The organism is Pedobacter sp. WC2423, from assembly GCF_040822065.1.
In the GTDB taxonomy this organism is placed as follows: domain Bacteria; phylum Bacteroidota; class Bacteroidia; order Sphingobacteriales; family Sphingobacteriaceae; genus Pedobacter.
The window spans coordinates 4,727,781-4,843,123 of record NZ_CP162005.1 but is presented as its reverse complement, the minus strand read 5'-3'; the positions used below and the strand labels follow the sequence as shown (position 1 = coordinate 4,843,123).

The 115,343-nt window shown below is 39.1% G+C and carries 94 protein-coding genes and 1 tRNA gene (2 of these 95 cut by a window edge); 33 read left to right on the top strand and 62 right to left on the bottom strand.

Going from position 1 to position 115,343, the window contains the following annotated elements:
• Positions 1-1,049: the 3' portion of a hypothetical protein gene (locus AB3G38_RS20185; RefSeq protein WP_367865544.1), read on the top strand. The gene continues 379 nt to the left of window position 1, outside the view; only the last 1,049 of its 1,428 coding nucleotides appear in the window; the start codon falls outside the window, past its left edge; its stop codon occupies positions 1,047-1,049.
• 227 nt (positions 1,050-1,276) lie between these two features.
• On the opposite strand, the gene AB3G38_RS20180 is transcribed toward AB3G38_RS20185, so the two are convergent.
• The 20 genes from AB3G38_RS20180 to AB3G38_RS20085 form a co-directional block, all read right to left on the bottom strand.
• Entirely contained in the window at positions 1,277-3,481 is a 2,205-nt protein-coding gene (locus AB3G38_RS20180) for an IPT/TIG domain-containing protein (RefSeq protein ID WP_367865543.1), read from the bottom strand.
• Between the two features lie 33 nt (positions 3,482-3,514).
• The gene (locus AB3G38_RS20175; RefSeq protein WP_367865542.1) at positions 3,515-6,757 is read right to left on the bottom strand and encodes a carboxypeptidase regulatory-like domain-containing protein; all 3,243 of its coding nucleotides are present in this window, start codon (positions 6,755-6,757) and stop codon (positions 3,515-3,517) included.
• Between the two features lie 22 nt (positions 6,758-6,779).
• Positions 6,780-7,766: a fasciclin domain-containing protein gene (locus AB3G38_RS20170; protein WP_367865541.1), complete on the bottom strand. Its 987-nt coding sequence runs from the start codon at positions 7,764-7,766 to the stop codon at positions 6,780-6,782.
• A gap of 35 nt (positions 7,767-7,801) precedes the next feature.
• Positions 7,802-9,040, bottom strand: a complete 1,239-nt coding sequence (locus AB3G38_RS20165; RefSeq protein ID WP_367865540.1) for a fasciclin domain-containing protein — start codon at positions 9,038-9,040, stop codon at positions 7,802-7,804.
• A gap of 4 nt (positions 9,041-9,044) precedes the next feature.
• Positions 9,045-10,139 carry a fasciclin domain-containing protein gene (locus AB3G38_RS20160; protein WP_367865539.1) on the bottom strand — a complete coding sequence of 365 codons (1,095 nt, stop codon included), beginning with the start codon at positions 10,137-10,139 and terminating at the stop codon, positions 9,045-9,047.
• Between the two features lie 33 nt (positions 10,140-10,172).
• On the bottom strand, positions 10,173-11,369 hold the full coding sequence (locus tag AB3G38_RS20155; protein WP_367865538.1) for a hypothetical protein: 1,197 nt from the start codon (positions 11,367-11,369) through the stop codon (positions 10,173-10,175).
• A gap of 9 nt (positions 11,370-11,378) precedes the next feature.
• The gene (locus AB3G38_RS20150) at positions 11,379-13,082 is read right to left on the bottom strand and encodes a DUF4397 domain-containing protein (protein WP_367865537.1); all 1,704 of its coding nucleotides are present in this window, start codon (positions 13,080-13,082) and stop codon (positions 11,379-11,381) included.
• Between the two features lie 2 nt (positions 13,083-13,084).
• On the bottom strand, positions 13,085-16,522 hold the full coding sequence (locus AB3G38_RS20145) for a carboxypeptidase-like regulatory domain-containing protein (protein WP_367865536.1): 3,438 nt from the start codon (positions 16,520-16,522) through the stop codon (positions 13,085-13,087).
• A 214-nt stretch (positions 16,523-16,736) separates the two neighbouring features.
• Positions 16,737-17,768: a FecR family protein gene (locus AB3G38_RS20140; protein WP_367865535.1), complete on the bottom strand. Its 1,032-nt coding sequence runs from the start codon at positions 17,766-17,768 to the stop codon at positions 16,737-16,739.
• 74 nt (positions 17,769-17,842) lie between these two features.
• Complete coding sequence (locus AB3G38_RS20135) at positions 17,843-18,439, bottom strand: RNA polymerase sigma-70 factor (RefSeq protein ID WP_367865534.1); 597 nt, start codon at positions 18,437-18,439, stop codon at positions 17,843-17,845.
• A gap of 198 nt (positions 18,440-18,637) precedes the next feature.
• Positions 18,638-20,752, bottom strand: coding sequence for a peptidase domain-containing ABC transporter (locus tag AB3G38_RS20130; protein WP_367865533.1), 2,115 nt, complete (start codon positions 20,750-20,752; stop codon positions 18,638-18,640).
• Positions 20,753-20,817: 65 nt separating this feature from the next.
• Positions 20,818-21,696, bottom strand: a complete 879-nt coding sequence (locus AB3G38_RS20125) for a hypothetical protein (RefSeq protein ID WP_367865532.1) — start codon at positions 21,694-21,696, stop codon at positions 20,818-20,820.
• Positions 21,697-21,735: 39 nt separating this feature from the next.
• Positions 21,736-22,614, bottom strand: coding sequence for a hypothetical protein (locus AB3G38_RS20120; RefSeq protein ID WP_367865531.1), 879 nt, complete (start codon positions 22,612-22,614; stop codon positions 21,736-21,738).
• Between the two features lie 3 nt (positions 22,615-22,617).
• The gene (locus AB3G38_RS20115) at positions 22,618-23,460 is read right to left on the bottom strand and encodes a hypothetical protein (protein ID WP_367865530.1); all 843 of its coding nucleotides are present in this window, start codon (positions 23,458-23,460) and stop codon (positions 22,618-22,620) included.
• Positions 23,451-24,647, bottom strand: coding sequence for a radical SAM protein (locus tag AB3G38_RS20110; protein ID WP_367865529.1), 1,197 nt, complete (start codon positions 24,645-24,647; stop codon positions 23,451-23,453). Before AB3G38_RS20110 ends, AB3G38_RS20115 begins: the two co-directional genes overlap by 10 nt.
• Before the next feature lie 172 nt (positions 24,648-24,819).
• A complete protein-coding gene (locus tag AB3G38_RS20105; protein WP_367865528.1) occupies positions 24,820-25,029 on the bottom strand; it encodes a hypothetical protein in 210 nt (69 codons plus the stop codon).
• Between the two features lie 114 nt (positions 25,030-25,143).
• A complete protein-coding gene (locus AB3G38_RS20100) occupies positions 25,144-27,573 on the bottom strand; it encodes an outer membrane beta-barrel protein (RefSeq protein ID WP_367865527.1) in 2,430 nt (809 codons plus the stop codon).
• Positions 27,574-27,793: 220 nt separating this feature from the next.
• Complete coding sequence (locus tag AB3G38_RS20095) at positions 27,794-28,537, bottom strand: LytR/AlgR family response regulator transcription factor (protein WP_367865526.1); 744 nt, start codon at positions 28,535-28,537, stop codon at positions 27,794-27,796.
• A 360-nt stretch (positions 28,538-28,897) separates the two neighbouring features.
• Positions 28,898-29,140 (bottom strand): hypothetical protein, encoded by a 243-nt coding sequence (locus AB3G38_RS20090; RefSeq protein ID WP_367865525.1) that lies wholly within the window; start codon positions 29,138-29,140, stop codon positions 28,898-28,900.
• Positions 29,141-29,729: 589 nt separating this feature from the next.
• Positions 29,730-29,802 (bottom strand) — tRNA-Phe (locus AB3G38_RS20085).
• A gap of 211 nt (positions 29,803-30,013) precedes the next feature.
• Between AB3G38_RS20085 and AB3G38_RS20080 the strand changes: the two genes are divergently transcribed.
• The 3 genes from AB3G38_RS20080 to AB3G38_RS20070 are packed head-to-tail and all read left to right on the top strand — an operon-like array spanning position 30,014 to position 32,966.
• The gene (locus AB3G38_RS20080) at positions 30,014-31,309 is read left to right on the top strand and encodes a 4Fe-4S dicluster domain-containing protein (RefSeq protein ID WP_367865524.1); all 1,296 of its coding nucleotides are present in this window, start codon (positions 30,014-30,016) and stop codon (positions 31,307-31,309) included.
• A 27-nt stretch (positions 31,310-31,336) separates the two neighbouring features.
• Positions 31,337-32,137, top strand: coding sequence for a (Fe-S)-binding protein (locus tag AB3G38_RS20075; RefSeq protein ID WP_367865523.1), 801 nt, complete (start codon positions 31,337-31,339; stop codon positions 32,135-32,137).
• On the top strand, positions 32,127-32,966 hold the full coding sequence (locus tag AB3G38_RS20070; RefSeq protein WP_367865522.1) for an MBL fold metallo-hydrolase: 840 nt from the start codon (positions 32,127-32,129) through the stop codon (positions 32,964-32,966). The genes AB3G38_RS20075 and AB3G38_RS20070 overlap by 11 nt, the downstream gene beginning before the upstream one ends.
• Here AB3G38_RS20070 and AB3G38_RS20065 read toward each other — a convergent pair.
• Positions 32,890-33,366: a hypothetical protein gene (locus AB3G38_RS20065; protein ID WP_367865521.1), complete on the bottom strand. Its 477-nt coding sequence runs from the start codon at positions 33,364-33,366 to the stop codon at positions 32,890-32,892. The genes AB3G38_RS20070 and AB3G38_RS20065 overlap by 77 nt on opposite strands.
• A gap of 51 nt (positions 33,367-33,417) precedes the next feature.
• Between AB3G38_RS20065 and AB3G38_RS20060 the strand changes: the two genes are divergently transcribed.
• Positions 33,418-33,897, top strand: coding sequence for an ABC transporter ATPase (locus tag AB3G38_RS20060; protein ID WP_367865520.1), 480 nt, complete (start codon positions 33,418-33,420; stop codon positions 33,895-33,897).
• Between the two features lie 30 nt (positions 33,898-33,927).
• Here AB3G38_RS20060 and mtgA read toward each other — a convergent pair whose 3' ends face one another.
• Positions 33,928-34,656: a monofunctional biosynthetic peptidoglycan transglycosylase gene (gene mtgA / locus AB3G38_RS20055; RefSeq protein ID WP_367865519.1), complete on the bottom strand. Its 729-nt coding sequence runs from the start codon at positions 34,654-34,656 to the stop codon at positions 33,928-33,930.
• A 104-nt stretch (positions 34,657-34,760) separates the two neighbouring features.
• Here mtgA and tal point away from each other — a divergent pair, with 104 nt between their 5' ends.
• Complete coding sequence (gene tal, locus AB3G38_RS20050; RefSeq protein WP_367865518.1) at positions 34,761-35,858, top strand: transaldolase; 1,098 nt, start codon at positions 34,761-34,763, stop codon at positions 35,856-35,858.
• Between the two features lie 35 nt (positions 35,859-35,893).
• Entirely contained in the window at positions 35,894-36,187 is a 294-nt protein-coding gene (locus tag AB3G38_RS20045) for a hypothetical protein (RefSeq protein ID WP_367865517.1), read from the top strand.
• Positions 36,188-36,246: 59 nt separating this feature from the next.
• Here the strand turns inward: AB3G38_RS20045 and rplI are convergent, their stop codons facing one another.
• From rplI to AB3G38_RS20025, 4 genes are all read right to left on the bottom strand, one after another.
• On the bottom strand, positions 36,247-36,690 hold the full coding sequence (rplI, locus tag AB3G38_RS20040) for a 50S ribosomal protein L9 (protein ID WP_068403319.1): 444 nt from the start codon (positions 36,688-36,690) through the stop codon (positions 36,247-36,249).
• A 9-nt stretch (positions 36,691-36,699) separates the two neighbouring features.
• Complete coding sequence (rpsR, locus tag AB3G38_RS20035) at positions 36,700-36,963, bottom strand: 30S ribosomal protein S18 (protein ID WP_008244392.1); 264 nt, start codon at positions 36,961-36,963, stop codon at positions 36,700-36,702.
• Positions 36,963-37,325 (bottom strand): 30S ribosomal protein S6, encoded by a 363-nt coding sequence (gene rpsF, locus AB3G38_RS20030; protein ID WP_037444035.1) that lies wholly within the window; start codon positions 37,323-37,325, stop codon positions 36,963-36,965. The genes rpsR and rpsF overlap by 1 nt, the downstream gene beginning before the upstream one ends.
• Positions 37,326-37,489: 164 nt before the next feature.
• Complete coding sequence (locus tag AB3G38_RS20025; protein WP_367865516.1) at positions 37,490-39,898, bottom strand: TonB-dependent receptor; 2,409 nt, start codon at positions 39,896-39,898, stop codon at positions 37,490-37,492.
• Positions 39,899-40,160: 262 nt separating this feature from the next.
• On the opposite strand from AB3G38_RS20025, the gene AB3G38_RS20020 reads away from it, so the two are divergent.
• Positions 40,161-42,002: a DNA polymerase III subunit gamma/tau gene (locus AB3G38_RS20020; RefSeq protein WP_367865515.1), complete on the top strand. Its 1,842-nt coding sequence runs from the start codon at positions 40,161-40,163 to the stop codon at positions 42,000-42,002.
• Here the strand turns inward: AB3G38_RS20020 and AB3G38_RS20015 are convergent.
• Positions 41,994-42,419 carry a hypothetical protein gene (locus AB3G38_RS20015; RefSeq protein ID WP_367865514.1) on the bottom strand — a complete coding sequence of 142 codons (426 nt, stop codon included), beginning with the start codon at positions 42,417-42,419 and terminating at the stop codon, positions 41,994-41,996. The genes AB3G38_RS20020 and AB3G38_RS20015 overlap by 9 nt on opposite strands.
• A 130-nt stretch (positions 42,420-42,549) precedes the next feature.
• Here AB3G38_RS20015 and AB3G38_RS20010 point away from each other — a divergent pair, with 130 nt between their 5' ends.
• From AB3G38_RS20010 to AB3G38_RS20000, 3 genes are all read left to right on the top strand, one after another.
• The gene (locus tag AB3G38_RS20010) at positions 42,550-43,785 is read left to right on the top strand and encodes an isocitrate dehydrogenase (NADP(+)) (RefSeq protein ID WP_068403325.1); all 1,236 of its coding nucleotides are present in this window, start codon (positions 42,550-42,552) and stop codon (positions 43,783-43,785) included.
• A 218-nt stretch (positions 43,786-44,003) separates the two neighbouring features.
• On the top strand, positions 44,004-45,320 hold the full coding sequence (locus AB3G38_RS20005; RefSeq protein WP_367865513.1) for a sorbosone dehydrogenase family protein: 1,317 nt from the start codon (positions 44,004-44,006) through the stop codon (positions 45,318-45,320).
• Positions 45,321-47,378: a TonB-dependent receptor gene (locus tag AB3G38_RS20000; RefSeq protein WP_367865512.1), complete on the top strand. Its 2,058-nt coding sequence runs from the start codon at positions 45,321-45,323 to the stop codon at positions 47,376-47,378.
• A gap of 42 nt (positions 47,379-47,420) precedes the next feature.
• Here the strand turns inward: AB3G38_RS20000 and AB3G38_RS19995 are convergent, their stop codons facing one another.
• The gene (locus tag AB3G38_RS19995; protein ID WP_367865511.1) at positions 47,421-47,762 is read right to left on the bottom strand and encodes a single-stranded DNA-binding protein; all 342 of its coding nucleotides are present in this window, start codon (positions 47,760-47,762) and stop codon (positions 47,421-47,423) included.
• A gap of 224 nt (positions 47,763-47,986) precedes the next feature.
• Here AB3G38_RS19995 and AB3G38_RS19990 point away from each other — a divergent pair, with 224 nt between their 5' ends.
• The 4 genes from AB3G38_RS19990 to AB3G38_RS19975 all read left to right on the top strand — a co-directional run bounded on the left by AB3G38_RS19990 (position 47,987) and on the right by AB3G38_RS19975 (position 51,078).
• A complete protein-coding gene (locus AB3G38_RS19990; RefSeq protein WP_367865510.1) occupies positions 47,987-48,349 on the top strand; it encodes a hypothetical protein in 363 nt (120 codons plus the stop codon).
• A 119-nt stretch (positions 48,350-48,468) separates the two neighbouring features.
• A complete protein-coding gene (locus tag AB3G38_RS19985) occupies positions 48,469-49,182 on the top strand; it encodes a YqjF family protein (RefSeq protein ID WP_367865509.1) in 714 nt (237 codons plus the stop codon).
• 19 nt (positions 49,183-49,201) lie between these two features.
• The gene (locus AB3G38_RS19980; RefSeq protein ID WP_367865508.1) at positions 49,202-49,840 is read left to right on the top strand and encodes a hypothetical protein; all 639 of its coding nucleotides are present in this window, start codon (positions 49,202-49,204) and stop codon (positions 49,838-49,840) included.
• A gap of 41 nt (positions 49,841-49,881) precedes the next feature.
• A complete protein-coding gene (locus AB3G38_RS19975; protein WP_367865507.1) occupies positions 49,882-51,078 on the top strand; it encodes an MFS transporter in 1,197 nt (398 codons plus the stop codon).
• Here AB3G38_RS19975 and lgt read toward each other — a convergent pair.
• Positions 51,068-51,925 carry a prolipoprotein diacylglyceryl transferase gene (lgt, locus tag AB3G38_RS19970; RefSeq protein ID WP_367865506.1) on the bottom strand — a complete coding sequence of 286 codons (858 nt, stop codon included), beginning with the start codon at positions 51,923-51,925 and terminating at the stop codon, positions 51,068-51,070. The two genes, AB3G38_RS19975 and lgt, sit on opposite strands and share 11 nt — an antisense overlap.
• A gap of 133 nt (positions 51,926-52,058) precedes the next feature.
• Between lgt and AB3G38_RS19965 the strand changes: the two genes are divergently transcribed.
• The 5 genes from AB3G38_RS19965 (at position 52,059) to AB3G38_RS19945 (ending at position 62,356) form a co-directional block, all read left to right on the top strand.
• Positions 52,059-53,966 carry a 7TM diverse intracellular signaling domain-containing protein gene (locus AB3G38_RS19965; RefSeq protein WP_367865505.1) on the top strand — a complete coding sequence of 636 codons (1,908 nt, stop codon included), beginning with the start codon at positions 52,059-52,061 and terminating at the stop codon, positions 53,964-53,966.
• A 269-nt stretch (positions 53,967-54,235) separates the two neighbouring features.
• Positions 54,236-57,145, top strand: a complete 2,910-nt coding sequence (locus AB3G38_RS19960) for a SusC/RagA family TonB-linked outer membrane protein (protein ID WP_367865504.1) — start codon at positions 54,236-54,238, stop codon at positions 57,143-57,145.
• A gap of 11 nt (positions 57,146-57,156) precedes the next feature.
• Entirely contained in the window at positions 57,157-58,575 is a 1,419-nt protein-coding gene (locus AB3G38_RS19955; RefSeq protein ID WP_367865503.1) for a RagB/SusD family nutrient uptake outer membrane protein, read from the top strand.
• A 62-nt stretch (positions 58,576-58,637) separates the two neighbouring features.
• Complete coding sequence (locus tag AB3G38_RS19950) at positions 58,638-60,938, top strand: glycoside hydrolase family 3 N-terminal domain-containing protein (RefSeq protein WP_367865502.1); 2,301 nt, start codon at positions 58,638-58,640, stop codon at positions 60,936-60,938.
• A 2-nt stretch (positions 60,939-60,940) separates the two neighbouring features.
• Positions 60,941-62,356, top strand: a complete 1,416-nt coding sequence (locus AB3G38_RS19945) for a glycoside hydrolase family 30 beta sandwich domain-containing protein (protein ID WP_367865501.1) — start codon at positions 60,941-60,943, stop codon at positions 62,354-62,356.
• Positions 62,357-62,413: 57 nt separating this feature from the next.
• Here the strand turns inward: AB3G38_RS19945 and AB3G38_RS19940 are convergent, their stop codons facing one another.
• On the bottom strand, positions 62,414-63,817 hold the full coding sequence (locus tag AB3G38_RS19940) for an MAC/perforin domain-containing protein (protein ID WP_367865500.1): 1,404 nt from the start codon (positions 63,815-63,817) through the stop codon (positions 62,414-62,416).
• A gap of 280 nt (positions 63,818-64,097) precedes the next feature.
• Between AB3G38_RS19940 and AB3G38_RS19935 the strand changes: the two genes are divergently transcribed.
• Positions 64,098-64,562: a hypothetical protein gene (locus AB3G38_RS19935; RefSeq protein WP_367865499.1), complete on the top strand. Its 465-nt coding sequence runs from the start codon at positions 64,098-64,100 to the stop codon at positions 64,560-64,562.
• A gap of 15 nt (positions 64,563-64,577) precedes the next feature.
• Here the strand turns inward: AB3G38_RS19935 and AB3G38_RS19930 are convergent, their stop codons facing one another.
• Together AB3G38_RS19930 and panB are read right to left on the bottom strand one after the other, a co-directional pair.
• Entirely contained in the window at positions 64,578-65,264 is a 687-nt protein-coding gene (locus tag AB3G38_RS19930; protein WP_068403383.1) for an RluA family pseudouridine synthase, read from the bottom strand.
• A 2-nt stretch (positions 65,265-65,266) separates the two neighbouring features.
• A complete protein-coding gene (panB, locus tag AB3G38_RS19925; RefSeq protein WP_183865880.1) occupies positions 65,267-66,082 on the bottom strand; it encodes a 3-methyl-2-oxobutanoate hydroxymethyltransferase in 816 nt (271 codons plus the stop codon).
• A gap of 259 nt (positions 66,083-66,341) precedes the next feature.
• Here panB and carA point away from each other — a divergent pair, with 259 nt between their 5' ends.
• The 5 genes from carA to AB3G38_RS19900 all read left to right on the top strand — a co-directional run bounded on the left by carA (position 66,342) and on the right by AB3G38_RS19900 (position 71,210).
• The gene (gene carA / locus AB3G38_RS19920) at positions 66,342-67,454 is read left to right on the top strand and encodes a glutamine-hydrolyzing carbamoyl-phosphate synthase small subunit (protein ID WP_183865881.1); all 1,113 of its coding nucleotides are present in this window, start codon (positions 66,342-66,344) and stop codon (positions 67,452-67,454) included.
• Positions 67,455-67,553: 99 nt separating this feature from the next.
• A complete protein-coding gene (locus AB3G38_RS19915; RefSeq protein ID WP_367865498.1) occupies positions 67,554-68,321 on the top strand; it encodes an ABC transporter ATP-binding protein in 768 nt (255 codons plus the stop codon).
• A gap of 12 nt (positions 68,322-68,333) precedes the next feature.
• Positions 68,334-69,425: an ABC transporter permease gene (locus AB3G38_RS19910; protein ID WP_367865497.1), complete on the top strand. Its 1,092-nt coding sequence runs from the start codon at positions 68,334-68,336 to the stop codon at positions 69,423-69,425.
• Positions 69,426-69,535: 110 nt separating this feature from the next.
• A complete protein-coding gene (eno, locus tag AB3G38_RS19905) occupies positions 69,536-70,828 on the top strand; it encodes a phosphopyruvate hydratase (RefSeq protein ID WP_183865884.1) in 1,293 nt (430 codons plus the stop codon).
• Positions 70,829-70,910: 82 nt separating this feature from the next.
• The gene (locus AB3G38_RS19900; protein WP_183865886.1) at positions 70,911-71,210 is read left to right on the top strand and encodes a septum formation initiator family protein; all 300 of its coding nucleotides are present in this window, start codon (positions 70,911-70,913) and stop codon (positions 71,208-71,210) included.
• Here the strand turns inward: AB3G38_RS19900 and AB3G38_RS19895 are convergent.
• From AB3G38_RS19895 to truA, 15 genes are all read right to left on the bottom strand, one after another.
• Complete coding sequence (locus tag AB3G38_RS19895; RefSeq protein WP_367865496.1) at positions 71,207-71,818, bottom strand: trimeric intracellular cation channel family protein; 612 nt, start codon at positions 71,816-71,818, stop codon at positions 71,207-71,209. The genes AB3G38_RS19900 and AB3G38_RS19895 overlap by 4 nt on opposite strands.
• Before the next feature lie 13 nt (positions 71,819-71,831).
• Positions 71,832-73,913, bottom strand: coding sequence for a hypothetical protein (locus AB3G38_RS19890; protein WP_367865495.1), 2,082 nt, complete (start codon positions 73,911-73,913; stop codon positions 71,832-71,834).
• A gap of 172 nt (positions 73,914-74,085) precedes the next feature.
• Positions 74,086-74,829, bottom strand: coding sequence for a 3-oxoacyl-[acyl-carrier-protein] reductase (gene fabG, locus AB3G38_RS19885; RefSeq protein WP_183865888.1), 744 nt, complete (start codon positions 74,827-74,829; stop codon positions 74,086-74,088).
• Between the two features lie 170 nt (positions 74,830-74,999).
• Positions 75,000-76,055, bottom strand: coding sequence for an agmatine/peptidylarginine deiminase (locus AB3G38_RS19880; protein ID WP_367865494.1), 1,056 nt, complete (start codon positions 76,053-76,055; stop codon positions 75,000-75,002).
• Entirely contained in the window at positions 76,039-76,914 is an 876-nt protein-coding gene (locus AB3G38_RS19875) for a carbon-nitrogen hydrolase (protein WP_183865890.1), read from the bottom strand. The genes AB3G38_RS19880 and AB3G38_RS19875 overlap by 17 nt, the downstream gene beginning before the upstream one ends.
• A 95-nt stretch (positions 76,915-77,009) precedes the next feature.
• Positions 77,010-78,143, bottom strand: coding sequence for a hypothetical protein (locus AB3G38_RS19870; RefSeq protein WP_367865493.1), 1,134 nt, complete (start codon positions 78,141-78,143; stop codon positions 77,010-77,012).
• 1 nt (position 78,144) lies between these two features.
• The gene (locus tag AB3G38_RS19865; protein ID WP_367865492.1) at positions 78,145-78,804 is read right to left on the bottom strand and encodes an AAA family ATPase; all 660 of its coding nucleotides are present in this window, start codon (positions 78,802-78,804) and stop codon (positions 78,145-78,147) included.
• Between the two features lie 85 nt (positions 78,805-78,889).
• Complete coding sequence (locus AB3G38_RS19860; protein WP_367865491.1) at positions 78,890-79,105, bottom strand: cysteine-rich CWC family protein; 216 nt, start codon at positions 79,103-79,105, stop codon at positions 78,890-78,892.
• A 77-nt stretch (positions 79,106-79,182) separates the two neighbouring features.
• Entirely contained in the window at positions 79,183-81,561 is a 2,379-nt protein-coding gene (locus AB3G38_RS19855; protein WP_367865490.1) for a ribonucleoside-diphosphate reductase subunit alpha, read from the bottom strand.
• 77 nt (positions 81,562-81,638) lie between these two features.
• Positions 81,639-82,610, bottom strand: coding sequence for a ribonucleoside-diphosphate reductase small subunit (locus AB3G38_RS19850; RefSeq protein WP_221270555.1), 972 nt, complete (start codon positions 82,608-82,610; stop codon positions 81,639-81,641).
• Between the two features lie 384 nt (positions 82,611-82,994).
• Positions 82,995-83,393 (bottom strand): septal ring lytic transglycosylase RlpA family protein, encoded by a 399-nt coding sequence (locus AB3G38_RS19845; RefSeq protein WP_367865489.1) that lies wholly within the window; start codon positions 83,391-83,393, stop codon positions 82,995-82,997.
• 137 nt (positions 83,394-83,530) lie between these two features.
• Positions 83,531-84,007, bottom strand: coding sequence for a methionine-R-sulfoxide reductase (locus tag AB3G38_RS19840; RefSeq protein WP_183865896.1), 477 nt, complete (start codon positions 84,005-84,007; stop codon positions 83,531-83,533).
• A gap of 125 nt (positions 84,008-84,132) precedes the next feature.
• Positions 84,133-85,005: a succinate--CoA ligase subunit alpha gene (sucD, locus tag AB3G38_RS19835; RefSeq protein ID WP_068403412.1), complete on the bottom strand. Its 873-nt coding sequence runs from the start codon at positions 85,003-85,005 to the stop codon at positions 84,133-84,135.
• A gap of 1,037 nt (positions 85,006-86,042) precedes the next feature.
• Positions 86,043-87,812 carry an ABC transporter ATP-binding protein gene (locus AB3G38_RS19830; RefSeq protein WP_367865488.1) on the bottom strand — a complete coding sequence of 590 codons (1,770 nt, stop codon included), beginning with the start codon at positions 87,810-87,812 and terminating at the stop codon, positions 86,043-86,045.
• Between the two features lie 2 nt (positions 87,813-87,814).
• Positions 87,815-88,567 (bottom strand): tRNA pseudouridine(38-40) synthase TruA, encoded by a 753-nt coding sequence (truA, locus tag AB3G38_RS19825; RefSeq protein ID WP_367865487.1) that lies wholly within the window; start codon positions 88,565-88,567, stop codon positions 87,815-87,817.
• A gap of 84 nt (positions 88,568-88,651) precedes the next feature.
• On the opposite strand from truA, the gene AB3G38_RS19820 reads away from it, so the two are divergent.
• Positions 88,652-89,110 carry a DUF4293 domain-containing protein gene (locus AB3G38_RS19820; RefSeq protein WP_367865486.1) on the top strand — a complete coding sequence of 153 codons (459 nt, stop codon included), beginning with the start codon at positions 88,652-88,654 and terminating at the stop codon, positions 89,108-89,110.
• 147 nt (positions 89,111-89,257) lie between these two features.
• Positions 89,258-91,153, top strand: a complete 1,896-nt coding sequence (locus AB3G38_RS19815) for a DEAD/DEAH box helicase (protein ID WP_367865485.1) — start codon at positions 89,258-89,260, stop codon at positions 91,151-91,153.
• Positions 91,154-91,231: 78 nt separating this feature from the next.
• Here AB3G38_RS19815 and AB3G38_RS19810 read toward each other — a convergent pair whose 3' ends face one another.
• From AB3G38_RS19810 to AB3G38_RS19780, 7 genes are all read right to left on the bottom strand, one after another.
• A complete protein-coding gene (locus tag AB3G38_RS19810) occupies positions 91,232-92,128 on the bottom strand; it encodes an IS3 family transposase (protein ID WP_367868740.1) in 897 nt (298 codons plus the stop codon).
• Positions 92,047-92,592 (bottom strand): transposase, encoded by a 546-nt coding sequence (locus tag AB3G38_RS19805; protein ID WP_367865484.1) that lies wholly within the window; start codon positions 92,590-92,592, stop codon positions 92,047-92,049. Before AB3G38_RS19805 ends, AB3G38_RS19810 begins: the two co-directional genes overlap by 82 nt.
• Positions 92,593-92,784: 192 nt before the next feature.
• A complete protein-coding gene (gene ggt / locus AB3G38_RS19800; RefSeq protein ID WP_367865483.1) occupies positions 92,785-94,488 on the bottom strand; it encodes a gamma-glutamyltransferase in 1,704 nt (567 codons plus the stop codon).
• 159 nt (positions 94,489-94,647) lie between these two features.
• Positions 94,648-94,965 carry a hypothetical protein gene (locus AB3G38_RS19795; protein ID WP_367865482.1) on the bottom strand — a complete coding sequence of 106 codons (318 nt, stop codon included), beginning with the start codon at positions 94,963-94,965 and terminating at the stop codon, positions 94,648-94,650.
• Between the two features lie 108 nt (positions 94,966-95,073).
• Positions 95,074-96,075, bottom strand: a complete 1,002-nt coding sequence (locus AB3G38_RS19790; protein WP_367865481.1) for an NAD(P)H-dependent glycerol-3-phosphate dehydrogenase — start codon at positions 96,073-96,075, stop codon at positions 95,074-95,076.
• Between the two features lie 72 nt (positions 96,076-96,147).
• The gene (locus AB3G38_RS19785) at positions 96,148-97,509 is read right to left on the bottom strand and encodes an efflux RND transporter periplasmic adaptor subunit (RefSeq protein WP_367865480.1); all 1,362 of its coding nucleotides are present in this window, start codon (positions 97,507-97,509) and stop codon (positions 96,148-96,150) included.
• A gap of 24 nt (positions 97,510-97,533) precedes the next feature.
• A complete protein-coding gene (locus AB3G38_RS19780) occupies positions 97,534-98,913 on the bottom strand; it encodes a TolC family protein (protein WP_367865479.1) in 1,380 nt (459 codons plus the stop codon).
• Between the two features lie 82 nt (positions 98,914-98,995).
• Here AB3G38_RS19780 and AB3G38_RS19775 point away from each other — a divergent pair, with 82 nt between their 5' ends.
• Both AB3G38_RS19775 and AB3G38_RS19770 read left to right on the top strand, forming a co-directional pair.
• On the top strand, positions 98,996-99,613 hold the full coding sequence (locus AB3G38_RS19775) for a polysaccharide deacetylase family protein (protein ID WP_367865478.1): 618 nt from the start codon (positions 98,996-98,998) through the stop codon (positions 99,611-99,613).
• A gap of 284 nt (positions 99,614-99,897) precedes the next feature.
• Entirely contained in the window at positions 99,898-102,165 is a 2,268-nt protein-coding gene (locus tag AB3G38_RS19770) for an aconitate hydratase (protein ID WP_367865477.1), read from the top strand.
• Between the two features lie 54 nt (positions 102,166-102,219).
• On the opposite strand, the gene AB3G38_RS19765 is transcribed toward AB3G38_RS19770, so the two are convergent.
• Positions 102,220-103,557: a GH1 family beta-glucosidase gene (locus tag AB3G38_RS19765; RefSeq protein WP_367865476.1), complete on the bottom strand. Its 1,338-nt coding sequence runs from the start codon at positions 103,555-103,557 to the stop codon at positions 102,220-102,222.
• Between the two features lie 97 nt (positions 103,558-103,654).
• A complete protein-coding gene (locus tag AB3G38_RS19760; protein ID WP_367865475.1) occupies positions 103,655-105,487 on the bottom strand; it encodes a DNA mismatch repair protein MutS in 1,833 nt (610 codons plus the stop codon).
• Positions 105,488-105,596: 109 nt separating this feature from the next.
• Between AB3G38_RS19760 and rlmH the strand changes: the two genes are divergently transcribed.
• Positions 105,597-106,070 carry a 23S rRNA (pseudouridine(1915)-N(3))-methyltransferase RlmH gene (gene rlmH, locus AB3G38_RS19755; RefSeq protein WP_367865474.1) on the top strand — a complete coding sequence of 158 codons (474 nt, stop codon included), beginning with the start codon at positions 105,597-105,599 and terminating at the stop codon, positions 106,068-106,070.
• A 298-nt stretch (positions 106,071-106,368) separates the two neighbouring features.
• Here the strand turns inward: rlmH and AB3G38_RS19750 are convergent, their stop codons facing one another.
• Together AB3G38_RS19750 and AB3G38_RS19745 are read right to left on the bottom strand one after the other, a co-directional pair.
• Positions 106,369-106,902: a DUF5606 domain-containing protein gene (locus AB3G38_RS19750; RefSeq protein WP_367865473.1), complete on the bottom strand. Its 534-nt coding sequence runs from the start codon at positions 106,900-106,902 to the stop codon at positions 106,369-106,371.
• A 3-nt stretch (positions 106,903-106,905) separates the two neighbouring features.
• The gene (locus tag AB3G38_RS19745; protein WP_183865912.1) at positions 106,906-107,367 is read right to left on the bottom strand and encodes a peptidylprolyl isomerase; all 462 of its coding nucleotides are present in this window, start codon (positions 107,365-107,367) and stop codon (positions 106,906-106,908) included.
• Positions 107,368-107,540: 173 nt separating this feature from the next.
• On the opposite strand from AB3G38_RS19745, the gene AB3G38_RS19740 reads away from it, so the two are divergent.
• Positions 107,541-108,803, top strand: a complete 1,263-nt coding sequence (locus tag AB3G38_RS19740; protein WP_367865472.1) for an asparagine synthetase B — start codon at positions 107,541-107,543, stop codon at positions 108,801-108,803.
• A gap of 3 nt (positions 108,804-108,806) precedes the next feature.
• Here AB3G38_RS19740 and AB3G38_RS19735 read toward each other — a convergent pair whose 3' ends face one another.
• The 3 genes from AB3G38_RS19735 to lpxK are packed head-to-tail and all read right to left on the bottom strand — an operon-like array spanning position 108,807 to position 112,835.
• Positions 108,807-110,990: a putative porin gene (locus tag AB3G38_RS19735; RefSeq protein ID WP_367865471.1), complete on the bottom strand. Its 2,184-nt coding sequence runs from the start codon at positions 110,988-110,990 to the stop codon at positions 108,807-108,809.
• On the bottom strand, positions 110,990-111,805 hold the full coding sequence (locus AB3G38_RS19730; RefSeq protein WP_367865470.1) for a purine-nucleoside phosphorylase: 816 nt from the start codon (positions 111,803-111,805) through the stop codon (positions 110,990-110,992). The genes AB3G38_RS19735 and AB3G38_RS19730 overlap by 1 nt, the downstream gene beginning before the upstream one ends.
• Complete coding sequence (lpxK, locus tag AB3G38_RS19725) at positions 111,777-112,835, bottom strand: tetraacyldisaccharide 4'-kinase (RefSeq protein WP_367865469.1); 1,059 nt, start codon at positions 112,833-112,835, stop codon at positions 111,777-111,779. Before lpxK ends, AB3G38_RS19730 begins: the two co-directional genes overlap by 29 nt.
• A gap of 169 nt (positions 112,836-113,004) precedes the next feature.
• Between lpxK and pruA the strand changes: the two genes are divergently transcribed.
• Complete coding sequence (gene pruA / locus AB3G38_RS19720) at positions 113,005-114,633, top strand: L-glutamate gamma-semialdehyde dehydrogenase (protein WP_367865468.1); 1,629 nt, start codon at positions 113,005-113,007, stop codon at positions 114,631-114,633.
• Between the two features lie 60 nt (positions 114,634-114,693).
• Here pruA and can read toward each other — a convergent pair whose 3' ends face one another.
• A protein-coding gene (gene can / locus AB3G38_RS19715; RefSeq protein WP_367865467.1) for a carbonate dehydratase crosses the window boundary here: on the bottom strand, positions 114,694-115,343 show its 3' portion. 64 nt of this gene lie beyond the right edge of the window; 650 of the gene's 714 nt are visible here — the last part of the coding sequence; its start codon lies beyond the right edge, outside the window; the stop codon is at positions 114,694-114,696.

The window sequence follows — 115,343 nt, the reverse complement described above, 5'->3', positions numbered from 1 at the left end:
TTACTTTTACGGCCTTATATCTATTCCCAACAAGTACTTTCCTGGTTTCAAAAACTGGTTATGCTGCAACTCAGATTTCACAGTCTCTTGCTGCTAATAGCAATGTGAAGTTATGGAATACTACAGATTTAACAAATGAGATCACAGGTACTCTTTATATTGAAACAGATTTAACAAACAATACCCCAGAAAAAGTGGGGGCTAAAGTATTAGTTACAGCTGCTGCAAACATTCCAACAAATTCTTCAGAGTCTTACAGTGTTTATTTTCCAACCTATACTGATGCAGCTGGTGTTTACAGTATTAAAGTTCCTGCTGCTCCAAATGGATACACACTTTCATTTGAGCAAATTGCAGCCGATCAGAAACTTTATGTTAACGCAACAGAAGACGACGCTGTAGCTTCATTTCCGGCTAGTCTGCCAAGACTAACAACAATAAAGACTTATTTCAATGTGAATAATTTCAATGCTCCGTTTCCAACAGTGACTAGCTCTTATTACTTTAAAGTTGCAGCTGACAAGACCGGTAGAACGCTATATTTCCCAGGAAGTACTTATTATAATTATTACAACCAGGTGTTGTTATCTTCTGTAAGTGATAAATTTCAAGTGGAAAGACTTAATATTAATAGTACTAATAATCAAAATGGTAATACAGATCTGAATATGTATACCTACGATGCTAACGCTAAAATTAATGTAGAAATCGTTGATATAACAGGGAATATCATAAAATCAGCCCCAAAATTAATGGCTAATGCAGGATCGAATGGAAAACTAGCTTATACTTACTCTCCTGAAGGTGGTAGTGGCTATGTTCATCTTAAAAGAGATGATGCAGGGGTCTTGGTTTCTGATGCTAAAGGTGTTATTTTAAAAGCTGTTCCTTATGATTCAAACTATTCTTCATTAGGCAATAATAGCAACATAAACATCACAACAAACAGAGGAATAACCAATACTTATTTACTAAGCAATAAAGGCGATAAAAAAGTTGTTAACTTTTATTACGGTTCTGGCGATAGCAGAGTGAAACAAGTGTACTAGTTTTACAGATCAAAAACCTCTTAATAAGATAAAAACCATCTCATATAATATATGAGATGGTTTTTTATTTGCTATAAAGCTTCTTATCAATTAATGGCACAAAGATCAGGATGATTAAATCTGCAATAGATAAAATCAATATGGCGATATCTGTTGTCTGCATAAATAACATGAGTTAAAATCGGGCCCGGCAAGTGCCAGACCCGATAGAGCGCATAATTAAATTATTATTTAAGGAAAATCTTTCTTACTGCATTATTATTGTAATCTAAGACGTATACAGTTCCATCTTTTCCAATGGCTATATCCCCAATAGAGGCGAATCCAGCCTCATTGAGACTTCCGTCACTGCTGCCGGTAACAAATTTTGCAACAGTCGTTACTTCTCTGGTTGAAATACTGATCTTCCTGATTGCAAGGTTACCATTATCAGCGACCAGGATATTTCCCTTTCCGTCAGAAGTTAAACCATTTATATCGGTAAACATTGCTGCAGATCCAACACCATCCACATAGCCATAGTTAGTTCCAACCCACCAGTTTATGTTTCTTTTACTTAAGAATTCGGAACTGCTGATATAAATTATTTCGTTACTCACTGAATAGAAAATATCGCCATAGATTGCCGGTCTTGCACCTTCATTCATACCACTAGGATTAATTGTTGACCTCAACCCATTCTTATCAAATCTCAACACATTAGTAAATCCATTAATTATATACAAGAACCCTTTTTCATCAAAAGCGATTTTGCCTGGTCTTCCTGCATTGGTGACAAATGTACTCACAACTCCCTGTGGGCTGATTTTCCGGATACACTGATTACCATAATCACTAATAAACAGGTTATCCTGATCATCGATAGCCATACCTGTTCCTGAACTCAGGTTAAATAGCGCATCTGAGCCTGTTCCGTTCCTGTTACCTGACTGTCCGGACGGGCTTCCTGCAAAAAGAGAAACTGTTCCACCAGGGGTGATTTTCTTTACACGGTTTAAACTTAATTCCAGTACATATACATTTCCGTGTGTATCTACTGCCAGTGCACCACTTCTTCCGTCCAGTGTCAATTCATTATTGCCTTTTCCACCTGCGAGTGTGACTACCCCGGCATGGTTAAAGTCTGCAGGCGCAACCGTTGTCTGGCCATTAACTACAACTTTTAATGGCCCTGACGTGAATCCTTCGGGCGCAATAACTACAAGACTGGTTTCTGAAGCACTTACCACAGTAGCAGCTTTTCCATTAAAGGCCACTGCATTTTGTCCGGCAGCTGGATTAAAGCCTGTACCTGTGATGGTCACACGTGTACCTGCCAAACCACTTTCAGGACTTAATTTTGAGATACCTAAACTCTGATCCTTAAATTCAGGCCCTTCGGCTAGCTGGTCATTTACACTCAGTACAATTTTACCATTTCCTGTACCTCCCGGAATTATAAGGGTAATCTGAGTAGAAGTTGCTGCTGTTACCGCAACATCTTTACCATTGATGGTTACCTTATTTTCTTCAGTAATGGTACTGAAGGCAGTTCCGGTAATAGTCATTACTGCACCAGCCGGCCCGCTTAGCGGGGTAACTTTCAGGATTACCGGCAACGCTACTACTGTAAAGACAGGTCCTGTTACTTTCTGATTATTGATAGTCACAGCTACTGGACCAGTAGTGACTGCATCCGGTGCAATAACAACAAGATGATCATCCGCAGCTTCTTCTACCAAAGCTTGCTTACCATTGAAATCAACATAATTCCCTTTAACCAATTCATCAAATCCAGAACCTGTAATGCGTACATGTGTTCCTTTTCCTCCTGTTAATGGTTTAATCGCTGTGATGGATTGAAATTTAAAGGTTTGTCCGGATGCTTCTTTACCATTTACTTTTACGGTTACGGGCCCGCTACCGGCTGCTTCCGGCACTTCTGCGACCAGTAAAGTATCGCTGGCACTCACCACCAAAGCAGTTTTCCCGTTAATCAATACTTGTGCCGGGCCCGACAGACTGCCAAAACCTTCTCCGGAAATACGAACGTGTGTTCCGGCAGCACCATTTTTAGGGCTGATTCCTTTGATAGTCAGCTCCTGATAGGTGTATTTACCTATACTAATCGTTTCACCGTTTACTTTCAGTACAATATCTCCGCTTGTACCACCAGCAGGTGCTCTCATCACAACAGCAGTAGCTGTCGCACTGACTATATCTGCACCGGTTCCTGAAAAGGTTGCTGATACGTCACCACCAAGACCAGTACCTTCTACTGTGACAAGCGTTCCTTTATTTCCGCTGTTCGGATAATAATCAGTTACTTTGAGCGCCTCTTTTACCGGCTCGTTATGCTCTTTTTTACAGGCAGCAAATAGCAGCAGTAGTATGCCAAAGCTACAAACAGCCTTATAAACCGCAGCTTGTTTGAATATCCAATAATTCTTCATTTTGTTTTTTATATATAGGTTCATCCCCGTCTTTTAAAAAGTATATCTTAAGCCTAACTGTACCTGTGTTCTCGATCCATAGTAATCAATACTGTAAGGTTGTCCAGGATCATTAAATGTATAAACCGGGTAACTGCCTGCATTCTGTTGTGGAGGGAAGAGAGTTGGTGTCAAACCTACGCTTGAGGTAGAGTTGAAAGTATTGGGAGAGAAATATTGTATCCCCCAGCTCTTGTTAATCAGATTAGTCAGGTTCATCACATCGGCAGTCAGGGTAATGAACTGTTTGTTGTTTTTATTGATAAACAAGTCATGCGATAAATGAAGATCTGCCTGTACATTCCATGGCGTACGCCCCTTGTTCCTTTCTGTAAAATCCCCCCTTCTGCTGCTTAGATATTCATTACCGTCAATCAATTGGTTAAAGGCTGCAGCTTGCTGAGCAGCAGTTCCTGAAGCATTATTCTGGAAGAAACGAATTGCTTCATCCCTTTGTGGAATATAAGCTAAACTCACCTGCTGTGGCAATCCCTGTATACTGTTGTTTACAATTCCGTAAGTAAAAGGGTTGCCCGATTGTGCACTAACAAATAATGAAACATTGGTTTTACCTGCTTTACTCCAGATCTTGTTATAGCTGATACTGCTTACGATACGGTTTCTGATATCAAAATTGCTATTAGCCAAACCTGGATTATCAGGCACTAACGACTGGTTTAACTGCCAGTTTGATTCCATGGAGTTACGTACTCCGTTTGACAGATCTTTAGACTGCCCATAAGTGTAGGATACCGAAGCCTGTAATACATCTGCAATAGTTTTACTGATACTCCCTGTTAAACTGTATCTGTAGCCTTTGCTTGTGTTGCTCAGTAAATAGGTGTTGGAAAAACGCTGATCTACTGTACCGCTGTAAACAGGTTGTTGATGTAGTTTATCATAACCATAATAGGTTGGATTATCCTGTACGTTCAATTGCTGAAAAAGCACATCCTTGATATTTTTGGTATAGATTCCTTCGATACTAAACTTCCACTGACTTGTCGTGGTGTAGTCGAGTGCTAAACTTGTTCTCAGTACCTGGGGCATTACAAAACCATTATCTACTAAATCTGCTTGTGTTTTACCACTGTTTGGGTTATTGATAACAGCACCGTTGTCCTGAATAAAACCACCAATACCATTCGGCCCGCCTTTTAGTGGGGTAGTACCCGGTAAAAATGGTTTTTGATCTGCTTTCTGATCAAATCCACCGTAACTGTCTCCTGTATTATAGAAAGCATAGGCTAACCATGCCATTGGGATTCTTCCTGTAAATAAACCCGTTCCTCCTCTTAAAATCAAACTCTGATCACCTAACCAGTCATAACGGAACCCTACTCTTGGAGAGATTTGTACTTTGTTCAGGAAGTTATTTCCAATTCTGCTTAGTGGTGTATAGGTATAGGTAGTTCCGAAATTCGGATCTGCTAATGCTGTATTTGTCTTATCGCTCAATCCTGGTCTTTGCGGTAAATCAGTCAGATCTGCTCTCAGACCCGGAATCACTTTTAATTTATCTGATACCCGGATTTCATCCTGAAAATACACACTATACATATTTACATTAAAAACCGCACCCGGATGATCAAGGATATAGTCTCTGTTGTTATTGGTATAATTGTATGCACCTCTTACACGATAAGGGTTATTATTCAGATAATCATCTATACTCAGATAATCAACTCTTCCGTTCCAGGAATTTACAAATCCGTAATTGATTTTATACAATTCGTTATGCGTACCCATAGTCAGGGTGTGTTTACCGATATTCCAGTTCAGATTGGCTGTCAGCTCTAATGTTCGTTGCTTCATATCAAAGATACTTGCCTCACGATCTGTACCCAGGTAAATGGTTGTTCCTGGTGTACGTCCCATAATCTGTACCTGTGGTGCACCTGGGTCACCCAGTGGATTACGGGAATCATTTACGCGGGTATACCCCACCAGGAAATTACCTGAAAGGCTATTGCTCATCCTGCTTTTTAATTCTGCAACTGTAGCCGTTTGATTATTTTTCTGTAAGAAAGCCATGCTGCTAAATCTGAAATCCTGCTGATCGCGGTCCATATGGGTAGCCTCAGAAATAATGGTATTGTTTCTTACTGCTAATTGAAGTTTATCACTGATATTCCAGTCTATTCTGTTAAAAAACTTACGGGATTTTGAATAAGTGGTAAACTCTCCGGCAGTACCCGCATCAATAAAACCTGCTGCGGTAATCGCATTTGCATCGGCAATAGTTAAGATGCGGCTGGTTTCTAACTGCCCTGCATTTAATTGGGCAGGATCTTCTCTGCGGGTAATCTCCTCATTGCTGAAGAAAAAAAGTTTGTTTTTGATAATCGGGAAACCTACACGAAAACCTGTCTGATAATCAGAAAAATCACTGTTCATTTTCCCCAGCGTACCCACACGGTCTTTTCCGGTTAAAGCTGCGTTACGGCCAAAACCGTAAACAGATCCGCTTAAAGTATTAGTTCCGCTTCGTGTTACAGCGTTTACTGACCCTCCGGTAAAATTACCAATCTTAACATCATATGGTGCAAGATAAACCTGCATGTCTTCAATCGCATCAATAGAAATCGGGTTGGTACGGGTAGAACTTCCTGCCATCCCTGAAGTACCTGACTGCCCTCCTAATGATGGGCTGAAACCGATTGCATCGTTATTTACCGCACCATCAATGGTTACGTTATTGTATCTGAAATTTGCGCCCCCAAAGCTGTTATCTTTACTTGCCTGTGGAACTAAACGTGTGATATCGGTAATACTGCGGGATACAGTAGCCATATTACGAACCTGATCGGCACTGATATTTTTACCTGATCCGTAAGTACTTGCCTGCGCTCCTCTTTTGGTAGCTCTCACCGTAACCTCGGCCAGTTGCTGACTTTGATCACCTAATGCAAAATTCAGTTGAATAGCCGCACCTAAACGGATGGTTATCCCTTCTTTTTTATTGCTTTTCATACTGATCATGGCAACTTCTACGCTATATGGCCCGCCTATTCGCAGATTAGGAAGATAGTAATGTCCATTTTTATCAGCAGATGTGGCGTATTTTGTACCTGATGGCTGATGAATTGCGGTAACAGATGCCCCCGGCAATGTCTGCCCCGCTGCATCATATATTGTCCCGCTTAATGTTCCGCTGGTTTCCTGCCCGCTAACCATAAAGGGCAGTAGCAGACACAAGAGCAGGCTTATTTTTTTGAATAGCTGAATTAATGTCATCTCTAGAATTCTTAATGTTTAATTACTGTGTGATCTTCAGTACGCTTCCGATAGTATGCAATACGCCATTTCCTGTCAACACATCCCTCTTGGTTAGCATGACTGGTGATGTATTCCCCGTTCCCTTTAAGCGGATTCCTGAATAATTCCCGGGGGTAGCCGAGTCCGGGATAAGCTGGATCTGAACTGAATTACCATCTAACATGGTCTGCTCACTTTTTTCAGATTTCCCTGTACTTAGTATATAGTCATAAACAAACCTGCGGTCTGTCAGGATATGATACCGCAGTACAGTTGCCAGTACAGCCGGGTCCATCTGGTTGATAGCTTCGAGCGAAGGCAGTCCAAATGCGATCATAGCTTTATTATCCGGTGCGAAGATGGTATAAGGACCTTTACCTTTTAAAGTTTCAATTAATCCTGAACGCTGAAGTGCCTGGTAAAACAAACTGATATCCCGGTCAGAAGCAATAGCATCTGTGACCAGCTCATGTGTATAAGGCTCCAGCATCTGTTCAACTACCTGGACCAATCCATTAGATGCTTTGATATTTTGTGCGATTACTTTTGAACCGTTAATAGTGAGTATGGTATCTCCTGCTTTTATCCAGTGCGTTACAAATAGCTTACCCCCATTACCAGAACGGATCTCCTGATTAAACAGGAAAGGCAATTTATTCAGTTCATAACTTCCGTTCAGTATATGGTAATTCATAATGGCAGAAATCCTTGCGGGCTCTGCACCTAAAACAGCAGCAGCAGTACCGAGCCCGGCACTTGCAAAAGCTGCGTCCGAAGGAGCAATTGCAGTAAATGGTCCGGTTTCAAGCATTTTAGCTTTTAATCCCGACCTGATGAGGCCGGTATTGAAAATGGATAGATTAAAATTATCAGCTACTACAGCACTGATCTTATTGGTATCTCCTTCTTTAGTTTGTTCTTTATCTTTTTTACAACTGTACAGGCTAAAAGCAAGTAAGCACAGTAAAATATATTTATAGTTATTCATTGGTCTGCTGTTAAATCATTTAGTATTGATAAGAATTACAATTTGAACCCCTTAGGTACAATTAAATGGTCTACGACATGTACCGGCCCCATAATCGTATTGATATCCGCGTCTGTAATTGCCGCAGCAGGATGATCAGCGCCTTTAACATTCACCTTAACTACCCCTGCTTCTTTACTGAATTCTAATGGATTCGTATAAACGGGTAATTTGCCGTAAGATCCTGAGCCAACTATGGTGTAATTTGACAATAAACTATTGGTCAAATCATTAGAGTAAAAATTAGTTAAACCTTCCTCGCCTCTTCCTGTCTGCGGATCATTATAAGAAAGCATAGCTCCCCAGCGATGATAAGCGACCAATGTATCTGTAGCTAATCCACCAACCATGGAATAGGTTTCATAATCGAAGTAAGGGAGTGGATTCCGGTCATTCAGCGCCAGAATATCGTCTACTGTCTGATAACCTGCTTTATGGAAAACCTCGTCCGGAATCGCGAAAATGGAGTTGAAAACCACGTTAAAATTGGCATGTGATGGCAAATAGGTTAATCCCATTTTAAAGTCGTGCTGAACATTACCCTCACTAAGCTCTGCAAACAAGGCATCTGTCCGTTCAGTCAATTCCAGATACATCCCAAAACGTCCGTCTTCCTGTAATACCTGCAATAATGTTTTTGTTGGTTTATGCAATACATGATCTACCGGCCACAATACCCCATCTTTCGCCTGAACCGGAGCCGTTGTACTCTCTTTTTTTCCGTTAATAAAAAGTGCTCCGTCTGCATATTTTAAATATTGCAGATAAAAGTAAGGGTCAGATGGTGCAGCTCCTGAGACCGCTGGTTTAACTCTTAAATCTGGATTTTCCAGTAAACTCCTGCCTGCGAAACGATTTTCACTTATCTTAAAATCTTCTACCTTCATATTTCCTGCTATGACATGGTACAGCAGCACACTATCCAGCAGTTCGGGTGTTGTTTTATTGATAACCTCCAGTGTTAATCCATCTGCAATAAAGGCGGCATCAGAAGGAACAAGTAAAATAAATGGAGCTTTATTTCCTTTTGCCTTTAGAATCCCGTTCATATTACTGCGTTCCCATGCCGCTTTAAATAAAGTATATGGAGAGGCAGTCAATACTTCTTTTAGCGTAATCGTAATATCTGTATGTGGTACAGGCTGTCCTTCTGCTTCAGGCATAAACTCTGCTTTTCTGCATGATGCCAGCGTCACAAAAAGCAAGCAGCACGTCAATAATTTTATTAGTTTCATTTGCTTAGTTTTTTGGTGAATTATTAATTAAAGCCTCCTCTGGTAACAGTAACAGTCCCTGAACATCATGTACCAATCCATTGTCTGTCAGATTATCTGATAATCCCGGAATTGCAGCCTGGATAGAATTGTAGTTTGTATATAAATCAACAGGCGTTCTTAAATTCATCGTCAATGTGACTAACCTGGTAAAGTAATTTGACTGAGAGGACATCATAAGCAGCCAGTCGTTATCATCTACTTTTCTGATAAAAGAAGTTTCATTATTGATCGTCTTAAAAACATCATAATCAGAAATGAAGAGGTGCTTTTTATTTAAAATATAGGCACCAAAAAGCCTTTGACCTGAATAATTTTGTGTATTTAAAGCGGCAATTGAGGCTTCTGTAATACCGTTGGTTTCAAATACCTTATTCTGCGGTGCAAACACAGTAAACGGCCCGGCTGTTGAAAGTTTATCCCAAAGACCGAATTTCTTTAATCCGCTGACAAAAATGCTGTACTCTGGACGCCTGGCCAGCCAGTCCTGCACCGTACTTTTAGGCGTATATTTCATCACTTTATTCAGTACATGAATAGTTCCGTTGGCCACAGACACATCTGGTTTAACTACAGCTGACCCATCGAAATAAAGATCAGGGTCTGCATTACGGCCTCCACCAGGAAAAAGGTTTGCAGCAGAAGTGTATAGCTCATTTCCCCCGATAGTAAGATATCGGATATCTACTCCATTTACAGGAATATCCCTGGTAAGTAACCGGTAATTCAGAATATGATGCTGAACCAGGCTTTTCAGACTATCCTGATTCATCTTATCAAAGTCAGATGGCCTGCTAATTCCAATCTGCTGAAATGCCAAATTATTAGGTACAAGTACTGTAAATGGACCTGGCCCCTGCAGTTGAGCTGTTATACCCGTTTTTTCTATAGCCGCATAAAAAAGCGTCATGTCATAATTATTTTTGATAAAATCTGAGGCTAGCCTGAAATTCTCATTTTCTTTTACAATTTCCAGATCTTCATGCTTGCAGGAATTGAACAGCAGCAATAAGACAGGGATCAGCAGAAGTAATTTTTTGATTGATTTTCTAGTATTCATTAGAATTAATTATTTAAGGTCTGATCAGCCGGGTTAATAGATTGGAGGTGCGTATTTCCGCTGCACAGTAGTGAGATAAACATTTCCATTTACAATCTCAATTGTGTTTACTGTGGAAAATGAGCGTGGATTATAAATACCAGAATGAATATTTACAATCATATTCGGTAGTTGAGCAGCATTATCGTTCCCTGTAAGTTGTGATTTACCATCTGTCATACAGTTAACCGGAGCCCAGTTTCCACTGGTCTCTAACTGAAAAGATTCATAAGGGTTATTTGCAGGATCCATTCCTGGTGCCATCAAATCGATCCGTTGCCAGATATTAGTAAATATTCCATTGGATTTGCCATCTGCAAACAGAGGAAAATTATAATACGGACTTACTTCAAGCACTTCTGAGTTACGCGTCAGCTTACCTAATAATCTATTCTGATAACCAAAAACAGGATCGTTCATCGTTTTTTCGCTGGTGTATAAAGAATAAAAAATATTCATCTCTTCTTTAATTCCTCCATATAACGCTCCTGATTTTTTATAACTTGTTTTCTGATCTTTACTGGCTTCCAGAAAACCCTTTGCACTCATATTATAGAAATTGACATAAACCAGAGAGTCTGATAAGGGCAGTTTATGAAAGTTCTCTTTTCTTAAATAAATACCATTCTTTTTGGTCACAAAATTCTTTTGCAGAACATGAAGTGTATACACTTCCTTTGAATCCAGAACCATAGTTGTATCAATTAAGACCTTATGTTTTAGCTTGGGATCCAGCTCAAAAAAAGGAACGCTGTTAACCGGTCTGAACATAAATACGATCCGGTGTTTACCAGAAGGAATCTGCGCCCAGCTGCTCAGATCAAAACCATTCAGCACAGGGCCGACCAGTACATTCTCTTTTCCCGGGTATTCCGCATTTTTAAAAGAAACACCTGTTCCTATATGTGAGGGATATGGAGGGGCATAAGGCTCCCGCTGATCCAGAAAGTCACCTTTAATACCAGCTTTTACAGGCATTCCATCCTGATCCATTTCCGGATCTATCAGCATAGTCAGAAAAGGCACAGCTTCATCTTTATTTTCCAGACCTATGGTATAGTTAAGGTTATTAAAAACTCTTAAATAAGCCGGATCATCTATTTTTGCATAGTCTACTTTGCTGCAGCCAGCTGCAAAAAGCAACAGGACTATGGAGCTTAACAGGATATTTTTAACTCTTGATTGTGGCATAACTAACATCTATTTACTGTGTTTCACAATGATCATTTTTGCTTTCTTATCAGCAGGTGCCGATGGGCTTGTACTACCAACTAAGGCTATCGTATAAAAACCTGGCTCCTGATTGGGTAAATCTCCCCTGACATATAATTCTGGTCTGGCTATCAAATCTTTACTGTTCACTACAGGTATATCACTTGCCCAGGTTCCCGGAAATACCGTTGGCGAAGACCGGAATGCCATAATCTGATAAGGCTTCGCATCGTAAGACGCTCTGATATAAGGTGATTCTACAGGAAATATGCCCGGTCTCAGATTTTTCACAGCATCGGTATTAAATCCATAAGCACTTGGAAAATCCTGAGCATTATTAGTCGTTAGTGTTAAGTAAGGCATGTCCGGACAAAGATTTAAGAAACGGATATTGAATGGAAAGCCTGCCTTGTAACGAGAATAAGTGGCATCATCTCCACTTCCAGCGCCTGAAAACAAAGTTCCGCTCAGGTCATTGGCTACTGCACTGATGGTTGTTTTACCATTGGCATCCGGATGTACCCACAGCGTAAAATTGGTGTTAGCCCCAAGTTTCAGGGAATTACTTGCAATTACAGCTCCTGAAGCATCTGTTGCTTCAATTTTATAATCTCCGATAATGAAAGGTTCATATGCTGTTTGTCCTGTATAGTTCATTGATGCTCCCAGCGCTTTTCCATTAACCAATACCTTCATTCCATTGACACCCGGAATAGCATTTACAGCTTGTATACGCCCATAAGTTAAGTTAACAGGTTCATTCACATCATTGATCACTCTTAAACTGTTTTGATAGCCTTTAACTGTTTCCCCGTTATTAGAACTTCTGTAGGGAATCACAAATTCTCTGGCAGCAACAACTATGGTATAGACGCCACCCGGAACATAAGTTTTCAAAGGCACATAAGTCAATGTAAACCCTTCTATGGTTGATGTTGAAGGATTCAGAACCTGACCATCACCAAAACCAGGCACCTGAATACCGTCAGGGGTAAGTACCTTTAACTGAGCGGTAGTATAAGGCAATTCTATGTAGTCTGAATACTGTCCCGGAAGAATATTATTAGTTTTGCTGCTGATCAGCGTTCCATCTGCCCAGGCCAGGCTCATCGGCCCGTTAATACTTTCCATTCCTTGTTCAGGTTTTACTGTTGCAGAAAGATTTAGTATCCTAACCTTAAAACTGGATGGATTGGAAGCTGCGGCAACCGACCTCGGCACCCTTACAAAAGCCGGCTGACCGGTTACCTGGGCATACGTTTCTGTCGGCAGCAAATAGTAATCTGCTGGCTGGACATCTTCCTTCACTTCCAGTTGCAACGGATCTTTTTGCATCTGATAAGCAGCATGCTCTACCAATATTTTAGCAGTCCCATTTTTAAAAAAATTCTGTTGAATATTCCATGTGGTCTCCAAACGTCCTTTTTCAGGAAAATAAACAGTACCCGGAAAGGCTGAACCCATAGGATCATTAGGCTGTCTTATGATATAATTAGTCAGCGTATCTCCATTTGCCTGTACCTGGTTATAGTCTGCAAGGTTGATAATTCTGACAGATGAACTTTTACGTGCATCGGTTATACTGCGATTATCATATCCGGAATCTATTTTTTCCTTTTTACACCCTGCCAGAACCAGTAGCAAAACCGGCATAAAAGGAATTACTTTAAGATATTTCTTTAGTTCTTTCATTGTTAAAACAAGTTATAAGTGAATCCCATCATAAATTCGGTACCGCGTTTGAAGCTCCGGTTGATGTACTGGTTACCGTACCATTTACCACCTGTTCCGGGATTTGCATATACAGTCTGCACAGCTGGGTTGAGCATGTTTTTGATATAGCCTTTAAAAATCACGCGCTTTAAAATGCGCTGACTAAACACGAAATCAAGTACCGGGACAGGACGTGTATAGAGATCAGGCTCACCGGTAAGGTTAATTTGTACTAAACGTTCCCCTACCATATTAAAGGTTCCTGTCAGACTTGTACCTGAACGTTTATTGTTATAGTTTAACCAGCCGTTTATGGAATAAGGAGCTTGTTCAAATAGTGGGCTGTTATCGGGCGTATGCCTGTCTAAAGAACGGTTAGCCTCTAAACGCTCTGGTGATTTTTTAATATCACTTTGCGCCAGTAAAAGGTTTGAGCCAATAAAGAAATTATGAAGCGGATCCCAGATTCTGCCCAGGTCTTTTACAATTTCGATTTCTATTCCCCACACTTTACCAATATTCGGGTCATTCTCGAATCTGATAGTCGGGTATTCCGGATAAGTTGCAGCGAGACCACTGGTTTTCAGACTGAATACTTTGTATAATTGGTTCTTGATCCGTTTACCAAACAGAGATACTGCAATTACTTCTCCGTTATTCGGGAAATACTCCCAGCGGAAATCAATATTCTGAGTAGACTGGTTAATTAGTTTAGGGTTACCCACCACTAATCCCATCTGGAAGGCATCAAACTCGAATACATTGGTAATCTCTCTTAACTCTGGCCTCGCAAGTGTGGTATTATATCCTGCTCTGAAATTCATGTTATCCTTATAATTATAAGTCATGTTTAAAGAATAAAATGGCTTATACCCTGTCTTATAGACTGAGTTAGGACTTGTCAGCGATAAAGGGATACGAACACCTCCCGCTCCCGGAGTAGTTAAAGAAGGGTCAAGAAAAACTCCTGAAGTATCTACTTTAGATTGGATGTTAGTTGATTCAAAGCGCAATCCACCGGTAATCCGCAGGTCTCTGGCTAATTTTAAATCCAGCATGGCATAACCAGCTTTGGTTTCAAAGAAACCTGTATAGTTATTAGGTGATTTCTGAGTGTTATACAAAAAACCTCCTATTGGTCCGGCACCTTCACCTGTACCAGAAGCCATAGGACGGATACCTACTATTTCGGGGCTTACCAAACGATTCAGATTTCCCTCTACAGCATATAATGGCAATGCACCAAGAGAAGAGAAATTAGAGCCTGGCAGGAAAAGTACATTCTCTGTAAATACGCGGTCGCGGTTCAAATAGTTAACTCCTGTTTTGAACTCCTGTTTTTGCCCAAAGAGCTTGAATGGAATACTTACATCTGCCTTGTAGTTATAATTTGTTTCATCCAGATTTCTATAACGGCGGCCGTTAGGTTCTGCCTGGATAATACCATAAGCACCAAATCCGTTTACATAACCAGAAGAAAGTGCATACAGGTGATTGGTAAATACATATTCAGGAGAGGTATTAACCGGGCCGGCCTGAGGCCGCTGATAATACCCGCCACCACGTGGCGTATAATCCGCAAGCGTAACAAAACGATAATCAGGATCATTCTGGCTTGCTTTTGAACTAGCCACATTATAACTTAATCTTGGAGAATATTCTCCTTTTAAAAATTTATGCTCTCCCTGTAAATTGAAAGTATTCAATGTACGGTAAGATTGTTTTAAGGAATAAATAGTACTGTTTACCTCTCCTGGTAATCCGGTATATTCATATCTTCCTCTCATATTTGTAGCTTGCGTTTCGCCACCCCAGCTGCCCAGATATTGCATACTGATTTCGTGCTGCGGACTAAAGCGATATGTCAAACCTAATAAGCCACCATAGTTCAGTGTTTCTGTACCTGTATTCTCCTTATAAGTCTGATACTTGCCCATATACAAGCTATTCGGTGTGATATAGTTTGGAATATTCCTTGGACTGCTCACCTGAGGATTTCCGGTGACCACTCCTTGATAAATACTATATTGCTGAATATCTCCGTTATAAATATCAGTGGTACGACGATAGTAATTTGCGCCTGCAATTACACCTAATTTGTGTGTTTTAAACAGTTTATAACTGTTACCAAAAGTGGCAGAATACAACTGGTTTAATGGTGCCTGTTTATAGCCAGTTGTTAAAACCGGATCAAATCCCTGCATAATTCCGTTAATCCGGTTAACCTCCTGTTTTACTGCAGGACTATAACCGCTATTAGCAATCATTTTTTGAATTTGAGGTAAACCGCCTTTATATTGCTGTGCAAGATTTAAGAAATCTGGTGAAAGGTTCTTTTTATTGATATTATTACCTAAAAAGCCCATATCACTGTTATAGAAACTATTAACCTTTCCGCCTATTCCTATGTTAGAATTAAAACCTGATTGCATAATCAGATCAAATACCATACTGTCTGGTACTGATTTGGTTTTTAATTCCACAATACCCGCTGCTGCATCCGCTGGTTTATCTGGTGTTACAGTTTTATAGATAGTAATGTTATCTAAAAGCGAGGCCGGGACAAGGTCCAGGGGAATTGCACTGCGATCGGGATCTGAAGAAGCAAGACGGATACCATTCAGCTGCGCAATTACACTCCTGTCCCCTAGCCCCCGGATCGCAACATATTTATCATCAGTAACAGTTACACCCGATACCCGCTGCAAAGCCTGCGTAGTTGTGATACTGGCTGTGCGTTCTATCTGTACGGCAGATATTGCATCCTGCACCGTCGCCGATTTTTTTCTTTCATCCAGAACAGCAACTTCTGTATTGGTTTTTCTCCTGGCTTGTACAGTCACCTCACCCAGCTGGGTCGAAGATGCCTTTAAACTGATATTAATCTCTTTTGACTTCCCGTCTACCTTAATTTCACGGGTCTGATATCCTATATAAGAGATTACCAGTACAGCCCCTCCTTCAGGTACGGTGATATGGAATTTACCATTCGCATCAGTCGATACGGCCCCTCCGGTTGCTTTGATTTTTACACTTACCCCAATCAGGGTTTCTCTTGAATTTTCATCGGTAATCGTTCCGCTGATCGTAATGGGTACTGGTTTCTGATCAACAACAACATATCCCTCTACAATTTTATACTGCAGACCGGTATGAAATAAAAGTCTGTTGATCGCTTCTCTTACAGTAATTTGAGAAGAAACTAATGTTACACTCTTTTTCACCATTTTCATGGATTGTTCTCTGAGTGAAAATTTGATGTTACCCTGTTTGCCAATGGCAGACAGGCCTTCTGCTACGGTAACATTCTCCAGGCGCAGGCTTATTTTATGATCAAGATCCTGGCTCTTTACACTATTCGCCACAAGAATACTTAAGAAAGTAAGCTGGACTACAATGATTACAAAAGAGCATCTCATAATAAATTGAATTGAAGGATAATGATTTAATCCTTTTTGCATATTTTTGAACATTACGGGTTTATTCGCTGCGAGGCGATGATCTGTTTACTTAAACCGGAGGACGTCGAAATCACACGGTTTATGGTCATTAAATTTGTTCCCTGCCTGATAGGCGGGGAGCATTTTTGGATGTAGAAAAACTTACATAAACTTCCTTTCTTCTATAATGTGGTTAATTGATCGTGACATTTTTTTCATTTATTTTATAATGGAAATGACCTGTAGCACTTAGCACTTCCATAATTTTACGCAAAGAGGTACTGGCCTGCAAAACAACGGTAAGCTCTTCACTTGCTTTTGTCTTATTCCTGTAAGTTATTTTAACATCGTACCAGCGTTCCAGTACCTTCGTGATTTCCTTTAATTTCTGTTTGTTAAATACCAGCCTGCCATCCTTCCAGGACTTCACATCCTCTATCGCTGTTTTTGTAGTCACTGCGTTTCCCAGGCTATAGGTTACTTGCTGACCAGGAGTTAGTATAGCTAATGATTTTACCAGATTTTCTGAATAATCATCCACCCTTACTTTTCCTGTAGCTACAGAAATAATGAGCGGCTTGTCTTTGAAAGCTTCAACCCTGAATGATGTTCCCAGTACCCTGGTCTGAATATTACCAGTATGAATAATAAAAGGTTTGTGCGGATTTTTAGTGACTTGAAAAAAGGCTTCCCCTTCCAACTTAACTTCTCTGCTGCCGGGCGCAAATTTTTCTGGAAAAACAAGTTTACTGCCCGCTGCTAAAAAGACTTCAGAATTGTCGGGTAAGGTTACTGTCGATCGTTGTCCGTTAGCATTCACAACCTGACGCATAGCAATCAATCCCTGGACAGGAGCCTTTCTGAGTTTCAACATACTGTAAGTGCCAAAACTGAAAATAAACAAAGCAAGAACAGCTGCATAGCGCATATAGCGCTTACTTCTGATTTTGCGCATAAGTGTTTGAGCTGATTCTTCTTTTTGCAAAGCAGCTATTTCTTCTGCCTCCAGCTTTTTATAAAAAGTGGTCAGTTTCTCACTTAAGATGGGCTGATTAATATCCTTCTCCTGCTCCAACCCAGTCCAGCGCTCTGCCAGCACTTCTTCAAAAAGTTGCTGGGTATGCGGAAGCAGCATTAATTTTTTCATGTCTTCCAGCTCTTGCTGGTTACAATCCTGATTAATGTATTTCCTGATTAAGTTTTTTTGTATAGTATCCGATTGCATTCTAATTGTCGTTCTATGAGTAAAACACAATTAACCGGAGCTACCACCTATGAGAAATGAAAAAAAAACAGAAATTAATAAAATAGTACAGACAAGACTATCAGCAGCGTAAAATCAGCATGTTCGTTTAACTGTTTACGAAAAAAACTAAGCGAGGCCACCATATAGTTTTCAACGGTGTTTACGGAGAGATCCATATTTTGGGCAATTTCAGCGTAACTCATATCCTGATCTCTGCTCAGTTCGTATACTTTACGGCGCTGCGGACTGAGTTGACTAACTTTCTGGCGATAAAAGCTCTCTAATTCTTTGCTGTTGAGTTCATGGTCAACGTCTTTAGAGGTTAATGTAATATGATCCCGGACAAGTTCAAGAGAAACAGTAGGCAATATTTTTTTACGGTAATGGTTATAGATTGCATTCTTTACTGAGCGGTAAAGATAGGCCTGGAGGCTGTCTTCAATGGTTATTTCCCCTTTCTTTTTCCATAATCCCAACATCACGTCCATTACGAGCTCTTCTGCTATACAAGATTCTTTTAGATTTTTCAGTGCGAAATTATAAAGTGAATTATAATAGCGTTTAAAAAGCATATTGTAAGCTGCAGTATTACCACTGCGGTACTTTTCCAGCAAAAGCTTATCAGACAAATCGTTTGTTATTTTTGACATTTGCTAACCAAAGAATCTCTTGGTCGCAAAAGTAATCGGGAAAACACGAGTCTATATTAAGAGAATATTAAGTTATTAAAACGATTTTTAATCTTAATGCTCAGCACTATAATACTGTGTTGTTATAGCTAACGTACCACCGCCAGATGCTGATGTTACTGTCTCTTCTGAATATTTACAATACGTAAGACCATAATATTACCCAAGCTCCAGCTGATTCTTCACTAATTCATAATACTTCCCTCTGGTCCTGGTTAATTCGGCATGAGAGCCAAGCTCTACAATTTCACCCTTTTCCAACACTACAATCTGGGCTGCATTTTTAACAGTACTTAATCTGTGCGCAATTACCAATACGGTTTTACCAATAAAAAACTGTTCCAGATTATCCATTATTGCCCGTTCATTATTGGAGTCCAGTGCATTTGTCGCCTCATCAAAGAAAATGATCTGTGGATTCTTATATACGGCTCTGGCAATAAATAGACGTTGCTTCTGTCCTCCACTTAAATCAACCCCGGTACTGCCCAGTGCTGTGTTATGTTTTTGCGGAAGTGAATCTACAAAATCATCCAGACATGCAATTCTAAGTGCCTGATAAACCCTGTTAATATCTACATTTTTATTACTCATGGCTATATTTTGCGCAATGGATGAACTGTAGATATATCCATCCTGCATAACTACTCCGCACTGGCTTCTTAATTCATCTGTATTAATAGCTTGCAAATTGATATTATCAATAAAAATACCGCCATCCTGGGGCTGATAGAATGATAACAATAACTTCATTAAGGTTGTCTTACCACTACCGCTTGTACCAACAATGGCGGTAATTTTCCCTTTTGGGACAAATAAATTTATTCCCCTGAGCACATAGGGATTGTGAATGCCTGAGTACTTAAAAGAAAGGTTATTTACATCAAATCCTCTGTTTAATTCACCGGGAAAACTAATTTTCCCCTGATCATTTTCATTTGTTTTTAACTGTATTTCATTTAACCTTTCAAAAGAAGTTTTTGCATCCTGATAATCATGAAAAAAATTCATTATATCCTGAATCGGTACAGTGAGCTGGCCAACGATATAACCTATACTAAGCATAACTCCGAAGGTTATAGTTCCGTTAATAACCCAATAAGAACATAAGAAAGTTATAAAAATACTTTTCAGCTGATTGACTGTATTTATTCCGTTCTGCTGCAGCTGGGAAAGCTTCAGATTACTTAGCTTAAAATTGTATAATTTATGTTGTAGTTCCTGCCAGCTATCTACCCTTCCTGATTGTGCATTATTGAGCTTGATTTCAGTCATTCCTGATATTAAATCATTCAGATAATGCCTTTCTTCTATAGCGAGCCCAAATCTAAGGTAATCAAGCTTTCTGCGACGCTCCATAAACATGAAGAACCAAACAAAAGATAAGACTGTAAACAATAAAAAGCTTAAGACAATATATTTATCAAACCAAAAAATCTGTAAAATGTAAACCACTAAAAGCGACATTGAAAAGATAAAGGATACCAGTTTCGTAGACAGGAAAGTTTCAATCCTCGAATGGTCATCTATTCTCTGATAAATATCCGCATGATTCTTTGTATCAAAAAAAGAAATAGGCAGCATCAATAGTTTGATCAGAAAATCAGAGATGATCCCAATACTTAACTTCGTACTCAGTTTTGCCTGAATTAAACTTCTAATATAATTTGTAAGGGTTAAACTCCCAAACAATACAAATTGAAACAGCAGGACTTTCCATATAATATTGATGTCTTTCTTTTCTACCCCCTTATCCGTCATGTACTCAATAGTTCTTGGAATAAGCATGGAAATAAAACTGGCAATCATAATCACCAAAAGAAGAAAGCCTATCTGCTTTGCATGGGGCCTGAGAAAATCAATAAATTGCCAGAATATACTTTTCCCTTCAAAACTGAGCTCTTGTTTAATATAATTGCTTTCTAAGTCAGGCTCTAAAAATAAGGCTATTCCCTTTTCACCTTTGTCCGACCAGCCTTCTATAAATTCTTTTTCAGAAAGAACAGCAAAACCATAGGCAGGGTCACCAATGGTATATTTCCCATCTTTGATCTTGTACAAAACAACATAGTGGTTTTTCCTCCAGTGGATAATACACGGAAAAGGCTGCTTTTCTTTCAAATAGTCTATGGTAGTTTTGAATACTAAAGCTTTAAAGCCTATCTGCTCTGCCCCATACATAATATCCCCGATATTACTGCCCAGGCGCGAAGTATTGCATAACTCTCTTAATTCTGCTATACTGGTTCTTATTTTATAATATTCAGAAATCATTTTTAGACAAGCAGGACCACAGTCCATTAAGTCTAATTGTTTCTGAAAAGGGTACTTATAAAATTTCAGCATTTGAAAGCCCCAAAATAAACCATCGTAATATCAAGGTCCTTACTCCCCAGAGTGGAACCATCGTGAAAACAATTATCAGTTGGGGCTATATAATACTGATAAGGTTTTTGCTGCACCTTTATTACCGGATAATCAGGAAAATGCTGAAAAAAGAACTTTTGTACGTTTGAAATATTAACATTATTTTTTTTAATATCTATTTTCTTTCCGATCATATTTAAAGCCTGTTTCATTGAAAGGTTTACAAATAAAAAAGACCGGGTATTATTTCCTAAATTAATAGAAATCCTGTTTCCGAATTTATGAGCAGTATGTATGGTCATAGTCTGGGTTCCATCATTATGCATCCCCATATATTTAATATCCTGAGGCTTAAAGTCCGGGGGTAGTTTGGTGGTATTACAGGCAACCATTTCTACATTTGGCAAAGTTGTACCAATACAATGAAAGTTAAACGGTTTGTTATCCGCAAGCGGTGATAAAAAGGAATTCAAATTTGAACTTAGCTCTTTTGTTAGTTGCGCATCACCAGAAAATTTCTCAAAGACTTCTTCCCGGCTTTTGGCATTAGCAAGGTCCAACCGCATAAAGCTTTCTTTTAATACTTCTGGAATATCCCCAAGGTAAACAGTATTATAATCGTTTCGCTCCTCTTTTGCCTGTATACTTTTTATTTCTTCAGGATTTAAACCTCTCCAGTCTCTTTTAGGTATATAGGCATGATCTGCGTATTGAGGTGTATAAACCATCCCGTGAAAGTTAACCGGTTCGGTTACCAGATCTGTATGTAATACAGTTCCTGAATTTATATGGATGGCTTCATAACCCTGATTCATCTGGTTATGTATTAAAATTCCTTTTTTTAGCTTCATTCTATCAAATAATAAAATTTCCGTTAATACTTATTTAACTTAAAATCTGAATGCTCCGAAATAGACGATAATGATATCCAGAGCTTTCATTCCAAGCGTAGAGCCATCATGAAAGCAATTATCAGTTGGAGCGATATAATATTGATATGGTTTCTGATCTATTTTAATCACTGGATAATCAGGAAAGTACTCAAAAAAATATTTAGAGATACTGATGATATCAACCTGATGTTTTTGAGTATCCATTTTTTGCTTTAACATATTTAAAGCCTGGGTCATAGTCAGGTTAACAAACAAAAAAGAACGCGTTTCTTTCCCAAGATTGATGGTTAGGCGGTTTCCTGATTTATATAAAGCATAGGGTGATACGTACTTTGTACCATCGTTATGAATACCCATATACTTTTTATCTTGTTCAGTATGGTCAGATGGCAATACGGTAGTGTCACAGGCCACAACTTCTAAGTTTGGCAGATTAGTTCCCAGGTAATGAAACCGGAATGGCTTCCCGTCCGATTTAGACTTTAAAAATTCTTCGGTAGCCTGGTTAATCTCTAAGGTCGCTTCAGGGTTCTCCATAAATTTCCGAAAAACTTCATTCCTGTTTTTACAATTTTCTAAATTCAGTTTTTGCAATGAAGTCTTTAGATTCTCAGGAATATCCCCAATATATATCGTGTTGGAATCAGTGCGTTTATCAGTTGATTTCAATGTTTTAATTTCCTGATCACTTAACTCCCTCCAGTTCCTTTTTGGAGTAAAAGCATCTTCTTCGTAAGACGGAAAAAATGAAAGGTCTTCGTAAATGACTTTGTCCCTATCTTGATCTGTATAGTGCATCACTCCCGAATTGATGGTGATACAATCATAATCTTCACCCGATTGATTATGGAGCATTATACCCTTTTTTATCTTCATATCTTAATTATGTATTCCAGCCCTGTCAAAAACGCCCGTATAAACAATGGTAATATCTATTTCCTTATTACCGAGCGTGGTTGCATCATGAAAAAAGTTATCTGTAGGTGCTATATAGTATTGATAAGGTTTCTGTTCAATTCTGATTACCGGATAATCCGGATAATGCTTAAAAAACAAGTGGGCAATGTTATCCGGATTAACTTCGTTACCAGCTAAACCTGTCTTTTCTTTTACCATGTTAAACACCTGTATCAAAGAAAGATTAGTGAATGCCAGATGCCTGGTTTCTTTACTCAGGTTGATAGAAATACGATTTCCGGATTTATGAGCAGTATGAGGAGTAAAACGCTTACTCTGATCAATATGCAGACCTATATAAATAAATTCCTCATCGATATAATGACAAGTTATAGTTTCCCGATTTGGCATTGCCCTTGTGATCCGATGGAATTTATAGTTTTTAGTGGACGAAAAAGGGTGCAAAAACGTATCCAGCTCCTCATTAATTGTTTTCACTGCTGCTTCATCTTCCTTCATTTTGGGATATACCTGATCCAATTGCGTACACTCCTGTAGTCCGAGTGAAAGAAACGATTCCTTTAAATTCTGAGGTATATCTCCAATGTAAATGCTTCTGCGGAAATCAGTATTCTTCTGATCTGCTATTAAAATCTGCTCTTCAGCAAACTCCAGCTTACGCCACTCCCGTTTTGGGATATATGATCCGCCATGATAGTTCAATCCAGTTTCAATAGTCGCTAGCATTGTTCCATTATTAATGGCTAATTGTTCGGCTATAGTGCTCAGATCACTACAGATATGAAGTCCCTTTTTTAAGTACATAATATAGCGGGCTGCTTAAAAGAAATTAGTTTTTGCTTAACATCACTCTCTATGCCAATCAGAGAAGGCTTTTTGATCTCCTCAATGAGTTCTGAATAAGATAGTTTGTCAGCTTCCATTTTAGCCGTCACCTCAATTGGAAGACTATCAAGAATGTCATTTTGTATAAAACTTAAAATCCTGATAATATCTTTACAGTAAATCGTTGGATTATCAAAGCCGTTATCATTAGCGTATCTGCTGCCTAGAAAACCACCCCCGCAGAAATCATATACCGGGCAGTTCAGACATTGTTCACACACCATATCATGTGCATTATAGTAGACTTCAAAAATATCATCCTCAAAAAGCTCTTCTATTTCATTTTTATGAATATTGAGGTTATTCCTTGTTATCCCCTCATAGCACGCTCTTAATGAATCCACAACTTCTATCCCGCCGTCGGTTTCTATAACTGCTACTCCGTTCTTCTTTTTTCCGAAAGCCTGGTTCCCTACATTTTCTTCTCCCGCAATCATTTCGATCAGGGTTTCAAAAAATCTGATGGCAGGCCTGTTTTTGTCTCTTTTCCAGATGATAAAAAGTTCAATCAGCCAGTCAGCATATGGTGTGTAATCGTCCTCACCAAACCTTTCTGCATCAAACCCGTCAGGGAGCTTATCATAATGGCCATCAGGCAACAGTAAATTCAAACTTCCTACATTAAGTTCTTTAAGTTCCTGATAAAACTCCCGGGTGGGGATATTGGTATTCATCACCATGAGTATACCCATCAGGCCATTTTCCCTGCCTAATTTAACTGCCTCTGCAACCTGATTATAAGACCCTTTTCCATTATGAAACACACGGAAGGCATCGTGATACGCTTTAGGACCATCTATACTAATCCCGATCTTAACGCCATTAGCTTTAAATAAGTCATACCACTCTTTATCCATTGTCACCCCATTGGTCTGGATAGTAAAACCAAATTCAATTTCCGGTGAAGTCTCTCTAAAAATATTTATACATGTTTTGAAATATTCCTTACTCAGTAAAAGTGGTTCTCCTCCGTGAAATACTAGCTGAACATAATCTATACCTGCGTTTTTACAATAGGACTTCAAACGTTCAGAAAATACAGTGACCGTTTCTAAAGACATGAATTTAGGCTGCTTCAGGTAGGTTTGATCTCCTAAATTGTACATATAGCAATACGAACAATTAAGGTTGCAACGACTTGCAATCTTAAGCACATAAGAGGTTACTTTTTCCATTATTAAATAGAGTTCAGGTTATTTCAAGGTTTTGGGGTTCAGTCTTAAGCTTCCATAAAATATAGATAGCCAATTAGCTAAAATTGGCTATCTATGAAATCAATTAGCCAATTGCCTGTAAGAATGTGTCATGCTTATCATAAGCAGACGCTTTCGAACGCAAATTGCTAACGGCAACAACTGAGCAGCCAGAACTTACTCCGCCAAAAATGGCTTTGTAAAGATCTAATTGTTCGTTTTCTGAAGAATTAACAGCATCGTTAAGGATACTTTTTTCTTCCTGGCTTGATGCGATTTTTGCATTTTTTTTCATGGAATTATGGTTTAAGGTTGAAAATTAGCCATCAGTAAGGACATGGCGGCCGCCCTTTCACTTATATATTTATTGAAATGAAACAAGAGAATAGATTTTATTTAACTAACTCAATTACATTGTTCTTTGCTTGACATCCTCATACCCCGGATCCCGGTCTCTTTTATCTTTCACAGTTGATTTCCCAAAACTAAAGCTCACTGAAAGTGCCACACTCCGGGTATCATAATAGTTTCGATCCCTAATGATGAGCTCATTCAGCTTGACTTTATACCTGTCCTGATTGCTCTTAAAAAAATCCTGTCCCGATAAGGTAATGTTCCAGGAACCTATTGATTTTCTCAATCTGACTTCAGTTTCCAGCCTGTTTCCTATTTCCGTATTTACAATGGTCACAGGAAGTGTATTGTTAGCAATTACAGTACAGCTAAGTCCTCTTTTCTTTGATATAGTAAATGTTTGATTTGTCGAAATACTAAAAAGAAAAGATCTGTTATCGATAGTTACATCACCAGCATAAGATCCTTTTGACACTACATATCCTGTTAATGTTGTTGCTGTTAATTTCCACCATGGAAACAGCTGACTGTAATAGGTTATTGTATTTGAAAAAGCATACTTGTTGCCATAGTTCACTTTCTTATTGGCAATCACATTTTCTGAAGGATTATATGGAAGTGCATAAAATTCATCCAGCAGCTGACTGGCAGCAAACTGAATTGAATAAGTACCTGTTTTATTGCTGAAAGTATGGCTTAGCTCCTGCCTGTAATACTTCGATGGTAATAAAAAGGGATTTCCTTCAAAGTAAGTCTGGTCAGTTGTATAAGTTCTGAATGGATTAACATCCCAAAAACCAGGCCTGGTTATTCTACTGGATAAAGCCAGAACAAATGTCTTTTCTTTTGCTGTAGTATATTTTAAAAAGGCCGTTGGGAAAAAATTAGTGTAATTTCTATCTACTGCCTTTACACTTTCAAGCCAGCCTTTTGCAATCGTATTTTCAACCCTTAACCCCAGCTGATAAGACCACTTTGTGTTTACAGTACGATTCAGAATAGCATAAAGTGCATTTATGTTTTCATTATATTTGAACAGATTACTTGTTTTAGGGTCTTTTACCCAAACATCTTCAGCAACTCTATCCTCAAAAAGCAAATTATTGTTGATTTTTGAGAAGGATGTTTTTGCACCAAAATCAAAGGAAGTATTCTTATTGGCAGGCCATTCAAAATCAACTTTAAGAGACTGATTACTGATGTTTTGAGGTGATGAACTTCTAAACCAATCCTGAATATATAAGGATTGATTCGTTAACAGATCCAGTGCGTCAGTTTTACTTATTGAATTGTTTTTTGATCTATATTCCAGGGCATCAAAATCAATGCTGATCTGTTTCCCTGAAGAATCTAGTTTACCCTGATAATTTAAGTTAAGGGAATAAGTTTGCGAATTTAATTTATCCTTGTTATTAGTAAGACTAAGTGAGTCAACATTGCTAAAATAATCACGTCTGAAAGCATCACGTGTCTCTTGATGCCAGCTCCCTGCATAATCAAATAAAAGCCCTACAACATTGTTAGCATTAATCTGATGGTCTATTCCCAAGTCACCCCCAGGAGACAAATCCTGAAAATCATTTAAAGAATTAACACTTCTATGTATTAAATTATCGGAAGAACCTGCGGGGTAATCAATATCCTTTTTAAGTTTAGGTTTCCTGCTCCTGTTACTCATGTACAAATCAGTGAATATATTCCATTTTCCTTTTCGATTATTCAGATAAACACTTCCTGCTTCAGAGTTAACTGCAGTTTGTCTGGTACTTAATACTGCGTTTCCGAGAAGCCCTTCTTCTTTATTTTTTTTGGTAAGGATATTGATAATTCCGGCACCACCTTCCGCATCGTATTTGCTCGGGGGTGTTGTAATGACTTCAATTGCCAGCAGGTTATCTGATGGAATACTGCTCAGGTAATTTTTTAAGGCATTTCCTGTAAGTACCTTCCGTTTATTATTGATGTATACGATTGCGCCAGAGGTACCGCTAATTTGAATTGTACCGTCAGATGAAACGTTTACCAGAGGAGTTTTTTCTATAACATCCCAGATATTATTCCCAAAAATAAGATCTGTTTCGGCAACATTAAATCGAAGACGATCAATCTGTCTTTCAAAAATTGGCTTTTTAGCTCTTACTGTTACTTCTTTTAAATTCTGTATGTTCTGATATTGCACACTAATCAATGTATCAGCATTGATATTGGCCGATATTACTGTGTCTTTATAAGCGACGTACTTAAACAGGAACTTATAGCTTCCTTTGTTAATGTTTTTAAATTGATAATGCCCAAGACTATCAGTAATTGAATTGCCGATAACAGCAGATCCCAGCTGAAGGCTGACTACCACTAATTCTAAGGGTTTTCTTTTATCATCTGTCACCCTGCCCTTGATTGATACCTGTGCAAAAACTGCAAAAGAACAAAAAACAAGGAATATAGTCTGAGCGATTTTAATCATATTAACAGCAGTAGATTTCATGAAATTAATAGCTTATATATTAGATATTGAGATACATAACCCGATTGTATACAAATGTATCAGGGCACCAAAGCCATTTTCCTTTAACTTCATTAATTTCATCCGGTTAGTTTTTATTAAACTAATTCGATAAAACAGAAATTGGAAATATTTTGGATGAACAGGGATTAATACGCTATAGAAAGGCAGATTTTCAGGATAAAAATATTCTGAGCAGTGATTACAATTTGCGTTTTGCTTTCAGTAGATTTTGATTTACAAATACATTGAAATCCTTTTTGTAATGATCACCTACTGTAATCTTTCTTCCATTATTTAATGTAATTGTATTTCCGTCAATATATTCGATGTGTCTATTGTTAAGAATAAAGCTTCTGTGAAACTGTTCAAAACCTCTTGCTTTAGTCAGCCTGTTTGAAATCTCCATTAAAGAGATATAAGTAAGAATACTTCTGTCAACTGTATAGACCATCACATAGTTAAGTTTACTTTCAATCATCACGATATCATCATAGCGGATCTTAACCAGTTTCAAATCGTCGTCTTTACTTTTTATAAAAAAAAAGTCCTGATCAGAAGAAATTCTGGCAAAATCTGAATCTGGGATTGAAGGAGGAAATAATTTATGGATTGCAGTTAAAAATTTAGCGAAGGAATAAGGCTTTAACAAATAGCCATCAGCCTGGACCTCAAAAGCTTCATATCCATATTGAATGTGCGCAGTGGTTATCAGTAATTTATCAGTTTTTGCTCTGATTAATCTGGCGAGATCTATTCCTGATATTTCCGGCATGTCAATATCAAGCAATAGCAAATCAATTGGACCGCCCCTGGCAATTTCTTGTAATGCATGTATAGGATCAGTATAACTCGCAATTAATTGCAATTCCGGAATCTTTATAAGATAATTCTTTAAGCCCTCTACAGCATGAGGCTCATCATCAATAATTACACACTTATACATTATACTGTCTTAAAACTCTAAGATAGTATAAAAAGCATTTCAGGCAAGTGTTTACACACTTGATTAACAACAAATAGATAATTAGTTATAAAAAATTTTTATAAACGAATTTTACTGTGCTTTTGAAATTCGTAATTTGAATATGTTTACTAAAACGTATCAATCTGACTATTTTACGATAAAAAAATTATGGATCAAGTCATAAACTCGTGGATCAGGGATTAAATTTCAAGTTTTGGGTTTGATATTTTCTGAGTTCAAAGCAGCTGGTTACGATTCTTTAATCAGCTGATTACTTCCTGATTTTATAGTTCAGTTTATCCTTATTAAACGCTCCTGATTACTTTGATAAGAGATCGGTCAACGCTTCAGCGGAATTCTTAGCGGGAGGAAAGATCCTGATTTTTCCAGGCTGGCTACTTTGACGAAAGTGCTCTGATGCCTTTGGGCTTCCATTGTTTGTTTCCTTTTGCCCGGTACAGAACTTTTGAAACAACCTGTACGCCAAACTGCTGCTTTAAAAATGAAATCGCCCAGGATTCCCTTTGAAAATTTACCCGTTAAACTTCCCATAATAAATATCTTTTCACCAATGTAAGCCATTCGCGTTAAAGATTATCCTGATGCGTAAAAAATGGCCGTAATTGTCCGCAGCTGTCTGCAATTGTCCGTGGATTAGTCAAAGGGAAAATTATAATTTCATTCATCTTCAACTAGTTATGGTTTGGTTGTGCCTGAGTGGTGGTCGGGATGACACCAGGTTGAGAACGGGCTTGAACTATGGCAAGTCCAAGTCATTTCAACTAGTTGTTTTGACTTGGACTTGCCATGCTCTCACGTTACTTTAGCATTGCTCTTACCCTAACGAGTACCCGACCAGTACTCGGACAGTACCCGGGCAGTACCCGGACGATATAGCTTTATGATTTAGCTATTTTGAATTTATTTACGAACAGCCCGGCCTTGTTTCCCCTGAGTCATTCCCAGGCAAATTGAAAGCTTTCAGCGCAACTTCCACAGGCATAAGAGCATCCGTGACAGCAAAGACTTTCCGTTTAGCGTGTCAAAATTTATGCTTAAAAAATGAGCCTGCTCCAAAAGTTTATGACTTGATTCTAAATTAGAATCAAATCAACAAAAAAACCTTTGAAAGCAAAAAAGCTTCAGATTTCTCTGAAGCTTTTAGAAGAAGTGGTGTGGGCCGGGATCGAACCGGCGACACAAGGATTTTCAATCCTTTGCTCTACCGACTGAGCTACCGCACCATCTTATTTCAACATGTTTAACCATGTTCCCCTCGGTTGGGAGTGCAAATGTAGTTTCTTTTTTCGAATTGCAAAACTTTTTCTGAAAATAATTTAAAAACGCCTCAGAATTATTTAAAACGGCTCTAAATTTGAAATAATTATGCAAGCATAGTATTTTTTCTGTGCTAATTATTTTAACTTAGCATGACTGTAAAAGATTAACCAAATAATGATTTCACAAATTCTATTTATAGCAATCACCTTAGCGGCTATCGCCTTATTCAGCTTCAACCTGAAAAAGGTCATCCGTAACATCAGAATTGGTAAAGCGGCAGACCGTACCGACCAGCCTCAAAAAAGATTGATGACCATGATCAGAGTTGCCCTTGGGCAAAGCAAGATGGTAGTACGTCCAATTCCGGCTGCACTGCATTTTGTAGTCTACATTGGTTTTGTGATTATCAATATCGAAGTGCTCGAAATTATGATTGATGGAATGTTTGGCACTCACCGCGTGTTTGGAGGGCTGGGCAGTTTGTATAACTTTTTGATAGGCTCATTTGAGATCCTGGCTTTAGGGGTATGGGTTGGTTGTGCTATTTTCCTGATCAGAAGAAATATTTTAAAACTGAAAAGATTAAACAGTCCTGAATTGAAAGGCTGGCCAAAATCTGATGCGAATTATATCCTGATTACAGAAATTTTGTTAATGACTGCATTTCTGTTGATGAATGCAGCGGATGCTAAATTGCAAGCTTTAGGTGCACATCATTATATCACAGCAGGCGCTTTCCCTGTGAGTCAGTTTCTGCAAAATATATTACCAGGGAATGAAAGCAGCCTGATTGCTATAGAAAGAGGTTGCTGGTGGTTTCACATCATCGGTATTTTTGCCTTCCTGAACTACTTACCTTATTCCAAACATTTCCATATCCTGTTTGCCTTTCCAAATACTTATTTCTCTAATCTGGAGCCAAAAGGTGAATTTACGAATATGCAAAGTGTAACCAATGAGGTTAAAGCCATGCTTGATCCATCCTTCACTCCTGTTGAAGCAGAGGCCGGCCGTTTTGGTGCAAAAGACGTTAATGATCTCTCATGGATAAATCTGATGAATGCTTATACCTGTACCGAATGCGGACGTTGTACTTCGGTATGTCCTGCCAATATAACGGGCAAACTGCTTTCTCCACGTAAAATTATGATGGATACCCGTGACCGCATGGAAGAAGTAGGTAAAAATATTGATCAGACAGGCAATGGTTTTGAAGATGGAAAATCACTGATTGACGATTATATCACCAGAGAAGAATTATGGGCTTGTACAAGCTGTAATGCTTGTGTAGAGGCTTGTCCTATCAATATAGATCCTCTTGCAATTATTACAGACCTGAGAAGGTATGCGGTAATGGAAGAGTCTCAGGCTCCTGCAAGTATCAATGCGATGCTTGGAAACATTGAAAACAATGGTGCGCCATGGAAATATTCTCCGGCAGATCGTTTGAACTGGGCAAAAGAAAGTTAAATTTTAATCTATTACTCAAGCTGAATAATGAGCGAGAAACTAAATATAGAAGTGCCTACTATGGCAGAAATGATTGCCAGGGGTGAAGAACCTGAAATTTTATTCTGGGTAGGCTGTGCAGGTAGTTATGATGAACGCGCACAAAAAACAACCCGGGATATTTGCAAAATCCTTCACCATGTAGGCATTAAATATGCCGTATTGGGAACAGAGGAAAGCTGTACAGGCGATCCTGCTAAACGTGCTGGAAATGAATTCCTGTTCCAGATGCAGGCGATGACCAATATCGAGGTATTGAATGGTTACCATATCAAAAAAATCGTAACTGGCTGTCCGCATTGCTTCAATACCATCAAAAATGAATATCCGGGTTTAGGTGGTAATTATGAAGTTATTCACCATACTCAGCTGATTCAGGACCTGATCAACGAGGGCAAGCTGAAAGCTGAAGGAGGCGAAAGTTTTAAAGGTAAAAAAATCACTTATCATGACCCTTGCTATTTAGGCCGTGGTAATGGTATATATGAAGCACCCAGAAAAGCATTAGAGGTTCTGGATGCACAACTGGTGGAAATGAAACGTTGCAAGTCTAATGGTCTTTGCTGCGGTGCAGGTGGTGCGCAGATGTTCAAAGAACCAGAAAAAGGAAACAAAGACATCAATATCGAGAGAATAGAAGAAGCATTGGAAACTAATCCAAGTATTATTGCAGCAGGTTGTCCTTTCTGTATGACTATGCTTAGTGATGGTGTTAAAATGAAAGATCAGAATCAAAATGTCCAGGTATTAGATATTGCAGAAATTACCGTACGAGCAAATGGGTTGTAATCCCCTTTTTATTACCTCGATAAATTCTGGCAGTAATGGCAATTGTTATTACGTAGGTAATGCACAGGAGGCCGTACTGATCGACGCCGGAATATCCTGCCGGGAAACCGAAAAACGGATGCTGCGTCTGGGTTTATCTATGGGCAAGGTGAAAGCTATCTTCATCTCGCACGAACATGGTGACCACATCCGTGGTTTAACTGTAATGGCGAAAAAATATCGTATTCCGGTTTATATCACTCCCGGAACAATTGGTAACAGCAAGCTGGAACTACCAGAAGATTTAATCCATTCATTCTTTAGCCACCAGGTAATCCAGATCGGATCATTGCAGGTCACTTGTTTTCCTAAAATTCATGATGCAGCAGAACCACATAGCTTCATGGTTTCGTGCGGGGACATTAAAGTTGGCGTGTTTACCGATCTTGGTGTAGTCTGCGAACAGCTTACCCTGCATTTCAAACAATGTGATGCAGCTTTTCTGGAAGCGAATTATGATGAAGATCTTTTACATCATGGTAATTATCCCTATTACCTCAAAAAAAGGATTAGTGATGGTTTTGGTCACCTGAGCAACAAACAAGCCTTAGAACTGTTCACAACATCCCGCCCGGCCAAGCTGACACACCTGTTGCTTTCACATTTATCAAAAGACAATAACAATCCAGGTTTAGTAGAAAATCTGTTCAAAGAACACGCACAGGATACGGTAATTGTTGTTGCTTCGCGCGATATGGAAACTCCGGTATTTACTATTGGCGGACCTTCCGGCTCATCTGCTGGAATTTCTCCATTAGCTGATTCAACTCCTCTGGTTCAATATTCTTAAGTGGTATGGCCATAAAAGTGGCCATGCTATCAATATCATTACCTTTTGTATCATTATAAGTCTGCACAATAACATCGTCCCCCTTGGTACGTAAAATTAAGCTCCCGGATTGTGCTGTCCCGGCATAATCCAAATCCTTGTATTTTAAAAAGTTAAAAGAGAAATATTCTATCTTTCCATTGTTAAAAAAACATTTATAACGACAGAATCCACTGTTAGTAATCCGTAGTTCGTACTTCTTTATACTCCCTCCTTTAGCTTCTTTATTGTAGTGATCTTCTAATTTTTGCTGAACATATATCGCTTCTTCTTCTGTTGGGCTATAGGATGAAAAGGAAAGAAAAACAGTACATAACAGCGTATAAGCACTAATTTTCAAGAAGATTGTAAACTTTTTCATCTCAATTGCTATTTGGGTAAATCAATTTAAATAAAATGTTAAATTTGTGATATGAGTTTTTCTCCACAATCAAAAGTTTGGATCTATCAGAGCGATCGTGAATTCAGTGACCAGGAGGTTAGTGCAATTCAACAACAATTGGACGGTTTTACTGCACAATGGAAAGCCCATGGCCACCAGTTACAGGCAAAAGCAGAAATCAGGTACAATTATTTTATTATTTTCACCGTAGATGAAGCCACAGCTGGTGCTACTGGTTGTTCTATTGATGCTTCAGTACGCATCATTAAGGGAATTGAAACTGAATATGGAGCCGATTTATTCAATCGCTTTAATATGGCTTACAAAGTTGACGATAAAGTAATTGTTGTCAATAAGGAAGATTTCGAAACACTGATCAGCATTAAGCATGTAACCCCGGATTCTATTGTATTTAACAATATGGTTCAGACATTGGAAGATTTCCAGACGAAATGGGAAGTTCCTTTCAAAGATAGCTGGCACAATAAAGTTTTCGCGGATTTACTTTAACCCGCGAAAACCTTATGATCAGCACCAGACTTACTTAAATTTTAGAGGTCCAAGGTTTCTTATATTTCTCATAATCAGATATTGCCTGTGTCTGATATATAATGTTGGATGTAAAGGCGTCCAGCGTAATGGATTAGGGAAACAGGCTACAATCAATGCTGCTTCTGATCTGTTCAGATTTCTGCATGATTTTCCGTAATAACTTTGTGAAGCGGCTTCCGCACCATATATTCCATCTCCCATTTCAATCACATTCAGATACACTTCCAATATCCGCTGTTTGCTCCACATCATTTCAATCAATACCGTAAAGTAGGCTTCAAAACCTTTACGTACCCAGGATCTTCCGGGCCACAAAAATACATTTTTAGCGGTTTGCTGTGAGATCGTGCTCCCACCTTTAACTTTAGTGCTATCTCCTTTATTAGCACTATATGCCCTGCCAATAGCTTTCATATCAAAACCCCAGTGGTGAACAAATTTCTGGTCTTCACCAGCAATAGCCGCACGCTTAATCTGGTCTGACATTTCACTGAGTTTTACCCAGTCTTTCTCTGTTTTAAAAGTCTTTCCATCAGACTTGCGTTCAATATTGCGCAAGATCATCAGAGACGTAAAAGGCGGATTAATGAACCGGTAAGCCAAAACCCAGAGGATTGTACTCAGGAAAAACCACAAAATACATTTCCCTATTAATATTGGTAAATTCCTGAAGTCGAATTTTCTCTTTTTAGTGTTTTTGCCACGTTTTACAGCCATTGCTCAAAGGTAAATAAAAATAGAGATTTGTCATGTCAGTGCATATATTTAAAGCAGAATAAACATTCAGTGTATTTACTTGTTTTTAATTAAAACAATACAATATGGAAGCGAATAAAGTAAAAAAAATACACGATTATGGTCAAAGTATCTGGCTGGACTTTATTGACCGTGACATTATCAAATCTGGCAAATTAAAAGAACTGATTGAAATTGATGGCGTGAGGGGGCTAACTTCTAATCCGGCTATATTTGAAAAAGCGATTAGCAGCAGCTCTGATTATGATGCTGATATAGCTGAGCTCTCAAAAGAGAAAATAAGTAACGAAGATATTTTTTACCGTCTTGCAATTAAAGACATCCAGCAGGCAGCAGATTTATTATTGCCGGTATATAATGAAGAAGTAGAAGGTGCGGATGGTTATGCAAGCCTGGAGGTTTCCCCACTCCTGGCACTAGATACCGAAGGAACAATTAAGCAGGCCTTACACCTTTGGAAAGAAGTAAACCGCAAAAATGTGATGATTAAGATTCCTGGTACTCAACCAGGTTTAGCAGCCATTAAGAAATCAATCTCTGAAGGACTGAATATCAATGTGACCTTACTATTTGGTCTGGAGCGCTATAAACAAGTAACAGATGCTTATCTGGAAGGATTGGAAGAACGTGCAGCAAGAAATGAGAGTATTAAAGATATTGCATCAGTGGCCAGCTTCTTTTTAAGCCGGATAGATGTACTCGTTGATCCTATCCTGGAAGAAAAACATCTGGGGGAATTAAAGGGCGAAGTTGCCATCGCTTCTGCAAAAAAAGCATATGAGATCTATCAGCAGGTTTTCAGTGGAGAAAGATGGGAAAAACTAGCTGCCCTTGGCGCTAAACCTCAGCGTTTGCTTTGGGCAAGTACAAGTAGTAAAAATCCTGCTTTTAAGGATACTAAATATGTAGAAGCGCTGATTGGCCCCAATACAGTAGATACCATCCCTATGGAAACGCTGGAAGCTTACCGCGATCATGGTGACCCGGAAAGCCGCCTTGAAATTGATCTTGATGGCGCATCTGCTATACTGGCACAATTACGTCATGAAGATATTGATCTGGCCAAACTTACCCAGCAGCTGGAGGATGAAGGGATAGAAAAATTCAATGCTCCTTATGAGAAATTATTAAATGCAATTGAAAAGCAAAAACAATTGGCTTAATAGCTAGATTTGCGATTACATTCAGATCAAAAAAAATGAAGTTTACAGCATCAAGGCTCTCAGAGGGAAACAAGGTTTTTCCGGCAGAAATCTATTTAGAAGAAAACAGTATTGAAATAAAGGTACCAGGTTTATTTAGCGGAGACTCTAAATATCTGAATTACGAAGATATTACTTCGATTGAGGTTGACTCTCCAATGATTGGATTTGCGACTTTACGCTTATTTGTGAATGGCAATAAAGTAGAAATTCACGGTTTCTCTAAAAAAGACATCAAAGAGATCCGGAAATTAATTGATGAAAACAGATCTAAAAGAAGAAGAATTTAAAGCATAAAAAAAGCGTTCCGATAACCGGAACGCTTTTTTTATATTCGTTTAAGATGAGATTACTCAGCTACAACTGCGAAAGGAACTTTAACTTTCACTTCTTTGTGTAAGTTTAAGTTAGCGATATATTCACCAACAAATTTAGGTTCAGTTTCGAAAGTGATACGGCGACGGTCAACATCAAAACCTTGTTGTTTTAATGCATCAGCAATCATAATAGTGTTTACTGCACCAAAGATTTTACCAGTTTCACCAGCTTTAGCACCGATACTCAATTTAACATCAGCTAAACGAGTTGCGATACCTTCAGCATCTTTCTTAATTTTATCTTGTTTAAACGCTGCTTGTTTTAAGTTCTCTGCTAATACTTTTTTAGCAGATGGAGTAGCTAAAGCACCGAATCCTTGTGGGATAAGGTAGTTACGTCCGTAACCTGGCTTTACGTTTACAATATCATCTTTCTCTCCAAGAGATTTGATGTCCTGTTTTAATATAATTTCCATGTTCAGCTCTTATTTTAATTGGTCAGCAACGAAAGGTAACAAACCAATGTGGCGAGAACGTTTAACCGCTTGAGCCACTTTACGTTGAAATTTCAATGAAGTACCGGTTAAGCGGCGGGGTAAAATTTTACCCTGATCATTGATGAATTTTAACAAAAAGTTTGCGTCTTTATAATCAATATATTTAATACCATTCTTTTTGAAACGGCAATATTTTTTTCTGTTATCGTCCACTTTTGGAGCGGTAACATATTGTATCTGATCTTTAGCCATTATGCTGCAGCCTCCTCTTTCTTAGGTTTTTTGTTAAAAGCACCACTGCGTTTCTTCTCATTATAAGCAACCGCGTGACGGTCTAATCTAATGGTAAGGAAACGAAGAACACGCTCATCGCGTTTTAGTTCTAATTCCAATTTGTTAATTAATTCACCTGAAGATTTGTATTCTGTAAGGTGGAAAAATCCGCTTGCTTTTTTTTCAATCGGATACGCTAATTTTCTCAAACCCCAATTGTCCTCTTGAACAATTTCGGCACCGCTGTCAGTGATGATTTTGCTGAATTTCGCTAATGCTTCTTTCGCAACTTCTTCTGACAACAACGGGGTTAGAACGATAACAGTTTCGTACTGATTCATTGTTATGATTATTTTATGTTAAATCCTGTGTTAAACAGGGATGCAAACTTAGGAATAATTTTCTACAATTCAAAACATTTAAAGCTTGCCAAACAGGTAATTAACACTAATCCGGTAGCGTTGCCTATTAATATCGTAATTCGTAACCTTTTGAAAATTCAATGCTAAAATGAACAAATTACTTTAACGCCAATACTTCTTCCCATTCCCTGTATCCCGTTATATCCATTCGGTGAATGCTCATCATATTCAAAATATTTGAGTCTGCTTAAATTAGATTGATAAGTCTCATTCCATAAATTGTTGACCTGTACCTGCACTTGCAGCGGATGTTTTTTTGAATAATTAATTGTTGCTCCGGCAGCTACATTAAAAAGCAAATAAGATGAAGTGGCAGTTTCTGTATTATTCAGTGCTAAATAGCGATCCTGCGCTCCATTATATTCAGCTTCTGCTCTGAAATTCATTCCTGAAACCAGTTTGGAATTAAGTTTGATATCCTGACTGATGCTGCTCAATAACCGTAAAGGTGGAATTAGGGGTAAATACTCCCCACCTGTCTTCTTATCTTTATATATCGCTTTCCTATTAAATCCATAAATCATAGAAAGTGAATTATCAAATGAAAATCCTTTCCACGATTCCGGATGAAGATTAAATGTGGTTTCAAACCCATATAGCTGCGCAGATGACTGCTGATACTGATAAGTTTTATCTCCCTGTGCGCTGACAATCGGATTTCCACCCCCATCAAGCAGCTGGCTTAAATAAATATAATTTTGTATATTATTATTGAAAATACTAAATGACATAGATAAGTCTTTCAGTGTAATATCTGCACCAATATCTTCCTGTAAAGAGAACTCAGGTTTGAAATCCCGGTTTCCCAAATAAATAATATGTGCACCAGGATCCAACCCATTAGAAGCAAATTCTGTAATACTCGGCGCACGATATCCTCTGGCAATATTAGCTTTTAAACTAACCTGATCATTTAATTGATAAGTAGTTCCTAAACTTAATGAGATCCCTCCGAAAGATTTGTTAAAAGCAGGGAATTGCAAATTTGCCTTTGCATCTTCAGCAGGCGAAACATGCTGACCAAAACCCGTCTGTGCATTGGTTGAAGTATAAAAATCATTTGCCTTTAAATAACGCAGATCAGACCTGATCCCACCTCCGATCGTCCAGCTTTCATATTTCCATTTGGCAAACAGATAAGCTCCTGCATCAAACAAACTATAATCCGGAATCGGGAAATCTGTTGCATTCTTATTTAAATTATTCTGATACATCCCATTTACACCGAAAGTGAATTCAGTATTTAATATTTTAGGCGCATTGTATTTTACGCCGTAATTTAGGGTATTTAACCTGACAAACATACCCGCCTGATCTGGCATTGTCGGGTGATTATATTCTCTGCGAATGTTTTGCTGAAAACCTAACATCACATCAATATCCCCTTCACCAACCGTATAATGATTATTACTATAAATACGGTAATGTTGAATATGCTGATGTAAAGGACTCATTGCATAAGAATTTAACAGCGCATCAGAAACAATGGGACGGTTCTTAATCTCATCCAGGTCTCCCTCATAAATTTGATGTGTAAATTTTCTGGTGAGCGAATCACGGCTGCCATCAGGAATTCCCTGAATATTATCGTAAAGAGTCAGGTTAAGTGTGGAATTACCTTTACTGGTCTGATAACGAACGGTACCAGAAGCATTTGTTTCTCTGAATCCTGTGTTATAGACCCTTCCATCGATTGCGTTACTATAATTTTTGGCGATGCGATAAGAACCGCGCAGTGCAAAAGACCAATGATTTTTCGAATAAAACAATCCTATTCCATTTCCAATCAAGCCATTATTACTCTGATATTCAGATAAGACCTTCCCATGTAAAAGACCATCATCAATTCCAGGCATAGCGGACATCAGGCTGACCACACCAGCAAGTGCATCACTGCCATACATCAAACTTGCCGGCCCCTTGATGACTTCAGAACGTTCAATATTATAGGCATCGACCTCAATACCATGTTCATCTCCCCATTGCTGACCTTCCTGACGAATTCCATCATATAACGTCAGCACCCTGTTGTAACCAAGTCCTCTGATAAAAGGTTTCGAAATATTGGGTCCTGTTTTTACGGCATTAAGTCCAGGAACATTTCTCACCAGTACATCTATAATATTACTTTCTGAAGATTGTTCTATCTTCTTTTTAGAAACAGATACAATAGGAACCGGATTTTCTTTCGTAAGGGTTGCTCTGGAAACACCTGTTACAACAACTTCATTCAGCGCATCCGACTTTGTAGCTAATAATATTTCATAATATTTTTTATTGGTATCTATTGATATCGAGTCTGGTTTATATCCGAGGTAAGAAATTAAAAGTTTTCCACCATTTTTTTGCTGAGGAACAGCTAATTTGAATTTCCCCTGCTGATCAGCAACAGCAGATCTTTTAGAATTTTTGAGTTTTATAGTACTTCCCCCGATAGCTTCATTGCTATTGACATCTTTAATTACACCGGAAATTTCTATGTCCTGCGCCATGCTCTTAAGAGAAAATAGCAGAAACAAAATGAGCAACAATCGTTTAAATATTAGTTTTAGCATAATCGTAATGTAGTCTTAGTTTCAGCAAATCTAACAAATTAGATTAAACTAATTTTAATAATTATACATTTCTAAAAATAAAACACAAAGAAGCTAATTCTAATCAAAACTCAGGATGGCGGCTATAATCATATCTGGTTCATTTTATTTTGTTCAAAATCCCCTCTGCTCCATAAAAATTTTATAATTTCGCAGTGAAATGGAAAATTTTATTGTCTCGGCCCGTAAGTATCGTCCAGCAACGTTTGAAACCGTTGTAGGGCAAAATCACATTACCGGAACTTTAAAAAATGCGATTAAAAATAATCAGCTGGCCCAGGCATTCCTTTTTTGCGGACCAAGGGGGGTAGGTAAAACAACCTGTGCAAGGATCCTTGCGAAAACAATTAACTGTACCAATTTAACCAGTGAGGTTGAAGCCTGCGGAACCTGCGAATCATGTGTTTCATTTCAAACTGGTCATTCTTTCAACTTTCATGAACTGGATGCCGCATCTAATAATTCAGTTGACGATATACGTAGCCTGATTGAACAGGTTCGTATCCCGCCACAAGCTGGTAAATACAAAATTTATATTATAGATGAGGTTCACATGCTTTCTGCAAATGCATTTAATGCGTTTCTGAAAACATTGGAAGAACCACCTTCTTATGCCATATTTATACTGGCAACAACAGAAAAACATAAAATCTTACCAACCATCCTTTCGCGTTGTCAGATTTTTGACTTCAACAGGATCCAGGTAGATGACATTTCCAGTCACCTGAATAAGATTGCTATCCGTGAACAAATTACTGTAGAAGCAGACGGGCTGCATATTATTGCCCAAAAAGCAGATGGTGGTTTACGGGATGCATTATCGATGTTTGACCAGATTGTAAGTTATACCAATAAAAACCTGACTTATAAAGCTGTAATCGACAACCTCAATATTCTGGATTATGATTACTATTTCAAGTTAACAGCATACCTTAACAATGCAGAGGTAAGTTTAGCACTCGTATTATTTGATGAAATTCTGAACAATGGTTTTGATGGGAATAATTTCATCAATGGACTTGCAAGCCATCTGCGGAATTTATTAGTCAGCAAAGATCCGCAAACAGTAAAACTACTGGAGGTTAGCGAAAATATTAAACAGAAATATATCACGCAAAGTCAGCAGATACAAGTATCGTTTATTCTTACGGCACTCAACTTAGCTAACCAGTGTGATCTTACCTATAAAAACAGCAAGAATCAGCGGCTGCAAGTTGAACTGGCATTGATCAAGATGTGTCATATTCCGTCAGTCCTGCAACTCGCACAACTACCCCATAGCATCTCTACAACAGCAACTGACACAGATCAGACTAAAAAAAAAACTGATGTAAAAACTGCACCCGCAGTGCATGTGGAAAGGCCTGAGCCTCTGCCACCTCCTGCAGGAATGACTGCTAAACCTGTAGAAACACCTGTTAAGGCTATTCCATCAATACCACCAGTTATCCCGGCTGAGGCTGGCCGCGTTTCAGTAACTCCTAACCTTAATTCTGTCAATAAGATTGCATTAAAACCTAATCCTTTAGGAAATGTGGCAGGAGGAACGCTGATTCCATCCCTTACAGCACTTACAAATGCAAACGGCGGTATAGAGAGTGATGAACCAAAATTTGTATTCGGTGAAGAGAAAGAACCATTTACCCATGAGGAGCTGATGGTACTGTGGAAAGAGTATATACAAAAGGTTAAGGAAGAAAATAAAATTAACTTCTATACCATTCTTACTACGAATGATCCGGAGTTAACCAGTCCTGAACAAATTACAGTATCTATTACTAACCTTGCTCAGGAAAGTATCCTTCAGAATGAACTGGTAGAATTTCTGAATTTCCTGAGAACAAGGCTAAAGAATTACAGTGTAGGAATCGTTACTAAAAGGGTAGAAAATAAAATTGAAAACCGATTATATACCAGCATCGAAAAATACCATTACCTTTTAGAAAAGAATCCTAAACTGGAAGACATGCGTAAACGCCTTAATCTGGATCTGTTACCTTAATTCAGGTTCATCATTTTTAGGATATCCTTCTTCATCCAGATCTGTACGTTCATCTTCTGGTGTTCTGGCTAAAAGTTCGTCCTCAGCATTGACCTCCACAATATTTCCATGGTCAATATGCATTCCCTGGTTATCCAGTTCAGCTTTTCGCTTTTCTGCCCAGGTCGCATATTCGTCACCTATATATGGATTAGCTTCATCATAATCGGAATTCTCGTCTCCGCCATTCTCAGCTGTAGTATCATATGGAAGCGGATGATCATAATCCTTATCCGGTCCTTTGACATCAAGCTCATAACTATTTTTCTCTTTGTCAAAAGATAACTGGTTAAAATCTTTTGTCTCTCCTAAGTCAGAATTATGAAGTTTATCTCCAGATCCTTTACCTTCACCTGCATTATTTGCGTCTGTAACCATAGCTTAATATTTTTATGTCAATATAACGTTACTTAATCTTCATTTGTTTTGGTAATTTACGCGAAAATGAGGCTATAAACTCAAAATTTATATCTTTGTTTTTTTATAAAGTTAAAATTGAAACCATAATATGTCTGTACAAAAAATTAAAGTAGACCAGCCAGTTGTAGAGTTAGATGGTGATGAGATGACCCGTATCATCTGGAAATTCATTAAGGATAAACTGATTTTACCTTATCTTGATCTTGATATTAAATATTATGATCTTGGTATAGAATACCGTGATGAGACAAACGATCAGGTAACTATTGATTCAGCTGAAGCCATTAAAAAATACGGTGTAGGTATTAAATGTGCTACCATTACTCCTGATGAAGACCGCGTAAAAGAATTTAATTTAAAACAAATGTGGAAATCACCAAACGGAACCATCCGTAATATCTTAGATGGTACTGTTTTCCGTGAGCCAATTGTAATGAGCAATGTTCCTCGTTTAGTACCAAACTGGACTGCACCGATCTGTATCGGCCGTCATGCTTTTGGTGACCAGTACCGTGCTACTGATTTAGTAACTAAAGGTAAAGGTAAATTAACGCTGACATTCACTCCGGAAGATGGTGGTGAGGTTCAGTCATTTGATGTATACAACTTCCAGGGCGATGGTGTTGCCTTAGCCATGTATAACACTGATGAGAGTATCCGTGGTTTTGCACATGCTTGTTTCAACCAGGCATTAATCAAAAAATGGCCTTTATACCTTTCTACAAAAAACACTATTCTTAAAAAATACGATGGTCGTTTCAAAGATATCTTCCAGGAGATTTATGAAAATGACTTCTTAGCTAAATTTAAAGAAGCAGGTATTACTTATGAGCACCGTTTGATCGATGACATGGTAGCTTCTGCCTTGAAATGGAATGGTAACTTTGTTTGGGCTTGTAAAAACTATGACGGAGATGTTCAATCTGATACAGTTGCACAAGGATTTGGTTCATTAGGTTTAATGACTTCAGTATTAGTTACTCCAGATGGAAAAACTATGGAAGCTGAAGCAGCGCATGGTACAGTGACTCGTCACTACCGTGATCACCAGGCTGGTAAACCAACTTCTACAAATCCTATTGCTTCTATCTTTGCATGGACAAGAGGATTGGAATTCCGTGGAGTATTAGATAATAACCAACCATTAATTAACTTCTGTCACGCTTTAGAGCAGGTTTGTATTGAAACTGTTGAAAGTGGTAAAATGACTAAAGATTTAGCTGTTTGTATCCATGGTAACAAAGTAGAACATGGTAAACACTACTTATATACTGAAGAATTCTTAGCTGCAATTGATGAGAACTTACAATCTAAACTAGCTTAATTACTGAGGTAGTCTAATTTTTATTTTAAAAGTCCTGTTCTTCATTGAGCAGGACTTTTTTTTTACTACCGCACAGTTAAAACAATTTTAATAGCTAAATTCACAACTACATTGAACTATATATTTTCCTGAAACATCTTTTCAATTAACTTGTTAACAAAATAGCTTTCGCAAGCTGCTGAAGATTATAAAATATATAAACCAAAAACCATATTCCAATGAAAAGATATCTGCTGCTGCTGAGTACTGTCCCATTTATGCTTTCTTGTAATTCACAGACAAAAAAGAGTACAATAAAGACAGATACAACTACGAATGATAGTACTACAAATGCGTTAAACCTTCCGGCACCAGATACCGGTGCTTCAAAAACCAAATTCAGCAAAGTTATAGGCTGGCCGGCAGATAAAACACCTGTAGCACCAGCAGGATTTACAGTGACGCGGTTCGCAGGAAATATTAAAAGTCCAAGAAATATTTATGTTGCCCCCAATGGTGATATACTGGTTGTACTTTCCAATTCTGAGCGTAATACTAAAGAGAAAATTGCCAATGCACTGAGTGGTAAAGCTCAAGCAGAAGTAAGTGGTTCAAGTGCAAACACAGTACTGTTGTTCAGGGACACCAATAAAGATGGTAAATTTGATTTACAGACAACATTTTTATCCGGGCTTGATCAACCTTATGGGGTATTGATTATTGGTAATTCATTTTACGTAGCCAATACTGATGGTCTTTATGTATACCCTTATCAAACAGGCGACACCAAAATTACCGGAAAAGGCAAAAAGATTGTGGAACTGCCCGCTGGTGGTTATAACAATCACTGGACGAGAAATCTGATTACAAATGCTGATCATTCCAAAATCTATATTACAGTAGGATCCGGAAGTAATGCAGGAGAGAATGGTATGGAACATGAAGTGCGCCGGGCGAATATACTGGAAGTAAATCCTGATGGGACAGGCGAAAAAATATATGCTGCAGGATTAAGAAATCCGGTAGGTGTAGCCTGGGCCCCTGTTACCAATGCCTTATGGACAGCAGTAAATGAACGCGATGGTCTTGGAGACGATCTTGTACCTGATTATATTACCAGTGTTAAACCAGGTGGATTTTATGGCTGGCCATATTCTTATTACGGGCAAAATGAAGACCCGAGATTGAAAGGTCAGCATCCCGAACTGGTTAAATCTGCTCTTGTTCCGGATTTAGCAGTTGGTTCACATACTGCATCTTTAGGACTGGCATTTTACACCGCTAAAAAGTTTCCGGAAAAATATCAGGGCGGAGCTTTCATTGGCCAGCACGGCTCATGGAACCGATCAGTATTAGCAGGTTATAAAGTCGCTTTTGTCCCTTTTAAAAACGGCAAACCAACCGGAAAATCAGAAGATTTCCTAACGGGTTTCATCGCCGATCAAAGCAAAGGCGAAGTTTATGGCCGTCCCGTTGGTGTAGCCGTTGCTAATGATGGTGCTCTATTGGTTGCAGATGATGTAAGTGGTGTGGTTTGGAGAGTGGCAGCCAGGTAGATGAAACAATTGATTACACTTCCGCTTCTGGTATTAACTTTAACAGGCTTTAGTCAGATTAAACCAGATACGACGAAGAAACTTGAAGAGGTCATTATTCGTCCTTATTTTTCTGCACAGCCCTTGTTAAGAACAACAGGGGCTGTTGCTATTTTAGACAAAAAAGCGCTGGACCGGCAACCTAACAGCTCCTTAGTCACTGCTGTAAATACGATATCAGGAGTGCGCATGGAGGAACGTTCTCCGGGGAGCTACAGGTTATCTATAAGGGGAAGTTTATTACGCTCTCCTTTTGGCATCAGGAATGTGAAGATCTACTTTGATGAATTTCCATTAACTGATGCAGGGGGCAACAGCTACCTGAATGCGCTGGACTTGTCTGGTATACAAAATATTCAAATTCTGAAAGGTCCTCAAAGCAGTATTTATGGCGCTAATTCCGGAGGAGTTGTATTAATTGCACCCAATACTATTGCGACAGACAGTACCCAGCTTTCATTAAATCTTACAGGCGGTTCATTTGGTTTGTTCCACGAGAACCTGAACCTTGGTCAAAGGTGGAAAAACTACACCCTTAACATTAACCAGTCTTACCAGCGAAGTGATGGTTTCCGTGACCACAGCAAGATGGAAAGGAAATACTTACAAGTACATCAAAAATGGGATTATACCCCAAAATCAAATCTGACTGCTTTATTATTTTATAGTGATTTACAATATGAAACCCCGGGAGGATTAACAGCAGCAGAGTATGAATTAAACCCACGGGCATCAAGGCCGGCATTTGGAAAAACCAGAAGTCCGGCAGAACAGCAAGCAGGGATTTACAGCAAAACCTTGTATGCAGGTGTGACGAACAACTGGCAATTAAATTCACAGTTTAAACATGTGCTTTCTGCCTTCACTTCTTATACAGATTTCAAAAACCCATTCCTCACAAACTATGAGCATCGTAAAGAATTCACCATTGGAATTCGAACATATGTGGAATACTTTAAAAAATCAGAAGATATAACGTGGAGATTCAATTTAGGTTTAGAGGCCGCCAAAACAGCTTCAAACATCGAAAACAGGGATAATGACTACGGAACACCAGGTAATCTACAAGCTTCAGACCGCCTAAAAGCAATGACTGATTTTAGTTATGCACATTTAAATGTGGATATCTTTCAGAAACTGTTGCTGGAATTATCGGTCAGTGGAAACTGGTACCAATACAAATATGAGCGTAGAGCTCCGGTTGCTGACGCTCAAAAAACTAAAAATTTTGACTTGCAGTTTATGCCAAGAGCAGCACTCTCCTATTTGCTGAACAAAGAGCTGTCGTTGCGCGGATCTGTTAGCCGTGGATATTCACCACCCACCCTTGCCGAAATCAGAGCCTCGGACAATGTGATCAATGTTGACTTACAGCCAGAGAGCGGATGGAATTATGAAACAGGAATCAGATACGAGATAGAAAACCGCAGGCTATCCCTCGATCTCAATAGCTTTTACTACCAGTTAAAAAATGCTATAGTCCGGAGATTAAATGAAAACGGGACAGAGTTTTTCATCAATGCAGGTGGAACAAAACAATGGGGACTGGAAGCCGCAGCCTCGGTATGGCTGATTCTGCCAAATAAAAATACTACAATAAGAGGACTATCAATTAAAAGTGCCTATACGCTTAGCCGTTTTAAATTCGATCATTACCTGGATCGTACAGTAGATCTGTCCGGGAAAGATCTTACCGGTGTGCCAAAAAATGTTATCGTTACCTCGATAGACCTGCAATTACCAAAAGGATTTTATTTTTTCCTTCAGCACAACTATACTTCAAGAATTCCGCTTACTGATGCCAATACCGTTTATGCCAGAGCCTATCACCTGGTACAAAGTAAAATCGGGTGGAAAGAACTGCATATCGCAAATACCCGGGTAGAAATCTTTGCCGGAGCAGAAAACCTGCTCAATCAAAACTACAGTCCTGGCAATGACCTGAATGCTGCCGGAGGACGGTACTTCAATCCTGCCGCTACAAGAAGTTTCTATGCCGGACTAAATATTCATTTCTAAAAAATCCCCTCTAACTCCATCAGTCAGAGGGAATAGTTACCCTTATAATTCATACTTGTCAACTATTTCCAGCTTATGGATTATAATTTCGGTTGTATACCGCTGGTCACCATTCTTATCTGTATAAGTCTGCGCACTCAACTTCCCTTCAACCTGCATGGCCATACCTTTTTTCACAATATTTTCTACCAGCTCTACTTTCTGATTCCAGAAAATCAGATTAAACCACTGGGTCTGATCTATTGCTTCTCCTAAACCATTTTTGAAAAATTCATGCACACCAATGCTCAGCCTGGCCATTTTTTTTCCTGTGATAAAACTTACAATTACCGGGTCGGTAGCTGCGTAACCAGTTAAACGTACACTATTTCTTACTCTATCCATATTTCAATTTTTAAGCAGCAGACACCTCTTGTCCACAATCAGTTCTAAAATCAGGGCAACACATGAATATTCTCCACAGTTAAAGAAATCCTCCGGCCATTAACTCAAATATGAGAAGAAGAATATCCATTAGTCGTTCATTAAACGCTTATTATCGGCTAAACAAAAATTTAACAGAAGAAATATTTAACCATAAATTAATAAAAACAGATTAATTTGCGCCTATGAAATATTGCCAGGACTGCGGAACTCTACTCAAAGGACGTACAGACAAAAAATTTTGTGATGATTATTGCCGGTGTCATTATAACAACGGGATCAATAGAAACCGTGATCAGGATTTCAAAAAGATCAATAATATCCTGAAAAAAAACACCAGTATTCTTGAGAAATTGATTGAACAGGGAATTAAAAACTCCACACCCCATTCACTTTCTGCGGCTGGTTTTAATTTTAACTTTTTAACACATCAATTACAGGAACAAAATGGGGAAATGACTATTTACTGCTATAACTATGGATATATAAAAATAAATGAGGAACAATTAGTGCTTAAACAAGTCACTCATTCACTGAATTTTAAATAAAAAAAGCAAAATAACACCGAAATAGTGAAATTCGAATGACAGGTTATTTGCAGGTTAGTACCTCAATATCATTTAGGTTTAGTACTTTGGTCTATCAATCAATTTAGACCAAACCTTTAATGAGTTTTTTAACCGCAGAATGGAGAAAATTAGCAATTGCTAATTATGCCATCGATCAAGAGATCTTACGCCCTTACCTGCCAGCAGGTACGGAACTGGACATTTGGAATGACACCTGTTACGTAAGTTTAATAGGTTTCCTTTTTAAAAACACTAAACTACTGGGCTTCAGTGTCCCTTTTCATGCCAATTTTGAAGAGGTGAACCTGCGGTTCTACGTAAAGTACACAGAAGGCGATACCGTAAAACGCGGCGTAGTCTTTATTAAGGAAATAGTTCCCAAATTCGCACTTTCTGTAGTCGCTAATACCGTTTATCATGAACACTATGAGGCCATGCCAATGACCCACAAGTGGACTGAAACTGAAGACGAACGTGAAGTAGAGTATAGCTGGAGGTGTAAAAGTGAATGGCAGGTTTTCTCCGTAAAAGCCAACAAAGCCCTTTCTGAAATTTTACCGGACAGTGAAGCTGAATTCATTACCGGACACTATTGGGGTTATACCAAATGTAATGAAACACAAACGAACGAATACGAAGTAAAACACCCTAAATGGGCACAGTATAAAGTTAAAGAATTTAAAATTGCTGTAGATTTTGCGCATACCTATGGGCCGCAATTCGACTGTCTAAACCATCAGCAACCTGTTTCAGTGATGCTGGCAGAAGGTTCTGACATCTCAGTAGAGGGCAAAAAAGGAATTCAGGGCTAGAACCCCTATTTAAATATTTATGATCAATACATCAGACCTTCAATTGTTGCCAGACAACAAAAAGCTACAATCCGCCTGCAAAGCTATGGCAGTACTGGACGCCATACTTTGTCAGGATTGGACTTACCGTTATTACTCTTATAACAGTCAATGGAGCGAAGACGAGGAATTTTTTGAAATGCGCAACGGAGAAGGTGACCAGCTGCTGGTTTTATTCAGAAATGAAGGAGCCGTAATTAATGGTTATTTTGCAGAAGCAGAACAAGGAGAAAAAGACAAATTAACGGATCTGCTTCCTGAAGTGTTCCATGAATTCATTTTTGGGGAACCTGTAAACTCTGCCGGAACTACATTTTCGGTATGGCAATTAAACGGTCAGCCATGGACAACAGGGATTCCTGCCCAAAATGACGACCATTCTGCAGAACTGCTAAGCCCACTGGACGCTGAGCCTGCTACCTATGTTAAATGGGCATCAGATTATTTTAAAGGAAGTTACGCAGAAAGCGGAATTCCATTGGATACAGTCACCCGGATATTCAACCAGGAACCACTGACTAAAGATATAGTCTGTTCCCTGGTTAACGAACTGGAAGACTGGGACCAGCTGATAGAAGATCTGATAGAAATTTCATATCCATATCATATAAATCTGTAAACCATACAATTGGCCTCAACAATCTTATCTTTGCGGCCAATATGAAATTACTGAAGCTAATTACCAACACAAAAATAAGTCTGATCACACTTTGCCTGGGTGGCATCAGCCTGGGAATGACAGAATTCATGATGATGGGGGTATTGCCCGATGTAGCTAAGACCCTCAGCATCAGTATCCCTTCAGCAGGGAATTTAATCTCTATTTATGCCTTAGGCGTTATCATCGGGGCCCCGATTATGGTTGCCGTCCTTGGAAAGTATCCTCCCAAAAAGGTGCTGATCGGACTCATGATTACTGTAGCCAGCGGTAATATTTTATTCAGCTTTGCTCCTACTTATGAATTACTGCTTGCTGCCCGTTTCCTGGTAGGCCTGCCACACGGTGCTTTTTTCGGTATCGGTGCAGTAGTTGCCAGCAGATTGGCTGACCCCGGAAGTGAAGCAAAATCAGTATCGGTTATGTTTGCCGGTCTTACGATAGCAAATATAATCGGCGTACCCCTGGGTACTTTTATCGGTCATAATGTAAGCTGGAGAATTTCTTTCCTTTTAGTCTCTGTTATTGCCCTGATTACCGCAGCAAGTATTAAATTATGGTTACCCGTACTCCCATCACAATCAGAAACCAAGTTTTCAGACAGCCTTAAAGTATTTAAAAAACCAGAACTCTGGATCATCATCGGAATTTCCGCCATAGGTACAGGAGGCCTGTTTGCCTGGATCAGTTATATCGCACCACTGATGACAGAAGTAGCACATTTCAGCAGCAACATGATCACTCCTATTATGGTTATTGCAGGCCTGGGAATGGCAGTCGGTAACTTTATCGGAGGTCGTCTGGCAGACAAATTTTCACCACTCAAAACAACCAGTTATTTATTATTGGCCATGATTGTTACCCTGATCCTTGTTGCTTTGCTGAGCCATATTAAAATTGCAGCAATCTTATTGACCTTTGTTACAGGGGCACTTGCCTTCGCCGTAATTGCACCTATGCAAATGCTGATGATTGGCGCAGCAAAAGGCGCAGAAATGTTAGCTTCTTCATCTATGCAGGCCAGTGCAAATACAGGAAATGCTTTAGGTGCATTTTTAGGCGGTATGCCAATTGCAGCCTATGGTTTTACCTCTCCGCAATATGTGGGTGCAGGACTGGCCTTTGGCGGATTTTTACTGTGCATGTTGCTCACCTCTTTGTTTAATAACAGAACAAAATTGAAAACTGCTATTGCTTAGCAGTTTTCAATTTTGTGACTTCTTCTTTCATCGGTGCCTGCTCTTGTTCCCCTCTTTTAACATACATAATAACCATACCCGTTAAAATGAATGGGATACTCAGCAACTGGCCCATGTTCAAAAGCATGCCTGCCTCAAAAGCAGATTGATCTTCTTTGATAAATTCAATCGCAATCCTGAAACAGAAGATCAAAAAGATGACCATTCCAAAATAAAACCCGGAAGCTCTCGGATATTTCTTCATCATCAGGTAAACAAAACCAAATATTAATAAATAAGCAATAGCTTCATATAATTGTGCCGGATGGCGTGGAATATGATCATCTCTGAGAAAAACAAAAGCCCAGCTCACATCAGCAGGCTTACCAATAATCTCTGAATTCATCAGGTTACCCAACCGGATAAAAGTACCCGCCAGCGGGACAACCAATGCGACCTGATCTAACAGAAACCACAATTTCACCTTGAATTTTCTGCTAAATAAAATCAGGCTCAGCATAATTCCTATTCCGCCACCATGACTAGCCAGCCCCAGGAAACCAGTGATACGAAAATGAGGAGTAAAAGTAACCGGAAGAACAGCTTCCAGTGGGTGCTGAGAAAAATAAGCGAAATCATAAAACAGAACATGCCCCAGACGGGCCCCAATCAGTGTCCCTAAAACAACATAGATCGTTAAAGAATCCATGAGTTCCACATCAATCCCATACTTAATAAATTGTTTTTTGACTACGATATAACTAAAAACAAAAGCAAGCAGAAAAAACAGGGAATAATACTTTAAAGCAAAAAAACCTAAATCTATTAGTGAATCACCCGGGTTCCATATAATGGTAGCTATGCTCATATCTCCTTAAATTTGTATTAATGCCTGCAAATATAGACCATATATAGACATATGCAATCACGTTGCAGATTTGAAATCAAATTAATCCTATCTTTGCTTTTATACCAGATGCCAGGGGCTTTCTTATTCATTTATGTTTAACCGGTTCACACTCTCAAGCTTACGTACCTTACTCACAGCAATTCTCCTATTTGCCATTAGCCCGGCTGTTTATGCGCAAAAAACAGTAACCGTAAATGACAGAGTTAGTCAGCACATCTTCAATTTTGGTGAAATAGAATGGTTCAAAGACACTCAAAATACACTCAGCTTTGAAAAGATAAGCAGCAAAGACTTTGACCAGCATTTCATAAAAAGTATAAAAAGTACACCGCAAACTACCGATTTAAAAGCAACCTACTGGTTCAGGATTAAAATCAAACACAATAGTAAAGCCAGTAAAAAATATCTCCTTGAGTTTTTCGATCAGACCATAGACCATGTAACCGCCTATTTACCTCAAAAGGACGGGCGTTATAAAATCAAAGAATTTGGTGACCAATTCAACTTTGATCAGCGTGAACTTCACCATAAAAATTTCGAACTGTATATCAGCAACGACCATGATGAAACGCAGCTTTACTATTTCAAATTCAAGTCCTCACAGATTTCTGACGCAATCATTGTACTCAGAAGCGTAGACTGGTTTATCTCCTACGCACTGGATGAATACTTTTACTTTGGTATTTTCTATGGAATGATCCTGGTCTTTAGTTTCTATAACCTGATCATGTTTATCGCCATCAGGCAAAGGCAATACCTCTATTATGTTTTGTACAACCTGAGCGTAGGCTTCTTTGAGATGAGTACAGACGGCATCGCCTATCAGTATTTATGGTCTTCCGCCACTCACTGGAACCAGATTGCCTATGCCTTTGCCCTGTATGCAACTAGTATATTCGCCTTGATGTTTACCAAAGAACTGCTCTTTGTGAAAGCTAAGGCCCCGAAATTAAACAAGTTTATTCTTTATATCATCGGTATCCGGACGGCGCTGTTCCTTTACAGTTTATGGATAGACCAGTCTTTATTCGCGTATAAGTTCCTTGAATTTATTCCCCTGGCAGTTGCATTCTATACCGGTATTTACATTTATAAACAAGGCTATAAACCTGCCCGTTTCTTTGTTTTAGGCTATAGTTTCCTCTTTATTGGCTTTACCTTGAAATTCCTGATTATGCTGGGATTTGCCTGGTTAAACTTTGGTGTAATCAGCTATTATAGCCTGAGCTTCTGTTTTGTGCTGGAAATGGTATTTCTTTCTTTTGCCATTGGTGATAAAGTACGTATCCTGAAAACAAAAAAAGAAAAAGTACAACGCCAGATGATCCGCCAGATGGCAGAAAATGTAAAACTGAAAGACACCTTAAACCAGCAACTGGAAACGAAAGTAGAAGAACGCACTAAAGAGGTATTTCACAAATCACTTATCATTGAAGCCAAAAATGCAGAGCTGCTTGCAGTAAATGACAGGCTGCAACAGCAGGCAGAAGAAATATCGAGGATGAATATCCTGCTGGAACAAGACAACCAGGAACTTCAGACCAATGTAGAAAAAGTAACCCGTGACCGGGTGATGTCTGCCGATGTTGATTTCGAAGAATTCAGTAAAATCTATCCTGACAAAGAAAGCTGCAACCTGTTCCTTTCTGACCTCAAATGGAAAGACGGTTATAGCTGCCGTAAATGTAAAAACACACATTTCTATACCGGTCACATTGCATTTAGCAGAAGATGCAGTAAATGCGGATATGAAGAATCAGTGACCGCCTATACCGTTTTTCAAAATACCCGGATCCCGATCAATAAAGCATTTTATATGATTTTCCTGATCTATTCCAGTAAAGGAAAAATCTCTTCTCACAAGCTTGCTGAAATACTGAACATCCGTCAAAGTACCTGCTGGACCTACGGCTCCAAGATCAAACTTTTGATGGAAGAGAGAAAAACAGTCTTAAAAAAGACCAGTAAAAACGGGTGGAGCCAGCTTGTACTTGAATAAAAAGCGGTTAAACCTGCATTAAAATCAAAATAATTCTTCAGGGTATTAAAGCGTATCGTTTGCTTCACCATCCGGATAGAGGATTTCTCCCTATCCCCTGTAAATCAGCTACAAATCATCTTTTAGATTACGGTATTAAAGCGTATCAATAATCAAACAAACAACTGTATATCAAGTGATTATGTAAAATATAATTTCAGAACAGCTTGCATTTAACAGCTATTAGCACGTAACTTTAACAATCAAATACATACCTAAACAAGCTAATCATGATTAAAAATTTTACTCTTTTTCTCATTTGTCTTTTATGCGGGGTCTCTGTAGCTATAGCACAGGACATGACCATAAAAGGTGAAGTAAAAGATCATCAGGGACTGCCATTACCAGGAGTTTCGGTAAAAGTTAAAGGCACTAACAATGGCGTAGTCACCAACGGAACCGGTGCTTATGTTTTATCAGCTCCATCAAACAGCACACTTATCTTTTCTTTTATAGGTTATAAAACAATAGAAGAAACCGTAAACAGCCGCAAAAATGTGGTGGTGACATTAACAGATGACAACCAGCAGCTCAATGAAGTTATTGTAGTCGGTTATGGTACACAGACTAAAAAAGACCTGACCACATCAGTCGCCTCTATTTCTGCTAAAGACATCCAGAATCAGCCAGTAACAAATGCACTGCAAGCCCTTCAGGGTAAAGCAGCGGGTGTACAGGTTACCTCTCAATCAGGAAAACCAGGCGCGGGCATATCAGTAAGCATCCGTGGTAATACCTCATTGACAGCTTCAAACAGTCCCTTATATGTAATCGATGGAGTTACCTCCAGAGATGCGAGTTTCATCAATCCAAACGATATTGAAACTATGACGATTTTAAAAGATGCATCAGCAGCTGCCATCTACGGTTCAAGCGGTGCAAACGGAGTCGTATTAATTACCACAAAAAAAGGTTCTGCAGGCCAGGTAAAAGTAGGATTTAATGCTTTTACCGGTGTTTCCAACTTCTGGAGAAAACAAAAAGTTTTAAACAGCGACCAATATATCGCCCTGATGAAAGATCTGGGTTACACCGAATTCGGTGGCACACAAAATATGGACTGGCAAAAAGAAGCCTTTGGAACAGGGCAACAAAGCAGTTATCAAGTATCATTATCTGGTGGAACTAAAGGAGGACAATATTATTTGTCTTCAGGTTATCAGCAAGATAAAGGTGTTGTTGCACCTGCAAAGCTAGACAGATACAGTTTCAATTTCAACGGTAGTCAAAAGATAACTAACTGGCTTAAGTTCAATGTGACGGCAGCTTTAACATCCAATAAATCTATCGATGTCTCAGACAATGCAGGTATCTCTAAAGGAGGTGTAATATTGGCTGCACTCACTACACCTCCCACCCTGACTATTTATGATCCGAACGGCAATTTCACACCAGTACCAGGGGGATATGAAAATCCAATTGGTAATGCATTTGGTTCAAAGAACATGAGAAGACAATTGAAGTTTATCGGGGCCTTTGGAGGAGAAATCAATTTCAATAAAGATCTGGTCTTCAAATCTACAATCAGTACCAACGTTAGAAACGAATACTACGATTATACACTTGATCCGTTTAAAACAGTTTACGGACGTAATGAAAGAGGTATCTATAACAATAATAAAACCAACGACCATGTATGGCTGAATGAAAACATTCTGAGCTATAATAAAACAATTGGCAAAAATGTTTTTGGTGCGCTGGCGGGTTATACAGTGCAGGAATCTGACTACACTTACCTGGAATATTCAGCTACCCGTTTTGTAGATCAGACAGGTCTTCCGATTGCACCATCTATTGCACCTAAAATACCACAACGTTCTCAATGGTCTAAACAATCTTACTTAGCAAGGATTAACTATGCCTTTGATGGTAAATACTTATTAAGTTCCAACTTCAGAGCAGACGGATCTTCTCGTTTTGCCCCTGACCATAAGTTCGGCTACTTCCCTTCAGTATCTGCAGGATGGAGAATCTCAGGAGAAAACTTCCTGAAAGACAGTAAAACAATTAATGATTTAAAAATCCGCGGAAGCTGGGGTAAAGTAGGTAATGACGAAGGTATCGGAGATTACGCTTACATGAAATTATACCAGATCACTGCACAAAATTCTTATACGCTGGATCAACCAGCAAACGATCAGTTGTCATGGGAGAAAACTACTCAAACCAATATTGGTATCGACTTAACCCTGTTCAACAGCAGGGTAACTTTCACCGCTGATGCTTATTTAAAGAAAACCAATGACCTTTTAGTAAAAGTTCAATTACCACCATCTTCAGGTCTGGGCACACAAGCACTTAACGTGGGCTCCATGGAGAATAAAGGTTTAGAATTCGCCTTATCCACTAAAAACATTGAAAAAAGCAAATTTACCTGGTCAACAGACTTAAACTTCTCCCTGAACAGAAATAAAGTAACCAGTCTTGGAAACAGTACTAAATCACTTGATTTTGGTGGGATTTTTGAACGTGATGCCGCAATAAAAGTTGTAGTTGGACGCCCGTTAGGAAGTATTTATGGCTATGTGTTTACCGGAGTTGATCCAAAAACAGGTAACGCGACTTATCAGGACACCAATAACAATGGTCAGAGAGATAACGATGACCGTCAGTTTATCGGATCCGCACAGCCTAAATTTACTTACGGCGTGAACAACAATTTCACCTATGGAAACTTTGGGCTGTCTGTGTTCTTTCAGGGCGTACAAGGTAACCAGTTGTTTAACGCTTCAAAAATTGAACTGGAAGGAATGTACGATGCAAAAAATCAGTCGGCAAGTGTCTTAAACAGATGGACAACACCAGGGCAGGTTACAGATATTCCAAAAGCGCAGTTGACGACCTCTTCTTTCACAAACACTAATTCATTGACTTCCAGCAGATTTGTAGAAAACGGTTCTTACCTGAGGTTAAAAACTGCAACCCTTTCTTATAATTTTGGAAAAGCGGCTTTAGGAAAGTTAAAAATGGATAAGCTGATGATATTCGCTACAGGCTACAACATCCTGACTTTTACCAAGTATAGCGGGTTAGACCCGGAAGTGAGCCGTTACGATGCAAATGGACCAGACATGGGAGTTGATTATGGGACCTATCCACAATCAAGAAGTTTCTTAATAGGTGTTAATGTTGGCTTTTAATCTTAGAAAAAATGAACTTAAAAATATATTCACTGATCGCAGCCGGGGCTTTAGTCCTGTCAATTCAATCTGGCTGTAAAAAAGACTTTCTGTCAAAAGATCCGATTGATAAAATTACCGGAGAAGTGGCATTATCAGATGCTGCAGGCGCCAATAAATTAATGAAGGGTGTTTACGATGGGATGTATAATGACTATAATATCTGGGATTTTATGACCAATGGGGATGTAACGTCTGATAATGCTTATGCAGGTGGTGATAACCCGGCTAATATCCAGATAGACTTATTCACAACAAACTCAACAAATGGAAACGTTGACCGCGACTGGGGGGCACTTTACTCAGACATTAAAAATGCAAATGAAGTTTTAGAAAACATCCCTAAGGTACCTGATCCATCCTTAGATGCCAGCGGCAGAAGAAATCAGATTCTGGGAGAAGCAAGCGGGATACGTGCTTATATGTATTTCAACCTGGTTCGTTTATACGGAGCTGTACCGCTGATCTTAAAAACACCTTCAAATCTTACCGAGACACAGCAGCCTAAAGCTACTATAGCGCAGATCTATGCACAAATCATCAAAGATCTTGAATTTGCAGCAGTAAATGCTGGCGCTACCGCTCCTCACAAGGGGATCTTCACCAAAGGTGCAGCCAATGCATTATTGGCGAAAGTTTATGCAACTATGCCAAATCCAGACTGGACAAAAGTAAACCAATACTGTGATGCAACTCAGGCTGGCGGATATTCTTTATTCCCAAATTTTAATGGACTATTTGATATTGCGAATAAAAACAACTCAGAGTCCATCTGGGAAATGCAATTTCAGGGAAATGGCGGAGAGCACGGTAACTGGATGCCAGGTATCATTACCGGAACAGGCTGGAAAAGATTTAACACACCATCAAATGATTTAGTAAAAGCATATGATGACGAAGGAGATCTGATCCGTAAAAACTCAAGTATCCTGTTTAAAAATGTAAGCGCTGATGGATGGTCAGACAGTTACTGGTCAAAAAGCAATTATCCGTTTATCAATAAATACAGAGCAGATGATAAAAGTGATAGCTATATCCTGCGTCTTGCAGATATCCTTCTGCTTAAAGCAGAAGCTTTAAATGAATTGAGTGCATCAGGATGGTCACAATCAAAAGTTATTGTTGACCAGATCAGGGCCAGGGTAAATTTGAAAGGTACACCTGCTGCCGATCAGGCTGCTATGCGTCTTGCCCTGGAAAAAGAACGCAGACTGGAGCTTGCATTTGAAGGACACCGCTGGTTTGACCTTTTAAGAACAAACAGAGCTATTGCAGTTATGAATGCACAGCTGGATGGCAAAGGAGCTTCATTAAATTACAATGTAACCCCTGCAAAACTACTTTTTCCTATTCCTCAAAAAGAAATAGACAGAAATCCCAATATTAAATAAGACGAATCCCCGAAGGCAGTTCAGGCTGCCTTCAATTTTTTAAGCCCAAATAAACAATTAAGATGTATTTAAGAAAACCCCTCTCCGTTCTTTTGCTAATGCTCTCTTACGGAATAGCCGGTGCACAAACAAAGAATAATGCGAAAGTAGAAAGCCTGCTTCAGAAAATGACCCTGGAAGAAAAAGTAGGTCAGATGGCACAGATCACATTAGACGTTATCGGAACTGGTAAAGATCGTTATACTAGTAATGAGCCCTTCTCTCTGGATCAAAAGGCAATGGAAAAAGCACTGATCCAGTATAAACTGGGGTCAGTTCTAAATACATCAAACAACAGGGCAAGAACACCTCAGGTCTGGTATGAAATTATCAGCAAAATCCAGCAAACTGCGATGAAAGGAACCAGAAATGGTATTCCTGTTATCTATGGTATCGATGCAATTCACGGTGAAACTTATACCGCAGGCGCAACGATGTTTCCCCAGCAAATCGGACAGGCAGCAACTTTCAACAGAAGCCTGGTTCGCAGAGGTGCAGAAATCACAGCTTATGAAACCCGTGCAAGCTCTATTCCATGGGCATTCTCTCCTTTACTGGATTTAGGTGCAGATCCGCGCTTCCCCCGTCAATGGGAAAGTTTCGGAGAAGATCCTTATTTAGTAAGTGAAATGGGTGTTCAGGCTGTAAAAGGTCTGGAAGGAGACCACAATGATGTGGCTAACCCATACCGTGTAGCTTCTTCGATTAAACACTTTTTAGGGTACCAGGTACCAATTTCAGGTAAAGACAGGACTCCTGCCTATATTTCTGATCAGGCTTTAAGAGAATATCACTTACCTTCTTTCCGGGCAGCTATTCAGGCAGGTGCTAAAACTATCATGATTAACTCCGGAATTATCAATGGTGTTCCTGTTCACGCGAACTATAACCTGATTACTAAATTATTAAAAGAGGAATTAGGCTTCAAAGGCTTAGCAGTAACAGACTGGGGCGATATTGAGAATCTTTACCAAAGAGATCATGTGGCTAAAGACAATAAAGATGCGGTGAGAATTGCGATTAATGCAGGTATTGATATGTCGATGGTTGCTTATAACTATGAGCCATTCTGTGACGACCTGATTGCTTTAGTTAAAGAAGGTAAAGTTAAAGAAAGCCGTATCGATGATGCAGTAAGAAGAATCTTACAGGTAAAATTTGATTTAGATCTTTTCAATAAGCCAACAACCAATCCTAAAGACTATCCTGAATTTGGCAGTAAAGAATTTGAACTGGCTTCTTACCAGGCCGCATCAGAATCTATTACGTTGTTAAAAAATGCAGATCAGGCTTTACCATTGAAAAAAGGAGTAAAGATTCTGGTTACTGGCCCCAATGCAAATTCGATGAGAACTTTGAATGGCGCATGGACTTATTCATGGCAGGGAGAAAAAGTAGAAGAATTCGCTGCTAAATACCATACGATACTAAAAGCTTTAGAAAATAAAGCTGGCAAGCAAAATGTGACTTATGTACCAGGTGTAAGCTATAAAATGGATGGCAAATACTTTGAAGAATATGCAGACCAGTTAGACGCAGCTATTGCCGCAGCTAAAGATGTGGATGTAGTTGTATTATGTTTAGGAGAAAACTCTTACACAGAAACACCAGGTAACCTAAGCGATCTTTATCTTTCAGATCTTCAGACTGAGCTTGCGCAGAAACTTGCAGCAACCGGCAAAAAGATCATTTTAGTTTTGAATGAAGGGCGCCCAAGAGTAATTTCCAAGTTCGAGAAAAAAATGAGTGCTGTGGTACAAAGTTATTTACCAGGTAATTTTGGGGGTGATGCTATTGCTGACATCCTTTTAGGTACAGTAAACCCATCAGGTAAATTGCCTTATACTTACCCACAATATCCGAATGCTTTGTTTACTTATTACCATAAACCATCTGAATCACGCTCAACTACAGAAGGTGTTTACAACTACGATGCAGATTACAACCCACAGTACGTTTTTGGATTTGGTTTAAGCTATACCACTTTTAAATACAGCCCGATCAAATTAAGTACTGCTGCTTTGAAAAAAGGAGAAACTTTAACAATCTCCGTGGATATTACCAATACCGGTAAAGTTGCAGGCAAAGAAAGTGTATTGTTATTCACATCAGACCTGGTTGCTACTTTAGTTAGTCCGGATGTGAAACGTTTAAGAGGTTTTGATAAAATAGATTTAAAAGCTGGTGAAACTAAAACAGTAACTTTTACGATTACTGCTGATGATTTAGGTTTCATTAATCCAGAAGGTCAGAAAATAACTGAAGACGGAGATTTTACTGTACAAATTGGCGATCAGAAAATCAATTTCACTTACAACCAGTAATTATGAAGAAGAATATTTTATTTGCTTTTGCGCTGGCGCTGGCGGCGTGTTCAGCAAAAAAAGCAGCAACAGATCCTAATCAGTCTGCTGCACCTAGTGAAGTTAAATACTGGTTGACAACAGGTGATCAATCAGCCTTATTAGCAGAACAGCAAACGACTTTAAAATTTAGTACAGCTCAATCTGCTAATCCTGTAATTAATGTTGATGAAACACAGAAATTTCAAACTATTGATGGCTTTGGCTACACCTTAACTGGTGGCAGTGCCGGCTTAATCAATGCATTGGATGAAAAAGCAAAAGACGCCTTATTGCAGGAGTTGTTCTCTACAAAGAAAAACAGTATTGGCGTCAGTTACCTGAGAATCAGTATCGGGGCCTCCGACCTGAGTGCTGACAACTTCACTTACAATGAATTGCCATCCGGACAGACTGATATGAATCAGGATAAGTTCTCCATAGCTAAAGAAATGACAGCTTTAGTGCCTATTCTGAAAAGAATCCTGGCGATTAATCCTGACCTCAAAATCTTAGGTTCTCCATGGACTGCTCCTACCTGGATGAAAACGAATAATAGTTTTAAAGGTGGAAGTCTGAAACCAGAATATTATGAATCTTATGCCAAATACCTGGTAAAGTATATTCATGCGATGAAAGCTCAGGGAATTACGATTGATGCGATTACGATTCAAAATGAACCTTTACATCCTGGGAATGTTCCAAGTATGTACATGGAAGCAAAAGACCAGGCTATCTTCATAAAATCTGCTTTAGGCCCGGTATTTAAAGCAGCTGGTGTTAAAACAAAGATTATTATTTACGATCATAATGCAGATCGCCCGGATTATCCAATCACTATTCTGGATGATCCGCAAGCAAAACAATATGTTGATGGATCTGCTTTCCATTTATACGGAGGCCAGATCACGGCGTTGTCTAAAGTGCATGAAGCACATCCGGACAAAAATCTTTATTTCACGGAACAATGGGTTGGCGGGCCAGGTAAGTTCGATGAGGACTTAAAATGGCATGTTTCTACTTTAGTGATCGGCGCGACCCGTAACTGGAGCAGGAACGTTTTAGAATGGAATTTAGCTGCTGACCCTTTATATGGCCCACATACTGTTGGCGGATGTAAAACTTGCTTAGGAGCGATTACAGTGGCTCCTGAGATAACCAGAAACGTAGCTTATTACATTATTGGCCATGCGTCTAAATTTGTAAGACCAGGATCTTACAGAATCGGCTCTAACCTTACTGATAGTTTACAGAATGTAGCTTTCAGGACTCCTGATGGAAAAACGGTATTGATCGTTGTCAATGGTAATACTGCTGAAAAAATCTTTAACATTCAGTATAAAGGAAAAACAGTAGAAACTTCATTGCCGGCAGGTGCTGTGGCGACTTATGTGTGGTAGTATAAATCTTATACAAATGGGGCTTTGATTAATTTCAAAGCCCCATTCTTTTTCTAGCTAATTAGGAACATAAAAAGCAATTCCTTCATTTCTAAAACTGCCATTCCCTATGGTAGGTTGATTATCAGGCGTAAAATAATGATCACTACTTCTTGAATCATAATATACATAAACAGGAGTCCTTTCAGAACCTGAAGATGGATAAGCATGAAAAGCTATACCTTCATTTCTGAAGTTACCATCTCCAATAGTTGGCTTATTATCAGGTGTAAAATAATGATCGCTGGATCTCGAATTATAATATACATAGATAGGAACCGTTCCCGTGGCTGGTGCTGAAAAAGCATAAAAAGCTATTCCTTCATTTCTAAAACCACCATTACCTATAGTAGGCTGATTATTTGGTGTAAAGTAATGATCACTATTTCTTGAATCATAATATACATAAACCGGAACATCCCCTAATGCTTTTACTCCTTTATCTCTAAGATATTGATCAATGTATAATCTTACAGCCTCTTTTTTTGCAGGGTCACCAATCAGATCAGAAAGTGGAATAGCTCCGTCTCTTACAATCTCAATTAATGTCGCGTTTGCTGCAGTACAGGTGCTTTGCCAATTGCTAATATTCACTTTCGTAATAGGCTTATCCAGCTCAACTTCTCCTATTACCCCTTTAGTACCATCCCCGCCTACAGTACGGTAACTTAAAGTTTGGTTAGTATTAGTTTTAGCCAGACTTTCATCATAAGTAAAATCAGCACTTAATGAAAAAAACTTGATCAGTCCATGCGCAGCAGCTCCAGCTGTTGCCGCTTTCTTTTTGTCCGAGCTATTGGTTGTAGAGCGATAATTGATCTCAAGCTTTGCACCCAGAACGATATTACTCAATACATGAGTTCCATAAGCCACCACTAATTGCTGTGGAGTCATTGTATTGATATCGGATTTAAAAGCATCTGATAAATAGTTAGCTATAATCAGTTCTTTAGATGCATTGACCTTAACCGATCTTTGTTTATTAATCTGTGAGAGGTGAGCATAAGAATATTTACTGGATGCTTTCATAGAATCTTTATAAGATCCGTATACAGTTCCACCAAAAAGCTTAAAGTCAGTTGAAGCACTAAATTTGCCGGATAAGTCACGCGAGTAATCTTCTGAATTTGCACCGGATTCTATGGTAGTATACTGATCCGGGGCTAGACTATTTTCAACCCTGTCAGGCTGTTCAAGTTTTAATTTTGTAATATCAATAACTTTAAATCTTGCGGCACTTGCATTGCCATATTCACCTGTTGCATCATATCCGTAGCCCAATAAATCATAAAGGCCGTCTCCACCAGAGTTTACCTTATGAATATCTTCAGGATTTTCGGATACACTTTTTAGCTGATCTTTTTTACATCCGGCTATTGTACCCAATAATAGGAGAATGAATAGAGCGTAATTTTTTTTCATGTTTTTCTTAGGTTTAAATATTAATTCATATAATTCATATCGATCTAAATTATAAATTAATTATAAATAAAAAACACAAAAGTAATTTAAATAGAAAATAAAAATATTTAAAATACAACCATACAATTAAATAGCCTGACAAAAAGCACCAAAAAGCTCATACAGCTTTACCCTGGTCTCCATACTCCATTAAATTTCCCTATTGTTTTCTGGCCGGACTCTTGTACCAAATAATCCATATACTTATTTTTAGCAGAGAAATCTGCACAAAAACACCAGCATGAAAAAAACAATCTTATCACTAACCATCCTTGCGGGACTTTTTGCCGCCTGTCAGCAAAATAAAACTCCAGCGCAAAAAATAGATAGCCTGGCTACAACACCAGACACGAATACTTCTAAAGCGAAAGCCTGCTACGTCTATATTAAAGATAAAGACACCGTTTCTCTATCACTGATTACTGCAGGAAATGCAGTAGCAGGTAGTTTAAACTATAATTTTTATGAGAAAGATAAAAATGCCGGCACAATTGCAGGAATAATCAAAGGAGATACGATTATTGCAGATTATACTTTTCAATCTGAAGGATCAACCTCTTACAGACAAGTTGCATTTGTTAAAAAAGGAGATCAGTTGCTGGAAGGTTACGGCCCAACGCAGGAAGCGGATGGCAGAACAGTATTCACCAACTTAGCAGGCTTAAAATACGGGGATATTACCCTTTCACCAGTAAACTGTAAATAAGATCGTTTTGAATCCTTAAAAGGACTCAAAACGCTCCCAAAATCCGTCTACAGGAAGTTTGGCAAAGATATTTACCGGTTCTTTTTTAACCGGGTGAAGGAATTGCAATCTTCTGGCATGCAAACAAATACTTCCTTTACGGCTGCCACGAGGGTAGCCGTATTTATTGTCCCCAACAATCGGACAGCCTAAAGTAGAAAGCTGTACCCTGATTTGATGAGAGCGCCCTGTTAAAGGATCAACCTCAATCAGATAATATCCGCCCAGTTCACCAAGCAGCCTGTAGCTTAATTCAGCACGCTGACTTCCCGGAACTTCTGTATTGTGCGGCGTAACTACATTTGTTTTTGGATTTTTAACCAGCCAGTGTACCAGAGTTCCGGAAATATTGGCCGGACGATTGCGTACAACCGCCCAGTAAGTTTTCTTGACCTCCCTGTTTTTAAAAATGGCATTCATTCTTTCCAGTGCCTTACTTGTCTTTGCAAATAAGATTACCCCGCTTACCGGGCGGTCTAAACGATGTACCACCCCTAAAAATGCACTGTTTGGCTTATTATATTTTTTGGCGATGTACCTTTTTACCATATCTTCCAATGGCTCATCACGAGTTTCATCCACCTGAACAATATCACCTGCACGTTTACAAATTGCTATCAGGTGGTTATCTTCGAAAAGTACATCTTTATCAGTTACCGACATTTTTAGTATTGCTCTTTTTCATTTGGAAAGTCATTCGCTTTCACATCCTTAATATATGCTTTTGCAGCACCTAAAATTCCGTCATATAAATTAATATACTGACGTAAAAAGCGTGGTTTAAAGCCTTTGGTTAAACCGATCATATCGTTTACCACTAAAACCTGTCCATCACAATGCGGTCCTGCTCCTATTCCGATAACCGGGATATGAAGACTTTCAGACACTTCTTTAGCTAGCGCAGCAGGGATCTTTTCCAGTACAATTGCAAAACAACCTGCATCCTGTAAAGCCTTTGCATCAAGTTTCAGCTTTTCAGCTTCTTCCTCACCTTTAGCTCTTACCGTATAAGTTCCGAATTTATAGATCGACTGAGGAGTTAAACCTAAATGGCCCATTACAGGAATACCCGCAGTAATAATTCTGGAAATAGAGTCTACCACTTCAGTACCGCCTTCCAGTTTTACCCCGTGGGCACCTGATTCTTTCATGATCCTGATGGCAGAGCTTAAAGCCTCTTTAGAATTACCCTGGTAAGAACCGAAAGGAAGATCCACTACGACAAAAGCGCGTGTTGCACCTCTTACGACACCCTGAGCATGATAAATCATCTGATCCAGTGTAATCGGCAAAGTAGTTTCATGGCCCGCCATTACGTTTGAAGCTGAATCACCAACCAATAAAACATCAAGTCCTGCATCATCCAGAACCGTAGCCATGGAATAATCATATGCAGTTAACATCGATATTTTCTCACCACTCTGTTTCATCTCTTGCAGAATGTGGGTCGTAATACGCTTTACTTCTTTGTGTATAGACATAAATTTATGCTTTTAGGGGAGCAAAATTAGGGTATTCAATTGAGAAAATTACTCTAAAACCAATTATATAAGGGATATCTAACGTAACAATTCAATCCTGATAAAAAAAATATGGATTTAAAGATGAAAAAGCTATCTTTGTATCCCGAAATGAACGGGTTAAACAACAGCACATTTGTTAATCAATATAGCGACATCAAAACCGCAAATCTTCATTCATTAATCCCTTTTTTAAACTTTATTTTTCATTTTAATTACGATGACTAACTACACCAAGTTACCTGCTATCCTGTTATTGGCTGACGGTACTGTTTACCACGGTAAAGCTGCCGGAAAGATTGGTACAACAACAGGAGAGATTTGTTTCAACACAGGAATGACGGGTTATCAGGAAATTTTCACTGACCCATCTTATTTTGGACAAATCATGGTCACTACGAATGCCCATATTGGTAATTATGGAATTCATAAAGAAGAAATCGAATCTGATTCGATTAAGATTGCAGGTCTGGTTTGCAAGAATTACAACATCGGCTATAGCCGTAAAGAAGCAAATGAATCTATACAGGACTATTTCCAGGATGAAAACATCGTTGGAATCTCTGATATCGATACCCGTGCTTTAGTAAGGAAAATCAGAGATCAGGGAGCAATGAATGCGATTATCTCTTCTGAAATCACTGACATCGAAGAACTGAAAGCTAAATTAGCACAAGTACCTTCCATGGACGGATTAGAACTGTCTTCACAGGTTTCTACCAAAGAACCCTATTTCTACGGTTCACCAGATGCGACTTATAAAGTAGCTACACTGGATTTTGGAATCAAGAAAAACACTTTACGTAACTTTGACGAAAGAGATTTATATGTTCAGGTTTTCCCTGCAAAAACTACTTTTGAAGAAATGGACAAATGGGGAGCTGATGCTTACTTTGTGTCTAACGGCCCTGGCGATCCATCGGCAATGCCTTACGCTATTGAAACTGTGAAACAAATCCTGGCTTCAGACAAACCACTTTTCGGTATCTGTTTAGGGCACCAGTTATTAGCACAAGCTAACGGAATTGGTACCATGAAAATGTTTAACGGTCACAGGGGATTAAATCACCCGGTAAAAAATATTATTAAAAACCACTGCGAAGTAACCTCTCAAAATCATGGTTTCGGTGTAATCCCGGAAGAAGTGAGAAGTTCTGACAAAGTGGAAATTACACATATCAACTTAAATGACCAGTCGATCGAAGGAATTCGTGTGAAAGGCAAAAAAGCATTCTCGGTACAGTACCACCCCGAATCTTCACCTGGCCCGCATGATTCACGTTATCTGTTTGATGACTTTGTGAAGCTAATCAAAGGCGAATTAAGCTGGTAGACTGGTAATCACCGGTTCTAACTATCATTTTACCGACATTTTAAGAAAGGATTGAGTCACATCAATCCTTTTTACATTAAACCTTATTACATTTATCTCATGGATAAAACGAATACCATTATCAGTGTCCGTAATCTGGTAAAAAAATATGCTGACTTCACAGCAGTCAAAGGGATTAGTTTCGACGTCTATGAAAATGAGATTTTCGGACTGCTTGGCCCTAACGGTGCAGGAAAAACGACTACATTAGAAATTATCGAAACGCTTCGGGAAAAAACTTCCGGAGAAATCACAGTAGATGGATTTTCTGTGGATAAGGATGCCAATGAGATCAAAAGAATCATTGGTGTACAATTACAGGCTGCGGGTTATTATCCTAACCTGAATCTGGTGGAACTTATGGAACTTTTTGCTGGTCTGTATGGCGTAAACATCAAACCCATGGAGATGCTGGAGAAAGTAAATCTTCAGGATAAAGCGAAAGCAAAATTCAAAGCGCTTTCCGGTGGACAGAAACAACGCTTTTCTATCGCTACTACTTTACTGAATTCTCCAAAGATTATTTTCCTGGATGAGCCGACAACCGGACTGGATCCTCAGGCACGCCGTAATTTATGGGATCTGATTATTGATATCAGGAACAATGGAACTACCGTAGTGCTCACCACCCACTATATGGACGAAGCAGAACAACTTTGTGACCGTGTAGCTTTTGTAGAGCATGGAGAAATCATTGCGCTTGATACTCCGGATAACCTGATTGATCAGTTAATCAGCAGCGGATTCGAAAGAAAAAAAGAAGTTAAAAAAGCTAACCTCGAAGATGTATTTATCAATCTTACAGGCCAGGAATGGCGTGAAGGCTAAATGAGCTCAAAAATGAACAAACCATACAACAATACTAAAGCGACGCTGGCCCTTGCCAAAGCAAGTTTCAGATCGATTACCCGCAGCCCTTCGGCTGTAGTTTTCACTCTGGCCTTCCCACTGATTTTTATCCTGGTATTTGGATTTCTTGGTGGCGGAGGGGTTAAATTAGACCTTGCCATAGCGCCAGGGTCGGATATGCAAAATCCGGTGATTATCGCCCTGCAGCATACTTCTGTAATCCATCTGATTACTGACAAAAGCGAAGTGGAGCTTCAGCAGCGGTTAGAAAAAGGGACGATTGCCGGTGTAATTGATGTCCATAAAAACGTTGTGGAGCAACCTGCTTATTTAGCAAACGTAAAATATACTTCTGCATCGATGGATAAAGGAAATATACTGAAGTCGATATTGAATAACCTGATGTATACTTTAAATACGAAAGATTTGAAGCCATCGGTCGCAGAGCTGAAAGAAAGTACTGTTCACGGCAGAACTTACCGCACCATAGACTTTATTCTGCCAGGGCAGCTTGGCTTCTCTTTATTGAGCACAGGCGTTTTCGGAACAGCTTTCGTTTTCTTCAGCCTGAGACAAACCCTGGTGATTAAACGTTTTTTTGCCACTCCGGTAAAAAGATCGAGCATTATCCTGGGTGAAGGACTTGCCAGAATAGGCTTTGCTTTAATTGGTGCGTTATTTATCATTCTGATCGGCCATTTCTTTTTCCATTTTACGCTCATCCATGGGGTCACGACTGTGATTAATATGCTGCTCCTTTCCACTATCGGTGTCATTGTGTTTATGGGCTTCGGTTTTGTCGTTTCTGGTATCGCAAAAAGTGAAAGTACGATCCCTCCTATCTCAAATATTATTACCTTACCACAATTTTTATTATCTGGTACGTTCTTCTCTATAGAGAATTTCCCAAACTGGCTGCAACCAATTAGCAGGGCCTTACCGCTCACCTATTTAAACGATGCAATGAGACAGGTTGCTTTTGAAGGTGCCGGACTATGGGATGTGAAACAACAGATTTTAATCATGGTGATCTGGGGAATAGGAATATACGCGGTAGCGGTGAAAGTATTCAAGTGGGAATAAAATTATAGGAAAATCAATCCTGATAATTTATAATTTTATTTTAACTTTGATCATCACCTGGTAATTGTATTATTTACACTAAGGAGATAAAAACACTTAAAACAACTAAAATGAGTTTAATTATTGATGTTCATGCAAGGCAAATCCTCGATTCTAGAGGTAACCCTACTGTTGAAGTAGAAGTAATCACTGAAAATGGCCAAATGGGCCGTGCTGCTGTACCATCTGGTGCAAGTACTGGTAAACACGAGGCTGTTGAGCTAAGAGACGGAGATAAGAAAGTTTACATGGGCAAAGGTGTATTAAAAGCCGTTGAGAATGTGAACAAGAAAATAGCTAAAGAACTTCAGGGTATCGATGTTTTTGAGCAAAATCTGATTGACAAGGCGATGATCGACCTTGATGGTTCAGAAAACAAAGGAAATTTAGGAGCTAATGCAATCTTAGGTGTTTCTTTAGCAGTAGCTAAAGCAGCAGCGGCAGAAAGCAGACAGCCATTATACCGTTATATCGGTGGTGTAAATGCAAATACATTACCTATTCCAATGATGAACATCTTAAACGGTGGTGCACATGCGGATAACAAAATCGACTTCCAGGAGTTCATGATTATGCCATTGGGAGCCCGCAGTTTCTCTGAAGCATTACAAATGGGAACGCAGGTATTTCACCACCTGAAAGACGTATTAAAGAAAAAAGGTTATTCAACAAATGTTGGTGATGAAGGTGGTTTTGCACCAAACATCGGTTCAAACGTTGAGGCAATTGAAACTGTTTTAACAGCGATTGAAACTGCTGGTTTCACTCCTGGTAAAGATATCTGGATTGCTATGGATGCAGCTGCATCTGAAATGTACGATTCAAAAACTAAAACTTACAACTTCCATAAATCATCTGGTGAGAAATTAACTTCTGACGAAATGGTTAAGTATTGGGTAGATTGGGCTAACAAATACCCAATTATCTCTATTGAAGATGGTTTAGATGAAGATGACTGGAATGCATGGGAAGCTTTAACTTTAGCTATCGGTAACAAAGTACAGTTAGTAGGTGATGATTTGTTTGTAACTAACGTTAAACGTTTACAACAAGGAATCGATAAAAGCATCGCAAACTCTATCCTGGTTAAAGTAAACCAGATTGGTACCTTAACTGAAACTATCAACGCAGTATCATTGGCACAAAACAGTGGTTACACGTCGGTAATGAGTCACCGTTCAGGAGAAACTGAAGATACAACTATCGCTGACTTAGCAGTTGCTTTAAACTGTGGTCAGATCAAAACTGGTTCAGCTTCACGTTCTGACAGGATAGCTAAATACAACCAATTATTACGTATTGAAGAAGAATTAGGTTCTGCTGCACGTTTTATTGGTAAAGATTTCAAATTCTTGAAAAAATAAACTGGGTTTCCGGTTTTCAGTATAAAAAGCATAGTCGGAAACGGCTATGCTTTTTCATTTTATAATTTATATCTTTGTTTATATGAACAGATTACTGGAAATCTTTCGCAACAAGTACTTTCTCTCTACCGCAGCATTCGCAGTGTGGATGTTATTCTTTGATAAGAATGATATGCTCTCTCAATACGAGTACCGCACAGAAGTACACAAGTTACAGGAAGAAAAAGATTTCTATGAAAAGCAAACTGCCCAGGTGAAAAAAGATCTGAACGAACTAAACACCAACCTGAACACTGCCGAAAAATTTGCGAGAGAGAAATACTTCATGAAAAAAGACAATGAAGATGTTTTTGTGATCATTAAAGCAACCCCTAAAGACTAATAGCCAAATCTTGGCAGTGAAAGCTTATATCGGACTACCACTATCCTGAGTGCAAAGATAAATCCGATGACCAGTACTTTTGCCACATCAGCTTTCAGGTTAAAAAACAATAAAGTAAAATATAAGATCCCACCCAGAATACAGGCCGTAGCATAAATCTCTTTTTTAAAGATTAAAGGAATAGTATTGAGTAAAGTATCCCTGATTACTCCGCCAAAACAACCCGTAATTGTACCCAGGGCAATACAAATCCCCGGGCTCAAACCAAAGGCTATCCCCTTTTGAATTCCAAGAATAGTAAATAACCCCAGCCCCATCGAGTCAAATAGAAACAGCGTCACAGTAAACCGTTTTCGATGTCTTTTCAAAACTATGGTTAGTAGTGACGTGACCAGGATCAGCAAACAGTAATTTACATCTCTCATCCATTTAACCGGGGTATCGCCCAAAAGTAAATCCCTGACCGTACCACCACCAATAGAAGTTACAAAAGCAATAATCAATACCCCAAAAGGATCAAGGCGCCGCTGTATAGCAGCAAACGAACCAGAGATCGCAAAAGCGATGGTTCCTAAAATTTCTATAACCTGAGAGGTAGTGAATTCCATAAATTAACCTTTATTACAGCGCCGAATTTCTTTTCCGTATAAACCATTCTATGCTGAGCATGACCATAATCAGCACAAATAAGCTTTTTAAATTAATCAGTTCCTCATACTTACGGTCTTCATAACTCAGCGTTTTCAACTGGTTACTTTGAATCAGGTCATCCTTAATTTTTAAAAGCTGGTCTGGAAGATACAATTTTCCATTGGTCTGGGCAGCTAACTGATACAATAATTGATGATTTGCAAGAGTCTGCTGAAATTCGGCAGTTAAAGTGTTCACGAAAAAGGAACCTTTATCCTGGTAATGCTGATTACCCAATTTTGTACTGGCGGTATAACTGTAATTACCCGGAGGCAATACACCGGCATCCAGCTGATAAGAGGATTCATATCTGGAAAAAGTAAAATTATAAGTCTTGCCTTTTTCATCCTTTAATAACAAATTGACATCAGGTGTATTCACTGGCTGATAACTATCATTATATAACAACGCATTCAGCAATACCTGATCATTCTCTTCAAAAGTATTTTTAACCGGCCTGACTTTGAATTTTCTTTTATCATCCTTCACAGAAAGATATTGCACGACCTTACCCATCAGGTCATTGAATACCGGGGTCTGCGGGTTTTCACGGGCTTCTGACAGCTTCCACTTCCATAACCCTTCTCCAATCAGATAACCCACTTTACGACCGTTATCATTCATGAAAAATAATTGCGGACGATCAGTTTTCGCTTTTCCATTCCGCTGATCCAGCACAACCTGCTGCGTTCCTAAAATCTTAAACACACCAGACGGTGACTGTAAAGGATCAAAATTTTCAATGACTTTACGCGAAACAGGATCTAAATCAAAAACAGAAAGGTTTTGATCGATAGCACTATATTGATATTGAGGGATGGAATTTCCAGCAAAACTCACCTGCTGCTGTACCTGATTAAACCTGCCCGGATTACTTTGCATCCCCACTATATACCATAGCGGAACTTTCTCCGTCTTTATTTTCGCCAGAAAGCTGCCAGCATCAAATTGATTATCCGGCAATTGATAAAGAATGATCAATCCATAGACTTTCGGATCAATTTTCAGCAGCGCATCATTCAGGACCACCGAAACCTCATGATGCTTATTTAAGCCGATCGCCTGCTTTAAAGCTGCCAGATCCGGATGCGGGCCTGCCGCAGCAATCAATATCTTTTGACGCTCATCAATTACATCTACTAAAGTTTGATAAACATTATTTTTCGTGGAAATCTCCTTATCGACAGGGGCTAATGAAATGGTATATTTATGCTGGCCAATTTTTGAAGCCTTTAAATTAACCGGAATGTTTTTCAAAAATTGAGCTGAGGTCACCTGAACAGCTTTCTCGTATACTTTTTTCCCGTCTTCCAGCACCGTTAGCTGAATTGGAACCTCATCACATTGAAATGCCTGTACCTGTATTTCCATCCTGAAATTATTATCCAGGTAAACCAGGTCATTGACATTAACAGCACTGATCAATATATCTTTTTTAGGAATAGTATCTCCCAAAGCGATGGTATAAACCGGAGCTTTCAGCAAAGCCAGTTCCTGTGCCGGGTTACCCCCGCGATTAAAAATCCCATCAGTAGCTATAATCACCGCTCCAACGTTTTTATTGAGCAGTTCATCATTGAGTTTACTAATCAACTGTGCAACGTTAGTAAGTTTACCTTTATAGCTAAAATCAAGCCCGCTAACCACACGATCATTAAAACTATAGGTTCTTACCTCATATTTCTCTGAAAGTTCAGCCTGAAGCTGCTGAAGCGACTTTCGATATTTGATACTATCAAATCCTGCCGGTTTAAAAGCAGCAATAGATGCTGAGTTATCCTGTGCAATGACTACAATAGGTTTCTCCAGTGTATAACTCGTCTGTTTAAGCAATGGGGAAAACACCAGCCATAAGATCAAAGTAAGCGTTACCGTCCTGATGACTGCTAAACCAGTGTTGACCGGACGGGTTAAATTCGAATTCTTCCCATAAAGCAGCCATGCGAAAAACAGACCAGCTGCCAGACAGCCAGTAAATGCAAGGAAGCTATAGAAATTGAAAGTGTCGCTCATAGATCAGCCTAAAGATGCTGATTTTTTAAAAACTGACTGCATAATTCTTAGAAAAATCAGATTTAACTACTTGTTTTATGATGTTTTTACCCATAAAAAAAGGGCAAAAACCCTTCTTTTAACAGAAACATTTTTACCCCCTCTAAATAAAATTTAATGGATTAGCTGACGCTTATAACATACCACCGCAAACAGACAATACCTGTCCGGTTACATAAGCACTCATATCAGAAGCAAGAAATACGCATACATTCGCTACATCCTCAGGTTCACCTGCACGCTTCAGCGGAATACCTTCTTCCCAGCCTTTAACAACTTTAGGATCTAATACATCGGTCATCTCTGTACGGATAAATCCTGGAGCAACTACATTGGTACGGATATTTCTGGAGCCTAATTCTTTAGCCACTGATTTAGAGAAACCAATAATACCAGCTTTAGAAGCTGCATAATTAGCCTGACCAGCATTTCCCTGAACACCTACTACTGAGCTCAGGTTAATAAAAGATCCTTTACGGGCCTTCATCATCACTTTTGATGCTGCTTTAGTTACGTTGAACACAGATTTCAGGTTTACATTAATTACGTCATCCCAGTTCTCTTCGCTCATGCGCATTAACAAACCATCTTTAGTAATCCCTGCATTGTTAACAACGATGTCAATGGTACCAAATTCAGCAACGATATCACTAATTAGTTTTTCCGCTTCATCAAATTTAGACGCATCAGAACGGTATCCTTTAATTTTAGTACCGAAAGATTGGAGTTCCTGCTCTAATGCTTCTCCTTTTTCTACTGAAGACAGATAAGTGAAAGCAACATTCGCACCCTGTTCAGCAAATTTCTCCGCTATTTTGCGGCCTATTCCTTTTGAAGCACCAGTAATTAATGCTGTTTTTCCTTCTAATAGTTTCATCTTGTTGTATATTGTTTTTTTGTGAGATGGAGCCTTTGATGATCAAAATAATTATTTCCCTGCGGGTTTAATAATTATTTTAATCATGTCGGGTTCATTTAGTGGTTGTATGTTTTTTATAATGGTTATTTCTAGTTCAAATCTGCAAAGCTTATTTGAATTTAAGCTTTTTAAACTGCCGGTTCCTGCTGACTTAAGCAATGGAAACTACCCAGTCCCCAGATAATATCTGTAGAATCAATTCCAACTACTTTGCGGTCAGGAAAAGCGCCTCTGATAATACCCAGTGCAATCTCATCATTCACATCCCTGAAAGTAGGTACGATTACCGCAGCATTTGCAATGTAAAAATTAGCATAGGAAGCAGGTAAACGCGTATCCTCATGGATAACTGGTGATGGCATGGGCAGCTGGATGATATTTAAAGGCTCACCATTCAATAAACGCATCGTCTTCAGCTCTTCCAGATTTTCCTTTAAAAGGATATAATTCTCATCTAATGGATTTGATTCCACGACAGTTAATACCGTATTCGCATTCACAAAACGGGTAATATCATCAATGTGGCCATCTGTATCATCGCCTACAATACCATCTCCAACCCATAAAATCTGTTCTGCACCATAACATTCTTTCAGATACTCTTCAATCTGCTGTTGATTCAAATGCGGATTTCTGTTTGGATTTAACAAACAAGCTCTGGAAGTTAAAATTGTTCCTGCACCGTTAAACTCTACAGATCCGCCTTCCATTACAATACCCGGATTAAATACCGGCAAACTGAAATGATCTGCAATACGGGTAGGTATAACGTCATCTAACTCATACGGAGGATACTTTCCACCCCATGCATTATAACCCCAGTCAATTACTACTTTTTGCTGCGCTGCTTTTGGATTCAATAAGAAAGCAGGGCCATGATCACGGCACCAGGCATCATTGCTCGGATTAAAATAAAATTCTATCTGCGTCAAATCAGCACCCGCTTCCTGCAATTTTGAAATTGCGAAAGCTTTAGTTGCTTCATCGTTTACATTGATTCTTACTTTTTCTCCCTGAGCTACGATTTTGATAAACTCACAGTACGGTGCGTAAATCATATCAATTTTACCCGGCCATGAAGCTTCTTTATGCGGCCACGTTAACCAGGTAGCTTCATGTTTAGCCCATTCAGCAGGAAAGCTATACCCGGCTTTCTTCGGAGAGTTATCAAATAGACTCGTCATCTATATATCTTTTGGTAATTGGTGAATAAGTATCAATTCTTCTGTCACGTAAAAATGGCCAGTGCGTTCTGTAACGGTCAGATTTGGACAAGTCAAGTTCTACCACTTTCAGTTCTTCCTGATCGTGTGTAGCCTGATATAAAAGAGAACCGAAAGGATTGGACACAAATGACCCTCCCCAGAAAGAAACACCAGCTTCTTCACCAACACGGTTGATACTGACTACAGGTACACCATTTGCAATAGCGTGTGAACGCTGAATGGTCTGCCATGCATTGTATTGTTCTTTATTCGTTTCCTCATCCTGTGTAGTTGCCCACCCTATTGCAGTGGGGTAAACTAAGAAATCAGCACCCATTAAAGCAGTGATTCTTGCAGCTTCAGGATACCACTGATCCCAGCAGATCAGGACCCCAATTTTCGCATATTTGGTTTTGAATACTTTATAACCTAAATCACCAGGGGTGAAATAGAATTTCTCATAAAATCCAGGATCATCCGGGATATGCATTTTACGATATTTACCTAAATAGGAACCATCTGCATCCAGAACAGCAGTAGTATTATGATATAAACCTTCTGCTCTTTTTTCAAACAGAGAAGCAACAATGACTACATTTAATTCTTTGGCAACGGCCGATAAAACATCGGTAGACGGGCCAGGGATAGTTTCTGCTAATTTGAAGTTCTCATACTCTTCAACATCACAGAAATATAGTGAGGTAAAAAGCTCCTGCAAGCAAACCACCTGGGCGCCCTGAGCCGCTACTTCACGGATCTTTGCAATTGCTTTATCTAAATTTTCTTGTTTGCTACTGGTGCAGGTCATCTGCACCAATCCAACTTGTACTTTAGCCATTCTTTGAATTTTTGTGACTACAAAGTTAGCAGAAAAAAAATTCTGTACTTCATTATTCTGAAAAGCGTATCTCAGCTAAGATTAAAGGGTGAAAATCAGAATTTTATCAGTGTTTCCGGCTTATAATAATATTGATAAAAAAGCAGATAAGAAATAATCAGACTTACAGCAAAAGATAATCTGGGCATACCGAACATAATGATATAAAATGAGAATATAAATAGTCCGAATACCCATAACAGGTATCTGTACATTCTTAAGCCTATCAAATGTAAAATACTCCGGAAAAGCAACGCTGTGCTTAATCCTGACAACAACATTTCAACTGCTGTTAAAAAAGGAAAATGAGAGAAACACCAGATACACTCCGGCAGCATAATTAAGAAATAGATCAAAGAGAAGTTAAAAAACAAATTGAACCTGCTGTAAGGAAGGTTCCTCGCAAAACTGAGATAAGTTTCTTTAAAACGATGTTCCTGATAAATCAGTACGCTATGTAAAGTAACAATGGAGAGTATAATAATATAGGGTACACGCAAGTCTTGTTTGTTGGCTGCAAAAATGTAAAGTACTCCGGTCATCACTAACAGTGAGGCAATTTTAGTGAGCAGGTAAATCAGCTTTGTCCGGTCAAATAGATGATACATAAACAAGCTTGAAAAAGGTTTGCTGATTCCGCTGCTCAGTCTGAACAGTAAAGAAGTTTTCCTGGTTTTGCTCATGCGGTTAACCAGGTATACGTAAAGCAATGCACTGACCGAGGCCATGAACAGAATATAGAGGAGTGTAATTGCAGGGATTACATTTGCGTCATAGATTACCCCTAAAATGGTAGCAAAAAGCCAGTAGCCTAAAAATGGCAGAGAGATCACCAGCTGTACACAAAACCAGCTTTTGAACTGTTCAAACTTACTGAAGGAAGTAATCCCGTAAAATAAGAACTGATTATTTTCCAGTTGTAATTGTGCAGCTACGTATTGCCAGCTCTTCATAGAATAGATCAGCCAGCAGGCGAAAACCAGCATCATCATCACGGGAGTAATAATGAAAGTCATCATTAACATCAAATGATAAAATACAGACTCTTCCATTTGATAAACACCAGCCGTATTGATAAAAAAACAATAACTGATAAGCGTGACGAAAAGGAAAAGCAACAGCCCTGATTGTTCCCTGTAAAAACGGTAGGCAAATATTTTAAGCAATACCTGTGTAAGTGATCCGGACATCTTATAAGGGCGTTAAATGCTGATTTTCAATTAAGATCTTTTGGATTAAAGGTAATACTGTACTTTCAAATGGCTGATGAGATGCCAGCAGGAAACTCGTTTTCTCCTTTTCATGTTTTTCTGCGATCCACCGGTAAAGGATCTCCAGTGATTCCACATCAACAGTAATTAAGGGTTCATCCAGTAAAATAATTTCCGGTTTGCCTAAAAAAGCAAGAACAAGGGATAGTTTTTTCAGCATACCACTGGAATAGGTTCCCAAAGGCCGGTTGATATAGGAAGTCATTTTCATACTTTCTATATAATAAGCTGATTGCTGCAGATCTCCGCCCTTTGCCGCTGAAAACAGGCTGACCATTTCTTTGCCGGTTAAGAACTCAGGAAAAATGGGTTCTGCTTCTGCAAAATTAACCAGTTTACGAAAAGCAAGAGTCTGCTTTTTTACACTGACCGGAACTGGATTAACCAGATTACCTGCAGGAGATTTCAGAATAATATCACCCTTAAAATCAAGGATACCTGCAATTGTTTTCAGCAACGTACTTTTCCCGGAACCATTTGCCCCTTTGATCCAGTAGATACCCTGATCAATACTATAGTCATCTATTTTTAAAGCCGGGAAGTTATGATATGATTTTTGATAATTTACGAAGCTGAGCATATCCAGTCTTTAGGATAGTAGGACGGCAATCAACTGCTATTGTTACGATTAAAAGAAAGCTAATAAAAGAAAGCTAACGATTTTTTTAAGAAGCAACGTTTGAATTCAGGGAATCCCTGTACTCCTGCTGTAATTCAAACAGGCATTTAGCACAGAGACAACTATCATAATGCTCACTAATATACTGCACTTCATTCAGGTCAAGATACACCACACTGCACTGACATTTAGTGTAAGAGTTAGCCTTGCACTCAATAGGCACACCGCAACGCTCGCATGGTATAATTTCGTGTTTAGCCATTAAAAAGGGTCTTATACAACAAAAGTACGGTAATTTGACTTACCGTACTTTATGCCTTTCATTTTATGAGATTTAGATTATCCTGAGCAGCTGATACAGCCTTCTTCCATAGAACAAACCGGGCCATCAGTGATTTCTTCAACCACTTGCTCAATATGTTCCGGAATTACAGGTTCCATATTTTTACCAGCCTGGTTTTCTACAGTGAATTTCACTGCTTGTGACGCAGCCTGAGTACGCAAATAATACATTCCTGTTTTCAAACCTTTCTTCCAGGCATAGAAATGCATCGAAGTCAATTTAGAAGTATTAGGTGCGTTGATAAACAAGTTAAGGGATTGCGACTGGCAGATATAAGCACCACGATCAGCAGCCATATCAATGATACTGCGCATTTTAATTTCCCAAACTGTTTTATACAATTCTTTGATATAATCAGGTATTTCAGCAATGTCCTGAATAGAACCGTTAGCTAAAATAATTCTGTCTTTCATTGCCGGGGTCCATAAACCTAAAGCAACTAAATCTTTCAATAAGTGTTTGTTAACTACGATGAACTCACCGCTCAATACACGTCTTGTATAGATGTTTGAAGTATAAGGCTCAAAACATTCATTGTTACCTAAAATCTGAGAAGTCGAAGCTGTAGGCATTGGCGCAACCAATAAAGAGTTACGCACACCATCTTTAACTACTTTTTTACGCAATGATTCCCAGTCCCAGCGGTTACTCGATGGCGTTACGTTCCAAAGATCAAACTGGAATTTACCTTTTGATAAAGGAGAGCCTTTAAAAGTTTCATAAGCTCCGTCTTTAACAGCAAGATCATGCGAAGCAGTCATTGCAGCAAAGTAAATAGTTTCAAAAATTTCTTTGTTCAGTTCTCTTGCGGCTTCACTTTCGAAAGGTAAACGCATTAAGATAAATGCATCTGCAAGCCCTTGTACACCTAAACCAACTGGTCTGTGGCGCATATTAGAGTTTCTTGCTTCTTCTACCGGATAAAAGTTATAATCAATGATCTTATTCAGGTTTAAAGTAGCCTGATAAGTTACATCATATAATTTCTGGTGGTCAAATTCTCCATTGATTACATATCTTGGTAAGGCCAGTGAAGCTAAATTACATACTGCAACTTCATCTTTAGAGGTATACTCGATGATCTCTGTACACAAGTTAGAACTTTTGATAGTTCCTAAATTCTGCTGATTAGATTTACCGTTTGCGGCATCTTTGTACAACAAGTATGGTGTACCGGTTTCAATTTGTGAATCCAGGATAGCGAACCATAATTCCTGTGCTTTGATTGTTTTACGCGCACGGCCTTCTTTTTCATAACGTGTATATAACGCGTTAAATTCTTCTCCCCAGCAATCTGCAAGCCCTGGTGCTTCATGTGGACAGAAAAGGCTCCATTCGCCATTTTCTTCAACACGCTGCATAAATAAATCGCAAACCCAAAGTGCATAGAACAGATCACGTGCACGCATTTCTTCTTTACCGTGATTTTTACGCAAATCAAGGAAAGCGAATACGTCAGCATGCCATGGCTCTAAATAGATTGCGAAAGCACCTTTACGTTTGCCTCCACCCTGATCTACATAACGTGCAGTATCATTGAATACTTTTAACATCGGTACGATACCATTACTGGTTCCGTTTGTTCCGCTGATATAAGAACCAGTTGCCCTTACATTATGAATACTCAAGCCAATACCACCTGCACTTTGTGAGATTTTAGCGGTTTGTTTTAAAGTATCATAAATTCCCTCGATACTATCATCCTGCATAGATAATAAGAAGCAAGATGACATTTGAGGCTTTGGAGTTGCTGCATTAAACAAGGTTGGTGTAGCATGGGTAAACCAACGCTCACTCATCAGGTTATAAGTAGCAATTACACTATCAATATCACCTTTGTGAATTCCCACAGAAACACGCATAAATAAGTGCTGCGGACGTTCTACAATTTCACCATTAATTTTTAACAGGTACGATTTTTCAAGGGTCTTGAAACCAAAGTAATCGAAACCAAAGTCACGGTCATAGATGATTGTGCTGTCTAATAAGTCAGCATTTTCCTGAATAACTTCCCAAACATCTTCAGCGATTAAAGAAGCTGATTTTTCAGTTTTAGGATCTATATATCTATATAACATCTCCATCGTCTTTGAAAACGACTTCGTAGTATTCTTATGTAAATTTGACACGGCTATTCTAGAAGCTAATAAAGCATAGTCCGGGTGTTTTGTGGTTAAAGAGGCAGCAGTCTCAGCAGCAAGATTATCTAATTCTGAGGTTGTAACACCGTCATACAATCCTTCAATTACTTTCTTGGCTACATCTATAGGATCAACAAGTTCCACATTAAAGCCATAACATAACTTTTCGATCCGGGCAGTGATCTTATCAAACCGCACTGCTTCTTTGCGACCATCTCTTTTTTCTACAAACATATTTTTTTAGGTTTTATGCTGCTTATTCTCGTTGTTCAAAGCAATTCCGAACATAGGCAACAGTTTATATTCTTTTATTAAAAATCATCATCCAGAGAAAAAGCCGAAGCTTTGTCTTCTGAAGACGTCAACACACCACTTTTCTGGTAATCCCCAACACGTTTCTCAAAGAAATTGGTTTTTCCCTGCAGGGAGATCATCTCCATGAAGTCAAACGGATTAGTAGCGTTATATATTTTGTCATATCCCAGTTCGCTTGACCACCTGTCGGCCACAAATTCGATATACTGAGACATTAGTTTGGCATTCATACCGATCAGTGCAACTGGCAGTGCATCTGTCACAAATTCTTTTTCTATTTCAACGGCATCTTTGATGATACCATGAACTGCTTCCTGAGAAAGTTTATTCTTCAGCATTTTGTAAAGCAGGCAGGCAAATTCACAGTGCATACCTTCGTCTCTTGAGATCAGCTCATTGCTGAAAGTCAGACCTGGCATTAAACCACGTTTCTTCAACCAGAAAATTGAACAGAAACTTCCGCTGAAGAAAATTCCTTCTACAGCTGCAAAAGCTACCAGACGTTCAGCGAAGTTTCCTCCGTCGATCCAGCGTAATGCCCATTCTGCTTTTCTCTTTACGCAAGGTACAGTGTCAATAGCGTGGAACAGTCTGTCTTTTTCTGCTTCATCCTTGATATAAGTATCAATTAATAAGGCGTAAGTTTCAGAGTGGATGTTTTCCATCATAATCTGGAAACCATAAAAGCAACGTGCCTCTGGTAACTGGACTTCACTCATAAAGTTGACTGCAAGGTTCTCATTCACAATTCCGTCACTGGCCGAGAAAAATGCCAGGATATGAGAGATGAAGTGGCGCTCTCCATCATTAAGATTATCCCAGTGTTTCTGATCATCAGACAGATCAATCTCTTCGGCCGTCCAAAAACTAGCTTCACTCTTTTTGTACATTTCCCAGATTGCCGGATATTTAATCGGCAAAAGTACAAAGCGATCTTTGTTCTCTTTCAGTAATACTTCTTCTTCCATGGGTATATTATAAGGGTAATAAACGATTGTCAATAGGTATTAGTCCTCTTCAATAGTCTTTTCAGCAGACCGGCTTCAATAATTCAAAAGTTTTACCTAAAATCAGGTCTAATATTTAAGCATAAAATATTAATTACTAAACCTTTATCTAACAAATTATTGATAATAATGTCAGAATTTTTGTTCAAACAAATATAAACTTTGAGGCTTTTAAACGTTAACAATAGTTCTTAACAAGAGGGCGTAGTTATCCACACTGCGGAACAAAAATTACAGTTAATTTACTTTGTAAAGTTGTTATTGTTTTCTGTTGTTATCAAAGAGACCAGGAAAAACTGTTGATAACATTTGCAATTCTGACTATTGCGACCTGATATTCAGGATTTAAGAGGATTTATCGTAGCTGATTTTCACTTTGGACTGTCCTTTTCTAAAAAAACCGAGGTCTTTGGCAGCTTGTTCTGAAACATCAATAATATATCTTTTTGTAAAAGGGCCTCTGTCATTGATTTCCACGTCTACTGATTTTCCTGTCTCAACGTTGGTGACCGTGACGATCGTACCAAAGGGAAGTGAGCGGTGAGCGGCTGTTAATTTACTTCGCCGGTATTTGGCTCCGCTGGTGGTTCTTTTACCTTCAAACTTCCTGTGATAATAGGTTGCCATTCCTGTTTTTATTAGCGTTGAACCGTCTAAAGCTGTACTGTCCAGCACTGTAGTATCTCCCTGTGCGTCAACTTGCAAGAACAAGAATATACTCAATAAAAGCAAACAATATCTCATATTTAATTTTGTTGGTGAACGTTCAAAGGTAAGTAAAAAAAGTACATACCACCAAACTAAAAATGCCCAATGAGCTGATCATCGGGCATTTACGTAAATCAAAACGTGTATTTTCAGGGTTTAAACACCTTTAAAAGCTATTTATCAGGAACAAAATTCATTGAAATTGAGTTTACACAGTTTCTTGTATTTTTTGCGGTAAATCCTTCGCCCAGGAACACGTGTCCAAGGTGTGCTTTACAGTTTGCACACACGATTTCCGTACGCGATCCATCAGCGTCAGGAATCCTGATTACTGCACCTTTAATCTCGTCATCAAAGCTCGGCCAGCCGCATGAGGATTCAAATTTTGATTCCGAACGGTAAAGGGCTGCGTTGCAACGTTTGCAGGTATAGGTACCTTTTGCTGTATTTTTCAATAACGTTCCAGTTCCTGGATATTCTGTGCCTTTATGCACAATTACATCTTCTTCTTCGGCGGTTAATTTATTCCATTCCATTTTTCCGGTGGTTTTTGAAGGTGATTCTTTTTGTTGTTTCTGCGCACAGGCCATTAAGCTGCAAATGCAAACAAGCCCGGCTATTAATATCGATTTACTGATGATCGTTTTCATACTTTATATACGGTTAACGGGCACCTTCAGTTTTTAGCACAAGAATAATATAAGCTGACAAATATGTGATAAAAAAAAAGAGGTTCGTTTTGACACGAACCTCTTTTATATAAATTTAAGAAGGATTATTTCTTCAATAATTCTGCCATAGCTTCACCGATTTCAGCAGGACTTTCTACTACACGGATTCCGCATTCTGCCATAATTTTCATTTTAGCAGCAGCAGTATCATCAACACCACCAACAATAGCACCAGCGTGACCCATTTTACGTCCCGCAGGAGCAGTTTGGCCAGCGATAAATCCTACTACTGGTTTTGTACCATGTTCTTTGATCCAAAGCGCAGCTTCAGCTTCCATACCACCACCAATTTCACCGATCATGATGATACCTTCAGTTTCAGGATCATTCATTAACAATTCAACAGCTTCTTTAGTAGTTGTACCGATAATTGGATCTCCTCCAATACCGATTGCTGTAGTGATACCTAAACCTGCTTTCACTACCTGGTCAACTGCTTCATAAGTTAATGTCCCTGATTTAGAAACAACACCTACTGTACCTTTTTTGAAGATAAAACCTGGCATGATACCAACTTTAGCTTCATCAGCAGTAATAACACCCGGACAGTTAGGACCGATTAAACGGCAATCCCTTCCAGTAATATATTCTTTGACCTGAATCATATCCTTTGTAGGGATACCTTCAGTAATACATACAATAACTTTTATTCCAGCTTCAGCAGCTTCCATAATGGCATCTGCAGCAAATGCAGGTGGAACAAAAATAATAGATACATTAGCTCCAGCTTGATCAACCGCATCTTTAACCGTGTTAAAAACCGGTCTGTCTAAATGAGTTTGTCCGCCTTTACCAGGTGTAACCCCGCCAACTACGTCAGTTCCGTATTCTATCATTTGTGAAGCATGGTAAGTACCTTCATTTCCGGTAAAACCTTGTACAATTACTTTTGAATCTTTATTTACTAAAACACTCATGTATCTATAATTTTTTATGCAAATCTAAGATTATTGAATGGAATGGCAAATGCATTTGGAATTATAATGAAAAGAAAGTGTTGGGGAGAGTGCGTGAGAGGGGAAACAATAAAAACCGACAACGTATTTTCCGCCTTACGTTCCCCGAAGAGGGGATCCGAGGCCGGGAAACACGTTGTCGGTTTTTATTGTTTTTCTCACTTAACTGTAAGGGGGGGGGTGGATTGTTGTTGCAAAAATAATTGAGTTAGCTGGTCAGTTGCTTAATGAAGACAGACCTGTTGGATTGCCGTCAGGATTGCGATTGCTATCAGGATTGCTATTACTGTTATTTGCCTGATCGTTCCCTACCCGTTAGCAATAACTTTTCTTCCCAATTCTGGTTCCAAAGAAAAACGTCTTTTATATCCCTGTAATCATAAAACACTTTATCTTTTCTGTCTGTTAGAAACAACTTTTTCTTCCCAATCCTGGTTCCAAAGAAAAACGTCTTTTATATCCCTGTAATCATAAAACACTTCATCTTTTCTGTCTGTTTATGGCTGTTCAGCTATATTTCCGGACTATTGAGGCACTGGTCTGCATTGTTTTAACGCAAGTTTTAAACTGGTCACTGGCTATATTCTCCAGCGGCTTAATACGCACTTCAAGCGTAGTTGATACGGGTCGAAGCGTTTCAACCCCGTATCAACTACGCTTGAAGTACGTATCAAACTGTAACCAGACACTGCCAAAAACCTTGTTGTAATTTAATTGTATTATAATCGAACCAAGAGTCTGTCAGGCTAGTTTATGAATTTATTATAGGTCTGAAAACCAGATATATAATCATATTTATTAAACAAAAACCTGCTTTTTCCTTATTAAAACAATTGCCTTGCCATCAAATAGGAACACCAACAAAGAATGGAGCGCCGTAAGGGGTAGACAATCACTATCTTAAAAAAAGGGAAAGGCATATTCCTTGCCTTCGCTATAATTCATAGCGGCAGCAAGGAATATGCCTTTCCCTTTTTTTAAGATCCGTTGGAAAACCCTTATTTAGCGATACCAACGGAGTGAAACTGCAAATCGTACAGCCTTTTGTAATACCCGTCAAGTTTCAGCAATTCCTGGTGATTACCAATTTCTTTAATCTCTCCCTTATCCAATACTATAATCTGATCAGCCTTTTGTATAGTTGATAAGCGGTGTGCGATCACAATAGAAGTACGGCCTTTCATCAATTTATCAATCGCAGTCTGAATCAGCATTTCGGTTTCTGTATCTACAGATGAAGTAGCTTCATCGAGCACAAGAATAGAAGGATTATAAACCAATGCCCTGATGAACGAAATCAGCTGTGCTTGTCCGGCAGAAAGTGTGGCCCCGCGTTCCATTACATTATACTGGTAGCCTCCGGGTAGTCTTTCAATGAAGTCATGTGCACCTACTTTTTGAGCCGCATCAACCACTTCCTCCATAGTTATGGCAGGGTTATTCAGCGTGATATTATTGAAAATTGTATCGGAGAACAGGAAAACGTCCTGTAGTACGGTAGCGATATTATTCCTCAGGTAGTTTAACTCGTAGTCATTAATACTTATCCCATCAACTTTGATTTCGCCTTTCTGGATCTCATAAAAGCGGTTCAGGATATTGATTGTAGACGATTTACCTGCACCAGTTGCACCAACCATCGCCACAGTCTGCCCTGCCTTGACTTCAAAGGAGATATCTTTTAAGACGTAATTTTCATCATTATAAGCAAACCAGACTTTGTCGAATTTAATGTTACCGGCCATTTTCTCAGGTTGATAAGTACCATTGTTTGTGGTCAGTTCTTTAGTATCTAACACTTTAAATACACGTTCTGCCCCTACCATTCCCATTTGCAGGGTATTGAATTTATCAGCAAGTTCGCGAATTGGCCTGAATAGCATACTGATATACAGGATAAACTCTGCGATTGTACCTGGCGTAACATCAAGAGGTTTGGCCAGAATGCTTTTTGCCCCATACCAGACCAAAAGGCCTAGTGACATCGCTGAGATAATTTCTACAACCGGGAAAAAGATGGAGTAATACCAGTTGGAACGAATGTTTGCATCACGGTAGCGTGCATTGATTTTTTTGAATTTACGGAATTCCTGGTCTTCTCTGGCAAAATATTGAATGATAGAAATACCAGTAATATGCTCTTGCAGGTAGGTATTTAAATTGGATACTTCAGTTCTGATTTCCTGAAAGGCCGATTTGATAGATTTCTGAAATACAGAAGTCGCCATAATCAGCAGGGGCATCGGTAAAAGTACAATCACGGTTAATTCCCAGTCTGCATAAAACATGACAGCAATAATGGCAATGACCTGAAGGATATCACCAATGATTACAATCAGGCCCTCTGAGAAAATATCAGAGATAGTTTCCAGATCTGAAACTGTACGGGTTATCAATTGTCCGATCGGTGTCTTATCAAAGTATTGCAGCCTGAGTTTAGTGATATGATTGAATACGTTGATTCTCAGGTCACGGATAGCCGATTGCCCAAGGGTATTGGTTAACAGGGTATGGCTGTATTGAATGACACTTTGTACAACCAGCAAAAAGAGCATGAGCATGGTCATCATCACCAGGCCGTTGTGCTCCCCTTTTAAAATATAGTTATCCAGGGTGTATTTGATCAGAAAAGGTCTTACTGGTGCAATTAATGCGAGTAGTATCGTTAAAATAACTGACCAGATAAATATGCTGCGGTAGGGTTTGACGTATTGAAAAACTCTTCTCAATAAGCCCACGTTTAACGCATCACCTGTAATTTTCGACATAATTAATTTACAAAAGGATAAATGACATTGACCAGGTAAAGGCCACAGGCAGGTACTGACTGCCCGGCATTACTCCGGTTTTTACTTCCTATAATTTCTTCCAGCTGCGCCAGGCTGATCTCTTTTTTTCCGATCAGGATCAGGGTACCAACAATTGCACGCACCATATTTCTCAGAAAACGATCAGCTGAGATCGTAAATATAAGACCACCCTCGATTTCACGAAAGTAAGCCTCTGTAATTTTACAATTATTTGTAGCCGTAGAGGTATTGGATTTACTAAAGCTGGTAAAATCTGTATAGTTCAGGAGCCGGGCAGCAGCAATATTCATAGCTTCAATATCCAGTTTACCTTTATATAACCAGGAACGGTTTAATTTAAAAGGGTCTTTATGAAAATGAAAATGATATTCATAAGATCTCGCTGTGGCATCAAAACGTGCGTGTGCGGTTGCTGAAACTTTAAAGATTCTTTTGATAGCAATCGGATAAGGCAGCAGAGAATTTATACTCCCAACAGCAATTGTAGCTGCTTCTTCTGTTACATTTTGTAAATCTGCATGTGCAAAGAATTTACTGGCGTGCACTCCGGCATCTGTTCTGCCACAGCCCAGTGTTTCTACAGGTTGCCTGAAGAAAACGGTTAATGCCCTGTCCAATTCCTGCTGAACGGTAATCGCGTTTGGCTGCGTCTGCCATCCATGGTAAGCTGTTCCATCGTAGGCTAATTCTATAAAAAAACGTTGTATATTCAATGTAATGCAAAAATACTTTTTTCCGCTTAACAAGACAGACGTTTAATGTCTTTTAATATATTTGTTGGAAATTATTAAATTGATATGATACAAAGGGTTCAATCCATCTGGTTATTTTTAGCAGCGCTTACGTTGTTTTTAGTATTAATTCTTCCTGTTTTAATTATACATGGCGCTCCGGGAGATTTAACATTCCAGATTGGTGGTATTTATGAGAAAGTAAATAATATCAGCCAGAAAACTGAATCCTTTACTGCGCTTTTCGGTGCAACAATCGCTGTTGGCCTGGTTTGCCTGGCAAACATCTTCACTTTCAAAAACAGAACGCTACAGAAACGGATTATCCTGCTGACGATGGTTTTAATTCTTGCTTTAGCAGCATGGGCAACAAGTTATGCAATGCAGATTCCCCGGATTTCTGAAGGATTTACGCTAAGTGCAGGCGCTTATTTACCTGTGCTTTCCCTGATTTTTTGTGCCCTTGCGATCAGAGGGATCAATAAGGATGATCAGTTAATACGCTCGGCAGATAGATTAAGATAGTCTTTTGATAAGTTAATTTTTTACTTAAAGATCAAATAACCTAACCATTAACAATCAAATTGTTAGACTTATAATTATTATTTGGTTATGTACCAAACAAATACCAAAAATTAAGCTTACCTTTGCGGCTTAATAAATAAAGTTAAAATGATAAACCCATTTAAATTATTGGGGATAAGTGATGACGTTGTTAATGCCGTAAAGGATTTAGGTTTCGAAAATCCAACACCTATTCAGGAGCAAGCTATTCCTGTGCTGTTAGAGGGCAATAATGATTTTGTTGGTTTGGCCCAAACAGGAACAGGAAAAACAGCAGCATTTGGTTTGCCGCTGATTGAACTGATTGACTTCAAGATGAATAAGCCTCAGGCTTTAATTCTATGCCCTACCCGGGAGCTTTGCTTGCAAATTGCCAGCGACATCAAAAATTACTCAAAAAATACGCCTGGTGCTAGTGTTGTTGCCGTTTACGGTGGCGCGAACATTGTGCAGCAATTGCGTGAAATTAGAAACGGTGTACAAGTAGTTGTAGCTACACCGGGTCGTATGTTAGACATTATCGGTCGTAAGGCTATAGATTTCAGTAGTGTGAAATATGTAGTTCTTGATGAGGCTGACGAAATGCTGAACATGGGCTTCCAGGAAGACATTAATGATATCTTGTCTACTACACCTGACGACAAAAAAACCTGGTTATTTTCAGCTACTATGCCTCCTGAGGTTAGAAGAATAGCTAAAAACTACATGGACAACCCTACTGAGTTGACTATGGGGACCAAAAACACTGGTAACGTAAATATTGAGCATGAGTACTATGTAGTACGTGCCAGAGATAAATATGCTGCCTTAAAACGTATTGTAGATTTCAACCCTGAAATTTTCGCAGTAGTTTTCTGTAAAACCAAAATGGATACGCAGGATGTTGCTGAGAACCTGATTAAGGACGGCTACAATGCTGATGCTTTGCATGGTGACTTATCACAACAACAACGTGATAAAGTTATGCAGCGCTTCCGTGACCGTAACATGCAGTTATTAATTGCTACTGATGTTGCTGCACGTGGTATCGATGTAAATAACGTAACTCACGTTGTTAACTATTCATTACCTGATGAAATTGAAAGTTATACCCACAGAAGTGGTCGTACAGGAAGAGCTGGTAAATCTGGTATTTCTATCTGTATTATCAATTCTAAAGAAACCGGAAAAATCCGTCAGATTGAAAGAATCATCGGTAAAGCATTTACTAAAGCTGAATTACCTACAGGATTTGATGTTTGCGAAAAACAACTTTTCTCATTGGTTCACAAAGTTCACAATGTTGAAGTAAATGAAGCACAAATTGAGCAGTACATCCCAAGAATCATGGATGAATTTGCTGAATTGAGCAAAGAAGAAGTGATCAAACGTTTTGCATCTTTAGAGTTTAACCGCTTTTTAGAGTATTACAAAAATGCACCGGATTTAAATGCAGCTGCTACTGATGAGCGTGGTGAACGTTCTGAGCGCGGTGCAAGAGGTGCTAGAAACAGTGATTTTACCCGTTTGTTTATCAACGTAGGTTCGGTAGATGAATTTACAAGAGGTGACTTATTATCTTTTGTTTGTAACAATGGTAAAATCAGTGGAAAAAACATTGGTAAAATTGACCTTAAAGGTGTGTATTCATTCTTTGAAGTTGAAAATGCTATTGTTGATTCATTGTTCGCAAATTTCAAAGACATCCAGTTCAATAACAGAAGTGTTAGAATTGAAAAATCTGGAGATGCTCCTGAAGGTGGTGAAAGAAGATCTGGTGGTGGAGAAAGAAGAAGCTATAGTGGTGGTGGCGACAGAAGAAGTTCTGGCGGTGGAGAAAGAAAGAGCTATGGTGGTGGTGAAAGAAAGAGTTATGGCGGTGGCGAAAGAAAAAGCTACGGTGGCGGTAATTCTGGCGGAAGCGGAAGACGTGAAGGTGGAAGCAGTGCTGGCGGTTTCAGAGATTTCTCTGGTAAACCACGCGAAGGTGGAAGCGGAACGGGCGAAAGAAGACGCAGATCTTAATCACAACCCAAATATAAAATTAAGCAGCCCGATTTATGAAGTGCCCCCAAAAAGTTAGACAAATTTAACTTTAAAAAATTAGGCTGCAAGAGTCCGGTATTGTACCGGACTTTTTGCATTTAGTTTCATTTTGATCCTGTCATTGTTGTAGTATTCAATATAACTTTTGATATCTGTTTTGAGTTCTTCGACTGATGTATATTTTTTCACGTAGAATAGTTCTGATTTTAGTATTCCGAAGAAGTTCTCCATTACCGCATTGTCCAGGCAGTTGCCTTTTCTGGACATGCTCTGTAGCACCCCCTTCTTTTCTAGCGCACGCTGATAGGATTTCATCTGATAGTGCCATCCCTGGTCGGAATGCAGTATTAGGCCGTTGAGGTCGGCATGTTTTTCAAATGCCATTTCTACCATTCTGCCGACCAGCCCGTAATTGGGCCGGACGTCTAGATGATAAGAAATGATCTCTGAATTGTAGAGATCGAGTATCGGGGAGAGATAGAGTTTCTGGCCTGCCACTGCAAATTCCGTAACATCAGTGACCCACTTTTGGTTCGGCAGCTCGGTTTTGAAACCTCGCCTCACCAGATCGGGCGCAATCCTTCCATGGTCTCCCTTATAGGATCGGTATCTTTTAGGCCTCAGTGTACATTTTAGCCCAAGTTCGCCCATAATCCTTGACACCGTTTTGTGGTTGATCGTACAGCCCTGTTGCTTGAGCGCTGCCGTTATCCGCCGATATCCATAACGCCCCCTGTGTCTGTGAAAGATATCGGAGATCAGCTTCCTGGCAGGTGCATACCTATCTTCTTTAGCATGTTTAAGGTGATAGTAGAACGTGCTCCGCGCCAGTTCAGAAGCAGACAATAATAGATGCAGGTCATAGGTATGCCTTAATTCTTCGACCGCTTTGGCTTTGGTTCGCGCGCTTTGGACTTTTCCTGTTGAATTAAGGCACTTAGCTTTTTTAGATATGCATTTTCTGCACGTAGGAACTCCAGCTCCTCCTGCAAAGCTGCCTGTGGATCTAATGGATCCTTCTTCTTTTTTATCCTGTTGTTATCTGGTGCCGACATATTCTTTGAACGGCCAACTTTGGTAGTTTCAAGACCTTCCTCGCCAAATTCACCATAGAGCTTCATCCAGTGGACGATGGTGCTGTCGCTGGGGATCCCGAAACATGTGGCCGCCTCGCTCAAAGATAAACGCTTTTTTATCACCGAAAGAACGCATGCAACCTTGAGTGCCTTGTCGTATATATTATTGCCCTGCTGATGGCTCAAGCTACCACGGTCCTCGTAATTCTTGACCAGACGGCGTAGGTATCGGTCGTTGATGCCATGCTTTCTGGAAAGTTCCCTTGATCCGATTGACCCGGAAACAACCTCCTTCACCAAAGCTTCCTTGAAGCTTAAACTAAACTTTGTTTTTCTATTCATAAAAATGCCCCCAATAAGTGTCTAACTTTTTGGGGGCACTTCATTTATCGGGCTGTTTTTTTTTGACCTTAATTTAGCCATAAGGAAATAAAAAAGTCTATGCTAACATGCCGACGGCGCTACTTGCCTGAAGGGGCAAGATAACGCAGTGCCGGCATGTTAGCATAGACTTTTTTATTTTTCATGGACAAACTAGTAGCCGAGGCCTTTATCGTTACCTCTTGGGTCTGCTCCTGTTTCCAGGGTTCCGTCAGATTTGATCAGGATGGCATCAACGCGTCCCATAGGGCTGCGTTCTGTTATTTTATAACCTTTATACTCTAATTTAATTCTTGTAGCGTCATCGATGGCGCCTTTCTCTGCAAAAACTTCATCAGGTAGCCACTGATGGTGGAATCTTGGGGCTGCAACTGCCTGCTGCATGGTTTTTCCGAATTCCAATACGTTAAGAATCGTCTGGAAAACTGAAGTGATAATGGTTGATCCGCCGGGTGTACCGACTACCATTCTTAGTTTTCCATCTTCTTCAATGATGGTAGGGGTCATTGAGCTCAGCATCCTTTTGCCGGGAACAATAGAATTTGCTTCTCCACCAACTAAACCGTACATGTTTGGGGTACCTGGTTTAACGGAGAAATCATCCATTTCATTGTTCATGATGAAGCCTCCACCATCAACAACAACAAGCGAGCCGTAAGAGCCATTTAAAGTCGTTGTCGCTGATACTGCATTACCCGCATTGTCTACGATGGAATAATGGGTAGTTTGCTCGCTTTCTTTTAAAGGAAAGGTACCGGGTTTGACCTCGGAGCTTGGGGTAGCTTTGTTAAAGCTGATCCCTTTAGTTCTTGAATTGATATATTCAGGATTTAACAGCGCTGTTTGAGGCACTTTAAAGAAATCCGGATCACCCAGATAGCTGGCACGGTCTGCATAGGCCCTGCGTTCTACTTCAACCATTAACTGAACGGTAGAATCTCTTTGAAAGCCCCACTTTTTTAAGGGGTAATTACTTACTTGTTTGAGCATCGTAATTAATGCAATACCACCACTGGATGGTGGAGGCATAGAGATTACTGTATAGTTTTTATATTTACCGGATACGGTTTTTCTCCATACGGACTGGTACTCTTTTAAGTCTTTTGTACTGATTACACCGCTGGTATTTTGCATAGAGGCTACAATTGCAGCTGCAACCGGCCCCTCGTAAAAGCCTTTTCTACCATTATCTCTGATGAGTTTCAACGTTTTTGCAAGTTGTGGTTGCCTCAATAAGTCACCGGTTTTCCATAAATCATTTTTAACAAAGGCTATTGGCTTATTGTTATATTTTAAAAACCTTTCTTTATGACTGTTTAATTCTGAGGCTTGCTGCGCAGTAATCTGGAATCCATTCTGTGCCAGATCTATGGCAGGCTGAATATCTTTTTTCCAGCTTAATTTACCATATTTATTATAGGCTTTAACCATCCCGTCAACTGTTCCGGGAATTCCTGATGCTAATGCACCATATAAGCTTTTATCTGTAATTGCATTACCCTGAGCATCCAGATACATATCTCTGGAAGCTTTTTCAGGAGCTTTTTCTCTATAATCAAGGGCGTCTGAATCTCCACCTTTACCTCTGTAAACCAGGAAACCACCGCCACCGATATTTCCAGCATTCGGATAAACTACTGCCAAAGCGAATTGTACGGCTATTGCCGCGTCAATTGCATTTCCACCGCGTTTAATGATCGCAACGCCAACCTTGGAGGCTTCGGGATGCGCAGTAACGACCGCAGCGTGCTTGAACTGGTTTAATTCCTGCCCGCTTGCGTTTGTTGTAAAGTAAACCAGGAGCCCCAGACAAAGAGGGATCAGCAACAGGTTTGATAATGATGTTTTTGGTTTCATGGTCAGCATAAATTATAAAAAAATCATGCCGGTAAGTTTGTTTCAGTTTAAACAGGTTAAAGGCTCACCGGTAGGAAAACGTATTAAATTTAAAGATAAAAAAGAGACAAAAAAAATCCGGATCGTCTGATCCGGATTGAAGTTATTTTAAGGTCTGACTTATTTGCCAGCTGGTTTGTCTTTGATTTGAGAAGCCTTAAGATAAACTTTAGCTCCTTTTTTATTGATGTAGTATTTACGGTTTTTTCCGTTGATATAAACATCCGAACCATCTGGTGCAACTTTACCTTTATAAGTTTTGTCTCCTACTTTTGAAACTCCTTTTACGGCTACTTCTGCTGTTTTATTACCAACCGATGAAGCTGTATGTTCGATTTTCTCCCCAACTGATTTCTTTTTTTCCTGCGCCTGAGTAGAAAGAGAAACTGTACCAATCAATGCCAGGGTTAATAAACCCACTAAATATTTCTTATTCATATTATAGATTTTTTAAGTTTTCCATTGGCAGCTATCCAGACTCTTCTTTATTCGACTGGTATATATACAACGGTATAACCTAAATAACAATCTGATAATTATATTGTTTTAATTTAATTGTTCAGTCAATAAAGCCATTTCAATTTGCGGAGAATGACGCTCATAAAGGATAGCATAAACTGCCCGGCAGATAGGCATCTCTACCTTGTATTTTTTGTTGATCACGTGCATACAGCTTGCCGCATAATAGCCTTCAGCAATCATGTTCATCTCTAATTGTGCAGATTTAACAGTATACCCTTTTCCTATCATATTACCGAATGTCCGGTTACGGCTAAATTGGGAATAGGCGGTAACCAACAGATCTCCCAGGTAAGCTGATTCTTTGATATCACGGCTAATTGGGTGTACGGCTTCAACAAACCGGTTGATTTCCCGGATCGCATTAGAAATTAAAACGGCCTGAAAGTTATCGCCATAACCTATTCCATGACAAATTCCGCTGGCTACTGCATAAATATTCTTTAGTACCGCAGCATATTCAGTACCGAAAATATCATCTGATATGTTGGTTTTGATATATCTTGTATTTAATAATCTGGAGAATTTACCTGCAGTTTCCAGGTTAATGGACGCTATGGTCAGGTAAGATAATTTTTCCAGCGCAACTTCTTCTGCATGACAGGGTCCGCTGATCACCAGGATATGATCTAAAGGAACATGGAATTTTTCATTCATAAATTCACCGATAATCTGATTTTCATCAGGGACGATTCCTTTAATGGCTGAAACTATTTTTTTACCCGCTAACATTTCCGGTGTAACCCCACTCAGGGATTCTTTAAGAAAGGCAGCCGGGACATTCAGAATAATATAATCTGCTTGTTTAATAATTTCACAAATATCATTAGATATATTATTTTCTGGTATTCTCAGCTCGACAGAGCTCAGGTATTTTGGATTGTGTTTGTATTGCTTCAGGTGTGCAATTGATGCGGTATCACGCAGCCACCAATAGATCTCTTTTTCGGTAAGATTATCTGAAAGCATCTTTATGACCGCAGTTGCCCAACTACCGCCACCAATCATTGCGACTCTTGGTATCATCATATATAAATAAAAAATCCCGGCTTAATGTTTTAAACCGGGACAAATTACTTAATTTATTGCGAACAGCCTGTCTTACTTTTTCTCAGATTTAGAAACTGACTGATCTTTAATGTCTTTTTCTACTTTCATTCCGTCTTTCAGCTTATTCTGAACGGTTGAGTACGGGCCACTTACAATTTCTGTTCCTTCTTTCAATCCACTTTTAATCTGGATATACTTATCGTCCTGAATACCGGTTGTTACTTCAACTTTTTTCACTTTACCATCAGCATACGTATATACATACTGTTTAATTGCTTTATCGTTCAGTTTGCTTTTCTGTTTGTCAGCATCAGGGTCTTCTGCTTTATCTCCACTACCTTCTTTACCAGCATCCTTTTTAAGGCCTTCCACAAATACGGCCATAATCGGAACCGACAAGCTTTTTACAGAAGAACTTTCAATATCAACTGTGGCTGATAAACCTGGTCTGAATGGAGAAGGCAAATCTTTTGCTCCGCCTTTAATTCCAGTATAAGAATCTGCCGAGATCCGAACCTTTACCACAAAGTTAGTCACCTGATCAACTGTTGTTGCTGCTACTGCAATATCTTTAGAAGAACTGGCTATTTCAGTAACCACGCCTTTAAACTTCTTGTCATCGAAAGCATCTACCTGAATGGCGGCATTGTCACCTACATTGACACGGTTAATATCATTTTCATTGACATCAACGTTTACTTCCATCGTGTTCAGGTTAGAAATACGCATTAATTCTGTACCTGCAAACTGAGCCGTTCCTAAAACCCTGTCTCCAAGTTCCACAGACAATTTAGAGATTACCCCATCAACTGGTGAAAAAACTGTGGCTTTTGCCAGGTTTGCACTCGCTTCCTGAACACCCGCACCCGTCTGTGCAAGATTATACTTAGCGGCAATCAGAGATTGTTTTGCACCGTCCAAATTCGTTTTGCCTGTCACATAAGCAGCTTTAGCTGCATCATATTCTGAAACTGAGATCACTTTCTTTTTAAACAGTTCTACGTTACGTTTGTAGATCGCTTCCTGATTGACAAAGTTAGCCTCTGATTGTTTCAGTTGCTGTGCTGCTGATCCAACAGAAGCTTTCTGTGCGCTATAAGTTGCACTGGCCCTGTCCAAACCAGATTTCAATACGTCTGGTCTGATTCTAAACAAAAGCTGACCTTTTTTAACAATATCACCTTCTTTAACGCGTAATTCGACAACCTCACCAGATACCTCAGAACTCACCTTAACTTCTGTTTCCGGTTTAATTTTACCACTTGCAGTAACAGTTTCAATAATGTTCCTGGTTTTTGTTTTTTCTATCGTAACTTTTTCAGCTTTATCACCGCCTATTACTCCGGTTACTTTACCGGCGATCAATAAGACAATAAGCGCTCCTACAGCGATGAGTATGTATTTTAGTTTCATTTCTATTTTATTTATGGATTGAGCTTAAAAGGTTATCTGTTTGCCTAAGTAATAATCTATAACTTTTGATTTGAACAGCAAGTCATATTTCGACTGAATAAAATCAACTTCTGCTTTATTTCTGTTTGTCCTTGAAGTGTTGTAATCTAATGAATTCACCAAACCTACTGCATAACGTTGTTCAATTACGTTAAAAGCATCCTTTTGAGCATTAAAAGTATTTTCGTTCGATTTATATCTGCTGTCAGCAGCTCTTAAATCGGCCACTGCCTGAGCAATTACTTTATTTAAATTGTTCTTGGCGAGCTGCTCACTGATTTTACTCGTTTCGTAAGAGATCTTTGCTCTTTTCACATTTGATCTCACTGTGTAACCATTGAAGATAGGAATGGATAGCGAAAAACCAACATTCTGATAAAAGTTATTGCTGATCTGATCGTTTAAATGCGGATCGGCAGGAAACCCAACTGTTCTTGTACCCAGGGTATAAGAATATCTGGATCCAAGCCCTGCGCCTACTGCAAGTTTCGGATAATAAGATCCTTTAGCTACATCTACTGCTTTTTCAGCAGCTTTTCTGTTTAATTCTGCCAGTTTGATATCCGGGAAAAAGGATAAGGAAGTATTATAAACATCATTGACATCATAAATTTTTTGTGCCTCTGCGATATCCTTAATAGTTGGTTTAACTACAGTATAATTCTGCGCATCAGGACGCATTTCCATCAATTGAGAAAGTGTCAGATACGAAATCGTCAGCTGGTTTTGTGCATTGGTTACATTCAGTTCGGCTGTAGCAGCCTGCGCTTTTGCCTGCGAAATATCTGCAAGCGTTTTATTTCCGGCTTCCAGTAAAGATTGTTCACGTCTTTGTGTTTCCTGTGCAACTAATAGTTGTTCCTGAGAAGCTTTTAATAAGTCGGTATTAAATACAACCTGAAAATAAGAAGTGACTACCTGTAAAACAAGGTCATTCTTAATTTTATCCAGGTTACTGTTACCAGCTTCCAGTAAAATTTTATTCTGACGGATCTGATTTACTTTACTGAACCCGGCAAACACATCTACCTGTGCGCTCAGGCTTCCGTCTCCGGAATAAAAATTCTGAGTGATTAACTGATTCGTTGCAGGATTCAAACTACGACCGTAATTCAATGTATTGTTTATAGTTCCGTTTAAGCTGGGGTAAAGCGCAGCTTTTGATTGTTCCAGATTTACTGCTGCCGTAGACACATTTAATGACGACTGCTTAATATTCAGGTTATTTTCCAGCATACGATCAATCGCATCCTGAATGGTCAGCGTCTCCTGCGCATGCAAGTTAGCAGACATACCTATCGTGACCAAACTAAAAGTAACAGCGAAGGTTAATTTTGAGAGCGTATTAGTAATAAACATTTTCATTGGTTTTGTATTTTTTTAAATAAACAACTTATCGATTTTATCAATTTCCTCACAACCATCTGTAATTGCTTACATTTGATTAATGTATCTGGTTAAATCACCCCTTTTATTAAAATGGTATTATCCATCCTTGGTCTGGAACAAAAGCCGGGCTGACAAAGTCGTCTATTTAACCTTTGACGACGGACCTGTACCTGTTGTTACAGACTTTGTTTTAAATACTTTAAAAAGTTTCAATTGCAAGGCGACTTTCTTCTGTATTGGTGACAATATAAACAAACATGCTGAAATTTTCGAACGCGTTAAAAATGAAGGCCATGCAATAGGAAACCATACCTTTAACCACTTAAAGGGCTGGAAAACTGAGGATAGCATTTATATTCAAAATTTCAAATCTTGTCAGCAGCTCACAAATACGCACCTGTTTCGTCCGCCTTACGGGAGAATAAAAAAATCTCAGATCAAAGCATTGCGCAAAATTAACCCACAGCTTAATATTATGATGTGGGATGTGCTGAGCGGAGACTTTGATGTGAACCTCTCTCCCGAAAACTGTTATGAGAACGTAATTAAAAACACCAGAAACGGGTCTATAATTGTATTCCATGACAGTCTTAAAGCTTTTGACAGGTTACAATTCGCTTTACCGGCCACCTTAAAATTTTTAACCGCCCGGGGTTATGAGTTCCATACGCTTTAATTTTCTGCAAGCATTACGAAGTTCAGGCCAAAAACAATATACCGGTAAAAAGACTTCCAGACAGCTATTTGAACTTTAGCCTTGACCAGGGTTGTCCGTAAACGGACGTTAGCGTCCGTTTACGGACAACCCTCAGCAGATTGAGTTAAAGGCAGAAGCAGCTATTTTATTTAGAACATGTATAAATAATATAATGAACCTACATAGGTTAGCCCCAGCCTGTTTTTTTTTGTAAATTCGCTACAAATAATTTAAATTATATTACCTTTTAACACATATTATCAATGGCTTTTGATATAGAAATGATCAAAAAGGTGTATGCAAACTTTGGTCCCCGAGTTGAGGCGGCCCGTAAATTAGTAGGCAGACCTTTAACACTCTCAGAAAAAATCTTATATACTCACCTTTGGGATGAAAAAACAAATACTTCTTATGTAAGGGGTACTGATTATGTAGATTTTGCTCCTGACCGTGTAGCTATGCAGGATGCAACTGCCCAAATGGCATTATTGCAATTTATGCAGGCTGGCAGACCGAAAGTTGCTGTGCCTTCAACGGTACATTGTGATCACCTGATCACTGCAAAATTAGGTGCAGAACAGGATCTTCCTGCGGCGAATACAGAAAGTAAAGAAGTTTTTGATTTCCTTGCTTCAGTATCCAATAAATACGGTATTGGTTTCTGGAAACCAGGTGCAGGTATTATTCACCAGGTTGTATTGGAAAACTATGCATTTCCAGGTGGAATGATGATCGGAACAGATTCTCACACGGTGAATGCCGGTGGTTTGGGTATGGTTGCGATTGGTGTTGGTGGTGCTGATGCTTGTGATGTAATGGCAGGTTTGCCATGGGAGCTTAAATTCCCTAAATTAATTGGTGTAAAATTAACGGGTAAATTAAGCGGCTGGTCTTCACCTAAAGACGTAATCTTAAAAGTGGCTGGTATTCTGACTGTAAAAGGTGGTACTGGTGCTATTGTTGAATATTTTGGTGAAGGTGCAACGAATATGAGCTGTACTGGTAAAGGTACCATTTGTAATATGGGTGCTGAAATCGGTGCAACAACTTCAACTTTTGGTTATGATGAGAGCATGGAACGTTATTTACGTGCTACAAACAGAGCTGATGTTGCTGATGCTGCCAACGCTGTTAAAGAACATTTAACTGGTGATGCTGAAGTTTATGCAGACCCTGCTAAATATTTTGATCAGGTTATTGAAATTGACTTATCTACACTTGAGCCTTATCTGAACGGTCCGTTTACTCCGGATTTAGCGACTCCTATTTCAAAAATGAAAGAAGTTGCTTTGGCTAACGGATGGCCGATGAAAATCGATGTAGGTCTGATCGGATCTTGTACAAACTCTTCATACGAAGATATTTCAAGAGCAGTAAGTGTAGCGAAACAAGTTGCAGAAAAAGGCTTGACAGCTAAATCTGAATATTGTATCAATCCTGGATCTGAGCAAATCCGTTTCACCATACAACGTGATGGATTTATGGATGTATTCAAACAAATAGGTGCTAAAGTATTTACAAATGCCTGCGGACCTTGTATTGGAATGTGGGACAGGGTAGGTTCGGAGAAACAAGAGAAAAACACAATCGTTCACTCTTTCAACCGTAACTTCGCTAAACGTGCTGATGGTAACCCGAATACTTTTGCTTTTGTTGGTTCTCCGGAACTGGTTACTGCTTTAGCTATCGCTGGTGACTTAAGCTTCAATCCATTGACTGATACTTTAACCAATGCAAATGGTGAGCAGGTAAAATTGGATGAGCCTACAGGATTTGAATTGCCTCCAAGAGGTTTTGCTGTTGATGACGCAGGTTATCAGGAACCAGCAGCTGATGGAAGTGGTGTTCAGATCTTAGTTTCTCCAAGTTCTCACAGGTTGCAATTGCTTGATCCTTTTACTCCATGGGAAGGTACAGACCTTACTGGTTTAAGATTACTGATCAAAGCAAAAGGAAAATGTACAACTGACCATATTTCTATGGCTGGCCCATGGTTAAAATTCCGTGGTCACCTGGACAATATCTCTAATAACATGCTGATCGGTGCAGTGAATTACTTCAACGATAAAACTGATACCGTTAAAAATTTATTAACGGGCGAATATGGTCCTGTCCCGGCAACACAACGTGCTTATAAAGCAGATCATATCGGAACTATCGTGGTTGGTGATGAAAACTACGGTGAAGGTTCTTCACGTGAGCATGCGGCAATGGAGCCCCGTCACCTTGGTGTTCGTGCTGTATTGGTTAAATCTTTTGCACGTATTCATGAAACTAACTTGAAAAAACAGGGAATGTTAGGTTTAACATTTGCAAACAAGGAAGATTATGATAAAATCCGTGAGGATGATGTAATTGACATCACAGGCTTAACAACTTTCACTCCTGATGTACCTTTAACCCTGGTGTTAAACCATGCAGATGGCACAAAAGAAGAATTCAAAGTTAATCATAGTTATAATGCACAGCAGATCGACTGGTTCAAAGCCGGTGGTGCATTAAATATTATTCGTAAGCAAGTAGCTCAATAATACGTTATAACTAAAAAAAAACTCCCGTCTTATGGCGGGAGTTTTTTTTTAAAGTTATTTTGCCAGAAATTCCTGCCACCAGTACCCTGATGATTTGATGGTTCTTTGCTGCGTTTTAAAATCGTTATGGACTAGACCGAACCTGGCATTAAAACCTTCTGCCCATTCAAAATTATCGAGCAGTGTCCAGGCCATATAGCCGGTAATGTTGATCCCCTCCTTTTTCGCTCTGAGTACAGCCAGCAGATATAGCCTGAAGTATTCAATTCTTTCAGTATCATCTATTGCACCTCCTGTCAGTTTATCATTGAAGGCAGCACCATTTTCCGTGATCACCAGGTTTTTGACTGAAGGATAAGACGCAAATTGTTTGATGATATTATAGAAACTATCACCGTTAATTTCCCAGCCCATAGCAGTATGCGGTTTCTTCCTGTTTTTCGCCTTTACTTCCCAGGCCTGTACAACCGGGATAAATGCATTGTATTTTATAGTGAGCGGGAAATAGTTTTGTAATCCAATAAAATCAAAGTCAAATGTGAGACGTTCGGTATGCCTCCAGGTAGAATGTGAGATGGCGAATTTCTCCATGACTTCCCAATCTTGTCCCGGATAGCCCATTCCTAATGCAGGCTCTATAAATAAACGGTTCATCAGGCAATCTACCCTGGAGGCCGCCAGAATATCAGCATCGCTCTGTGTATACGGTATGATCTCTGAACAGGAATAAGTAGTTCCGATATTTGCACCAGAAACTTCTGCACGCAAGATCCGCCCTCCGTCTGCCTGTGCAATGGCGGTATGATGTACAGCAGAGAAAAAGTTAGTGAGCCCCGTTTTTCCGGGCGCATGTACTCCAAGCATGTATCCCAGTGAAGTAAAACCAAAAGGTTCATTCAGTACAATCCAGTTTTTCACTTTATCTCCGTAAGTCCGGGCGCACAGCGTAACAAAAGCATTAAATGCCATATTGATGCTAAATGCTGTCCATCCGCCTTCTTCTTCTAAAGCTTCGGGCAAATCCCAGTGATAAAGGGTAATGAAAGGTGTAATCCCTTGTTCCAGACATTCATCTATTACCTGATGGTAGAACCTGATCCCCTCCTCATTCACCATCCCTTTGCCAAAAGGAAAAATTCTTGGCCAGGAGATAGAAAAGCGAAATACAGAGAATCCAAGCAATTTAACCAGTGCAATATCTTCGTTATAGCGATGATAAAAATCACAGGCCATGGCTGGATTATGCCCTTTCTTGATTTTACCGGATCTTCTGGAAAAGGTATCCCATATAGAAGGCCCTTTACCATACATATCTGCGGCACCTTCAATTTGTAAAGCGGCAGTAGCCACGCCCCACGAAAAATCATCACCAAAATCGGATGCTTTAATCATATCTGAATTCTATAACAGGCAATATGAGAATTTGATGTTAACTTCCTGTTATGTTTACAGTAAAGTTATAGGCTGATTAAATTTTCAAGCAGCGGCTTCAGGCCTCTGCTCCTTCAGGATTGAAGCTCAATCCTATTTCTTTCAGGAGTAAAGCAGCGTTAAAGGTTTTACAAGCACCCTCTTTTAATTTATAATCAAAATTCATCTCTCCTTCAGCCAGCTGTATATCAAAATGATAGTTCCTTACCAGTCCTGAATACTTTTCAATCATTTCTGATAACTGAAGGTCATGTGTAGCAAATAGCGTTGGTGTTTTTCTAAGGATCATTTGCTGAATAAAAACTTTCGACCCCAGGTATTTATCCTTGCTGTTTGTTCCCCTCAGCATTTCATCAATCAGTACTAATGGGTGTGCTAAGGTGCGCACTCCTTCCAGAATCATTTTCAACCTGTTCAATTCAGCTTTAAAGGTTGAAGTCTGGTCATTCAGTGAATCCTTAATCCGCATGTAAGTCAGGATTTCAAAGATGGATACTTTCATGTATTTAGCGCACACAGGAGCCCCGGAAAAGGCTAATACCATATTGATACCGGCCGTCCGCAGAAACGTGCTCTTACCTGCCATATTTGAGCCAGTTACAATATCAACGGTTGGCTTATGCTCAAAATTATAGGTATTCACTACACGTTTGCTTTCTGCAATCAGCGGATGCCCCAGCTCTTTCGCTTCGAAATGAAAGGTATCTGAGATAACCGGGAAAGTAAGCTCTGGTTCGTTATAGTTGAAAGTAGCGAAGGAAATCAATTCTTCAAACTGGCTGATGGTATATAATCCTTTAATCAATTGATCTGAGGAGTTCGCAAACCACTTATCCAGCTGGATTGCGCATCTGAAATCCCACAACAGGAATACATTAAAGAGCGTGCCGACAACCATATTTAACCGGACATCAAATGAATTGATAATGCCTGATAATTTTTTAATTTGTAAACTCAGGGGCACCGTTACTGTAAGCTCGGTAAAAAAATCTTTAATGTATTTACTTTCCCATTTGAGTTCTTCTGTCCATTTTACAGTCCCTGAAATCGCATTGAGCAAACTTGCGCTACCGCTAAATCCGGAATGGACCAGGTTAATCTTTTTACTAAAGTAAAAGCATAAAACGATATTGACAAAGGCATAAAGTCCTAATCCTTCCCAGTAGAAGCCACCATATACAGAACCAAGAAGAATTAATGCGGCAGATATAAAAGGAACGATCATGGTATATAGTCTCAACAAAGGACTATGCGTAAATTTCAACTGATCCGGCATCTGGTGTTCCAGCTTATGGCTGATAATTTCAAGCTGTTCCGGTTTATGATTCTGAAGTCCTGCCCTGAAATGGAAAGTCTGATCAATATGCCTGGTTAATTCAATAATTGCCTCCTGACGCTCTATAATAAGTGCTGGCGTGGCAGGTTTATTCAAACTATCTGCTAATAATTTCATCCCATTCACCGTGTTTGAACGGTTGATAAATGCATATAAAGAAGAATGTCCATAAATATCAAGATCCGAAGCATAAGGATGATATTCATCTTCAAAATGCTTGCCTTCTTTATATTTATTTTTACCGGTCAGAATGAGATTAACTTCATTCTGAAATACAAAAAGCATTTTCTCTGCATAATTCAGCTCTTGTTCTTTCGCAGTCTGACGCTTTACAATGACCATAAAACACAATACAGGAATACACATCAGGATACCAATCAGCCAGTGATAGCCAAAATAGATCGTCATACTCACTAAAAGAATTTCGATAATAAACAGGCCTAATCTGGATAACGATATGTTATTGAGTGCTTTGTTAATTTGCTTAATTTGTTCTTCCTGAGTTGAAACGTTATTTTGATAGTCCTTTAAAATACTATCTTTAGATTTTACCATATCTTTGAGTCCTGTTTTGATTAGAAGCGCTTAATTGATCAGCGCCTCATGGTTTCTTAATTCAACCGCTTCTAATATAGGGATTACTACATTAGCACATTAATTTTGAATGAAAATAACTTTACTCGTTGTCGGAAAAACAGAGGATAAATATCTGATCGAGGGTATTGAAAAATACCTCAGCCGGTTAAAACATTACATTGGTTTCAGCCTGGTCGTGATTCCTGAGGTGAAAAACACCAAGAATTTAACAGAAGCACAACAAAAGACAAAAGAAGCTGAACTGATCCTGAAACAAATCAGCAACCTGGATACGGTAATCCTGATGGATGAGAAAGGGAAGAAATATACTTCTGTTCAGTTCTCAAATTATTTAAACAAACAAATGATCGGAAGTGTTCAGCATATGATATTTGTAATTGGCGGCCCTTATGGTTTTGACGAAAGTGTATACAAGAGAGCAAATGGAAGTATCTCTTTATCAGATATGACGTTTTCACACCAAATGGTTCGCTTATTTTTTGTGGAACAGCTATACAGAGCATTTAGTATATTAAAGGGTGAGCCTTACCATCATGAATAGAAATTCTTATTTATTCTGAAAATGCTTTATGGAATATTTCATTTTGTGCATCATCATCATAAGCTATTTAAACTAAGAAAGGAATTTTATGCAACCAGGAGATTTTAAAAGAAAATACAGATTCAGAAGCAGAGGCAACGGTAACCGCTGGGGATTTACAATAGCCATCATCATTTCTATACTTGCATTTCTGCTGATCGTATATTACTTGTAAGCGATATTTAATTTGTGCAGAGAAATTTTGCACATAAAAAAAACCGGATGTTTAACATCCGGTTTTTTTTATAGTATCGGGTTCTTAAACTCCTTTTTTGCTTGTCATGCTAGCTTTTTTAGCTGGCTGAGATGTTTTAACGGGAGCTTTAGCATTCGAAGGTTTAGGCGTAGCCTTAACTTTCTTGTCATCTGCCGCTTTAACCGCTTCAGCACCTTCAACAGCTCCGGGAGCCGCTTCAGTGAATAAAGGAAGATCCTTCAATAAGTGGTACCAGGTAACGATTTTCTTCATATCTGAAGTATAAACTTTTTCCTGATCGTGTGTAGGTGCAACCTCAACGAATAATGCTCTTAAAACAGCAGCATCAGCTTTAGCATCAGCAACCTCACCTTTTAATGCAGCAATATTGGCTAAAACGTCAACTAATTTCAAATCTTCATCTTCACCATAGATAGTAATATCTTCTAATGAAGCCAGTTTAGTAGAAGCGATACTAGTTACAATTTTAACTTTCTGAGCATCTAAGCCTTCCAGTACATAACCTGCTTTATTTTGTCCAACAAGTTTAAATAAACCTGGTCTGCCAGATACGGCTACAATTCCTCTTAAATTCATATCTTAATCTTCTATCACTTCTATACCTAAAATCTTATCTCCTTGTTTGATATCATCAACAATGTCCACATTTTCAACTACTTTACCAAAGCAAGTATGGTTTCTATCTAAATGTGCAGTGTTTGATCTGCTATGACAAATGAAGAACTGTGACCCACCAGTGTTTCTGCCAGCATGTGCCATAGATAATACACCGCGTTCGTGATGTTGATTTCCACCATCAAGTTCACAGTCAATTTTGTAACCAGGGCCACCAGTTCCAGCTAAATGAGCTGTAGCTGCATCTTTGGAATTCGGACATCCTGCTTGTACTACGAAATCAGGAATTACACGGTGAAAAGTGATTCCATCATAAAACCCTTCATTTGCTAATTTTTTAAAGTTCGCAACTGTGTTAGGGGCATCTGTGTCATAAAACTCGACAGTCATGTCGCCTTTTTCTGTTTTTATTATTGCTTTGCTCATATTCTTTTTTGTAATGGTCAAATTTAGTAAATTGAAACGACTAGGTAAACTAAAGGTTCAAAAACCTATCCAACCTATAAATGTATATAAAATGATTCATTTTCACGTTTAATAGTAGTAAAAATTTTAAATCAGCGATCTAAAGTTTAGATTAGTACCTCGCCTGCTCACTTATGATTTTAAAAAAAAGTTTCCTTTTGCTGCTATTGCTCACTTTAACACTGGCAGTGAAAGCTTCATCAATTCTGATTAACATGGACGAAGATCAGAAAAACCATCTCAAAGCGTATGGTATTGCCTACTGGAGTATTAAGCAGCAGGCAGATGTAAGCTGGTTACTGAATTACAGAGGCGGCAGTTTTCTGATTAAATATAGCAAACCGGTAGAGGATGAATGTAAAACCAGGGGAGTTTCTTACCAGGTTATTGCCGATGGTAAGGTGACTGCCATCCTTAACGAAATCAGCGATCCTGCTGTAAATATGGAAATGGTCAAGCTGGAAAAAGCACCAAAAATTGCGGTCTACTCTCCCAAAAGTAAATTGCCATGGGATGATGCGGTAACAATGGTACTCACTTATGCAGAGATCCCATATGATATTGTATATGATGACGAAGTATTAAAAGATAAGTTAACGGGTTATGACTGGCTGCACCTGCATCATGAAGATTTTACCGGGCAGTATGGACGCTTTTGGAGCGCCTTCCAGCAAGCAACGTGGTACAAAGAAGATGTAAAAACTCAGGAAGCAACAGCCAGAAGAAACGGATTCAGCAAAGTCTCACTGATGAAACTGGCAGTCGCTAAAAAGATGACTGAATTTTGTGCGGGCGGAGGTTTTCTCTTTGCCATGTGTTCAGCTACCGATAGTTTTGATATTGCCCTGTCTGCAGCAGGCGTAGATATTTGTGCCAGCATGTTTGATGGAGATGCAGAAGACCCAAATGCACAGTCTAAACTGGATTATAATAAGACAGTGGCTTTTAAAGATTTCAGGCTGGATCCAAATCCTGCAAATTATGAGTTTTCTGATATCGACGTCACACAAACCAGGAGCCTGAATCAGCAAAATGATTATTTCACCTTATTTGAATTTTCAGCAAAGTCAGACCTGGTACCAACCATGCTGACCCAGGATCATGACCGCGTGATTAAAGGCTTTATGGGCCAGACCACAGCTTTCAGGAAGAGCCTGATTAAACCAAGTATTACTGTTCTGGGGGAAAATAAGGGAGCAGCAGAAGTCCGTTACCTGCATGGTGATATTGGAAAAGGACAGTTTACTTTTTACGGAGGACATGATCCTGAGGATTACCAGCATGCTGTGGGTGATCCACCCACAGATTTAAACCTGCATCCCAATTCACCGGGATATCGTTTGATTTTAAATAATGTCCTGTTTCCTGCGGCAAAGAAAAAGCATCAGAAAACCTGATCCTTAATCGTAGAAGTTCCAGCTTAATCCAACCTGAAGTGACTTGTCCTGCATTGGGTACCTGTTCACTGTATAATATCCTTTAGATTGGAGTCCCTGGTTAAGGTATGCGTATTTAACAAAAATATTAGCTTTTCTTAAACTCGCTCTTACCCAGATATCAACAATTGGATAACTATCAAATTTGACTGGTTTATAGGGAATAGCTGCATCAGCGGGTGATTGCCGGATATAAAATTGGCTCACCGATGGAGAATAAGAATAATTTACATATTTTGTATTATACCTTACGTCAACTCCAAACTCTGTATTTAAAACCTTAAATACCTTCGCCTTCATATATAAACTATTGAAAGTATAAAATTCAGGTGTTGGCATAAGATCAGGTTTGCTTGTTTTCTGATAAACAACATAACTATCCAGGTTGAACCTGCCGAAGGTGAATTTCTTTCCTACCGTTACTTTTAACACACTGATGCTTCCTGATTCTTGGGCCGGCAGAATAGTCAGGGAGTCAACAGTGGTATTTTTCTGTACAAAATACAGATAGTTATTAATCATATAATACTCTGCACCAGCATCCAGTCCCAGCTTCTCATTGATATATTTAAAAGACAGGTTCACGGTTTTCGTTCTGTTAAACGGGCTCGCCAGCATCACAATATTGGGCGAGGCTAAAGGATTAGCAGCTTTAAGCTCAGCGAGTTTCGGATCTACAGCTGCATTGGTCCAGCCAAAGTGGTTTCCATAGTGGGTATCATAAATTTCTTCTGGTGATTTGTTCTGGATATATCCTCCTAAAACTATTCTGCCCAGGTTATGGCTGACCAGTACATTACTTTTGGCTTCATACATAAAGTCTCCGGCCTGTCTGCCCTGGAAGATTTGCTGTACATCAAAGTTCAGATCTATCCGGTTACTGAATCTATAACCTGCAGATCCCAAAAGTGTCACATTCTGGAATGTTTTGGCATAATTAGAAAAGTACTTATTGTCAACTGTGACCGTTTCTGAAGTAACGACTCCAGCTGCATTGGTAAAATTATAAGTATTCGTCTGCGGAAGAACCCCTACTATTTGTGAATAATTATAAAAATCATGGCGGATACCAGCATCCAGTTTCAATTCATTTTTGATAACAGAACTGGATTTTCCACGCAGAAAGAAACTGTAGATAAACTCATTTTGTATGTGCTTTACAGTGGTACTGTCATTGGTATAGGAAAGATCGCGCATACCTGATGGTAAAACAGTATGATCATCTGCTTCCCTTTTCTGAAAAGCATAAGAATCCTTATCATATTTGATCGTATAAGTAATCTTATTGGTAGGGAGTACTTTTTTAGAGATTTCCTGATCCAGACTATCAATACGGCCAACAAAATAGGTTTGTCTCAGCAAGAAAGTATTCTTCCTGTAGATTTGCCTGGCAGAACTCAACCTCACCGACTGAGACATCCGGTCTATGGAAAGGTTATTATTGCCAAAGATATTATCATTGATAATTGAGCCGTTTTCATAGGCCTTCAGCGTATTAAAGATCGCATTTGCATACAGTGCATATCTTTTATTTGGCGAAGTATACCAGCTAAAAAATGTACCATTCAGTACATCCCCTCTTTGCCTCTGATACAACCCATTAGCCCCTATCCTGTTATAACTCGCACCAACGTTAAAATTCTTTTTAATGTTCTGAGAGTGCGTTACCCTAAAAAGCTGCTCTGCTTCACCACTATATTGTCCGGCAAAATAAATATTACTAAAAGGGGTACGTGCCTGATAATATCTGATATCATCGTTCCCCATGGCATACCAGTCAAGCGAGTGGAATCCCGGATTAAAGCCAATCGTTTTGATCGGCTCAAATAAAAGATCTTTAGCGGCAAGACCTATATTTCCAGTACTGATTGTAGGTCTTTTGGGCTGAGCAATCGGACTGAAATTCTGCATTCCTCTTAAACTTGTATCCAATGCAAGCGTCTGAATACTATCTTTAGTTAGCTTAAGCGTAGTATAACGGATAAACCTCGAGGTAAAAATAACAGAGTCTTTACTGTTTTCCAGCTTACTTCTTAAGGAATCTAATTCTTTATTTTGATTCACTGAAGTCTTAAGGTCCTGAGCAAAAGATTGCTTTGCCCCAAACAAGACACAGCTTAAAAGAAATAAAACAATGGTTTTATACATTATAAAGAAAGAATTAGCTGGCTTAATATTTTCGTCATTTTAGGTTCAGCTGCGCGTGCTGTTTCCAGTATTTCTTCCAAACTTACCGGAACTAAAACATCACCAAAACCTTCATCGGTTAATACTGATATTGCAAAAACCGGGATACTCATATGGTTGGCCACAATAACTTCAGGAACTGTGCTCATGCCTACTGCATCACCACCTATAATCCGTAAATACTTATATTCTGCTTTTGTTTCGAGATTTGGCCCCGTTACAGAAACATAAACTCCCTGGTGACAAGTGATTTTTTCTGCTGCTGCAATGTCCATTGCACGCTTAATAAAGTCTTTTTGATAAGGCTGGCTCATGTCAGGGAACCTTGGTCCCATATCACTATCATTTCTTCCACGTAACGGGCTTTCAGGTTGCAGATTGATATGATCATTGATAATCATCAAATCACCTTTCTTAAAGTCAGCGTTCAGCGAACCGGCAGCGTTAGAGATAAACAGGTGCTGAATACCCAGCGCTTTCATGACTCTGATCGGAAAAGTAATCTGCTGCATAGAATATCCTTCGTAATAATGTAACCTGCCTTGCATAGCAACTACCTTTTTACCGTTCAGTTTTCCAAAAATCAGTTTTCCAGAGTGGAATTCCAGCGTAGAAATAGGAAAATTAGGAATATTGGAATACATCAGACTGAATTCTACTTCGATCTCATTCACCAGGCCACCTAATCCGGTACCTAGTATTATTCCAATTTCCGGCTGGAAATTATTGCATTTTAGTTTGATATACTCAACGGTCTCGTGTAGTGTCTGAAACATATTTTAGGATCTTTTGGTCAAATGTTTTTTTGCTGGCTGCCTCCATATCTATATGGATAGGCAAATAAAATACAGGCAAATTTAACAGTAATTCTTTGATTGTAACATCAAATAAACGTTGCGCATCCTTTTCTGTTGTGATAATAATTTTTTCTTTCGCAGAATCCTGATGAAATGCCTCTGCCAATTTACGTAAATTCCCTAAACTGAATGCGTGATGATCCGGGTAATCATGATGTTCAATCGCAGAAGAAAAACCCGAAAGGTAATCAAACAATGGCTTTGGATTGGCAATACCAGTCAACAGGAAGATCTTTTTATCCTTCAGAGATTCCACATTTAGTACTCTACTGGTAAAAAGAGCTGTCAGGCTCCTGTAATTAATAGCAGAGAAAAAAAGCTGGCCGGGCTGGGCTTTGTCAAAGTTAGCTGCACATTGTTTTTTCTGCTGAACAGTAATTTCCACAGGTGATTTGGTGACCAGCAAAATATCCGCACGTTTGTAGCCCCGGAATGGTTCTCTCATATTCCCTGCTGGCAATAAAAATTGTGTGGTCAGTAATTTTTGAAATTCAAAGAGCAGGATACTAAATCCGGGGTTCAACTTTCTGTGCTGAAAGGCATCATCCAGCAGGATCACATCATGTGCATCTTTCAATTGTGTGATTCCCTTTACCCGGTCTTCGCACACGGCTACGGTCACTTGTGGAAATTTATGATAAAATTGCAAAGGCTCATCCCCTATCGACTTCGCAGTAGCAGTATGATCTGCGTATATAAATCCTTTCGTCTCTCTTCCATAACCTCTGCTTAAAATCGCAATTTTATAATCGGCAAGCAAGTGTACCAGGTATTCGGTTACCGGGCTTTTTCCCGAACCGCCTACAACCAGGTTACCTACACAGATGACAGGAAGATCAAACCGGGTAGATTTGAACAGGCCCCAATCATAGAGCTTATTTCTAAAAATAACCACGATACCGTATAGAACAGAAAAAGGAAGTAGTAATAACCGGGCGTATTTTATCATGCTATAGATTCAGAAGCGGCCTGAAATTCCAGATCAATGGAAACCGCCTTTCAAAAATAAGAATTATTTTACTCCGCTCTGTGGTCTGTTAGCAGAATATCATATAGTAGAATGGATTGACAGGCAATAAAATAAAAAACTATCTTTGTACAAACAATAATATTATATCATGCTCAAAGGATTTTTTAACGTACCAACACCTGAGAACGAACCTATTTTAGGTTACGCACCAGGAAGTAAAGAACGTGAATTATTGAAAGCTGCTTTAACTGAAGCACGTTCAAAAAAAGGTGACATCCCAATGTATATCGGCGGCAAAGCAGTCCACACTGATAAAAAAGGAACAGTTACTCCACCGCACGATCACCAGCACGTTTTAGCACAATATAGCATAGGCGACAAAACTCATGTACAACAGGCAATTGATGCGGCATTAGCTGCAAAGTCTCAGTGGGAAAACCTGCCATGGGAACAACGTGCAGCTATATTTTTAAAGATCGCTGAGTTAATCTCGGGTCCGTATCGTTATAAATTAAATGCAGCAACAATGCTTGGCCAGTCAAAAAATGCTTACCAGGCAGAAATTGATGCCGCTTGTGAGTTGATAGATTTCTTACGTTTCAATGTAAGTTATATGGCTGACATTTATAAGCAACAACCTCCGGTTTCTCCAAAAGGTGTTTGGAACAGAGTTGAACAACGTCCTTTAGAAGGGTTCGTTTTTGCACTGACTCCATTCAACTTTACTGCTATTGCGGCAAACTTGCCAACATCAGCAGCATTAATGGGTAATGTTGTGGTTTGGAAACCTGCCGATACTCAGGTTTATGCAGCTAATTTATTGATGGAGATTTTCAGAGAAGCAGGTTTACCTGATGGTGTAATCAACTTAGTTTATGTAGATGGACCGGAAGCTGGAGAGGTAATTTTCAACAGTCCTGATTTTGCTGGTATTCACTTTACAGGTTCTACTGCTGTATTCCAGAATATCTGGAAAACTATTGGTACAAACATTCATAAATACAAAACATACCCTCGTATTGTAGGTGAAACTGGTGGTAAAGATTTTATTCTGGTTCATGCTTCTGCTGATGCTGAGGTTTCAAGTACAGCTATCTTGCGTGGTGCTTTTGAATACCAGGGACAAAAATGTTCTGCTGCTTCAAGAACTTACATCGCGAAAAGTTTATGGCCAAAAATTAAAGAATTGATGCTGCGTGATCTTGCTACCTTCAAAATGGGTGGAACTGAAGATTTCAGCAATTTCGTAAATGCAGTGATTGACGATCGTTCTTTCACTAAACTGGCGAAATACATTGATCAGGCAAAAGCTGACAAAGGTGTAGAAATCATTGCTGGTGGAAACTACGACAAATCTAAAGGTTACTTTATAGAGCCAACAGTTTTAGTTGTTGATGACCCTAAATATACTACAATGAGCGAAGAGTTGTTCGGTCCTGTATTGACTGTATATGTATATGATGATGCAGATTTTGACCAGGTATTAACGCTAATTGACACGACTTCGGGTTATGCTTTAACTGGTGCTGTGATTGCTCAGGACCGTTATGCTATTGATAAAGCATCTTATGCTTTACGTAATGCAGCTGGTAATTTCTATATCAATGATAAATGTACTGGTGCTGTAGTTGGCCAGCAACCATTTGGCGGTGCCAGAGGTTCAGGTACAAACGACAAAGCGGGTTCGATGATCAACTTATTGCGCTGGGTTTCTCCACGCACAATTAAAGAAACATTCGATCCACCAAAGGATTACCGTTACCCATTCATGGGCTAATCAAAACATAAAAAAGCCGGTTAATACCGGCTTTTTTATAACATTTATAAGGGTAGTAAATTATTTCTGATCAACAACTGCTTTGGCCGGAGCTTCAACTTTAGGTGTGGTCAGACCGTCTACCTTAAATACAGCAGAAATATGATCATTAGATTCTGTTGTTACTTCCATATCCTTGATTAATCCGGTTTCCAAACTGTAAACCCAGCCGTGGATACCTAATTTCTTTCCATTTCCCCATCTGTTCTGAACAATAGATGTTTTAGTCAGGTTAAACACACCTTCTATAACATTTAGTTCTACCAGTCTGTCTGTCCGTTTTTTATCATCTGATATCCTATCCAGTTCATGATAATGTAAACGATAAGTGTCTTTTATATTTCTTAACCAGTTATCAATAATCCCGAATTGCTTGTTGCTTAATGCTGCTGCAACACCACCACATCCGTAGTGGCCGCAAACAATAACATGTTCTACTTCTAACACGTTTACTGCATAATCCAGTACACTTAACATATTCATATCTGTGTGTACCACAACGTTTGCAATGTTGCGGTGAACAAAGATATCACCAGGATTGGTATTGGTAATCTGGTTAGCAGGTACTCTGCTGTCTGAACAGCCGATCCACAAAATTGGTGGCTTCTGTCCAGCAGATAAACGGTCGAAAAAAGCAGGATCTTCAGCTAAAGTTTTTGCTACCCAGTCTT

Excerpts from the sequence above, each read along its gene's own strand:
- rplI (WP_068403319.1), bottom strand. The coding sequence starts at position 36,690 with ATGGAAATTATATTAAAACAGGACATCAAATCTCTTGGAGAGAAAGAT.
- AB3G38_RS20105 (WP_367865528.1), bottom strand. The coding sequence starts at position 25,029 with ATGAAAAAAAATGCAAAAATCGCATCAAGCCAGGAAGAAAAAAGTATC.
- AB3G38_RS19985 (WP_367865509.1), top strand. The coding sequence starts at position 48,469 with ATGAGTTTTTTAACCGCAGAATGGAGAAAATTAGCAATTGCTAATTAT.
- AB3G38_RS19940 (WP_367865500.1), bottom strand. The coding sequence starts at position 63,817 with ATGAAAAAAAATTACGCTCTATTCATTCTCCTATTATTGGGTACAATA.
- AB3G38_RS19775 (WP_367865478.1), top strand. The coding sequence starts at position 98,996 with ATGTATCTGGTTAAATCACCCCTTTTATTAAAATGGTATTATCCATCC.
- AB3G38_RS19880 (WP_367865494.1), bottom strand. The coding sequence starts at position 76,055 with ATGACGAGTCTATTTGATAACTCTCCGAAGAAAGCCGGGTATAGCTTT.
- AB3G38_RS19875 (WP_183865890.1), bottom strand. The coding sequence starts at position 76,914 with ATGGCTAAAGTACAAGTTGGATTGGTGCAGATGACCTGCACCAGTAGC.
- AB3G38_RS20075 (WP_367865523.1), top strand. The coding sequence starts at position 31,337 with ATGAGCGAGAAACTAAATATAGAAGTGCCTACTATGGCAGAAATGATT.
- AB3G38_RS20155 (WP_367865538.1), bottom strand. The coding sequence starts at position 11,369 with ATGCCACAATCAAGAGTTAAAAATATCCTGTTAAGCTCCATAGTCCTG.
- mtgA (WP_367865519.1), bottom strand. The coding sequence starts at position 34,656 with ATGGCTGTAAAACGTGGCAAAAACACTAAAAAGAGAAAATTCGACTTC.
- AB3G38_RS19740 (WP_367865472.1), top strand. The coding sequence starts at position 107,541 with ATGATTTTAAAAAAAAGTTTCCTTTTGCTGCTATTGCTCACTTTAACA.
- sucD (WP_068403412.1), bottom strand. The coding sequence starts at position 85,005 with ATGAGTGTTTTAGTAAATAAAGATTCAAAAGTAATTGTACAAGGTTTT.
- AB3G38_RS19895 (WP_367865496.1), bottom strand. The coding sequence starts at position 71,818 with ATGGAATTCACTACCTCTCAGGTTATAGAAATTTTAGGAACCATCGCT.
- AB3G38_RS20065 (WP_367865521.1), bottom strand. The coding sequence starts at position 33,366 with ATGAAAAAGTTTACAATCTTCTTGAAAATTAGTGCTTATACGCTGTTA.
- rpsF (WP_037444035.1), bottom strand. The coding sequence starts at position 37,325 with ATGAATCAGTACGAAACTGTTATCGTTCTAACCCCGTTGTTGTCAGAA.
- AB3G38_RS20060 (WP_367865520.1), top strand. The coding sequence starts at position 33,418 with ATGAGTTTTTCTCCACAATCAAAAGTTTGGATCTATCAGAGCGATCGT.
- rlmH (WP_367865474.1), top strand. The coding sequence starts at position 105,597 with ATGAAAATAACTTTACTCGTTGTCGGAAAAACAGAGGATAAATATCTG.
- AB3G38_RS20100 (WP_367865527.1), bottom strand. The coding sequence starts at position 27,573 with ATGAAATCTACTGCTGTTAATATGATTAAAATCGCTCAGACTATATTC.
- AB3G38_RS19955 (WP_367865503.1), top strand. The coding sequence starts at position 57,157 with ATGAACTTAAAAATATATTCACTGATCGCAGCCGGGGCTTTAGTCCTG.
- AB3G38_RS19735 (WP_367865471.1), bottom strand. The coding sequence starts at position 110,990 with ATGTATAAAACCATTGTTTTATTTCTTTTAAGCTGTGTCTTGTTTGGG.
- AB3G38_RS20150 (WP_367865537.1), bottom strand. The coding sequence starts at position 13,082 with ATGAAAGAACTAAAGAAATATCTTAAAGTAATTCCTTTTATGCCGGTT.
- AB3G38_RS20010 (WP_068403325.1), top strand. The coding sequence starts at position 42,550 with ATGTCTGTACAAAAAATTAAAGTAGACCAGCCAGTTGTAGAGTTAGAT.
- AB3G38_RS20165 (WP_367865540.1), bottom strand. The coding sequence starts at position 9,040 with ATGAAACTAATAAAATTATTGACGTGCTGCTTGCTTTTTGTGACGCTG.
- AB3G38_RS19975 (WP_367865507.1), top strand. The coding sequence starts at position 49,882 with ATGAAATTACTGAAGCTAATTACCAACACAAAAATAAGTCTGATCACA.
- AB3G38_RS19820 (WP_367865486.1), top strand. The coding sequence starts at position 88,652 with ATGATACAAAGGGTTCAATCCATCTGGTTATTTTTAGCAGCGCTTACG.
- AB3G38_RS19840 (WP_183865896.1), bottom strand. The coding sequence starts at position 84,007 with ATGAAAACGATCATCAGTAAATCGATATTAATAGCCGGGCTTGTTTGC.
- AB3G38_RS19790 (WP_367865481.1), bottom strand. The coding sequence starts at position 96,075 with ATGATGATACCAAGAGTCGCAATGATTGGTGGCGGTAGTTGGGCAACT.
- AB3G38_RS19910 (WP_367865497.1), top strand. The coding sequence starts at position 68,334 with ATGAACAAACCATACAACAATACTAAAGCGACGCTGGCCCTTGCCAAA.
- AB3G38_RS20015 (WP_367865514.1), bottom strand. The coding sequence starts at position 42,419 with ATGGTTACAGACGCAAATAATGCAGGTGAAGGTAAAGGATCTGGAGAT.
- AB3G38_RS19980 (WP_367865508.1), top strand. The coding sequence starts at position 49,202 with ATGATCAATACATCAGACCTTCAATTGTTGCCAGACAACAAAAAGCTA.
- AB3G38_RS19830 (WP_367865488.1), bottom strand. The coding sequence starts at position 87,812 with ATGTCGAAAATTACAGGTGATGCGTTAAACGTGGGCTTATTGAGAAGA.
- ggt (WP_367865483.1), bottom strand. The coding sequence starts at position 94,488 with ATGAAACCAAAAACATCATTATCAAACCTGTTGCTGATCCCTCTTTGT.
- AB3G38_RS20170 (WP_367865541.1), bottom strand. The coding sequence starts at position 7,766 with ATGAATAACTATAAATATATTTTACTGTGCTTACTTGCTTTTAGCCTG.
- fabG (WP_183865888.1), bottom strand. The coding sequence starts at position 74,829 with ATGAAACTATTAGAAGGAAAAACAGCATTAATTACTGGTGCTTCAAAA.
- AB3G38_RS19750 (WP_367865473.1), bottom strand. The coding sequence starts at position 106,902 with ATGAATTTAAGAGGAATTGTAGCCGTATCTGGCAGACCAGGTTTATTT.
- AB3G38_RS19745 (WP_183865912.1), bottom strand. The coding sequence starts at position 107,367 with ATGAGCAAAGCAATAATAAAAACAGAAAAAGGCGACATGACTGTCGAG.
- AB3G38_RS19990 (WP_367865510.1), top strand. The coding sequence starts at position 47,987 with ATGAAATATTGCCAGGACTGCGGAACTCTACTCAAAGGACGTACAGAC.
- AB3G38_RS20160 (WP_367865539.1), bottom strand. The coding sequence starts at position 10,139 with ATGAATACTAGAAAATCAATCAAAAAATTACTTCTGCTGATCCCTGTC.
- AB3G38_RS20130 (WP_367865533.1), bottom strand. The coding sequence starts at position 20,752 with ATGATTTCTGAATATTATAAAATAAGAACCAGTATAGCAGAATTAAGA.
- AB3G38_RS19915 (WP_367865498.1), top strand. The coding sequence starts at position 67,554 with ATGGATAAAACGAATACCATTATCAGTGTCCGTAATCTGGTAAAAAAA.
- AB3G38_RS19855 (WP_367865490.1), bottom strand. The coding sequence starts at position 81,561 with ATGTTTGTAGAAAAAAGAGATGGTCGCAAAGAAGCAGTGCGGTTTGAT.
- AB3G38_RS19795 (WP_367865482.1), bottom strand. The coding sequence starts at position 94,965 with ATGAATAAGAAATATTTAGTGGGTTTATTAACCCTGGCATTGATTGGT.
- AB3G38_RS20000 (WP_367865512.1), top strand. The coding sequence starts at position 45,321 with ATGAAACAATTGATTACACTTCCGCTTCTGGTATTAACTTTAACAGGC.
- AB3G38_RS19890 (WP_367865495.1), bottom strand. The coding sequence starts at position 73,913 with ATGAGCGACACTTTCAATTTCTATAGCTTCCTTGCATTTACTGGCTGT.
- AB3G38_RS20145 (WP_367865536.1), bottom strand. The coding sequence starts at position 16,522 with ATGAGATGCTCTTTTGTAATCATTGTAGTCCAGCTTACTTTCTTAAGT.
- AB3G38_RS20180 (WP_367865543.1), bottom strand. The coding sequence starts at position 3,481 with ATGAAGAATTATTGGATATTCAAACAAGCTGCGGTTTATAAGGCTGTT.
- AB3G38_RS19815 (WP_367865485.1), top strand. The coding sequence starts at position 89,258 with ATGATAAACCCATTTAAATTATTGGGGATAAGTGATGACGTTGTTAAT.
- AB3G38_RS19870 (WP_367865493.1), bottom strand. The coding sequence starts at position 78,143 with ATGTCCGGATCACTTACACAGGTATTGCTTAAAATATTTGCCTACCGT.
- AB3G38_RS19865 (WP_367865492.1), bottom strand. The coding sequence starts at position 78,804 with ATGCTCAGCTTCGTAAATTATCAAAAATCATATCATAACTTCCCGGCT.
- AB3G38_RS19845 (WP_367865489.1), bottom strand. The coding sequence starts at position 83,393 with ATGAGATATTGTTTGCTTTTATTGAGTATATTCTTGTTCTTGCAAGTT.
- panB (WP_183865880.1), bottom strand. The coding sequence starts at position 66,082 with ATGTCTATACACAAAGAAGTAAAGCGTATTACGACCCACATTCTGCAA.
- pruA (WP_367865468.1), top strand. The coding sequence starts at position 113,005 with ATGCTCAAAGGATTTTTTAACGTACCAACACCTGAGAACGAACCTATT.
- AB3G38_RS20140 (WP_367865535.1), bottom strand. The coding sequence starts at position 17,768 with ATGCAATCGGATACTATACAAAAAAACTTAATCAGGAAATACATTAAT.
- rpsR (WP_008244392.1), bottom strand. The coding sequence starts at position 36,963 with ATGGCTAAAGATCAGATACAATATGTTACCGCTCCAAAAGTGGACGAT.
- AB3G38_RS20020 (WP_367865515.1), top strand. The coding sequence starts at position 40,161 with ATGGAAAATTTTATTGTCTCGGCCCGTAAGTATCGTCCAGCAACGTTT.
- AB3G38_RS20115 (WP_367865530.1), bottom strand. The coding sequence starts at position 23,460 with ATGTACTTAAAAAAGGGACTTCATATCTGTAGTGATCTGAGCACTATA.
- AB3G38_RS19730 (WP_367865470.1), bottom strand. The coding sequence starts at position 111,805 with ATGTTTCAGACACTACACGAGACCGTTGAGTATATCAAACTAAAATGC.
- AB3G38_RS19995 (WP_367865511.1), bottom strand. The coding sequence starts at position 47,762 with ATGGATAGAGTAAGAAATAGTGTACGTTTAACTGGTTACGCAGCTACC.
- AB3G38_RS19930 (WP_068403383.1), bottom strand. The coding sequence starts at position 65,264 with ATGTCGGTAACTGATAAAGATGTACTTTTCGAAGATAACCACCTGATA.
- eno (WP_183865884.1), top strand. The coding sequence starts at position 69,536 with ATGAGTTTAATTATTGATGTTCATGCAAGGCAAATCCTCGATTCTAGA.
- AB3G38_RS19935 (WP_367865499.1), top strand. The coding sequence starts at position 64,098 with ATGAAAAAAACAATCTTATCACTAACCATCCTTGCGGGACTTTTTGCC.
- AB3G38_RS19785 (WP_367865480.1), bottom strand. The coding sequence starts at position 97,509 with ATGAAACTAAAATACATACTCATCGCTGTAGGAGCGCTTATTGTCTTA.
- AB3G38_RS20045 (WP_367865517.1), top strand. The coding sequence starts at position 35,894 with ATGAAGTTTACAGCATCAAGGCTCTCAGAGGGAAACAAGGTTTTTCCG.
- AB3G38_RS19860 (WP_367865491.1), bottom strand. The coding sequence starts at position 79,105 with ATGGCTAAACACGAAATTATACCATGCGAGCGTTGCGGTGTGCCTATT.
- AB3G38_RS19900 (WP_183865886.1), top strand. The coding sequence starts at position 70,911 with ATGAACAGATTACTGGAAATCTTTCGCAACAAGTACTTTCTCTCTACC.
- AB3G38_RS19780 (WP_367865479.1), bottom strand. The coding sequence starts at position 98,913 with ATGAAAATGTTTATTACTAATACGCTCTCAAAATTAACCTTCGCTGTT.
- AB3G38_RS20125 (WP_367865532.1), bottom strand. The coding sequence starts at position 21,696 with ATGAAGCTAAAAAAAGGAATTTTAATACATAACCAGATGAATCAGGGT.
- AB3G38_RS20080 (WP_367865524.1), top strand. The coding sequence starts at position 30,014 with ATGATTTCACAAATTCTATTTATAGCAATCACCTTAGCGGCTATCGCC.
- tal (WP_367865518.1), top strand. The coding sequence starts at position 34,761 with ATGGAAGCGAATAAAGTAAAAAAAATACACGATTATGGTCAAAGTATC.
- AB3G38_RS19960 (WP_367865504.1), top strand. The coding sequence starts at position 54,236 with ATGATTAAAAATTTTACTCTTTTTCTCATTTGTCTTTTATGCGGGGTC.
- AB3G38_RS19950 (WP_367865502.1), top strand. The coding sequence starts at position 58,638 with ATGTATTTAAGAAAACCCCTCTCCGTTCTTTTGCTAATGCTCTCTTAC.
- AB3G38_RS20005 (WP_367865513.1), top strand. The coding sequence starts at position 44,004 with ATGAAAAGATATCTGCTGCTGCTGAGTACTGTCCCATTTATGCTTTCT.
- AB3G38_RS19765 (WP_367865476.1), bottom strand. The coding sequence starts at position 103,557 with ATGATTAAAGCATCCGATTTTGGTGATGATTTTTCGTGGGGCGTGGCT.
- AB3G38_RS19850 (WP_221270555.1), bottom strand. The coding sequence starts at position 82,610 with ATGGAAGAAGAAGTATTACTGAAAGAGAACAAAGATCGCTTTGTACTT.
- AB3G38_RS20090 (WP_367865525.1), bottom strand. The coding sequence starts at position 29,140 with ATGGCTTACATTGGTGAAAAGATATTTATTATGGGAAGTTTAACGGGT.
- lpxK (WP_367865469.1), bottom strand. The coding sequence starts at position 112,835 with ATGATAAAATACGCCCGGTTATTACTACTTCCTTTTTCTGTTCTATAC.
- AB3G38_RS20070 (WP_367865522.1), top strand. The coding sequence starts at position 32,127 with ATGGGTTGTAATCCCCTTTTTATTACCTCGATAAATTCTGGCAGTAAT.
- AB3G38_RS19805 (WP_367865484.1), bottom strand. The coding sequence starts at position 92,592 with ATGAATAGAAAAACAAAGTTTAGTTTAAGCTTCAAGGAAGCTTTGGTG.
- AB3G38_RS20120 (WP_367865531.1), bottom strand. The coding sequence starts at position 22,614 with ATGAAGATAAAAAAGGGTATAATGCTCCATAATCAATCGGGTGAAGAT.
- AB3G38_RS19760 (WP_367865475.1), bottom strand. The coding sequence starts at position 105,487 with ATGGTAAAATCTAAAGATAGTATTTTAAAGGACTATCAAAATAACGTT.
- AB3G38_RS20110 (WP_367865529.1), bottom strand. The coding sequence starts at position 24,647 with ATGTACAATTTAGGAGATCAAACCTACCTGAAGCAGCCTAAATTCATG.
- AB3G38_RS19770 (WP_367865477.1), top strand. The coding sequence starts at position 99,898 with ATGGCTTTTGATATAGAAATGATCAAAAAGGTGTATGCAAACTTTGGT.
- AB3G38_RS19945 (WP_367865501.1), top strand. The coding sequence starts at position 60,941 with ATGAAGAAGAATATTTTATTTGCTTTTGCGCTGGCGCTGGCGGCGTGT.
- AB3G38_RS19965 (WP_367865505.1), top strand. The coding sequence starts at position 52,059 with ATGTTTAACCGGTTCACACTCTCAAGCTTACGTACCTTACTCACAGCA.
- lgt (WP_367865506.1), bottom strand. The coding sequence starts at position 51,925 with ATGAGCATAGCTACCATTATATGGAACCCGGGTGATTCACTAATAGAT.
- carA (WP_183865881.1), top strand. The coding sequence starts at position 66,342 with ATGACTAACTACACCAAGTTACCTGCTATCCTGTTATTGGCTGACGGT.
- AB3G38_RS20025 (WP_367865516.1), bottom strand. The coding sequence starts at position 39,898 with ATGGCGCAGGACATAGAAATTTCCGGTGTAATTAAAGATGTCAATAGC.
- AB3G38_RS20135 (WP_367865534.1), bottom strand. The coding sequence starts at position 18,439 with ATGTCAAAAATAACAAACGATTTGTCTGATAAGCTTTTGCTGGAAAAG.
- AB3G38_RS20095 (WP_367865526.1), bottom strand. The coding sequence starts at position 28,537 with ATGTATAAGTGTGTAATTATTGATGATGAGCCTCATGCTGTAGAGGGC.
- AB3G38_RS20175 (WP_367865542.1), bottom strand. The coding sequence starts at position 6,757 with ATGACATTAATTCAGCTATTCAAAAAAATAAGCCTGCTCTTGTGTCTG.